The 112,964-nt window shown below is 74.8% G+C and carries 106 protein-coding genes and 1 pseudogene (2 of these 107 cut by a window edge); 63 read left to right on the forward strand and 44 right to left on the reverse strand.

The features are described 5' to 3' along the window. On the reverse strand, positions 1-163 hold the beginning of the coding sequence (locus LG324_RS00265) for an aminotransferase class V-fold PLP-dependent enzyme (RefSeq protein WP_404350765.1). The gene continues 1,556 nt to the left of window position 1, outside the view; 163 of the gene's 1,719 nt are visible here — the first part of the coding sequence; it begins with the start codon at positions 161-163; its stop codon lies off the left edge, out of view. A gap of 112 nt (positions 164-275) precedes the next feature. Between LG324_RS00265 and LG324_RS00270 the strand changes: the two genes are divergently transcribed. From LG324_RS00270 to LG324_RS00310, 9 genes are all read left to right on the forward strand, one after another. Next, positions 276-989, forward strand: coding sequence for a hypothetical protein (locus LG324_RS00270; protein ID WP_404350767.1), 714 nt, complete (start codon positions 276-278; stop codon positions 987-989). 40 nt (positions 990-1,029) lie between these two features. Then, positions 1,030-1,893, forward strand: coding sequence for a hypothetical protein (locus LG324_RS00275; protein ID WP_404350769.1), 864 nt, complete (start codon positions 1,030-1,032; stop codon positions 1,891-1,893). A gap of 185 nt (positions 1,894-2,078) precedes the next feature. After that, positions 2,079-2,720: a TetR/AcrR family transcriptional regulator gene (locus tag LG324_RS00280; RefSeq protein ID WP_207022195.1), complete on the forward strand. Its 642-nt coding sequence runs from the start codon at positions 2,079-2,081 to the stop codon at positions 2,718-2,720. Between the two features lie 39 nt (positions 2,721-2,759). Further along, a complete protein-coding gene (locus LG324_RS00285; protein WP_051749972.1) occupies positions 2,760-5,357 on the forward strand; it encodes an MMPL family transporter in 2,598 nt (865 codons plus the stop codon). Between the two features lie 104 nt (positions 5,358-5,461). Further along, positions 5,462-5,746 (forward strand): hypothetical protein, encoded by a 285-nt coding sequence (locus LG324_RS00290; protein WP_404350771.1) that lies wholly within the window; start codon positions 5,462-5,464, stop codon positions 5,744-5,746. A 10-nt stretch (positions 5,747-5,756) separates the two neighbouring features. Then, positions 5,757-6,707, forward strand: coding sequence for an FAD:protein FMN transferase (locus LG324_RS00295; protein ID WP_404350773.1), 951 nt, complete (start codon positions 5,757-5,759; stop codon positions 6,705-6,707). Then, on the forward strand, positions 6,704-7,267 hold the full coding sequence (locus LG324_RS00300; RefSeq protein ID WP_404350775.1) for a ferric reductase-like transmembrane domain-containing protein: 564 nt from the start codon (positions 6,704-6,706) through the stop codon (positions 7,265-7,267). The genes LG324_RS00295 and LG324_RS00300 overlap by 4 nt, the downstream gene beginning before the upstream one ends. Continuing rightward, a complete protein-coding gene (locus LG324_RS00305) occupies positions 7,264-8,361 on the forward strand; it encodes an NADH-ubiquinone oxidoreductase-F iron-sulfur binding region domain-containing protein (RefSeq protein WP_404350777.1) in 1,098 nt (365 codons plus the stop codon). The genes LG324_RS00300 and LG324_RS00305 overlap by 4 nt, the downstream gene beginning before the upstream one ends. Next, positions 8,345-8,557, forward strand: a complete 213-nt coding sequence (locus LG324_RS00310) for a ferredoxin (protein WP_404350779.1) — start codon at positions 8,345-8,347, stop codon at positions 8,555-8,557. Before LG324_RS00305 ends, LG324_RS00310 begins: the two co-directional genes overlap by 17 nt. Positions 8,558-8,563: 6 nt before the next feature. On the opposite strand, the gene LG324_RS00315 is transcribed toward LG324_RS00310, so the two are convergent. After that, positions 8,564-9,478, reverse strand: a complete 915-nt coding sequence (locus LG324_RS00315; RefSeq protein ID WP_404350781.1) for a LysR family transcriptional regulator — start codon at positions 9,476-9,478, stop codon at positions 8,564-8,566. Positions 9,479-9,559: 81 nt separating this feature from the next. Here LG324_RS00315 and LG324_RS00320 point away from each other — a divergent pair, with 81 nt between their 5' ends. Next, complete coding sequence (locus tag LG324_RS00320) at positions 9,560-9,727, forward strand: hypothetical protein (protein ID WP_157577255.1); 168 nt, start codon at positions 9,560-9,562, stop codon at positions 9,725-9,727. A 37-nt stretch (positions 9,728-9,764) separates the two neighbouring features. On the opposite strand, the gene LG324_RS00325 is transcribed toward LG324_RS00320, so the two are convergent. Together LG324_RS00325 and LG324_RS00330 are read right to left on the reverse strand one after the other, a co-directional pair. Beyond that, positions 9,765-10,460: an exonuclease domain-containing protein gene (locus LG324_RS00325; protein WP_404350783.1), complete on the reverse strand. Its 696-nt coding sequence runs from the start codon at positions 10,458-10,460 to the stop codon at positions 9,765-9,767. Between the two features lie 10 nt (positions 10,461-10,470). Beyond that, positions 10,471-12,342, reverse strand: a complete 1,872-nt coding sequence (locus tag LG324_RS00330; RefSeq protein ID WP_404350785.1) for a putative nucleotidyltransferase substrate binding domain-containing protein — start codon at positions 12,340-12,342, stop codon at positions 10,471-10,473. A gap of 106 nt (positions 12,343-12,448) precedes the next feature. Here LG324_RS00330 and LG324_RS00335 point away from each other — a divergent pair, with 106 nt between their 5' ends. Further along, a complete protein-coding gene (locus LG324_RS00335) occupies positions 12,449-12,709 on the forward strand; it encodes a hypothetical protein (RefSeq protein ID WP_030526281.1) in 261 nt (86 codons plus the stop codon). Then, positions 12,709-13,944 (forward strand): cupin domain-containing protein, encoded by a 1,236-nt coding sequence (locus LG324_RS00340; RefSeq protein WP_404350787.1) that lies wholly within the window; start codon positions 12,709-12,711, stop codon positions 13,942-13,944. The genes LG324_RS00335 and LG324_RS00340 overlap by 1 nt, the downstream gene beginning before the upstream one ends. On the opposite strand, the gene LG324_RS00345 is transcribed toward LG324_RS00340, so the two are convergent. After that, entirely contained in the window at positions 13,922-14,890 is a 969-nt protein-coding gene (locus LG324_RS00345; RefSeq protein WP_051750146.1) for a LacI family DNA-binding transcriptional regulator, read from the reverse strand. The two genes, LG324_RS00340 and LG324_RS00345, sit on opposite strands and share 23 nt — an antisense overlap. A 189-nt stretch (positions 14,891-15,079) precedes the next feature. Next, positions 15,080-15,376, reverse strand: coding sequence for a hypothetical protein (locus tag LG324_RS00350; RefSeq protein ID WP_404350789.1), 297 nt, complete (start codon positions 15,374-15,376; stop codon positions 15,080-15,082). Positions 15,377-15,517: 141 nt separating this feature from the next. Between LG324_RS00350 and LG324_RS00355 the strand changes: the two genes are divergently transcribed. The 4 genes from LG324_RS00355 (at position 15,518) to LG324_RS00370 (ending at position 19,590) form a co-directional block, all read left to right on the forward strand. Then, a complete protein-coding gene (locus tag LG324_RS00355) occupies positions 15,518-16,894 on the forward strand; it encodes a rhodanese-like domain-containing protein (protein WP_404350791.1) in 1,377 nt (458 codons plus the stop codon). A 229-nt stretch (positions 16,895-17,123) separates the two neighbouring features. Continuing rightward, positions 17,124-17,441, forward strand: coding sequence for a hypothetical protein (locus LG324_RS00360; protein ID WP_404350793.1), 318 nt, complete (start codon positions 17,124-17,126; stop codon positions 17,439-17,441). 320 nt (positions 17,442-17,761) lie between these two features. Further along, positions 17,762-18,817, forward strand: a complete 1,056-nt coding sequence (locus LG324_RS00365) for an alcohol dehydrogenase catalytic domain-containing protein (RefSeq protein WP_404350795.1) — start codon at positions 17,762-17,764, stop codon at positions 18,815-18,817. A gap of 140 nt (positions 18,818-18,957) precedes the next feature. Next, positions 18,958-19,590, forward strand: a complete 633-nt coding sequence (locus LG324_RS00370) for a class I SAM-dependent methyltransferase (RefSeq protein WP_404350797.1) — start codon at positions 18,958-18,960, stop codon at positions 19,588-19,590. A gap of 357 nt (positions 19,591-19,947) precedes the next feature. Here the strand turns inward: LG324_RS00370 and LG324_RS00375 are convergent, their stop codons facing one another. The 4 genes from LG324_RS00375 to trxA form a co-directional block, all read right to left on the reverse strand. After that, positions 19,948-20,109, reverse strand: a complete 162-nt coding sequence (locus LG324_RS00375) for a hypothetical protein (protein ID WP_207022174.1) — start codon at positions 20,107-20,109, stop codon at positions 19,948-19,950. A gap of 61 nt (positions 20,110-20,170) precedes the next feature. Then, on the reverse strand, positions 20,171-20,794 hold the full coding sequence (locus LG324_RS00380; protein ID WP_404350799.1) for a class I SAM-dependent methyltransferase: 624 nt from the start codon (positions 20,792-20,794) through the stop codon (positions 20,171-20,173). A gap of 13 nt (positions 20,795-20,807) precedes the next feature. Then, positions 20,808-21,068 carry a metal-sensitive transcriptional regulator gene (locus tag LG324_RS00385; RefSeq protein ID WP_173027326.1) on the reverse strand — a complete coding sequence of 87 codons (261 nt, stop codon included), beginning with the start codon at positions 21,066-21,068 and terminating at the stop codon, positions 20,808-20,810. Between the two features lie 95 nt (positions 21,069-21,163). After that, positions 21,164-21,532, reverse strand: coding sequence for a thioredoxin (gene trxA / locus LG324_RS00390; RefSeq protein WP_404350802.1), 369 nt, complete (start codon positions 21,530-21,532; stop codon positions 21,164-21,166). A 192-nt stretch (positions 21,533-21,724) separates the two neighbouring features. Between trxA and LG324_RS00395 the strand changes: the two genes are divergently transcribed. The 7 genes from LG324_RS00395 (at position 21,725) to LG324_RS00425 (ending at position 27,871) form a co-directional block, all read left to right on the forward strand. Further along, positions 21,725-22,717, forward strand: a complete 993-nt coding sequence (locus LG324_RS00395) for a small ribosomal subunit Rsm22 family protein (RefSeq protein ID WP_404350804.1) — start codon at positions 21,725-21,727, stop codon at positions 22,715-22,717. A 74-nt stretch (positions 22,718-22,791) separates the two neighbouring features. Continuing rightward, the gene (locus LG324_RS00400; RefSeq protein WP_030526270.1) at positions 22,792-23,070 is read left to right on the forward strand and encodes an HU family DNA-binding protein; all 279 of its coding nucleotides are present in this window, start codon (positions 22,792-22,794) and stop codon (positions 23,068-23,070) included. Positions 23,071-23,357: 287 nt separating this feature from the next. Then, the gene (gene rpmG / locus LG324_RS00405) at positions 23,358-23,528 is read left to right on the forward strand and encodes a 50S ribosomal protein L33 (RefSeq protein WP_030526269.1); all 171 of its coding nucleotides are present in this window, start codon (positions 23,358-23,360) and stop codon (positions 23,526-23,528) included. A gap of 147 nt (positions 23,529-23,675) precedes the next feature. Then, the gene (locus tag LG324_RS00410) at positions 23,676-24,197 is read left to right on the forward strand and encodes a YbhB/YbcL family Raf kinase inhibitor-like protein (protein WP_030526268.1); all 522 of its coding nucleotides are present in this window, start codon (positions 23,676-23,678) and stop codon (positions 24,195-24,197) included. 99 nt (positions 24,198-24,296) lie between these two features. Further along, positions 24,297-25,775 (forward strand): gamma-aminobutyraldehyde dehydrogenase, encoded by a 1,479-nt coding sequence (locus LG324_RS00415; RefSeq protein ID WP_404350807.1) that lies wholly within the window; start codon positions 24,297-24,299, stop codon positions 25,773-25,775. A 58-nt stretch (positions 25,776-25,833) separates the two neighbouring features. Beyond that, a complete protein-coding gene (locus tag LG324_RS00420; RefSeq protein WP_084696552.1) occupies positions 25,834-26,445 on the forward strand; it encodes a lipocalin family protein in 612 nt (203 codons plus the stop codon). Positions 26,446-26,494: 49 nt separating this feature from the next. Next, positions 26,495-27,871: an aspartate aminotransferase family protein gene (locus LG324_RS00425; RefSeq protein ID WP_036828613.1), complete on the forward strand. Its 1,377-nt coding sequence runs from the start codon at positions 26,495-26,497 to the stop codon at positions 27,869-27,871. An 80-nt stretch (positions 27,872-27,951) separates the two neighbouring features. Here LG324_RS00425 and LG324_RS00430 read toward each other — a convergent pair whose 3' ends face one another. Further along, entirely contained in the window at positions 27,952-28,326 is a 375-nt protein-coding gene (locus tag LG324_RS00430) for a hypothetical protein (RefSeq protein ID WP_404350809.1), read from the reverse strand. A 212-nt stretch (positions 28,327-28,538) separates the two neighbouring features. Here LG324_RS00430 and LG324_RS00435 point away from each other — a divergent pair. Then, a pseudogene (locus LG324_RS00435) lies at positions 28,539-29,359 on the forward strand (ATP-binding protein). A gap of 102 nt (positions 29,360-29,461) precedes the next feature. Beyond that, a complete protein-coding gene (locus LG324_RS00440; RefSeq protein ID WP_404350811.1) occupies positions 29,462-32,767 on the forward strand; it encodes an SNF2-related protein in 3,306 nt (1,101 codons plus the stop codon). Positions 32,768-32,854: 87 nt separating this feature from the next. Here the strand turns inward: LG324_RS00440 and fumC are convergent, their stop codons facing one another. Next, positions 32,855-34,276, reverse strand: a complete 1,422-nt coding sequence (gene fumC, locus LG324_RS00445; RefSeq protein WP_030526260.1) for a class II fumarate hydratase — start codon at positions 34,274-34,276, stop codon at positions 32,855-32,857. A 230-nt stretch (positions 34,277-34,506) separates the two neighbouring features. Between fumC and LG324_RS00450 the strand changes: the two genes are divergently transcribed. Continuing rightward, complete coding sequence (locus LG324_RS00450; protein ID WP_207022153.1) at positions 34,507-35,313, forward strand: triacylglycerol lipase; 807 nt, start codon at positions 34,507-34,509, stop codon at positions 35,311-35,313. Between the two features lie 5 nt (positions 35,314-35,318). Further along, positions 35,319-36,719 (forward strand): wax ester/triacylglycerol synthase family O-acyltransferase, encoded by a 1,401-nt coding sequence (locus LG324_RS00455; RefSeq protein WP_404350814.1) that lies wholly within the window; start codon positions 35,319-35,321, stop codon positions 36,717-36,719. An 84-nt stretch (positions 36,720-36,803) separates the two neighbouring features. On the opposite strand, the gene LG324_RS00460 is transcribed toward LG324_RS00455, so the two are convergent. From LG324_RS00460 to LG324_RS00475, 4 genes are all read right to left on the reverse strand, one after another. After that, a complete protein-coding gene (locus LG324_RS00460; protein ID WP_030526256.1) occupies positions 36,804-37,286 on the reverse strand; it encodes a pyridoxamine 5'-phosphate oxidase family protein in 483 nt (160 codons plus the stop codon). A gap of 77 nt (positions 37,287-37,363) precedes the next feature. Continuing rightward, on the reverse strand, positions 37,364-38,752 hold the full coding sequence (gene gndA, locus LG324_RS00465) for an NADP-dependent phosphogluconate dehydrogenase (protein WP_404353169.1): 1,389 nt from the start codon (positions 38,750-38,752) through the stop codon (positions 37,364-37,366). Positions 38,753-39,154: 402 nt separating this feature from the next. Beyond that, on the reverse strand, positions 39,155-40,648 hold the full coding sequence (locus tag LG324_RS00470; RefSeq protein WP_404350816.1) for a cryptochrome/photolyase family protein: 1,494 nt from the start codon (positions 40,646-40,648) through the stop codon (positions 39,155-39,157). After that, positions 40,648-41,901, reverse strand: coding sequence for an FAD-dependent oxidoreductase (locus LG324_RS00475; RefSeq protein WP_404350818.1), 1,254 nt, complete (start codon positions 41,899-41,901; stop codon positions 40,648-40,650). The genes LG324_RS00470 and LG324_RS00475 overlap by 1 nt, the downstream gene beginning before the upstream one ends. 169 nt (positions 41,902-42,070) lie before the next feature. On the opposite strand from LG324_RS00475, the gene LG324_RS00480 reads away from it, so the two are divergent. Genes LG324_RS00480 through LG324_RS00510 form a run of 7 tightly spaced genes read left to right on the forward strand, consistent with a single transcriptional unit; the run spans position 42,071 to position 49,230 of the window. Continuing rightward, positions 42,071-43,189 carry a polyprenyl synthetase family protein gene (locus tag LG324_RS00480; RefSeq protein ID WP_207022147.1) on the forward strand — a complete coding sequence of 373 codons (1,119 nt, stop codon included), beginning with the start codon at positions 42,071-42,073 and terminating at the stop codon, positions 43,187-43,189. Further along, positions 43,186-44,697, forward strand: coding sequence for a phytoene desaturase family protein (gene crtI / locus LG324_RS00485; protein ID WP_404350820.1), 1,512 nt, complete (start codon positions 43,186-43,188; stop codon positions 44,695-44,697). Before LG324_RS00480 ends, crtI begins: the two co-directional genes overlap by 4 nt. Further along, positions 44,694-46,208, forward strand: coding sequence for an isopentenyl-diphosphate Delta-isomerase (idi, locus tag LG324_RS00490; RefSeq protein WP_404350822.1), 1,515 nt, complete (start codon positions 44,694-44,696; stop codon positions 46,206-46,208). Before crtI ends, idi begins: the two co-directional genes overlap by 4 nt. Beyond that, positions 46,205-46,552 (forward strand): lycopene cyclase domain-containing protein, encoded by a 348-nt coding sequence (locus tag LG324_RS00495; RefSeq protein WP_404350824.1) that lies wholly within the window; start codon positions 46,205-46,207, stop codon positions 46,550-46,552. Before idi ends, LG324_RS00495 begins: the two co-directional genes overlap by 4 nt. Beyond that, positions 46,545-46,865, forward strand: a complete 321-nt coding sequence (locus LG324_RS00500) for a lycopene cyclase domain-containing protein (protein WP_030526249.1) — start codon at positions 46,545-46,547, stop codon at positions 46,863-46,865. The genes LG324_RS00495 and LG324_RS00500 overlap by 8 nt, the downstream gene beginning before the upstream one ends. Further along, on the forward strand, positions 46,862-47,596 hold the full coding sequence (locus LG324_RS00505) for a class I SAM-dependent methyltransferase (protein ID WP_404350826.1): 735 nt from the start codon (positions 46,862-46,864) through the stop codon (positions 47,594-47,596). The genes LG324_RS00500 and LG324_RS00505 overlap by 4 nt, the downstream gene beginning before the upstream one ends. Then, positions 47,593-49,230, forward strand: a complete 1,638-nt coding sequence (locus LG324_RS00510) for an FAD-dependent oxidoreductase (protein WP_404350828.1) — start codon at positions 47,593-47,595, stop codon at positions 49,228-49,230. Before LG324_RS00505 ends, LG324_RS00510 begins: the two co-directional genes overlap by 4 nt. On the opposite strand, the gene LG324_RS00515 is transcribed toward LG324_RS00510, so the two are convergent. Together LG324_RS00515 and LG324_RS00520 are read right to left on the reverse strand one after the other, a co-directional pair. After that, a complete protein-coding gene (locus tag LG324_RS00515) occupies positions 49,217-49,969 on the reverse strand; it encodes an SDR family oxidoreductase (RefSeq protein WP_404350830.1) in 753 nt (250 codons plus the stop codon). The two genes, LG324_RS00510 and LG324_RS00515, sit on opposite strands and share 14 nt — an antisense overlap. Next, positions 49,966-51,000, reverse strand: a complete 1,035-nt coding sequence (locus LG324_RS00520) for a DUF5914 domain-containing protein (RefSeq protein WP_404350832.1) — start codon at positions 50,998-51,000, stop codon at positions 49,966-49,968. The genes LG324_RS00515 and LG324_RS00520 overlap by 4 nt, the downstream gene beginning before the upstream one ends. An 81-nt stretch (positions 51,001-51,081) precedes the next feature. Between LG324_RS00520 and LG324_RS00525 the strand changes: the two genes are divergently transcribed. Further along, on the forward strand, positions 51,082-51,480 hold the full coding sequence (locus LG324_RS00525) for an SRPBCC family protein (RefSeq protein ID WP_404350834.1): 399 nt from the start codon (positions 51,082-51,084) through the stop codon (positions 51,478-51,480). Between the two features lie 508 nt (positions 51,481-51,988). Further along, a complete protein-coding gene (locus tag LG324_RS00530; RefSeq protein ID WP_030526243.1) occupies positions 51,989-52,195 on the forward strand; it encodes a cold-shock protein in 207 nt (68 codons plus the stop codon). 136 nt (positions 52,196-52,331) lie between these two features. Here the strand turns inward: LG324_RS00530 and LG324_RS00535 are convergent, their stop codons facing one another. Together LG324_RS00535 and LG324_RS00540 are read right to left on the reverse strand one after the other, a co-directional pair. Next, a complete protein-coding gene (locus LG324_RS00535) occupies positions 52,332-52,757 on the reverse strand; it encodes a PPOX class F420-dependent oxidoreductase (RefSeq protein WP_030526242.1) in 426 nt (141 codons plus the stop codon). An 83-nt stretch (positions 52,758-52,840) separates the two neighbouring features. Next, on the reverse strand, positions 52,841-58,075 hold the full coding sequence (locus LG324_RS00540; protein ID WP_404350837.1) for a peroxidase family protein: 5,235 nt from the start codon (positions 58,073-58,075) through the stop codon (positions 52,841-52,843). Between the two features lie 193 nt (positions 58,076-58,268). Here LG324_RS00540 and LG324_RS00545 point away from each other — a divergent pair, with 193 nt between their 5' ends. From LG324_RS00545 to LG324_RS00555, 3 genes are read left to right on the forward strand one after another with little or no spacing between them, the layout of a single operon-like run. Then, positions 58,269-59,036, forward strand: coding sequence for a LamB/YcsF family protein (locus LG324_RS00545; protein WP_404350839.1), 768 nt, complete (start codon positions 58,269-58,271; stop codon positions 59,034-59,036). Next, positions 59,033-59,686, forward strand: coding sequence for an allophanate hydrolase subunit 1 (locus LG324_RS00550; protein ID WP_404350841.1), 654 nt, complete (start codon positions 59,033-59,035; stop codon positions 59,684-59,686). The genes LG324_RS00545 and LG324_RS00550 overlap by 4 nt, the downstream gene beginning before the upstream one ends. Continuing rightward, positions 59,683-60,567, forward strand: coding sequence for a biotin-dependent carboxyltransferase family protein (locus tag LG324_RS00555; protein ID WP_404350842.1), 885 nt, complete (start codon positions 59,683-59,685; stop codon positions 60,565-60,567). The genes LG324_RS00550 and LG324_RS00555 overlap by 4 nt, the downstream gene beginning before the upstream one ends. Positions 60,568-60,686: 119 nt before the next feature. Here LG324_RS00555 and LG324_RS00560 read toward each other — a convergent pair whose 3' ends face one another. Together LG324_RS00560 and LG324_RS00565 are read right to left on the reverse strand one after the other, a co-directional pair. After that, on the reverse strand, positions 60,687-61,271 hold the full coding sequence (locus tag LG324_RS00560; protein ID WP_404350844.1) for a maleylpyruvate isomerase family mycothiol-dependent enzyme: 585 nt from the start codon (positions 61,269-61,271) through the stop codon (positions 60,687-60,689). A gap of 2 nt (positions 61,272-61,273) precedes the next feature. Next, positions 61,274-62,326 carry a sigma-70 family RNA polymerase sigma factor gene (locus LG324_RS00565; RefSeq protein ID WP_404350846.1) on the reverse strand — a complete coding sequence of 351 codons (1,053 nt, stop codon included), beginning with the start codon at positions 62,324-62,326 and terminating at the stop codon, positions 61,274-61,276. Between the two features lie 117 nt (positions 62,327-62,443). Here LG324_RS00565 and LG324_RS00570 point away from each other — a divergent pair, with 117 nt between their 5' ends. Continuing rightward, on the forward strand, positions 62,444-63,940 hold the full coding sequence (locus LG324_RS00570) for a DHA2 family efflux MFS transporter permease subunit (RefSeq protein WP_404350848.1): 1,497 nt from the start codon (positions 62,444-62,446) through the stop codon (positions 63,938-63,940). Between the two features lie 176 nt (positions 63,941-64,116). Beyond that, complete coding sequence (locus LG324_RS00575) at positions 64,117-64,611, forward strand: pyridoxamine 5'-phosphate oxidase family protein (RefSeq protein WP_207022136.1); 495 nt, start codon at positions 64,117-64,119, stop codon at positions 64,609-64,611. A gap of 18 nt (positions 64,612-64,629) precedes the next feature. Here LG324_RS00575 and LG324_RS00580 read toward each other — a convergent pair whose 3' ends face one another. Then, a complete protein-coding gene (locus LG324_RS00580; protein WP_404350850.1) occupies positions 64,630-66,117 on the reverse strand; it encodes an MFS transporter in 1,488 nt (495 codons plus the stop codon). Positions 66,118-66,229: 112 nt separating this feature from the next. On the opposite strand from LG324_RS00580, the gene LG324_RS00585 reads away from it, so the two are divergent. Next, positions 66,230-66,913, forward strand: a complete 684-nt coding sequence (locus LG324_RS00585) for a TetR/AcrR family transcriptional regulator (protein WP_404350852.1) — start codon at positions 66,230-66,232, stop codon at positions 66,911-66,913. 87 nt (positions 66,914-67,000) lie between these two features. On the opposite strand, the gene LG324_RS00590 is transcribed toward LG324_RS00585, so the two are convergent. From LG324_RS00590 to LG324_RS00600, 3 genes are all read right to left on the reverse strand, one after another. Beyond that, a complete protein-coding gene (locus LG324_RS00590) occupies positions 67,001-69,418 on the reverse strand; it encodes an FdhF/YdeP family oxidoreductase (RefSeq protein WP_404350854.1) in 2,418 nt (805 codons plus the stop codon). Between the two features lie 166 nt (positions 69,419-69,584). Beyond that, a complete protein-coding gene (locus tag LG324_RS00595; protein ID WP_404350856.1) occupies positions 69,585-70,277 on the reverse strand; it encodes a response regulator in 693 nt (230 codons plus the stop codon). Beyond that, the gene (locus LG324_RS00600; protein ID WP_404350858.1) at positions 70,274-71,842 is read right to left on the reverse strand and encodes an ATP-binding protein; all 1,569 of its coding nucleotides are present in this window, start codon (positions 71,840-71,842) and stop codon (positions 70,274-70,276) included. The genes LG324_RS00595 and LG324_RS00600 overlap by 4 nt, the downstream gene beginning before the upstream one ends. A gap of 191 nt (positions 71,843-72,033) precedes the next feature. Between LG324_RS00600 and LG324_RS00605 the strand changes: the two genes are divergently transcribed. Together LG324_RS00605 and LG324_RS00610 are read left to right on the forward strand one after the other, a co-directional pair. Continuing rightward, positions 72,034-73,410, forward strand: coding sequence for a cation:dicarboxylate symporter family transporter (locus LG324_RS00605; RefSeq protein ID WP_404350860.1), 1,377 nt, complete (start codon positions 72,034-72,036; stop codon positions 73,408-73,410). A gap of 173 nt (positions 73,411-73,583) precedes the next feature. Then, positions 73,584-75,224, forward strand: a complete 1,641-nt coding sequence (locus LG324_RS00610; RefSeq protein WP_404350862.1) for a hypothetical protein — start codon at positions 73,584-73,586, stop codon at positions 75,222-75,224. Here the strand turns inward: LG324_RS00610 and LG324_RS00615 are convergent. Further along, the gene (locus LG324_RS00615; protein WP_404350864.1) at positions 75,175-76,227 is read right to left on the reverse strand and encodes an NAD(P)-dependent alcohol dehydrogenase; all 1,053 of its coding nucleotides are present in this window, start codon (positions 76,225-76,227) and stop codon (positions 75,175-75,177) included. The genes LG324_RS00610 and LG324_RS00615 overlap by 50 nt on opposite strands. A 98-nt stretch (positions 76,228-76,325) precedes the next feature. Between LG324_RS00615 and LG324_RS00620 the strand changes: the two genes are divergently transcribed. The 10 genes from LG324_RS00620 (at position 76,326) to LG324_RS00665 (ending at position 84,879) form a co-directional block, all read left to right on the forward strand. Then, positions 76,326-77,723: a DUF429 domain-containing protein gene (locus tag LG324_RS00620; protein ID WP_404350866.1), complete on the forward strand. Its 1,398-nt coding sequence runs from the start codon at positions 76,326-76,328 to the stop codon at positions 77,721-77,723. Between the two features lie 63 nt (positions 77,724-77,786). Next, positions 77,787-78,197, forward strand: coding sequence for a VOC family protein (locus LG324_RS00625; protein ID WP_030526224.1), 411 nt, complete (start codon positions 77,787-77,789; stop codon positions 78,195-78,197). Positions 78,198-78,272: 75 nt separating this feature from the next. Further along, positions 78,273-78,683, forward strand: coding sequence for a nitroreductase/quinone reductase family protein (locus LG324_RS00630; RefSeq protein WP_404350868.1), 411 nt, complete (start codon positions 78,273-78,275; stop codon positions 78,681-78,683). Positions 78,684-78,765: 82 nt separating this feature from the next. Continuing rightward, positions 78,766-79,680 (forward strand): SDR family oxidoreductase, encoded by a 915-nt coding sequence (locus LG324_RS00635; RefSeq protein ID WP_030526222.1) that lies wholly within the window; start codon positions 78,766-78,768, stop codon positions 79,678-79,680. 130 nt (positions 79,681-79,810) lie between these two features. Continuing rightward, positions 79,811-80,710, forward strand: a complete 900-nt coding sequence (locus tag LG324_RS00640; RefSeq protein WP_404350871.1) for an NAD-dependent epimerase/dehydratase family protein — start codon at positions 79,811-79,813, stop codon at positions 80,708-80,710. 107 nt (positions 80,711-80,817) lie between these two features. Then, complete coding sequence (locus LG324_RS00645) at positions 80,818-82,479, forward strand: glycerol-3-phosphate dehydrogenase/oxidase (RefSeq protein WP_207022124.1); 1,662 nt, start codon at positions 80,818-80,820, stop codon at positions 82,477-82,479. 100 nt (positions 82,480-82,579) lie between these two features. Then, a complete protein-coding gene (locus tag LG324_RS00650) occupies positions 82,580-82,777 on the forward strand; it encodes a hypothetical protein (protein ID WP_030526219.1) in 198 nt (65 codons plus the stop codon). A gap of 83 nt (positions 82,778-82,860) precedes the next feature. Next, a complete protein-coding gene (locus LG324_RS00655) occupies positions 82,861-83,601 on the forward strand; it encodes a YqjF family protein (RefSeq protein WP_404350874.1) in 741 nt (246 codons plus the stop codon). Next, on the forward strand, positions 83,598-84,011 hold the full coding sequence (locus LG324_RS00660) for a hypothetical protein (RefSeq protein ID WP_207022122.1): 414 nt from the start codon (positions 83,598-83,600) through the stop codon (positions 84,009-84,011). Before LG324_RS00655 ends, LG324_RS00660 begins: the two co-directional genes overlap by 4 nt. Positions 84,012-84,222: 211 nt before the next feature. Continuing rightward, entirely contained in the window at positions 84,223-84,879 is a 657-nt protein-coding gene (locus LG324_RS00665) for an SDR family oxidoreductase (RefSeq protein WP_404350876.1), read from the forward strand. Here the strand turns inward: LG324_RS00665 and LG324_RS00670 are convergent. From LG324_RS00670 to LG324_RS00700, 7 genes are all read right to left on the reverse strand, one after another. Further along, positions 84,869-86,011 (reverse strand): glutamate--cysteine ligase, encoded by a 1,143-nt coding sequence (locus LG324_RS00670; protein ID WP_404350878.1) that lies wholly within the window; start codon positions 86,009-86,011, stop codon positions 84,869-84,871. The genes LG324_RS00665 and LG324_RS00670 overlap by 11 nt on opposite strands. Before the next feature lie 83 nt (positions 86,012-86,094). Next, a complete protein-coding gene (locus tag LG324_RS00675) occupies positions 86,095-87,045 on the reverse strand; it encodes a phosphotransferase (RefSeq protein ID WP_404350880.1) in 951 nt (316 codons plus the stop codon). 3 nt (positions 87,046-87,048) lie between these two features. Beyond that, complete coding sequence (locus tag LG324_RS00680) at positions 87,049-88,296, reverse strand: arginine deiminase (RefSeq protein ID WP_404350882.1); 1,248 nt, start codon at positions 88,294-88,296, stop codon at positions 87,049-87,051. Positions 88,297-88,400: 104 nt separating this feature from the next. Next, positions 88,401-89,693 (reverse strand): YibE/F family protein, encoded by a 1,293-nt coding sequence (locus tag LG324_RS00685; RefSeq protein ID WP_404350883.1) that lies wholly within the window; start codon positions 89,691-89,693, stop codon positions 88,401-88,403. 7 nt (positions 89,694-89,700) lie between these two features. Further along, a complete protein-coding gene (locus tag LG324_RS00690; RefSeq protein WP_404350884.1) occupies positions 89,701-90,417 on the reverse strand; it encodes an NUDIX hydrolase in 717 nt (238 codons plus the stop codon). Then, positions 90,414-90,992 (reverse strand): isochorismatase family protein, encoded by a 579-nt coding sequence (locus LG324_RS00695; protein ID WP_404350886.1) that lies wholly within the window; start codon positions 90,990-90,992, stop codon positions 90,414-90,416. Before LG324_RS00695 ends, LG324_RS00690 begins: the two co-directional genes overlap by 4 nt. Beyond that, positions 90,985-92,286 (reverse strand): nicotinate phosphoribosyltransferase, encoded by a 1,302-nt coding sequence (locus tag LG324_RS00700; RefSeq protein ID WP_404350888.1) that lies wholly within the window; start codon positions 92,284-92,286, stop codon positions 90,985-90,987. Before LG324_RS00700 ends, LG324_RS00695 begins: the two co-directional genes overlap by 8 nt. A gap of 356 nt (positions 92,287-92,642) precedes the next feature. On the opposite strand from LG324_RS00700, the gene LG324_RS00705 reads away from it, so the two are divergent. Next, positions 92,643-93,287, forward strand: a complete 645-nt coding sequence (locus LG324_RS00705; protein WP_404350890.1) for a hypothetical protein — start codon at positions 92,643-92,645, stop codon at positions 93,285-93,287. A 49-nt stretch (positions 93,288-93,336) separates the two neighbouring features. Beyond that, positions 93,337-94,041 (forward strand): Pr6Pr family membrane protein, encoded by a 705-nt coding sequence (locus LG324_RS00710; protein ID WP_404350892.1) that lies wholly within the window; start codon positions 93,337-93,339, stop codon positions 94,039-94,041. 7 nt (positions 94,042-94,048) lie between these two features. Here LG324_RS00710 and LG324_RS00715 read toward each other — a convergent pair whose 3' ends face one another. After that, positions 94,049-94,519 carry an SRPBCC family protein gene (locus tag LG324_RS00715; protein WP_404350893.1) on the reverse strand — a complete coding sequence of 157 codons (471 nt, stop codon included), beginning with the start codon at positions 94,517-94,519 and terminating at the stop codon, positions 94,049-94,051. 112 nt (positions 94,520-94,631) lie between these two features. Between LG324_RS00715 and LG324_RS00720 the strand changes: the two genes are divergently transcribed. Both LG324_RS00720 and LG324_RS00725 read left to right on the forward strand, forming a co-directional pair. After that, positions 94,632-95,324: a hypothetical protein gene (locus LG324_RS00720; RefSeq protein WP_404350895.1), complete on the forward strand. Its 693-nt coding sequence runs from the start codon at positions 94,632-94,634 to the stop codon at positions 95,322-95,324. Between the two features lie 91 nt (positions 95,325-95,415). Further along, positions 95,416-96,210, forward strand: a complete 795-nt coding sequence (locus tag LG324_RS00725) for a class I SAM-dependent methyltransferase (protein WP_404350897.1) — start codon at positions 95,416-95,418, stop codon at positions 96,208-96,210. Positions 96,211-96,402: 192 nt separating this feature from the next. Here LG324_RS00725 and LG324_RS00730 read toward each other — a convergent pair whose 3' ends face one another. After that, on the reverse strand, positions 96,403-97,248 hold the full coding sequence (locus LG324_RS00730) for an aldo/keto reductase (protein ID WP_404350899.1): 846 nt from the start codon (positions 97,246-97,248) through the stop codon (positions 96,403-96,405). A 106-nt stretch (positions 97,249-97,354) separates the two neighbouring features. Between LG324_RS00730 and LG324_RS00735 the strand changes: the two genes are divergently transcribed. Both LG324_RS00735 and LG324_RS00740 read left to right on the forward strand, forming a co-directional pair. Then, positions 97,355-98,473: an aminotransferase class V-fold PLP-dependent enzyme gene (locus LG324_RS00735; protein WP_404350901.1), complete on the forward strand. Its 1,119-nt coding sequence runs from the start codon at positions 97,355-97,357 to the stop codon at positions 98,471-98,473. Between the two features lie 88 nt (positions 98,474-98,561). Then, entirely contained in the window at positions 98,562-99,362 is an 801-nt protein-coding gene (locus LG324_RS00740; protein WP_404350903.1) for an alpha/beta fold hydrolase, read from the forward strand. On the opposite strand, the gene LG324_RS00745 is transcribed toward LG324_RS00740, so the two are convergent. After that, positions 99,359-100,042 (reverse strand): DUF4386 domain-containing protein, encoded by a 684-nt coding sequence (locus tag LG324_RS00745; RefSeq protein WP_404350904.1) that lies wholly within the window; start codon positions 100,040-100,042, stop codon positions 99,359-99,361. The two genes, LG324_RS00740 and LG324_RS00745, sit on opposite strands and share 4 nt — an antisense overlap. 96 nt (positions 100,043-100,138) lie before the next feature. Here LG324_RS00745 and LG324_RS00750 point away from each other — a divergent pair, with 96 nt between their 5' ends. Continuing rightward, on the forward strand, positions 100,139-100,828 hold the full coding sequence (locus LG324_RS00750; RefSeq protein ID WP_404350906.1) for a TetR/AcrR family transcriptional regulator: 690 nt from the start codon (positions 100,139-100,141) through the stop codon (positions 100,826-100,828). Here the strand turns inward: LG324_RS00750 and LG324_RS00755 are convergent. Then, positions 100,799-101,476 (reverse strand): HAD family hydrolase, encoded by a 678-nt coding sequence (locus LG324_RS00755; RefSeq protein ID WP_404350908.1) that lies wholly within the window; start codon positions 101,474-101,476, stop codon positions 100,799-100,801. The two genes, LG324_RS00750 and LG324_RS00755, sit on opposite strands and share 30 nt — an antisense overlap. A 786-nt stretch (positions 101,477-102,262) precedes the next feature. Here LG324_RS00755 and LG324_RS00760 point away from each other — a divergent pair. Next, entirely contained in the window at positions 102,263-102,640 is a 378-nt protein-coding gene (locus LG324_RS00760) for a YncE family protein (protein WP_404350910.1), read from the forward strand. Here the strand turns inward: LG324_RS00760 and LG324_RS00765 are convergent. The 3 genes from LG324_RS00765 to LG324_RS00775 all read right to left on the reverse strand — a co-directional run bounded on the left by LG324_RS00765 (position 102,630) and on the right by LG324_RS00775 (position 105,871). Further along, a complete protein-coding gene (locus LG324_RS00765; RefSeq protein WP_030526198.1) occupies positions 102,630-103,610 on the reverse strand; it encodes a GTP pyrophosphokinase family protein in 981 nt (326 codons plus the stop codon). The genes LG324_RS00760 and LG324_RS00765 overlap by 11 nt on opposite strands. 227 nt (positions 103,611-103,837) lie before the next feature. Then, the gene (gene dnaB / locus LG324_RS00770; RefSeq protein WP_215513263.1) at positions 103,838-105,208 is read right to left on the reverse strand and encodes a replicative DNA helicase; all 1,371 of its coding nucleotides are present in this window, start codon (positions 105,206-105,208) and stop codon (positions 103,838-103,840) included. A gap of 387 nt (positions 105,209-105,595) precedes the next feature. Further along, positions 105,596-105,871: a DUF2277 domain-containing protein gene (locus LG324_RS00775; RefSeq protein WP_030526196.1), complete on the reverse strand. Its 276-nt coding sequence runs from the start codon at positions 105,869-105,871 to the stop codon at positions 105,596-105,598. 87 nt (positions 105,872-105,958) lie between these two features. On the opposite strand from LG324_RS00775, the gene LG324_RS00780 reads away from it, so the two are divergent. After that, entirely contained in the window at positions 105,959-107,194 is a 1,236-nt protein-coding gene (locus LG324_RS00780; protein WP_404350914.1) for an acetyl-CoA hydrolase/transferase family protein, read from the forward strand. On the opposite strand, the gene LG324_RS00785 is transcribed toward LG324_RS00780, so the two are convergent. The 3 genes from LG324_RS00785 to LG324_RS00795 all read right to left on the reverse strand — a co-directional run. Next, positions 107,121-108,665 carry an MATE family efflux transporter gene (locus tag LG324_RS00785; RefSeq protein ID WP_404350915.1) on the reverse strand — a complete coding sequence of 515 codons (1,545 nt, stop codon included), beginning with the start codon at positions 108,663-108,665 and terminating at the stop codon, positions 107,121-107,123. The genes LG324_RS00780 and LG324_RS00785 overlap by 74 nt on opposite strands. A gap of 103 nt (positions 108,666-108,768) precedes the next feature. Further along, positions 108,769-112,095, reverse strand: coding sequence for a S8 family serine peptidase (locus tag LG324_RS00790; protein ID WP_404350917.1), 3,327 nt, complete (start codon positions 112,093-112,095; stop codon positions 108,769-108,771). A gap of 170 nt (positions 112,096-112,265) precedes the next feature. After that, positions 112,266-112,964, reverse strand: the 3' end of a protein-coding gene (locus LG324_RS00795) for a gamma-glutamyltransferase (RefSeq protein ID WP_404350919.1). 834 nt of this gene lie beyond the right edge of the window; the window shows 699 of its 1,533 coding nt (coding positions 835-1,533); its start codon lies beyond the right edge, outside the window; it ends in the stop codon at positions 112,266-112,268.

Raw genomic sequence — 112,964 nt, forward strand, 5'->3', positions numbered from 1 at the left:
CCTCGATGAACGACAGCGCGCGACCGCTCGCGGTGTAGTCGGCGTACGTCACGCGGCGCGGGCCGTACGGGGTCTGCATCACGTGGTCCTCCCCGATGACGGACTCGCGGATCCGCCGGAGGAGGGCGTCGGCGCGGCGGTCGGTGCTGGGGCTGTCGGCCATGTCCCCCAGCGTCCCACGACCGGCCCGCCCGGCTCCGGCGGTCGGTCCTCCGCGCGGGGTCGGTGCGGCTGCAGCCCGCCCGGGCACCGGCATGCGGCGATACGGTCCGGAGATGGCGCACGACGACCTGGACGCGGAGCTCGAGCACCGCCGGTCGGGCGAGGGCGAGCACCGCCTGCCGCCGGCGGTGGCGGTCCTCGTCGCCATCGTCACGTACGCGCTGCTGCCGCAGCCGCTGCTCGTCGGGCCGCGCCTGGCCATCCCCGCGGTCGAGGTGCTGCTGCTCCTGTCGCTCGTCCTCGTCAACCCGGTGCGCCTCGTCCGGCGGACGCGGTGGTCGCGGTGGGTGTCGGTCGGGCTGGCGTGCGTCGTCATCCTCAGCAACCTCGTCGCGCTCGGGATGCTCGTGGCGACGCTCTCGGACTCGTCGGCCGACCCCGGAGGCCTGCTGCTCGGTGGGATGCAGGTGTGGCTCACCGGCGTCGTCGGCTACGCGCTCCTCTACTGGGAGCTCGACCGCGGCGGCCCGGTCGCCCGGCACCGGGAGCGCCGCGACCGGCTGCCGCCCGCCGACTGGCGCTTCTCGCAGGACGAGGACCACGACACCGTCGCGGAGGTCGCGGTGTCGTCGAGCCGCACGAGCGGATGGGTGCCGCTGTTCGTCGACTACCTCTACGTGTCGGTGACGAACTCGAGCGCGTTCAGCCCGACCGACACGATGCCGCTGAGCACCCGGGCCAAGCTGCTCATGGCCAGCCAGGCGACCGCGGCGCTCCTCGTGTCGCTGCTGATCGTCGCCCGGGCCGTCGGGTCGCTCGGCGGCTGAGCCGCGTGCCGGCCGGTGCTCCGGCTGCGACGATGGGCGGGTGAGCATCGAGGACGTCGCCGACGAGCTCTACGGCCTGCTGCCGGAGGAGTTCACCGCGGCCCGCAACACGGCTGCGGCGGAGGCGAAGTCGTCCGGTGACACGGACCTCGCGGCGCGCCTGCGCACGCTGCGCAAGCCGACGGCCGGGGCGTGGGTGCTCAACCGGCTGGTCCGCGACGACCCGGAGCAGGTGGAGGGCGTGCTCGAGCTCGGCGCCCGGCTGCGGGCGGCGCAGGGCACGCTGGCGGCCGCCGAGCTGCGCGCCCTCGACGCCCAGCGGCGCGAGCTGACCCGGGCGGTGGCCCGGCAGGCGGTCGACGCGGTGCGTGGTGAGGGGAGGCCGGTGTCCGCCGCGGTCGTCGGGGCGGTCGAGGAGACGCTGCGCTCGGCGATGGTCGACGCCGGGGTCGGGGCGGCCCTCGCGACGGGGCGGATGGTCGACACCGTCAGTGCGAGCGGCCTCGAGCCCGTCGACCTCTCGCGGGTCGTCGCGCTGGGGGCCGACACCCCGCCGGCGCGGCGGGCGGCGACCGCCGACCGGGCGGCGCGCGACGAGGCCGCGCTCGCGGCAGCGCGCACGGCGGCCGCGCGGGCGGAGGGCGCGCTGGAGCAGGCCCGCGTGGCCGCGGAGGAGGCCCGGCGACGGGCGACCTCGGCCGCGCGCCGTCGGGAGGAGGTCGCGGCGCGCCTGGCGCAGGCCCGCGCCGCCGTGGCCGACCTCGAGGACCAGCTGGCGGCATCCTCCGAGGTCGAGCACGACGCCCGCCGGGCGCAGCTCGCGAGCACCCGCGACGAGCGCACCGCGCAGGACGCCGCCACCGCCGCCCGCCGGGCCGTCGACCGCTTGACCGGCACCACCTGACCCCGCCCCGCCGCTCCTCCCGTCTCTTCGCGAACGTGTGTGAACACGCCGGCCTTTCCCGGCGGTTTCACCCGCGTTCGCGGATGGGGTGACCCCGAAAAGGTGAGACGCCGGGCGGGAAGGGTTGTCGAATGCATGGGGGTGCAGATTTGCACCGGCGTGCAACGAGTGCCTACGCTGGTCCGGTGAGCCGACCGACCTGCGTGACGACCTCGCTGCGCGACCGCAAGCGCGAGCGGACCCGCCACGACCTCGCCCTCGCGGCGTACCAGATCGTCCGGGACGAGGGCGTCGACGCGGTGACCGCCGAGGCCGTCGCCGACCGCGCCGGGGTCTCGCGCCGCACCTTCTTCAACTACTTCCCCTCCGTGGAGTCGGTGCTCACCGCGAGCGTCGCGGAGTTCTTCGCCTCGCTGAGCCGCCGCCTCGAGGACCGCCCGGCCGGCGAGCCGGTCCGCGACTCGCTCCTCTCGGTCGTCGACGACCCCTCCGACCTCGAGCTCGTCCAGCGCATCGGCGCCCTCGCCGCCGCCGGCGAGGCCTCCCCGCACGCCAAGGGCCTCATCCTCGCCGAGCTGCACGCCTGGCTCGACTGGTTCGAGGCCTGGCTGCGCGAGCGCCTCGGGCCGGGCCCGACCGAGCTCGAGGTCGCCACCCTCGCGAGCACCGTCGTCGGCGCCGGTGAGGCCGCCCTGCGGGTCTGGGCCCGCCACGCCGTCACCGAGCCCACCGACACCGACGCCCCGGGCTTCCTCGCGATGTTCGCCGCCGCCCTGCACAGCCTCTCCCGTCCTGCCCTCCCGGACACCGCCGTCCGCCCCGCCTGACCCACCGCCGCCCGACCCTCTCCCGCCCCGGAGGCCCGCATGTCCACCGCCCTGTACCGCCTCGGCCGCTGGTGCGCCGCTCACGCCTGGCGCGTGCTCGCCGCCTGGGTCGCCGTCCTCGCCGTCGCCGGCACGCTCGCCGGCACCGTCGGCACGCCGCTCACGAGCCAGGTGTCCATCCCCGGCACCGAGTTCGAGCGCGTGGTCCAGCGCCTGGGCACCGAGATCCCCGCGGCCGCAGGCGGTTTCGGACGGGTCGTGCTCGAGAGCGACTCCGGCTCGTTCACCGACGCGCAGAAGCAGGCCGTGACGGAGGCGATGGACGCCTGGAAGACGGTCCCCCACGTCGAGCGCGTCGTCGACCCCTTCGCCTCGCAGCAGCAGCTCGACGAGTCGGCGCAGAAGCTCGCCGACAGCAAGAAGCAGCTCGACGAGGGCCGCGCGCAGCTCGAGAGCGGCACGCAGCAGCTCGCCGACGCCAAGGGCCGGCTCGCGGGCGGCGAGTCGTTCCTCGCGCAGCTCGAGAAGACCGACCCCGAGGGGCAGGCGACCGCCGACCTGCGCGCGCAGGTCGAGGCCGGCCGGCAGCAGGTCGCCGAGGGCGAGCAGAAGCTCGCCGACGCCCGCGAGCAGCTCCTCGCCGGCGAGGCGCAGTACGCCGACGGCAAGACCGTCGCCGACGCCTCCGCCGGGACCCGGCTGCTCAGCGAGGACGGCCGCTACGCCGTCATCCAGGTGCAGTTCGACGACAACGCGCAGTCGATCCCGCCGGAGGACCGTGCGCTCATCCCCGAGAAGGGCGACCCGATCCTCGAGGCCGCCGGCATCACCCCGAGCTACAGCGTCGAGATCACCCAGGCGCTGGAGTTCATCGGCCCCGGCGAGATCCTCGGCCTCGCCGTCGCGCTCCTCGTCCTCGTGCTCGTGCTCGGCAGCCTCGTCGCGGCCGGCCTGCCCCTGCTCGTCGCGCTCCTCGGCGTCGGCGTCGGCCTCGGCGGCGCGATGGCGATGACGGCCTTCGTCGAGCTCAACACGACGACCCCGGCGCTCGCGCTCATGCTCGGCCTCGCGGTGGGCATCGACTACGCCCTCTTCATCGTCAACCGGCACCGCGCGAACATCCTCCACGGCACGCCGCTGCGCGAGTCGGTCGCCCGCTCGGTCGCGACCGCCGGCTCGGCCGTCACCTTCGCCGGCGCCACCGTCGTCATCGCCCTCGCCGCCCTCGTGCTCTCGGGCATCCCGATCCTCGCCGAGATGGGCCTCGTCGCGGCCGCCACGGTCGCCGTCTCGGTGCTCGTCGCGGTCACCGTCGCGCCGGCCGTCATGAGCCTCATGGGCACCCGCGTCGTCTCCCGACGGGCCTGGCGCAAGGCCGGGTTCGCGACGCCGGGGGATGCCACGAGCCGCGCCGACGCCGCGAGCGACCGGCCCGAGGAGCACGGCGCCTGGTACGTCTCGGCGGTCACCCGTCACCCGTGGCTCACCGTCCTCGGGGTCGTCGCGCTCGTCGGCGTCATGGCCGTGCCCGCCCTCGACATGCGCCTGGGCCTCCCCGACGGCGGCAGCGAGCCGACCGGGTCCAGCGCGTACACGGCCTACACCGCGGTCGCCGACGAGCTCGGCCCGGGGATGAACGGCCCCGTCGTCGCCGTCGCCGAGCTGCCCGCCGTCGACGGCACGCGCACCGACGCGCAGGTCCTCGACGCGCAGGCGACCATCGCCTCGGCGCTGCGCGGGGTCGACGGTGTCGTCAGCGTCGTGCCCTTCGGCGTGAGCGAGGACAAGGAGACGCTCGCGTTCCAGGTCGTCCCGAGCACCGGCCCGGCCGACGAGGGAACGCCGGCCACCATCGACGGCATCCGCCGCACCGCCTCGCTCCTCGAGCGCCACGACGGCATCGAGATCGGCCTCACCGGGCAGACGGTGGCGAACATCGAGATCTCCGACCGGCTCCAGGGGGCACTGCCCTTCTACCTGACCGTCGTCGTCGGGCTCTCCCTGCTCATCCTCATGGTCGTCTTCCGCTCGGTCGTCGTGCCGCTCGTCGCCACCGGCGGGTTCCTGCTCTCCGTGGCGGCGGCCTTCGGAGCGACCGTCGCGGTTCACCAGTGGGGCTGGCTCGGGTCGTGGTTCGGTGTGACACAGCCCGGCCCGATCCTGTCGTTCATGCCGATCATCCTCATCGGCGTGCTCTTCGGGCTCGCGATGGACTACCAGATGTTCCTCGTCTCGGGCATGCACGAGGCGCACTCCCACGGCGAGGACGCCCGCACCGCGGTGCGGTCCGGCTTCGTCCACGGCGTCAAGGTCGTCACGGCGGCGGCGGTCATCATGACGTCGGTCTTCCTCGGCTTCGCCTACAGCCACCTCGTGATGGTCCGGCCGATCGGTTTCGGTCTCGCGGTCGGCGTCCTCGTCGACGCGTTCGTCGTCCGGATGACGCTGACGCCCGCCGTCATGCACCTGCTCGGCGAGCGCGCCTGGTGGATGCCGCGCTGGCTCGACCGGCTGCTGCCCGACCTCGACGTCGAGGGCGTCAGGCTGGCCGACCACCTCGCGCAGGAGGACGCCCGGCACGCGCCGACCGGCACCACCGACGCCGCGGAGCGCGAGCCGGTCGCGCCCCGCGCCTGACCCGCGGCAGGGCACAGAGGAGCCATCGAGGTCGCACAGGTCCGCCACAGCGCCGGGGCGGACCGTCGAGGGGTCAGCACGTCCCGACCCCGGAGGCGACCACCATGCGCACCACCCCTCGTGCCCTGCAGCAGGCCAGGGCCTGGACGGCCGGCGCCGTCGCCGCGGCGGCCCTGACGACCGGGGTCGCCGGCTACCACCTGGCGACCACGACCACCACCGCGAGCGCGGCGACGACCGGCTCCTCCGACGACGGCTCGTCGGGCTCGTCCGGCTCGAGCACCTCGTCCGGCTGGAGCAGCAGCTCCTCCGGGACGTCCGGGTTCTCCTCCCCCGGCGGGGTCTCCGGCAGCAGCGGGTCGTCGCAGTCGACGACCCACGGGTCCTGAGGCGCCCGCCGTGCCCCCCGCCCCGTCGACCCTCACCTCGCCGGCGGTGGCCGAGCTCGAGGCGATCGGGACGACCGTCCGCCTCCTCGTGACCGAGCCGGTCGTCCTCGCCGAGGCCGAGGCGATCGTGCGCGACCACCTCGCGGCGCTGGACCGCGCGGCCTCGCGCTTCCGCCCCGACTCGGAGGTGAGCCGGCTCGCCGCCGCCGCGGCCCACGGGCCGGCCGGCCTCGTCGCCTCCCCCGTCCTCGCGAGCAGCCTGCGGGGGGCCCTGCGCGCGGCCCGCCTCACCGACGGGCTCGTCGACCCGACCGTCGGTGGGGCGGTCGCCGCGTCCGGCTACGACGCCGACCTCGCCGTCGTCCGCGGCCGCACCGCGCCCCTGCGGCCGGCGGCGTCCGTCCCCGGCTGGCGCAGCATCCACCTCGACCCGGTGACCGACCGCGTCGAGGTCCCCGCCGGCTGCCTGCTCGACCTCGGGGCGACCGCGAAGGCGCACGCGGCCGACGTCCTCGCCGACCGGCTGGCGACCCGGCTGCGCGGCGGCTTCCTCGTCGACCTGGGCGGCGACCTCGCGGTCGGCGGCCCGGCCCCGGAGGGGGGCTGGCGGGTCGGCGTCGAGGACGTTGACGGCCACGTCGTCCAGGTCCTGGCCCTCCGGCGCGGCCAGGCGGTCGCGACGAGCTCGACCCGGCGGCGCACCTGGGCGGGCGCCGACGGCAGCACCCGCCACCACGTCCTCGACCCCCGCACCGGGGCCACCGCCCCCGTGACGTGGGCCCAGGTCACCGTCGTCGCCGCGAGCGCCCTCGAGGCCAACGCGGCCTCCACCGCCGCCGTCGTGCTCGGCGACGACGCCCCCGCCTGGCTGGCCGGCACCGGCCTGCCCGCCCGGCTCGACACCGGCCACGCCGTCGTCACGACCCCCGGCTGGCCCGACCCGACGGAGGTGACCTCGTGAACGAGGCGCTCTGGTACCTCTCGCGCGCGACCGGCGTGGCGAGCATCGCCCTGCTGACGGCCGTCGTCGTCCTCGGCGTCGTCACGGCCGGCCGGCGCCGGCCCCACGGCGGCTCCGCGACCGTCGTCATGACCGTCCACCGCTGGCTCTCCCTCGGGATGCTCACCTTCGTCACGGTCCACGTCGCCACGGCGGTCGCCGAGACCTACGTGAGCATCGACGCGGTGTCGGCGGTGCTGCCCTTCACGAGCGGGTACGAGCCGTTCTGGGTCGGCCTCGGCACTCTCGCGGTCGACCTCCTCGCCGTCGTCGCCGCCACGTCGTGGCTGCGGCCGCGCCTGCCCGAGCGGGTGTGGCGCTGGGTGCACCGCGCCACCTACGCCCTGTGGCCGTCGGCCCTGGTCCACGGGCTCGCCCTCGGCACCTCGGACCAGCCGGGCCTGCGGGCCGTCACCGTGGCGTGCGGCGGCATCGGCGTCGTGGCCGTCCTGTGGCGGCTGCTCGCCACGCACGCCGACCGCGCCCGCCGCGACGTCGTCCTCGGGGGTGAGTGGTCGTGAGCCTCGTCGACGACCTCCACGCCGCCGGCCTGACCGGCCGGGGCGGGGCCGCCTTCAGCACCGGCGTCAAGGTCGACGCCGCCCACGACCACGGCGCGCACCTCGTCGTCAACGCCTGCGACGGCGAGATCGGCGCCGCCAAGGACGCGTTCGTCGTCGAGCACCACCTCGAGGAGCTCGTGCGCGGCGCCCACCTCGTGGCGCCCGGCCGGCCCCGCACCATCCGCTTCGCCGCCCACCGCGGGTCGCGGACGGCCGCGCTCCTCACCGCCGCCGGGCTCGACGTCCTCGACGTCCCCGGCCGCTACGTGTCCTCGGAGGAGAGCGCCCTCGTCTCGGCCGCGCAGGGTGGCCTGGCCCGGCCGATGACCAAGCGCCGGCCGTTCGTCTCCGGCGGCCGGGACGCCGACGGCCGCCGCGTGCCGCCGACCGTCGTCCTCAACGCCGAGACGGTGTGGCGCGTCGCCCAGGTCGCCGAGCACGGCCCGGCCTGGTTCCGGTCGTTCGGCACCGAGGCCGAGCCGGGCCCCCGGCTGGTCACCCTGACCGGTGCGGTCTCCTGGCCGGGCGTCCTCGAGACGCAGGCCGGCACCCCCCTCGCCGAGCTCCTCGCGGCGGCCGAGCCCGTGCGCGGCGCCGAGCACGTCGTCGTCGGGGGGCTCGGGGGCTCCCTCGTGCCGCTGCACCGGCTGCGCGCCCTGCGCTGGTCCACCGACGAGCTGGCCGGGGTCGGCGCGAGCCTCGGACCGGGCATCCTCGACGTCCTCGACCCGCACCACTGCCCCGTCCGCACCGTCGCCGGGTACCTCCGGTACGCGGCCGGCGAGACCGCGGGGCAGTGCGGGCCGTGCATGTTCGGCGTGCCGGCGCTGGCCGGCGCCTGGGACCGGCTCCTCGCCGACCCCGCCCCGGCCGCCGCCCACGAGGTGCGCCGGCACGCCGGCCTCCTCCCCGACCGCGGCGCCTGCCGCTTCCCCGACGGCGTCTCGCGCTTCGCCGCCTCGGCGCTGCGGGTCCTCGGCCCCCACCTCGACGCGCACGCCGTCGGGACCTGCCCCACCGAAGGGAGCATCGCCCGTGCCCACCACGCCTGACCGCGCACCGGCCCTGCGGGTGGACCGGGTCGCCTGCACCGGCCACGGGGTGTGCGCCACCCTCCTCGCCGGGCGGGTCCGCCTCGACGAGTGGGGCTACCCCGTCGTCGACGACCCACAGGTCCCCCGCCCCGAGGGCGACCGCGCCCTCACCTTCTGCCCCGCCCGCGCCCTTTACTGGTCCGACCGGCCCTGACCGCGCTCAGCGGGCCGAGCGGCGCCGCGGCGACCAGGCCGGGTGCGAGATGAGCTCCTCGAGGAGCTGCACCGCGCGCTCGGCCGGGGCGCTCGAGGCCCCCAGCTGCCGGACGACGGCCGAGAGGTGGCGCACCGGCGCCGGCGGCGCGAGGTCGACGCGCACGACCGACGGCGGCAGCCCCCGCGCGGCGAGGCCGGGCATCACCGAGACGCCGACCCCGGCCGCCACGAAGCCGATGGCCGTGTGGTGGTCCTGGGCCTGCACGGTGAACCGGGGCCGCAGGCCGACCGCCGCGCACGCGGCCACGAGCAGCCGGTGGCCGACGGCGTGGGGGTAGTCGCTGCTCACCCACGTCTCGCCGCGCAGGTCGGTCAGCGCGATCTGCGCCTCGCCGGCGAGCGGGTGGTCGCGCGGGAGCACGGCGACGAACGGGTCGTCGGTGAGGTCGACCCGGCGCAGGCCGGCGGGCACCGGGGTGTCGGGCGGGTCGATCGCCAGGTCGAGGTCCGGGCGCGGCCCGCGCTGCTCGACCTCGTTGAGCCGCAGCTCGAGGACGAGGTCGGGGAACTCGGTCGTCAGCCGCCGCACGAGGCTCGGCATCCACGCCGACCCGGCGCTCGCGAAGTAGCCGATGGACAGCCGCCCCGACCGGCCGTCGCGCAGGTCCGAGACGACGTGCTCGAGGCGGCTCCACTGGCTCATCGCCTCGTCGCTCTGGGCGTCGAGGACGAGGGCGGCCTCGGTCGGCACGATGCCCCGGCCCGAGCGCTGGAAGAGGGTCAGCCCGGTCTCGCGCTGGAGCGCCGCGAGGTGCTGGCTGACCGCCGAGGAGGTGAGCCCGAGGTTGTCGGCGGCGGCCTGGACCGAGCCGCTGGCGACGACCGAGCGGAAGACCGTGAGGCGGTGCGGGTCGAGCATCCACCAATGTTAAGTGATACTGCGGGATCCTGAAGCAAAGTCGCGTTGTGCTGCACGGTCAGGAGGCGGAACATAGGACCCATGAACGCCGCATCGCTCTCCGTCCAGAAGGCCCGTCACCTCGCGCAGACCCTCCGCACCAACCGCCTCTCCGGGCGCGGCTGGGACGGGCAGGTCGACCGCGACCTCGTCCGCGAGACGCACGAGATCTACCTCCTCGCGCAGTCCGCCACCCCGCGTCACATCTGAGCGCCCACCGGGGGCCCAGCAGCACGCAGACCGACCCTCACGCCACGACGTGGCGGAGGGTCGTCGTCGTCTCCGGGGCCTCCTCGTCGAGGTGCGCCCGCTGGGCGAGGTAGAGCTCGGCGCAGGCGAGGGCGTCGGTCAGCGCCTCGTGGGCCCGGTAGACCGGCAGCCCGTAGCGGGCGCGGGCGGTCCACAGCCGCAGCGCCCCGGGCTCGGACGCGGCGTCCCACCCCCCGCCCCGCGCGCGGCGCTCCAGCTCGAAGGTGTCGACGACCTCGACGGGGAGGCCGGCCCCCCACCGCCGCTCGCAGGCCGCCCCGAGGAAGGTCGTCTCGATCCGCGCGAAGTGCGCGAGCAGCACCCGCCCGGCGAGCGCCCGCAGGAGTGCGCCGAGCACGTCCTCCAGCGGCAGCCCGGCGGCCAGCGCGTCGTCGGTGATGCCGTGGACGGTGGCACTGCGGCCGACCTCGCCCGCGTCGGCGACGACATGGCCGCCGGCCCCGCCGAGGTCGACCCGGCCGCCGTCGACCGGCACCCAGCCCACCGCCAGCACGCGGTCGCGGGCCGGGTCCAGGCCCGTCGTCTCGATGTCGACCGCGAGCAGCGGCAGGCGCTCCAGCGGGGTGTCCCGCTCGGGCGACGGGGAGGCGAGCAGGTCGGCGAGCGGCCCCGGGGCGCACCGGCGCAGGGCGCGCTCGCGGCGCGCGGCGACCGGTCGGCGCAGCAGGCTCACCGGGCCCCGCTCACGAGACGAACTGCGTGAGGTGGCGGCGGCCGAGCGACTGCTGCGCGGACCGGACGATCGCGAAGGCCTCGCGCAGGTGGCGCTTCTCGAAGCTCGACAGGGTCGCGGGGTCGACGAAGTTGTCCGGCGGGCTCCCGTTGCGGACCTGCGCGGACTGGTGGCGCAGCCGCACGTAGCCGATGAACTCGAAGGCGTCGCGCAGGTCGTCGGCGAGCTCGTCGCCGATCACCCCGGCACGCCGGGCGGCCTCGAGCCGGGCACGGGTGTTGACGGCCGGCGACCCCGTCGCGAGGGCGTGGACCCGGGCGAGCTCGACGACGGGCAGGATGCCGCCGCGCTTGATCTCGAGCCGGTCCTTGTGCTCGCCGGCCTTCTCGAGGACGAGCCCGCGGAAGAAGCCGAGCGGCGGCTCGTGCGCCCCGGCGTCCTTGGCGAGGTGCGCGAGGAACGTCGCCGCCCCCGGGGTCGACGCGAGGGTGTGCTGCTGGAGCCGGGCGTGGAGCGACTCGTCCCCGTGGACCGGGCGCATGTCGAAGAACACCGCCGAGTGCAGCACCGCCTCGGGCGTCGGGGAGGCGACCCACGAGGACACCTCGCGGCGCCAGGCGCGCAGGGTCCGGCGCCATTGCGGGCTCGAGGCCATGACGCCGCCAGTGCACCGGGGGTAGCCGCAGCGCACGAGCGCCTCGGTGACCCGCTCGGCGAAGGTCGCGAACCACGCGAGCCCGGCGTCGTCCACGGCGTCGTCGATGACGAGCGCGGTGTCCTGGTCGGTCGCGAGCGCCTGCTCCAGCCGCGCGCGCGACCCCAGGGCCATCCAGCAGTAGGGCACGGGCGCCGGGCCCATCTCCTCCTCGACGAGCGCGATGAGCCGGCGCTCGACCGCATCGCCCACGGCGGTGACGACCCGGCCGATGTCGTCGGCGCTGGCGTCCTGGCCGACGAGGCCCTCGACGACCCGGGGCAGGCGCGACGCGGCTCGGGCCACGCCCTCGACGTCGGCCTGCCGGGCGACGTCGCCCGCGAGGTAGACGGGGTTCGCCTCCTCGAGCCGCAGGAGGTCGGTCGTCGTCACGACTCCCGCGGGCCGGCCGGCGGCGTCGACGAGCGGCAGGTGGTGGATGCGCCGGCTCGTCATCGTCAGCAGCGCCTCGAAGGCCAGCGACTCGGCCGGCGCCGTCACCGGGTCGGGCGTCATCACCGTCGTGACGGCGGCCGCGGGGTCCGCTCCGGCCGCGAGCACCCGGCTGCGCAGGTCGCGGTCGGTGAGGATGCCGACGAGGCGGTCGCCGTCGAGGACGACGAGGGAGGAGACGCGTTGCTCGGTCATCGTCGTCGCGGCCTCGCGGATGCTCGCGCTCGCCGGCACCGAGACGACGCCGCGGGCGACGAGCTCGTGCACGGGGGTCGTGAGGATGGCGTGCCCCGACCCCGAGACGCGCAGCCCCGCGACGGCCCCGCTCATCCGGCTGCGGCGCTGCGCGTCGAAGAACGCGTCGACGTCGGGGTGCTCGCGGCAGAGGGCGTGGAAGTCGTCCTCGGGCAGCAGGAGGACGAGGCAGTCCTCGATCGCGGTGACCGAGAAGGTCGACGGGTTGCCCTGGGTCAGGGTGATGGACCCGAACGTGCTGCCGGCCTCGCCGCGGTCGACGAGCGTGCCCTGGGCGTCGCGGACGTCGGCGGCCCCGGCTCGCAGGACGCGCAGGTGGTGGTTGTCGTGCCCCCGGGCGATGATCTCGCGCCCACGGCGCACGTACTCGACCGACATCCGCGCCGGCAGCCGCTCGAGGACCTGCGGGGGCAGCCCGGCGAACGGCTCGTGGGCGGCGAGGAAGTCGCGCACCTCGGCCAGCTCGACGTCGAGGGTCATGCAGCCATCGTCCCAGCGTGCACGCGAGCCACACAACGGGGCGCTGACCTGCTGGGATGAGGTCACTCGGGTGCCGCACCGGCGCCCCGGCGAAAGGGTGGGCACGATGAGCGAGAACCCGACCGAAGGACCGGCCGACAGCGACGCCGGCGAGCCCGGCATCCCCGGCGAGCACGACGGCGGCGCCGACGGCGGCGCCGGCGCCGAGGGTCCCGCCGACAGCGGCGCGGGCCAGGAGACCGTCCCCGGCCAGGAGGACGGTGGCGCCGACGGCGACGCCGAGGGTCCGGCCGACAGCGGCGCCGGCGAGCCGGGCACGCCCGGCGAGCAGGACGGTGGCGCCGACGGCGGGGCCGACGGGTCCTGATGACCGACGCGCACCACCCCGGGCCCCCGGCCGCGCTCCCCACGGGGACCGGCCGGGGGCTCGGGCCGTTCGTCGCCCTGCCCCCGGAGCGCTTCGCGGCCGAGCACTGGGACCGCGCGCCGCTGCTGACCCGCGCGGCCGAGCTGCCCGCCCCGACGCACGGCTTCGGCCCCGACGCCGTCGACGAACTGCTCTCCCGCCGCGGGCTGCGCACGCCGTTCCTGCGGATGGCCAAGGAGGGCTCGACCCTCGAGGCGCGCGAGCTGACCCTCGGTGGCGGGGTCGGTGCGAGCATCACCGACCAGGTGAGCGAGGACAAGGTCCTGCGGCACTTCGCCGACGGCGCGACGATCGTCCTCCAGGGGCTGCACCGCACGTGGGCCCCGGTGTCCGACACCGCCCGCGGGCTCTCGACGGCGTTGGGCCACCCGGTGCAGGTCAACGCGTACGTCACGCCGCCGCAGAACCGCGGCTTCGACGACCACTACGACGTGCACGACGTGTTCGTCGTCCAGGTGTCCGGCGAGAAGCACTGGCGCGTGCGGCCGCCCGTCCTCGAGGCGCCGTTGCGCGGCCAGCCGTGGACCGACCGCCGCGACGAGGTGCGCGCCGCCGCCGAGCAGGAGCCGGTCGTCGACGCCGTGCTCGCTCCCGGCGACTGCCTCTACCTGCCGCGCGGCTGGCTGCACTCCGCGACCGCCCTCGGCGGCACGAGCATCCACCTGACCTTCGGCGTCCACGTGTGGACCGGCCGCACCCTCGCCGACGACCTGCTGGCCGCCGCCGGGCGCGTCCTCGACGACGACCTCGCGCTGCGCCGGGCGCTGCCGCCGGGCGTCGACGTGCTCGACCCGGCGACCGCCGCCGCCGCACGGGCCGCGGTGCGCGACAGCGTCGTCGCCGCGCTCGACGCCGTGAGCGACGAGGACCTCGCGGCTGCCCTGGCCCGGCGTGCGCGGGCCGCGGAGCGCGCCGAGCCGCTCGGCGTCCTCGCCCAGCACGCCGCCGCCGACGCCGAGGTCGGCCCGCGCTGGCGGGTCCGCGCGGGGCTGGCCGCGCGGTGGGAGGGCACGACGCTCGTCACCCGGGTGGGCCGGACGTCGTTCGGGGCCGACGAGGCCGACGACGTCGCCGCGGTGCTCGACGGTCGGGTGGCCCCGGATGCGCTGGCGCCGGAGCTGCGGCGGCGGCTGGCCCTCGCGGGGCTGCTCGTCAGCGGGCCGTCGAGCCCCTGACCACCAGGCGCGTCTGCAGCACGGTGTCGGGCGGCACCTCGCGCCCGGCGATGCGCCCGAGCAGCACCTCGACCATGACCCGCCCCATCCGCGCCACGGGCTGGCGGACGCTCGTCAGCTCGGGGTCGGTGTGGCGGCAGACCGCGGCGTCGTCGAAGCCGACGAGCCCGACGTCGGTGGGCACGTCGAGACCGGCCTCGCGCAGGACCCGCAGCGCGCCGACGGCCATGAGGTCCGAGGCGGCGAACACCCCGTCCGGTGGCGGCCCGGCCGCGAGCACCTCGGCCATCGCGCGGCGGCCGCTCTCCTCGGAGTAGTCGCCGACGGCGACCGCCACCTCGGCGCGGTCGATGCCCGCGGCCTCGGCGGCGTCGAGCGCGCCCACGAGCCGGTCGCGTCCCGAGGACATGTCCTGCGGGCCGGCGAGCACGGCGAGACGTCGCCGTCCGGTCGCGACGAGGTGGTCGACAGCGCTGCGGCCGCCGGCGAGGTTGTCGATGTCGACGAGGTACGCCGGCCGGCTCGTCGCCGGGCTGCCGCCGCAGACCGTCGGCACGCCACGGGCCTCGAGCAGCGACGGCAGGGGGTCCTCGGCGTGCAGCGACAGGAGGAGCACCCCGTCGACGTGCTGCTCGGTGAGGTAGGCCGCGGCCCGCTCGTGCCCGCCGGCGGCGCCGGCCATCGTCAGGACGAGCTGGAGACCGGCCTCGGCCAGCCGCTCGCCGATGCCGCGGACGATGCCGGCGAAGTAGGGCTCCCCGAACACCCGCTCCTCGGGCTCGGAGACGACGAGGACGACGGTGTCGGTGCGCCGGGTGACGAGCGAGCGGGCCGCGCGGTTGGGGACGTAGCCGAGCTCGGCGACCGCCGCGAGCACGGCGTCCCGGGCGGCGGGGCTGACGTGCGGGGAGTCGTTGAGCACGCGCGACGCGGTGCCGCGGCCCACCCCCGCATGGGCCGCGACCTCGGCGAGGGTGGGAGGCCGTCCGGCTCCCGTGACGCGACCGGGTTCCCGATCGGTCGCGGCACGGTCGCCGGACGGGTGCGGACGCTGACCGGGCACAGGGGGTCCCGTCAGCGTGGGAGCGCTCCCATCCGTCACCCCGCCAGTATCTCCCCGCCCGCCGGTCGCCCGTCAACGGATGCGGTCCGGCCGTGTCCGAACCGTGACCGCCCCCTGCGCCACAGCTTTTCGGGGTGACCCCGAAATGTCCGCGAGACCCCGGCTCGCCAACGACAGGCCGACGGTGACGAGCACCTGCTGGATGTGGTGCCGGTACAGCGGCCGGATGAGGACGACCTCGACGAGCACGCCGACGACAGCCCCGACGAGCACCGCCACGACCGCCGCGACGAGCAGCCGCAGTCCGACGGCCATCGAGGCGGGCAGCGCGTCCATCGTCAGCCAGGCCGCGTAGGCGCCGGCCGTCATGAACGACCCGTGGGCGAAGTTGAGGACGCCCATATGCGGCGTGACCGACTGCGGTTGCACCACCCACAGATACCCCCTAGGGTATGTATCAGCGCCCGGGGACCCGACGGCCCGACCACCACCTTCCCGACCGGAGGACCGATGATCTTCACCCAGTACTACCTCGACTGCCTCTCGCAGGCCTCCTACCTCGTCGCCGACGAGACCACCGGGCAGGCGGTCGTCGTCGACCCCCGCCGCGACGTCGCGGAGTACGTCGAGGACGCCCGCGCCCGCGGGCTGACCATCGTCGGGGTCGTCAACACCCACTTCCACGCCGACTTCGTCTCCGGCCACCTCGAGCTCGCCCGCGAGACGGGTGCCTGGATCGGCTACGGCGAGGCCGCGCAGGCCGACTTCGAGGTCCGCCACCTCGCCGACGGCGAGCGCATCCCGCTCGGAGACGTGACGCTGCAGGTCATGGCGACGCCCGGGCACACCCCCGAGTCGATCTCGGTGCTCGTCTTCGAGCACGCCGACGACGAGGTCGCGTACGGCGTCCTCACCGGCGACGCGCTCTTCATCGGCGACGTCGGCCGCCCGGACCTGCTCGCCTCCATCGGCGCCACCGCCGACGAGCTCGGCCGGATGCTCTACGACTCGATCCAGCACCGGCTGATGGGTCTCGACGACGCGGTGCGCGTCTTCCCCGCCCACGGCGCCGGCTCGGCGTGCGGCAAGAACCTCTCGACCGAGAAGCAGTCGACGATCGGCGAGCAGCGGCGCGTCAACTACGCCTGCCAGCCGATGACGGAGGAGCAGTTCCTCGCCGTCGTCACCGCCGGCCAGCCCGCCGCGCCGGAGTACTTCGTCTACAACGCGATCCTCAACCGCCGCGAGCGCGACGTGCGCGAGCTCGACGTCGCGGTGCCGGCCCTCGACGCGGACGCGGTCGACGCGGCCCTCGCCGACGGGGGCGTCGTCCACGACGCCCGCGACCCGCAGGAGTTCGCAGCCGCCCACCTCGACGGCGCGGTCAACGTGCCGGTCGACGGCCGGATGGCCGAGACCGTCGGGATGGTCTTCCGGCCGGAGCAGCGGATCGTCGTCATGGCCCCGGAGGGCCAGGAGCAGGAGGTCGCGACCCGCTTCTCGCGCATCGGGTTCGACCACGTCGTCGGGTACGTCGCCGACGTCGAGGGCTACCTCCTCGCGCACGCCGACCGCGTGCGCCGGGCGAGCCGGCTCACGGTCACCGAGGTGGCCGAGGCGGCGGCGGTCGGCGACGTGCAGCTCGTCGACGTCCGCAACGCCGGCGAGCTCGAGAACGGCTCCATCCCGGGCGCCCGCCACATCCCGCTCGCCGAGCTGGGCCGCCGCAGCGAGGAGCTCGACCCGGCCCGTCCGGTCGTCGCGTTCTGCGCGGGCGGGTGGCGCAGCTCGGTCGCGACGAGCCTGCTGCGCTCGCGCGGCATCGCCGACGTGTCGGACGTGCTCGGCGGGTACGCCGCCTGGGACGCAGCGCACGCCAGCGCCTGATCGCCCTCCCCCGACGAAGCCCCCGGGCGTCCCGCCGCCCGGGGGCTTCGTCGTGCGGGCAGAAAGGTCGCGCACGAGACCCTGCGGTCCATCCTCGGACCGATACCGTCCCGGGTGTGCACCTCGGTGCACGGGGCCCCGGACAGACGGCGGCGGAGCGGAGACACGAGTCCTGCCCGCCGCCGTCGTCCGTCCGCCGCGGGTCGAGGTGAAATCCGACCCTCTGGCGGTGCCGTTTCACCTCGATGCACGCAGCCACACCCGGGTCGAGGTGATGACCGACCCTCTGGCGGTCCCGTTTCACCTCGATGCCCGCAGCCACACCGGGGTCGAGGTGATGACCGACCCTCTGCTGGTCGCCTTTCACCTCGACGCCCGCAGCCACACCCGGGTCGAGGTGATGACCGACCCTCTGCTGGTCGCCTTTCACCTCGATGCCCGCAGCCACAACGGGGTCGAGGTATCCAGCCGGCCGCCGGTGGTGGCCGGATACCTCGACCGAGCGGCCCGCTGTCGTTCGCCCCACACTCCGGAGCAATCGGGATGAGCGGTCTTCTGCGCCACTCCCCGAGGCAACCGGGATCAGCGGACGGATGCGTCGACGAGCGGCCCGGAGCCACCGCTCATCCCGGCTGCTCCGAGATGGGACGCAGCCCACCGCTCATCCCGGTTGCTCCGAGATGGGGAGCAACCAGCAGCGGCTCGACGTCCCCTCACCCCCTGGCCGTCGCGGGTCGAGGTGATGTCCGACCTTCAGGTGGTCGGGTTTCACCTCGATGCCCGCAGCCACACCCGGGTCGAGGTGAAGACCGACCCCCTGGTGGTCGCGTCTCACCTCGACCCGCCGGCCGCTGGCAGGCTGGCCTCGTGCGAGCCCTCGTCTACGACGCCTTCCGCGAGCCCCTGCGGGTCACCGAGCTCCCCGACCCGACTGCTCCGGCGGGCGGCGCCGTCGTCCGGGTCCTCAGCGCCGGCCTCTGCCGCAGCGACTGGCACGGCTGGATGGGCCACGACGACGACATCGCCACCTTCCCCCATGTGCCGGGGCACGAGCTCGCCGGCGTCGTCGAGTCGGTCGGCGACGGCGTCGACCCCGCGTGGGTCGGCCGCCCCGTCACCGCCCCCTTCGTCCAGGCCTGCGGGGCGTGCCCCACGTGCGCGGCCGGCGACGGCCAGGTCTGCCCCCACCAGCGCCAGCCGGGCTTCACCGACCCCGGGTGCTTCGCCGAGCGCCTCGTCGTCCACGCCGCCGGCACCAACCTCGTCGCCCTCCCCGACGACGTCCCGCCGCAGGTCGCCGCCGGCCTCGGCTGCCGCGTCGCCACCGCCCACCGGGCCGTCGTCGCGCGCGGTCGGGTCGCGCCCGGCGACACGGTCCTCGTCAGCGGATGCGGCGGCGTCGGGCTCGCGTCCGTCGCGATCGCCGTCGCCGCCGGGGCGCGCGTCGCCGCCACCGACCCGGACCCCGCCTCCCGCGCCCGCGCCGAGGCCCTCGGCGCCGAGCTCACCCTCGACGCGGCGCTGGACCCGGCCGAGCTCGTCGCGGCCGTCGCCGACTGGTCCGACGGCGGCGTGCGCGTCGGCATCGAGGCCGTCGGGTCACCCACCGCCTGCCGCACCGGGATCCTCGCCCTCGGACGCCGCGCCCGACATGTCCAGGTCGGACTGCTGCCGCCCGCCGCCGGGTCCGCGACCGTCCCGATGGGACGCGTCATCGGCTGGGAGCTCGACGTGCTCGGCAGCCACGGGATGGCCGCCGCCGACTACGCGGGCCTGCTCGACGACGTCGCCGGCGGACGCCTCGACCTCGGCGCGCTCCTGGCCCCCGGTGACCCGGTCGGGCTCGCCGAGGCCGGCACACTGCTCGCGAGGATGGGCGAGGCCGGCTCGCGCGGGATGGTCCTTGTCGACCCCACCCGCTGACCGAGCGGCGCCGGGCAGACCACCCGGCCCGACGCCGTCCGTGATCGTCCGGACGTCTCGAGGTCATACCCCGCCGCGTATGCGACGCAGTGATCCCAGGCACACTCGCACCGGCCCGCCCGACGCGCCAGACTGGCCCCATGGGGCCGCGCCGGTGGTGGGACGAGCGGGTGCTGCCGCGCCTGACGCACCGCGCCTGCCAGGGAGCGGACGTCGACCGCTGGCGGGCTCCGGTGTGCGCACGGGCGCAGGGCGTCGTGCTCGACATCGGGTTCGGCTCCGGCCCGAACCTCGAGCACTACCCGGTCGCCGTCACCCGTGTGCTCGTCGCCGACCCCTCGGACCTCGCCTGGGAGCTCGCGTCGGCGCGCGTCGCCGCGTTCGGCCGGCCGGTCGAGCGGGTCTCCCTCGACGCCGCCGACCTCTCCGCGCTCGCCGACGGCTCCGTCGACACCGTCGTCACCGCGTGGGCCCTCTGCACGGTGCCCGAGGTCGAGCGCGCCCTGGCCGAGGCCCGGCGGGTGCTGCGACCCGGCGGCGCGCTGCACTTCGTCGAGCACTCGCTCGCCCCCGACCCCGGCACCGTCCGGGTGCAGCGCTTCGTCCAGCCGGTGTGGGGGCGGATGGCCGGCGGCTGCCACGTCGACCGCGACCTGCCGCGGGTCATCGAGGCGGCGGGCTTCGAGGTCACGCTCGACCGGGCCCGCTACATCGCCCCCGGCCCGATGCGCGCCTGGAGCTGGTTCGTCACCGGCTCCGCCCGCCCCACCTGAGGAGCCGCACGCCCGTCACGACGAGCCACACGAGCCAGAGGACGAGGCCGAGGAGGGTGACGGGTGCGGGCGAGGCGGTCACTTGGGGTCCTTCCACGTCGGGATCGTGCGGCGTAGGGAAGCCTGCTCGACGGCTCGGGAGAAGTCACGGGCCGCGACGACGAGTCAGGGACGAACCAGGGTCGACCCGCAGGATGCGCACCGTGGTGGTCGCCGCGGCCGGCTCCGTGGCGCGGGAGGTGGGGTGATCACCCCACGTTCGGCACCACCGTCGACACCATCGGCGGCGGGGCGGCCATCACCCCGAGCACGATGACGCCGCGCCACCCGACGGGGTGGCGCGGCGGTCGGAGCGGCTCAGCGGCCGAACAGCTTGCCGAGGAAGCCGGTGCTCGGCTCGCCCTCGTGGCCCTGGCAGCGGTCGGACGACGGCACGCCGCGCATCACCTGGTCGACGTGCTGGCCGCAGCCGGCCCACGTCGTCTTGCCGCACTTGCGGCAGCTGACGGCTCGGCACATGGGGGGTCCTCCTCGGGGACGGGCACGCGGGGTACGTTCGGCAAGATACCCCCCGGGGTAACTAGTCAGCAACCCGGCGGAGGAGGACCACCGCGTCGAGCGCCGGCCGGTCGGCGCCGTCGACGACCCGCTCACGCAGGTCGGACGAGACCACCTCGACGGGCAGGTCCGCCGCCGCGGCGACGACGTCGTCCGGGTCGTGGAGCACGCCGGGGTCCTGCGGCCCGCCGACGCCGTCGGCGAGGTTGCGGGCGGCGTGGCACACGACGAGCACGGTGCCGCCGGGCCGGACGACCTCGACCCCGCGGGCCAGCGCCCGGCGCCACTGCGCATCCGGCAGCTGCAGGTACGCGAAGAGGACGAGGTCGTAGCCGTGACCGGACGGCGCCGCGGGGAGGGGTTCGAGCGCATCGGCGACGACCGCGCGGAAGGGTCCCGCGTCGGCACCGAGGCGTCGGCCGGCGATGTCGCGGGCCCGCTCGACGGCGACCGGCGAGAAGTCGGCCGACGTGGCGTCCCATCCGCGCTCGGCGAGCCAGAGGGCGTTGCGGCCCTCGCCCGCGGCGACGTCGAGCACCGAGCCCGGCGCCATCGGCCCGACGATCTCCTCGACGAACGTGTTCGGGCCGGACGACCAGACGAGGTCGGAGCCCGAGTACCGGGCGTCCCAGGCGAGGGAGTCCATCACCACCTCCGGGTCAGGCGAGCGAGAGGAAGAGCTTCTCCATCGACTCGACGTCCATCGAGCCGGCCTCGGGGTTGGTGATGCACTGCCGCAGCCCGAGGGCGATGACGGCGAAGCCGGCCCGGTCGAGGGCCTTCGAGACGGCGGCGAGCTGCGTGACGATGTCCTGGCAGTCACGACCGTCTTCGATCATCTTGAGGATGCCGCCGATCTGGCCCTGCGCCCGCTTGAGCCGCTTGACGACGGCCTGCATCTCGGTGGGGTCGAGCTCCATGCTGGGGCCTCCGCGGGCGATCGACGACGAGGCGTCGAGCGTACCCCCCGCGGTACCCGACGTGGGGCGAGCGGGTGCGGACACAGAGGCGACGCTCAGTTCGCGTCGGACTGGGCCGTGACCTGGGCCCGGACCTCGTCCATGTCGAGGCCCTTGATGCCCTCGACGACCTGCTCGAGCGCGGCGGGCGGCAGTGCACCGGCCTGACGGAAGACGAGGATGCCGTCGCGGAAGCCCATGAGCGTCGGGATCGAGGTGATCTGCGCGGCGCCGGCGAGCGCCTGCTCGGCCTCGGTGTCGACCTTGCCGAAGGTGATGTCGTCGTGCGCCTCGCTCGACTTCTCGTAGGTCGGCGCGAACTGGCGGCACGGGCCGCACCAGGACGCCCACCAGTCGACGAGCACGATGCCCTCGTCGGTGACGGTCTTCTCGAAGGTCTCGGCCGTGAGGTCCACGGTGGCCATGTCAGCTCCTCGGAGTCGGGGGAACGGGTTCGGATCGGTCAACAGGATACCCCTGTGGGTATATTCCCGGACGCGCTGTCGAGAGTGAGAACACCCCGAAGGCGCGAGTTCATCCCCGCGAGCGGACCGCACCGTGAGGGCGACGCGCACCCGCGGCGACGCACCGCCGATGCGCAGACGGGAGGATGAGGCGTGCCCGCTCCGCTGAACCGCGCCCTCGAGGCCGTCCTCGACGGCGCCGACGCCGAGGCCCTGCGCCGGGCGACGACCCGGCTCATCGACGTGTACCGGTCCGGGAGGCCGCCGGCCGAGCAGGTGCTGGCCGACCGCGTGGCGGCCACCGCCTACGCCGCCTACCGGATGCCGGCGACGCACGCCGCCGTCGCGCGCGTCCTGCGGTACGCGCTCGAGGTCGCCCCCGACCTCGCCCCGCGCTCGCTCGTCGACGTCGGGGGCGGCACCGGCGCCGCGGCGTGGGCGGTGGCGGAGGCGTTCGAGGGGCTGGCGTCGGTGGAGGTCGTCGACGGCTCCGCCGACGCGCTGGCGGTGGGGCAGGCGGTGGGGCGCCACGGGCCGCCCGCGGTCATCGGCGCCCGCTGGACGCGGCGGGACCTCGGGGACGGCGCCGCGGTGCCGGCGGCCGACCTCGCGACCGTCGCCTACCTGCTGGGCGAGCTCGACGCCGGGCTGCAGGAGCGGGTCGTCGACGCGGCCGCGGCCGCCGCGGACGTCGTGGCGGTCGTCGAGCCCGGGACGCCGCGGGGGTTCGCGGCCGTCGTCGCGGCGCGCGACCGGCTGCTCGCGGCCGGCTGGCACGTCGTCGCCCCGTGCCCGCACGAGCTCGCCTGCCCCCTCGCGGCGGCCGGTGACTGGTGCCACCTGGCCGTCCGGCTCGACCGCACGGCGCTGCACCGCCGGCTCAAAGGGGCGGCGCTCGGCCACGAGGACGAGAAGGTGTCGTACGTCGTCGCCCGACGTGGACCGGCTCCCGCCGACCTGCCCGCGGGACGTGTGCTGCGGCATCCGCAGACACGCAAGGGACTGGTCCGGCTGGAGCTGTGCCGGGCCGACGGGAGCGCCTCCGCGGAGGTCGTCAGCAGGCGTCAGGGCCCGCGGTACCGGGCCGCGCGCCACGCCGGGTGGGGGGACCAGTGGCCCGATGGGGGAACGGACCCGGCAGACTGACCGTTGACGCCGCCGGACACACCCCGGCGGTAGCGTCGGAACTTCAGCACCACACGACAACGAGGAAAGGTCCCATGTCGACCAAGAAGGACATCGCCCAGGCCGTCTCGCAGCGCACGGACGTCTCCGCGTCCGCCGCCGAGGAGATCATCAACGCGGCCCTCGACGTGGTCGTCGAGCACCTCGCCAAGGGCGAGGACGTCAAGCTGGCCGGTTTCGGCAGCTTCGAGACCCGCGAGCGCGCCGCCCGCACCGGCCGCAACCCGCAGACCGGCGACGAGATCCAGATCGCCGCGTCGACGTCGGTCGGCTTCAAGGCCGCCGCGCAGCTCAAGCGCGCCGTCAACGGCTGACGCAGCAGCACACGCCCGAACGGGGCGCCGACCACCCGGTCGGCGCCCCGTTCGCGTCCCCGCCCCACGCGCCCCTCGCGCCTCCCCTTTTCGGGGTCACCCCGAAATGTCCACGAGACCCCGGCTCGGAGCCGGGGCCTCGTGGACGAACCCCTGGGTCGGGCGCGCTTGGCCGTCCACAGCGGAATATTCTGAGAACGGTTCTCATTGAGAGCGTCGGTGGGTGCACCACCCACGAGGCGGCCCGCCGAGGCCGCACCGCCACTCCGCACCGAATCGAGGATCAGATGGCGAAGAAGTCCGCCGACGTCCGACCGAAGGTCGTCCTGCGCTCGAGCGCCGGGACCGGCACCACGTACGTCACCGAGAAGAACCGGCGCAACGACCCCGACCGGCTGGTCCTGCGCAAGTACGACGCGACCGTGCGCCGGCACGTCGAGTTCCGCGAGACCCGCTGACCCCACCCTTCTTCTCGACATATTGCGAGTTCGGCTGCTCGACACGCCGTCCCCAGGCGTGTCGAGCGGCCGAGCTCGCAATAAGTGGGGGCGCCGCGGGGTTGGCCCCGAGGACCACACTCCCCCGACGTCGCAGGAGATGACCGCATGAGCCTCGAGCGCCCCACCGCCCCGAACCCGTACGAGATGCTGCCCGCCGTCCCGTCCTTCACGGTGACGAGCGAGGACGTGACCGACGGCGCGCCCCTCAAGGCCGATCAGGTCGCCGACCAGGGCAACACCTCACCGCAGGTCTCCTGGAGCGGCGCCCCCGAGGGCACGCAGAGCTACGTCGTCACCGTCTTCGACCCGGACGCCCCCACCCCGTCGGGCTTCTGGCACTGGGTGCTCGTCGACGTGCCCGCCGACGTCACGTCGCTGCCGGCCGGCGCCGCGGCGGGCGAGCTGCCCGGGAAGGCCTTCCACGTCCGCAACGACGGCGGCGAGCACGGCTTCACGGGCGCCGCCCCGCCCGAGGGCGACGTGCCGCACCGCTACTACCTCGTCGTGCACGCCGTCTCCGAGCCCACGCTCGGGGTCGACGCCGACGCCTCACCCGCCGTGGTCTCGTTCAACCTCGCCTTCAAGACCCTCGGCCGGGCCGTCATCCACGGGACCTACCAGCACTGATGCGACCAGCCGTCGCGCCCCGCCGCGACGGAATCCGTCGTCTCATCGCGCCCCCGCTGCCCTTTCCGGCAGCGGGGGCGCACACGTATGCTCGCCGGCATGCACCAGTACATCGCCGGTGGGCGGCGGACCGGCAGCACCGGCGAGCACTTCGACGTCCTCGACCCCGGCACGGACGAGGTGGTCGAGTCCGTCGTCCTCGCCGGCACCGACGACGTCGACGCCGCGGTCGACGCCGCGACCGCCGCCTACGCCGACTGGTCGCGTGCGACCCCGGCCGAGCGCTCCGCCGTCCTGCTCAAGGCCGCGGCCCTCCTCGACGAGCGCGCGGAGGAGCTCGCGCAGCTCGAGTCGCGCCAGGCCGGCAAGCCGATCCGCCTCGCGCGCGAGTTCGACGTGCCGGGCACCGTCGACAACACCGCGTTCTTCGGCGCCGCCGCCCGCCGCCTCGACGGCATGGCCACCGGCGAGTACTCCGCCGACCACACGAGCACGATCCGCCGGGAGCCGATCGGCGTCGTCGGCTCGATCGCCCCGTGGAACTACCCCCTCCAGATGGCCGCCTGGAAGGTGCTGCCGGCGATCGCCGCGGGCAACACGATCGTCCTCAAGCCCGCCGAGATCACGCCGCTGACCTCGCTCCCCTTCGCCGAGGCCTTCACGGAGGCCGGCGCGCCCCCCGGGGTCGTCAACGTCGTCACCGGCACCGGGCCGGTCGCCGGCGAGCACCTCGTCTCCCACCCCGGTGTCGCAATGACGTCGTTCACCGGCTCGACCGCCGTCGGCCGTCGGGTCATGGCCACGGCCGCGGCCACCGGCAAGCGCGTCCACCTCGAGCTCGGCGGCAAGGCGCCGTTCGTCGTGTTCGACGACGCCGACCTCGAGGCCGCGGTCCACGGCGCCGTCGCCGGCAACCTCATCAACGCCGGGCAGGACTGCACCGCCGCGGCGCGGGCCATCGTCCACCGCTCCGTCTACGACGAGTTCGTCCGGGGCGTCGCCGACCTCTACGGCTCCGTGCGGATGGGCCCGACGGCGGACCCGGCCACCGACCTCGGCCCGCTGTCGTCGCGCGCGCACCTCGGCAAGGTCGCCGGGATGGTCGAGCGCGCCCGCGGGTACGCCCGCGTCGTCCGCGGCGGCGCCACCCCCGGCGGCGACCTCGCCCGGGGCTGCTACTACGAGCCGACCGTCGTCGCCGACGTGCCGCTCGACTCCGAGATCTGGCGCGACGAGGTCTTCGGCCCGGTGCTCGTCGTCGTCCCGTTCGACGACGACGACGAGGCCATGCGGCTCGCCAACGACACCGAGTTCGGGCTGGCCGCCTCGGCCTGGACCCGCGACACCTACCGCGCCGGCCGCGCGACCCGCGAGATCGCCGCCGGCTGCGTGTGGGTCAACGACCACATCCCGATCATCAGCGAGATGCCGCACGGCGGGTACAAGTCCTCCGGCTTCGGCAAGGACATGTCGGCGTACTCGCTCGACGAGTACACGAACGTCAAGCACGTCATGCACGACATCACCGGCGAGGCGCACAAGCCGTGGCACCGCACGATCTTCACGCTGCCGGGCTGACGTGGCGCCGTCCGCTCCGGGCGGGCGCGCGCCGGGCCTCCTCGCCTACCGTGAGGGGATGAGCGAGCTGCTGCCCGGCGACCCCCTGCGCACCGCCGCGAACATCGTCACCGGCGCGGTCGACCGCGTCGTCGGCCTCGTCCGCGGCGACGACCGCCCGCCGCCGCCCACGGCCGGGTCCGTCGACCTCGCCCGGTACGCCGGCCGCTGGTACGAGCTCGCCCGCCTGCCGATGACCTTCCAGGACGACGCGACGGTGAGCATCGCCGAGTACACGCTGCGTGACGACGGCTCGGTCGGCGTGCACAACGAGAGCCACCGCGGCGACGAGCTCGAGCACTCGATCGACGGCTCGGCCACCCCGGCGGAGGGCGCCGAGGAGAGCAAGGACCGGCTGCGGGTGCGCTTCGGCGGCCTCGTCCGCTTCGTGCCGGTGTCGTCCGAGGGCAACTACTGGGTGATGCGCCTCGCCGAGGACTACTCCACCGCGCTCGTCGGCACGCCCGACCGCTCCGCCCTCTGGATGCTCGCCCGCGACGAGCACGCCTGGGGCTCACCGGCGGTCGGGGCGCACCTCGCCTGGGCCGAGGAGCAGGGCTTCGACCTCGACCCGCTGCTCGTCGCCGACTGGACCACCCGCACGACACGTCCGTACCGCCCCACCGCCTGACGCACCGACCCGACCAGTTCGCCTCCGCCCGACCCCGAAAGGCCGCCCGATGACCGAGTTCGCCTCCCCCGACGTCCAGCCCGACAGCGAGAAGGGCGCCCAGGTCGCGCGCGACGACCGCGCGCACGTCTTCCACTCGTGGTCCGCGCAGGCGCAGATCGCGCCGCTGCCGATCGCCGGCGCATCGGGCTCGTACTTCTGGGACTTCGAGGGCAAGCGCTACCTCGACTTCTCGAGCCAGCTCGTCAACGTCAACATCGGCTACCAGCACCCGAAGCTCGTCGCCGCCATCCAGGAGGCCGCGGCCCGGCAGTGCACCATCGCGCCGAGCTTCGCCGACGAGTCGCGCTCCGAGGCCGCGCGGATGATCGCCGAGCGCGCCCCCGAGGGCCTCGACAAGGTGTTCTTCACCAACGGCGGCGCGGAGGCCACCGAGAACGCGATGCGGATGGCGCGCATCCACACCGGCCGCCACAAGATCCTCACGACCTACCGCAGCTACCACGGCGCGACGAGCGGCTCCATCCTCGCGACCGGCGAGCCGCGCCGCTGGGGCTCCGAGCCCGGCGCACCGGGGTTCGTGCACTTCTGGGGCCCGTACCCGTTCCGGTCGGCGTTCCACTCCACCTCGCCGGAGCAGGAGTGCGAGCGCGCGCTGCAGCACCTGCGCGACACGATCATGGTCGAGGGGCCGCAGACGATCGCGGCGATCATGCTCGAGACCGTCGTCGGCACCAACGGCATCCTCGTGCCGCCGGACGGCTACCTCGCCGGCGTCCGCGAGCTGTGCGACGAGTTCGGCATCCTCTGGATCGCCGACGAGGTGATGGCCGGCTTCGGGCGCTGCGGCGAGTGGTTCGCCGTCGACCACTGGGACCTCGCGCCCGACCTCATCTGCTTCGCGAAGGGCGTCAACAGCGGCTACGTGCCGCTCGGCGGCGTCGTCATGTCCAGCAAGGTGGCGGCGACGTTCGACGACCGCCCCTACCCCGGCGGCCTCACCTACTCGGGCCACCCGCTGGCCTGCGCCTCGGCCGTCGCGTCGATGCGGATCTTCGAGGAGGAGGGCATCCTCGAGCACGTCCGGAAGATGGCCGACACCGTGATCGGGCCGCGCCTGGAGGAGATCCGCGCCGCGCACCCCTCGGTCGGCGAGGTCCGCGGCCTCGGGATGTTCTGGGCGCTCGACCTCGTCAAGGACGCGACGACGAACGAGGCGCTCGTGCCCTACAACGCCTCGGGCGAGGCGGCGAAGCCGATGGGCGAGCTGATGGCCGCGTGCAAGGCCGAGGGCCTGTGGCCGATGACCCACTTCAACCGGCTGCACGTCGTGCCGCCGTGCACGACGACCGCCGAGGAGCTCACCGAGGGCCTCGACATCCTCGACCGCGCCCTCGCCGTCGCGGACGCCCACGTCACGGCCTGACCCCGAGGGCTCGCAGCGCGGGCTACACCGCAGTACGTGTCGTTGTGGCGACAGTGACTGCGGTGTAGCCCGCGTCGGCGTCAGTGGTGGGCGTCGTCGAGCGTCAGCCCCGCCGGCACGAGGCGCCACACCGCGAGCGCCGCGAGCGCGGTAAGCACCGCCCCGACGGCCCCGACCGCCGCGAAGGCGGTGACGAACGCGTCGGAGGCGACGCCGAAGGACGGCCCACTCACGGCTCCGGCGACGGACTCGCGCGCGGCGCCGCCCACGTCGGCGGGCAGGCCCGCGCGGTACACCGCACCGACCAGGCTGCCGAGGAAGGTGATGCCGAGCACCGCTCCGAGCTCGTAGGTGATCTCCTCGACGGCCGCCGCGGAGCCGGCCTGGGTGTCCGTGGCCGCGCCCATGATGAGGGCCGAGCCGAGGCCGAGCGCGGAGGTGCCGAGCCCGACCACGGCGAAGGCGAGCGCCCCAGCGCGTGCGCGTGGTGACGGTGACGCTGCCCAACGGCCGCGCGCAGGCCGTCTTCGCCGTGCCGACCACGCCGGCCGACGTCGCGACGCGCCGCCTCGCCGTCACGCTCGGGCTGACCGGCCTCGTCGCGGCGGTGCTCGTCGGCCTGCTGCTCTGGTGGGTCGACCGGCTCGGGCTGCGGCCCATCGCCGCGATGACCGAGGCCGCCGGCGCCATCACCGCCGGGGACACCGCCCGCCGCGTCCCGCCGGGGCCGCCCGGCACCGAGGCCGCCCGGCTCGGCGAGGCGCTCAACACGATGATCGACACGACGACGGCCACCAACGAGCGGATGCGCCGCTTCGTCGCCGACGCCTCGCACGAGCTGCGCACCCCGCTGACGACCGTCGGGGGCTACGCCGCGCTGCACGCCGCCCGGCCGCCCGGCCCGCTCGACACGGCGGGCCGCGCCGAGGTCGACGACGCGATGCGGCGCATCGGCGACGAGGCCGGCCGGATGCGCCGGCTCGTCGACGGCCTCCTCGACCTCACCGGGCTGGAGTCGCCGGACGCGCTCCGCCGCGAGCCGGTCGACCTCGCGGCCGTGCTGCGCGACGTCGCCTCGGACCTGCGGGTCGTCGCGCCGGACCGGGTCGTCGCCCTCGACGCACCCGCCTCGCTCGTCATCGACGCCGACCACGACCGCGTCACCCAGGCGGTGGTCGGGCTGACGTCGAACGCCGTCCGGCACACGCCGGCGGGCAGCCCGGTCGCGCTGCGGCTGCACGCCGTGCCGGGGTGGGTGCGCATCGAGGTCTCGGACGCGGGGCCCGGCATCCCGCCGAGCACCTGCCGCACCTGCTCGAGCGGTTCTACCGGGTCGACCGCTCCCGCAGCTCCGGCAGCGGGGGGTCGGGGCTCGGGCTCGCCGTCGTCGACGCCGTGGCGCGTGCGCACGGCGGCACGGTGTCGGTGGCGTCGACGCCGGACGTGGGCACGACGTTCGTCCTGGACCTCCCCGACCGACCGGCCTGACCCTGTGGACGGAGTCGGCGGATGTCGGTCCGCCGACGTACGGTGGGGTGTTCGGGTCCGTCGCGCCAGGGGACGGACCGTTCCCGTGGGAGGAGGGTGCCCGTGGCCCGGGTCGTCACCGCCGAACGGCTCGCCGAGCTGACCAACCGCGAGCTCGGCGACGTCTGCGGCACCGTCACCGTCGCGCGCGGGCTCGCGTACGCGCGCGAGGGCCGCGTGGTCGACGTCCACGTCTCCTCCGACGGCGCCCACGCCACCGGATGGGTCGGCGGCAGCCGGGGCGAGACGTACACGACCGAGGTCGCGCTGCGGCCCAGCGAGTCGGTCGGCACCCGCTCCGTGCGGCGCTGGCACAGCGAGTGCTCGTGCCCGGTCGCCAGCGACTGCAAGCACGCGGTCGCGGTCGCCGCCCGCGTCCGCGAGCTCGACCCCACCCCTGCCGCCCCCGGCGACGAGCCCCGGCCCGCGTGGGAGCGTGCGCTCGGCGGCGTCCTCACCGACGACGTCCCCCGGCACGTCACCCCCGTCGGCCTGCTCATCGAGGACGCGGCGCCCGCCGGTGGACGGGCCCGCGTCGCCGACGACACCGGGCGCGCCCAGCTGCGGCTGCGCCCGGTCGTCCCGGGCGTGCGCGGCGCCTGGATCCGCACCGGCGTCTCCTGGGAGAGCTTCGCCGGCGGTTACTACGGCTACGGCCGGGTCACCTACTCCGACGACCACGTCGACGCGCTCACCGCCATCGCCGACGCGCACCGCCGCTCGGTCCGGGCCTTCGGCTACGGCCGGATGCCCGACGCCATCCTCCTCGACCACCTCGGCAGCGGCTGGGTGTCGCTGCTGCGCTCGGCCGACCGCGCCGGTGTCCGGCTGCTCACCGACCTCACCGGTGAGGGGCACGTCGCCTTCGCCTCCGATCCCGCCGAGCTCGTCGTCGACATCGAGCGCACCGCCGACGGCGCCACGCTGCACCCGCGTCTCGACCTGCCCGTCGAGGCCGGCACCGACACCCACCTCGTCGGCTCGCCGGCCACCGGCTTCTGGCTGCGCGACGACGGCACCCTCGTCCTCGGCGCCCTGACCGAGCCGCTCGACGGCTCCCGCCAGCGCCTGCTCGACCTCGGCGTCGTCGACGTCCCCGAGGCCGACTGGGCCCGCTTCACCGTCACGCACCTCCCGGCGCTGCGGCGCAAGGCCCGGGTCCGCAGCCTCTCCGACGAGCTCGACCTGCCGGACGCCGTGCCGCCGCGCCTGGCCCTCGACGTCACCGTCGAGCCCGGGCACCGCACCCACCTGCGCTGGGGCTACCGCTACGGCGGCCCGACCGGCGTGCACGTCCCGCTCGGCTCCGACGAGCCCGACCCGATGCGCGACCACGGCGCCGAGCGCCGGCTCGTCGACGAGCTGCGCGCCGTCCCGGAGGTCGCCGACCTCGACGTCCTCTGGCAGGTCGTCGCGCAGCACCCGCGCCTGGTCCCCGAGCTGCGCCTGCACGCGTTCACGACCATCGCCTTCAGCCGCCTGCTGCCGGTGCTCGAGGAGCTGCCGTTCCTCGACGTCGAGGTGCACGGCGAGGTCGCCGAGTACACCGAGGTCGACGAGGCGCCGCTCATCCAGGTGTCGACGAGCGACGGCCCGGGCGGCGGTGGTGGCGCCTCCACCGACTGGTTCGACCTCGACATCTCGGTCACGGTCGCCGGCGAGGACGTCCCGCTCGCGCCGCTCATCGAGGCGATCGCCCGCGGCCACGAGCACCTCATCCTCGACTCCGGCACGTGGTTCTCGCTCGCCCGCCCCGAGCTCGAGACGCTGCGCCGGCTCGTCGACGAGGCCCGCTCGTTGCAGGACAGGCCGACCGACCCGCTGCGCATCTCGGCGGTGCACGTCGGCCTGTGGGAGGAGCTCGCGGCGCTCGGGGTCGTCGACGAGCAGAGCGAACGCTGGCGGCGCACCGTCGGCCGGCTCGTCGACGGCGAGGGCGTCGAGCCGGCCGAGGTGCCGGCGGCCCTCCAGGCGACGCTGCGCCCGTACCAGGTCGACGGCTTCCGCTGGCTGTCGCTGCTGTGGGACTGCGGTCTCGGCGGCGTCCTCGCCGACGACATGGGCCTCGGCAAGACGATGCAGATGCTCGCGCTCGTCCTGCGGGCCCACGAGCGCGGCGAGCTCGAGCACCCCGTGCTCGTCGTCGCGCCGACGTCGGTGCTCTCGACGTGGGCCGGCGAGGCCGCGCGCTTCGCGCCGTCGCTGCGGACCGTCGTCGTCGACCGCACCCGCGGCAAGGACGGGCGCTCGCTCGCGGCGGCCGTCGGGGACGCGCAGGTCGTCATCACCTCGTACACCGTCGCGCGCATCGACGGCGAGTCATGGCGCTCGCGCGAGTGGTCGGCGGTCGTCCTCGACGAGGCGCAGTTCGTCAAGAACCACCAGGCGAAGACCTATCAGGCGGTGCGGCGGCTCAGCGCGCGGGCGAAGTTCGCCATCACCGGCACCCCGCTCGAGAACTCGCTGATGGACCTGTGGTCCCTGCTGTCGATCGTCGCGCCGGGGCTGCACCCGCGGCCGGGGGCGTTCAAGGAGCAGTGGGCCACCCCCATCGAGCGAGACGGCGACACCGAGCGCCTGGCCCTGCTGCGCCGCCGCGTGCGCCCGCTCATGCTGCGGCGCACCAAGGAGGCCGTGGCCCGTGAGCTGCCCCCGAAGCAGGAGCAGGTCCTCACCGTCGACCTCCACCCGCGCCACCGCGCCGTCTACGACCGGCACCTCCAGCGCGAGCGCCAGCGCCTGCTCGGCCTCATCGACGACCTCGACGGCAACCGGATGGCGGTGCTGCGCGCCCTCACCGCGCTGCGGCAGATGTCGCTCGACCCCTCGCTCGTCGACGAGGAGTACGCCGGCCTCGCCGAGTCCGCCAAGGTCGACACGCTCGTCGAGCACGTCACCGAGCTCGCCGGCGAGGGCCACCGGGCGCTGGTGTTCTCGCAGTTCACCGGCTTCCTCGCGATCGTCCGGCGCCGGTTGGAGGCCGAGGGCATCGCCTACGAGTACCTCGACGGCCGCACCCGCGAACGCGCCGACCGGATCGCCGCCTTCCGCGACGGTGACGCCCCGGTGTTCCTCATCTCGCTCAAGGCCGGCGGGTTCGGTCTGACGCTCACCGAGGCCGACTACGTCTTCGTCCTCGACCCGTGGTGGAACCCGGCTGCCGAGGCGCAGGCCATCGACCGCGCGCACCGCATCGGCCAGACCCGGCCGGTCAACGTCTACCGGCTGGTCTCCCGCGGCACCGTCGAGGAGAAGGTCGTCGCGCTCCAGGAGCGCAAGCGCGACCTGTTCACGCGGGTCGTCGACGAGGGCGGCGCGATGAGCCGGGCCCTCACCGCCGACGACCTGCGCGGCCTCCTCTCCGGCTGACCCTTCTCTCCACGGACGTGTGTTGACTCGCCGGGCTTCTCCGGCGATCTCACACGCGTTCGCGGTGCGGGGGAGGGGAGGCGGAGGTCAGTCGGGGCGGGTCATCGCGGCGGGGACGACCCAGCGGTCGTAGTCCTCGTCGGTGACGTGCCCGGAGGCGAGCGCCGCCTCGCGCAGCGTCGAGCCGTCGCGGTGCGCCTGCTTCGCGATGGCCGCCGCCGCGTCGTAGCCGATGTGCGGCGCGAGCGCGGTGACGAGCATGAGGTCGGCGTCGAGGTGCTCGGCGATGCGCTCGCGGTCGGCCTCGAGACCCTCGACGCAGTGCTCGCGGAAGGAGCGGCAGGCGTCCGCGACGAGCCGTACCGACTCGAGCACGGCGTGCGCCATGACCGGCGTGAAGACGTTGAGCTGGAAGTTGCCCTGCGTGCCGGCGAACCCGACCGTCGCGTCGTTGCCGAACACCCGCGTGACGACCATCGTCATCGCCTCGGACTGGGTGGGGTTGACCTTGCCCGGCATAATCGAGGACCCCGGCTCGTTCTCGGGGATGCGCAGCTCGCCGATGCCGGTGCGCGGCCCCGACGCCAGCCAGCGGACGTCGTTGGCCAGCTTCATGAGCCCGCCCGCGAGCGTCCGCAGCGACGACGAGACCGCGACGAGCGCGTCGTGCGCGGCGAGCTGGACGAACAGGTTGTCGGCCTGCCGGAAGGCGAGCCCCGTCTCTGCCTCGAGGTGACGGGCGACGGTGGGGCCGAACGCGGCCGGGGCGTTGAGCCCGGTGCCGACCGCAGTGCCGCCGATGGCGAGGGCCAGGACGCGCTCACCGGCGTACCGGACGTCGGCCTGCGCCTCGCGCAGCTGCCCGGCCCACGCGCCGATCTCCTGGCCGAGGGTGACCGGCGTCGCGTCCTGGAGGTGCGTGCGCCCGACCTTGACGACGTCGCCGAGCTCGGCGGCCTTGGCGTCGAGGGCCGCGCAGAGGGCGTCGACCGCAGGGTGCAGCCGCTCGGCCAGCTCGAGGGCGACGGCGACGTGGACCGCCGTCGGGAAGGTGTCGTTGCTCGACTGGCTGCGGTTGACGTGGTCGTTCGGGTGGACCGGGTCCTTGGAGCCGAGCTCGCCGCCGAGGATCTCGACCGCGCGGTTGGCGACGACCTCGTTGGCGTTCATGTTCGACTGCGTGCCCGAGCCGGTCTGGAAGACGACGAGCGGGAAGTGGTCGTCGAGCTCGCCGCGCGCGACCTCGTCCGCGGCCCGCACCACGGCGTCGGCGACCTCCTGCGGCAGCAGCCCGAGCTCGGCGTTGGCCAGGGCCGCGGCCTTCTTGAGCAGCCCGAGCCCGCGGACGACGGGGCGCCCCCAGACGAAGGTGTCGCGGCCGATGTCGAAGTGCTCGAGGCTGCGCTGGGTCTGCGCCCCCCAGTAGCGGTCGGCCGGCACCTCGACCGGCCCCATCGTGTCGCGCTCGGTGCGGGTGGACCCGCCGACGGCCTCGGGCTGCGTGCTCATCCCTCCACTCTCCCTCCCAACGCGTGTGAACTCGCCGGTCGACCCCGGCGAGTTCACACGCGTTCGCGGTGGGGGCGGGGGTGATGGTGCGGCAGGTGACGGTCCGGATACGGCTCCGCCGACAGACTCCCGTGCCGAGCCGCGCTCTGCCACACTCGTCCTCTGCCCATTCGCAGCGTCGCGAGCCCGGGTCCGGGTCCTCGTCGGTGCGCCGCACGGAAGGAGCGAGGATGCCGAGGCTCGATGCGACCAGCGGTGCCCCGTCCGCGCCGACGCTCTGGATGGCCCGCCGCGAGTGGCGCGCCGCCCTCGAGCTCGCGTCCTCCGCCGTGCGCACCCGCGACATCGCCGGCTGGCCGGTCGGGGACGGTCACCCCGTCATCGTCCTGCCGGGCTTCCTCGCCGGCCCCGAGTCCACCGTCTTCCTCCGCTCGCACCTGCGCCGCCTCGGCTACCGGGTCCACGACTGGCGCCAGGGCCGCAACCTCGGCGCGAGCCCGGAGCTCGCCGCCCGGCTCGAGGACCTCCTCCTCGAGGTCTACGACCGCTACGGCCGCAGGGTCAGCCTCGTCGGCTGGAGCGCCGGAGGCATCTACGCCCGCGAGATGGCCCGCGCCCTGCCCCACTACACCCGCTCCGTCGTCACGCTGGGCAGCCCGTTCCGCCACCACCCGGCCGCCACCCGCGCCTGGGCGATGTACCGCGTGATGAACCGCCACCACCTCGACCAGATGTTCACCGAGGAGGCCCTGGCCCTGCGCGCGGCGCCGCTCGAGGTGCCGACGACGAGCATCTGGTCGCGCACCGACGGGATCGTCGCGTGGGAGTGCTGCGTCCTCGACCCCGGCCCGCTCGCCGAGAACGTCGAGGTCGACGCGACGCACCTCGGCTACGGCCACCACCTCGACACCCTGCGCGTCCTCGCCGACCGGCTCGCCCAGGAGGAGGGCGCCTGGCGGCCGTGGGTCGCGCCCACCGCCACCGCAGCGCCCGAGCACCCCGACGACGGCGACCCGCTGCACGACGTGGCGGGCTGAGGCGGGTGCCGCGCTCGCGCTGGGCCTCACCGCTGGACGCCGTCTTCCTCATCGGGGAGACCCCCGAGACCCTCATGCACGTCGGGTCCCTCCTGCACTTCTCGATGCCCCCGGACGCCGACGACGCCTGGCTGCGCGACCTCGTCGCCGACGTGCGCGCCTCCCCCGTGCGGACGCCGTGGACCTACCGGCTCCAGACCCGGCGGCTGCTGCGCCAGCCGGTGCACCGCTGGGTCGAGGACGACGCCTTCGACATCGACTACCACGTGCGGCACTCGGCGCTGCCGAGCGGCGGCGGCGAGCGCGAGCTCGGCGTGCTCGTGTCGCGGCTGCACTCCAACCAGCTCGACTTCCGCCGCCCGCCGTGGGAGCTGACGTTCATCGAGGGCGTCGCACCCGGGCAGTTCGCCGTCTACACGAAGATCCACCACAGCCTCGTCGACGGCTACACGGGAAACCGCCTGCTGCAGCGCGGGCTCACCGAGGACCCGGACGACCGCACCCACCCGCACTTCCTCGGGCTGACCCGCCCGCCGCGCGCCGAGGGCGAGCCGCGCGAGCCCGTCGGTGACGTGACGGCCATCCTGCGCAGCATCGGGAACGCGGTGACCTCGATCCCGGAGGTCGCGCGCACCCTCGTCGGCACCCAGCTGCGGCGCGGCGGGCCGAGCACCCGGGCGGTGGCGTCGTACCAGGCGCCGGTGAGCATCCTCAACGGACGCACCGGCCGGGCCCGCCGGTTCGCGACGCAGCAGTACGAGCTCGAGCGGCTGCGCGCCGTCGCGCGCGCCCGCAACGCGACGCTCAACGACGTGCTCATGGCCGTGTGCGCCGGGGGCCTGCGGCGCTTCCTCGACGACCTCGCGAGCCTGCCGGACCGGCCGCTCGTCGCGTTCGTGCCGGTCAACGTCCGCGCCCCCGAGAGCGAGGGCGGCGGCAACTACGTCGGGGCGACGCTGGTGTCTCTGGCCACCGACATCGAGGACCCGGTCGCGCGGCTCGCCGCGATCACCTCGTCGTCGCGCGCCGCCAAGGCCCGGATGCGCGGGATGGGCGGCGACGCGGTCATCGCCTACAGCGCGATGCTCCTGGCGCCGGCCGGCCTCCAGGTGCTGCGGGCGATGAGCGGGCTGCCGCTGCCCGGCCCGCTGACGCTCAACGTGTGCATCTCGAACGTGCCGGGGCCGACGAAGCCGCTGTACTGGCGCGGGGCGCGGCTCGACGCCACCTACCCGGTGTCGATCCCCGGGCACTCGATGGCGCTGAACATCACCGCGCAGTCGTACGCGGGCACGCTCAACCTCGGGTTCATCGGCGACCGCGACGCCCTGCCGCACCTGCAGCGGCTCGCCGTGCACACCGGCGCCGCCCTCGAGGAGCTCGAGGCCGCCACCGGCACCGCCTGAGCGGGACCGGCCGGCTGCAGGCGACGGACACGGACCAGCCCCTCCGGGAGGGGGGAGTCGGAGGGGCCGGTCGGTCGGTGGGGGTCAGAGCTCGACGGTGTGGCTCTCACCCGCGTCGGGGCGGTCGCCGGTCAGGCGCGCCTTGACCATCTCGACGACGGTCGCGGCCTTGCCGGGGCTGTCCCAGTACTGGGCGGACTCGCCGTCGACGCGGATGACGGCGACCTCCGGGTCCTCGGGCTCCTTCTGGAACCAGGTCTTCGCGAACTCGTTCCACAGCTCGCGGGCCTTCTCGGGGTCGTGGCGGACGCTGGCCCGGCCGGCCACCGACACCCACGCGCCCTCCTTCGTGAAGGCGACGTTGACCTGCGGGTCGGCCTCGATCTCGGACGCCGCGGCGCTGTCACGCTGGGCGAGGAACCAGAACGTGCCGTCGTCGTCGACCTCCTGCAGCGTCATCGGGCGCGAGGTCAGCGCGCCGCTCTCGCGGTGCACGGTCGTGAGCATCGCGGTGCGCTGGTCCTCGACGAGCTCCTTGACGTGGGCGGCGCCCTCGTGGTGGGTCATCCTGCGGTCTCCTTCCGGTTCGGTCTTCTGTCGCTACCCACCCGCGGCGCCGGTGACGCGGCGCCGCGGGTCGGGTCTCAGGCGTCGACCTCGGTGCGGTCCTCCGCCCACAGCGTGTGGAAGGAGCCCTCGCGGTCGGTGCGCTCGTAGGTGTGCGCGCCGAAGTAGTCGCGCAGGCCCTGGACGAGGGCGGCCGGCAGCCGCTCGGCCCGCAGGGCGTCGACGTAGGCGAGCACCGACGAGAAGACCGGCGCGGGGAGCCCGGCCGCGACGGCGGCGGTGACGACCCGGCGCAGCGCGGGCAGGCGCTCGGCGACGGCCCCGGCGAAGGCCGGGGTCGCGAGGAGCGACGGCGCGTCGGCGTGCTCCTCGAGCGCCTCGGTGATGTCGGAGAGCAGGCGGGCCCGGATGATGCAGCCGTCGCGCCAGATGCGCGGGAGGTCGGCGAGCTCGACGTCCCAGCCCTGCTCGGCCGAGCCGTCGCGCACCATGTCGAGGCCCTGGGCGTACGAGACGACCTTGGCGGCGTAGAGGGCCTGGCGCAGGTCGTCGGTCGTCACGGTGACCCCGACGCCCGGTGCGGCCTCGCCCGCGAGCGCCTCGCGGACGGCCGCGCGGCGCGCAGTGTCGCCGGACACGGCGCGGGCCATCGTCGCCTCGGCGATGCCGGTGACGGGCACCCCGAGGTCGAGGGCGGTCTGCACGGTCCAGCGGCCGGTGCCCTTCTGCTCCGCGGCGTCGCGGACGACGTCGACGAAGGGCCGGCCGGTGTCGGCGTCGGTGTGGCTCAGCACCTCGGCGGTGATCTCGACGAGGTAGGACTCGAGCTCGGTGCCGTTCCACTCGCGGAAGGTGTCGGCGACCGCGGACGGCTCGAGACCGAGGACGTGGCGCATCAGGTCGTAGGTCTCGGCGATCAGCTGCATGTCCGAGTACTCGATGCCGTTGTGCACCATCTTGACGAAGTGGCCGGCGCCGTCGGGACCGATGAGGGTGCAGCAGGGCTCGTCGTCGACGTGGGCGGAGATGACCTCGAGGAACGGCCCGATCTCGGCGTAGGTGTCGCCGTCGCACCCGGGCATGATCGACGGGCCCTCGAGCGCGCCGACCTCGCCGCCGGAGACCCCCACCCCCGCGAAGCGGATGCCCTTCTCCGCCAGCGCGTCGTGGCGCCGCGCGGTGTCGCGCCAGTGCGCGTTGCCGGCGTCGGCGACGACGTCACCCTCGTCGAGCAGGGGCACGAGCTCGTCGATGACGGCGTCCGTGCCCTCGCCGGCCTTGACCATGACGATGATCCGGCGCGGGCGCTCGAGCGAGCCGACGAGGTCCTCGAGCGAGCGCGCGAGCGTGAAGTCGCCCTCGTCGCCTAACTCGTCGACGAGCGCCTCGGCCTTGGCCGTCGTCCGGTTGTGCACCGCGACCCGGAAGCCGTGGCGGGCCAGGTTGCGGGCGAGGTTGCGGCCCATCACCGCGAGACCGGTGACGCCGATCTGCGCGTGCCCGGCGCCCCCGCCGCCGTCCGTGCTCGTGTCCGTCGTCTCCGCGTGGTCCGTGCTCACCGGGGTCTCCCGTCGTCGAGGGGGTGGGGTGCCGACCGGCGGGCGGGCAGCACGTCCTTCGGGCCAACCCGCGCGGGCGCCCCGCTCTTCCCACCCTCGACAGACCCAGCCCCCGGCCCCGCCGCTCCTCCACCCCACCGCAGGCGCCCACCCCGTCGCCCCACGTGTCACCCGCGTATCGGGTCACCCGATACGACCGCGCTGTACCCCGGAACCGTTCTCGGGTGAGGCGCAGCGGTATCGGGTCACCCGATACGCGTGGGGTTCGCGCGGGATACGCGTGGGGTTCGTGAGGGGGGCGGGCGGGGGTCAGAGGCGGCGGACGACGCGGCGGCTGCGGGCGAGCAGCTCCTCGCGGCGGTCGGGGTCCATCCCGTCCCAGGTGCGGGTGACCATCCGGGCGCGGACGTTGGACTCGAAGACGTCGCGGTGGTGGTCGACGAAGCCCCAGTAGAGGGCGTCCCAGTCCTCGCGCCACTCGCCGGGCCCGAAGTCGGTCATCTTCCGCAGGTAGTTGCTGCCCGAGACGTAGGGCTTGGTCGTGATGCCGGTGCCGGCGGCGAACTGCGACATCGCGTAGACGTTGGGGACCATCACCCAGTCGTAGGCGTCGACGAAGAAGGCCATGAACCACTCGTAGACCTCGTCGGGGTCGGTGCGCAGCAGGCACATCGCGTTGCCGAGGACCATGAGCCGTTCGATGTGGTGGGCGTACCCGCGCTCGACGACGCCGCGGACGACGTGGTCGACGGGGTCGAGGCCGGTCGTCCCGTCCCACCAGCCGTCGGCGAGGGACCGGGTGTGCCGCAGGTGGTTCGAGGTCCGCATCCGCCGGCCGTAGAGGTGGTAGGTGGCGCGCATGTACTCGCGCCACCCGATGAGCTGGCGCACGAAACCCTCGAGCGAAGGCAGGTCGACGCCCTGCTCCTCGGCGCCCTCGAGCACCGTGCGCAGGACCTCGCGGGGGTCGAGCAGGCCGCAGTTGAGCGCCGGGGTGATGGCGGCGTGGAACACGAAGGGGTGCTCGGTGGCGACCGCGTCCTCGTACGGGCCGAACTGCGCGAGGCGCTCGGCGACGAACTCGCGCAGGCCCTCCCGCGCCTGCTCGTGGGTGACCGGCCAGTCGAAGGTGTCGGCGTTCCCGGGCGCGTCGGGAAACTCCTCGCCGACCCACGCGATGGCCTCCTCGACCTCGGGCAGCCGCGCGGGCGACGCCCGGCCGGGCACCTGGTGCTTCTTCGGCAGCTTCTTGCGGTTCTCGGTGTCGAACGACCAGCGGCCGCCGACCGGCTGGTCGTGCTCCTTGCCCTCGACGAGCACGTCGAACCGCTGCCGCTGCCACTGGTAGAAGGTCTGCATCCGGGCGCGGTGCGACCCGAACCACTCGGTCAGCTCCGGTCGCGTCGTGAGGAAGTTCGGCGTCTCCTCGACGTCCTCGGGCGCCAGCTCGACCTTGGCCTCGCGGAAGGCACGCCGCACGTCGCGCAGCAGCCAGTCGTCGACGACGTCGTGCAGCCGCACCTCGTCCGGGGCGGCGTCGGCGATCGCCTCGGCCAGCCGCGTCCGGGTCTTGCGCCGCCCCGAGGTCTCGATGACGTCGACGTCGAACCCCTTCTCGCGCAGACGGTCCGCGAAGAGCCGCATCGACGCGCGGTGCAGGACGAGCTTCTGGGCGTGGAAGGGCTGCTGGCGGAAGAGCAGGTCGTCCTCGACGAGGACGAAGCGCGTGCCCTGGGGCTCGTCGAGCAGCGACTCGAACAGCTGGTGCGGGAAGACGACGCGCAGCCGCCGGCGGGCCGCCATCAGGCGGTCGCGAGCAGGTCGAGGACGGCGCCGGCCACCCGGTGGCCCGAGACGAGCGCCCCCTGGATGGAGGCGGTGTCGCGGTGGTCGCCGGCCACGAGGACGCCGTCGGCCACGCGGGCCGGCGAGGTGAGGCGCAGCGGCGCCGGCTGCGCGGGAAGGGCGTCGTGGACGTCGTCGCGGCGCACGGTGCGCCACGAGGCGGTCGAGCAGCCGAAGACCTCTGCTGCCTGGCGGCGCACGTCATCCTCCGCGGCGTCGTGCCCGGGCCCGAGCAGCGTGGTCACCTCGACGAGGTGGGCGTCCGGGGGCGCGTACGACGGCACGGCGTTGCTCACGACGGCGGCGTTGACCATCGGGCCGCGGCGGCGGCCGTCGACGACGACCTTGTCGGAGCGGGTCGGCGCCTCGTCGGCCGCGAACCACCAGGTCCGCAGCCCACGGGTGACCGGTGCCGGCACGTCGACCAGCCCCGCGACGGCCTCGGGGCCGACGGCGACGACGACCGCCCGCGCCGAGAGCGACGTGCCGTCGGCGCACTCGACCGCGGGCTCGGCGCCGGGTCGCACCCCGATCACCGGCGTGGACAGGCGCAGGTCGACCGGGGTGCGGCGGCGCACGGCGCGGTCGGCGAGCCACTCCGGCAGGGCCCGGATGCCGCGGGCGGGCAACCCGGGCACGCCGAGGGCGAACATCCGCACGAGGAGGCGCACGAAGGCCTCGGACGTCTCGGCGCGGTCCTCGGCGACGACCCCCGCGAGGAAGGCCTCGAGCACCTCGGTCCGCAGCGGCCCGGACACACCGGCGGCGTCGAGTCCCTCGCCCAGGCGGCGGTCGGCGCCGCGCTTGACCCGGCCGGGCGCGGTGAGGGCCGGGGCGGCCCAGCGCCCGAGCGCCGCCAGCCCACGCGGGTCGAGGAGGCCGCTGCGCAGCGTGGCCGCCAGCCTCGCCGGCTCGCGCAGCGGGTGGGCGAGCTCGACGAGCCCGCGCTCGCGGCGCACCAGCAGCCCGGCGCCGAACGGACGCAGCGCGAGGTCGTCGACGTCGACCCAGCGGCGGACCGCCGGGTAGGCCGGGTTGAGGACCTGGAAGCCGCGGTCCAGGAGGAACCCGTCGACCTCGTCGGTGCGCTGACGGCCCCCGACGACCGCCTCCCGCTCGACGACGACCACCGCGCGACCCGCCTCGGCGAGCCGGTCCGCACAGCGCAGCCCGGCCAGTCCTGCCCCCACGACGACGACGTCCGCATCCACTCCCGCACCGTAGTACGAGCCCGTGCAGTGGGTAGGAGGCGTCGGTGGGGCCGTCTAGGGTTCGACAGCGAGCAGCGGCCCGTCGGGGACGGATGGTTGAATCGTCGAACCCGCCGGGGCCCGAGCACGCCACGAGCGACCGACGCGACGAGGGGCGGACCACCTCACGATGACCACCCACCCGACCACCACCGGAACGTTGGACGTGCTGCGCCGCGACCCCGAGACCGAGCTGCTGCTGGCCGACGTCGACGACACCCTGGAGCAGGTCCTCGAGGAGCTGGGCAGCATCCTCCACGAGGTCGGGGGCGAGCTCGTCGACACCAGCGTCGGCTCGCTGGCCGTCGACCTCGTCGACGAGCTGGCCCAGCGGCTGCGCCATCCCGGCAAGCGCCTGCGCCCGCTCCTCACCGGCTGGGGCTGGGCCGTCGCCGGTGGCCGGTCGGACACCCGCGAGGAGCTCGTCCGGGTCGCGGCCGCCCTCGAGCTGCTCCAGCTCTTCGCGCTCGTCCAGGACGACGTGATGGACCGCAGCGACGAGCGCCGAGGGCGCCCGGCCCTCCACGTCGTGGCCACCGAGCGGCACGTCGCGGAGGAGGGCCTCGGCGACGCCCAGCTCTTCGGTGACAGCGTTGCGGTGCTCGTCGCCGACCTCGCCCTGTCCGAGGCGACGCTCCTCGCGTCCGCCGGGACGCGCCGGGTGGCGCGCGCCTGGCGGGTCATGGCGACCGAGCTCGTCGAGGGGCAGCTGCTCGACGTCACGCACACGGCCGGCCGCGGGCGCGACCTCGCGGTGTCGCGGCGGATCGGGCGCCTCAAGAGCGGCCGCTACACGATCACCCGCCCCCTCGAGCTCGGCGCGCTCGTCGCCGGGGCCGCGCCCGAGGTCGTCGCGAGCCTCGTCGCCTGGGGAGACCTCGTCGGCGACGCGTTCGCGCTGCGCGACGACCTGCTGGGGGTCTGGGGCGACCCGGGGCTCACCGGCAAGCCCGCCGGCGACGACCTGCGCTGCGGCAAGCCGACCGTCCTCCTCGTCTGGGCCGCCGAGATGCTGCCCGAGCGCCACCACCACCTCCTCGAGGCCTGCGACGCCGGCACCCTCGACGCCGACGGCGTGCTCGCGCTGCGCAAGGCGATGCGCTCGTGCGGCGTCCGTGAGCGCGCCGAGGCCGCGATCGCCGACCTCGTCGAGCGCTCGCACGAGGCCGTCGAGCGCATCGACACCGACGACGAGACGCGGGCGGCCCTGCGCGAGCTGGCCCACGCCATCGGCTGGAGGTCGGCGTGAGGGTCCTCGTCGTCGGCGCCGGCCTCTCCGGCCTGGCCGCCGCCTGCCACCTGACCGCCGCCGGGCACGACGTCACCGTCCTCGAGCGCGACGACGTCGTCGGTGGCCGCGCCGGCCTGCTGCGGATGGGCGACTTCCGCTTCGACCCCGGGCCCGTCGTCATGACGATGCCCGAGCTGCTGCACGCTCCGATCCGCGCGGTCGGCGGCGACCCGGAGGCGCTCGTCCCGATGCGCCGGCTCGACCCCGCCTACCGGGCCGTCTACGCCGACGGCTCCGAGCTGCACGTGCGTGCCGACATGGCCGACCTGCGCGAGGAGGTGCGAGGCCTGTCGGGCGAGCGTGACGCCGCCGGGTTCGACCGCTTCCTCACGTGGCTCGAGGAGCTCTACGACGTCGAGTTCGACACCTTCATCGACCGCAACCTCGACTCCGTCCTCGACCTCGTCCGCAACCCGGTCACGGCCGCCCGGCTGCTCGGGCTCGGCGGCCTGCGGGCGCTCGGGCCCCGCGTCGGCTCCTTCTTCGAGGACGAGCGGCTGCACCGCATCTTCGGCTTCCAGTCCCTCTACGCGGGCGTGGCCCCGGCTCAGGCCCGTGCGGTCTTCGCGGTCATCACGTACATGGACAGCGTCCGCGGCGTCTTCCACCCCGAGGGCGGCATGCACGCCGTCCCGGTCGGGATGGCCCGGGCGCTCGAGGACGCCGGCGTGCCGATCCACCTGGGCGTGGAGGTGACCTCGGTGCTGCGGCGCGGCGACGGGGCCGTGGCCGGGGTCGCGACCGCCGACGGCACCCGGCTCTCGGCCGACGCGGTCGTCTGCACCGTCGACCTGCCGGTCGCCTACGCCCGCCTGCTGCCGGAGGTCACCCCGCCGCGCGTCGTCCGACGCGGCGACTACTCGCCGTCGGCCGTCGTCTGGCACCTCGGCGTGAAGGGCACCCCCGCCCCGGGCGTGCACCACCACAACATCCACTTCGGCGACGCGTGGGACACCGCGTTCGAGGCGCTCATCGACCGTGGCGAGCTGATGCCCGACCCGTCGCGCCTGGTCACCGTGCCGTCGCTCAGCGAGCCGTCGGTGGCCCCCGACGGCCACTCGACCCTGTACGTCCTCGAGCCGGTGCCGCACACCGGCTCCGGCATCGACTGGAGCCGCGAGAGCGGGCCGATGAAGGAGCGCCTGCTCGCGTTCCTCGACGCCAACGGCTACCCGACCGACGTCGTCGTCGACCGGCTCGTCACGCCCGAGGACTGGCTGGCCCAGGGGATGCACCTCGGCACCCCGTTCGCCCTGGCGCACACGTTCCTCCAGTCCGGCCCGTTCCGGCCGGCCAACGTCGACCGGCGCGTGCCGGGCCTGGTGTTCGCCGGCTCGGGCACGACGCCCGGCGTGGGCATCCCGATGGTGCTCGTCAGCGGCAAGCTCGCGGCCGAGCGGGTGCAGCAGTACGCGGGGGGCGCCGTTCCCACCCCCCGTCCCCGTGCGGCAGGCTTGCCTGCATGAGCGGACCCCCCGCTGCCCACCTCGAGGAGGGCTACGCCCGGTGCGCGGCCGTGACGCGCGAGCACGGCACGACGTACTACTGGGGCGCGCGGCTGCTCCCGCGGGCCGAGCGGCGGCACGTGTTCGCGGTCTACACCCTCGCCCGCCTCGCCGACGACATCGTCGACCTCGCCGGGCCCGAGCCGGGCCCCGCGACCGCGTCCGAGCTCGACGCCTTCGAGGCCCGCTTCCACGAGGCCGTGGCCACCGGTACCTCCGAGGACCCGGTGCTCGCCGCCGTCGCCACCACGGTCCGCGAGCGCCGCATCCCCGACGAGTGCTTCGACCGGTTCTTCGGGGCGATGCGCGCCGACCTCACCCAGCGCACCTACGAGACGTGGGAGGACCTGCTCGGCTACATGGACGGCAGCGCCGCGGTCATCGGCGAGATGATGCTGCCCGTCCTGCACCCGACGAGCGAGGCGCGCACCCCGGCCCGGGCGCTCGGCCTGGCCTTCCAGCTGACGAACTTCCTGCGCGACGTCGGCGAGGACCTCGACCGCGGCCGCGTCTACGTGCCCCAGGAGGACCTGCGGCACTTCGGCGCCGACCCGTGGACGCGCACCGTGACGCCGGAGTGGCGCGCGCTCATGGCCTTCGAGATCGAGCGCAACCGCCGCCTCTACCGCGAGGCCGACGCGGGCCTGTCCGCCCTCCCGCCGGCCTCGCGACGCTGCGTCGCGACCGCCCGGGTCCTCTACGCCCGCATCCTCGAGCGCATCGAGGATGCCGACCACGACGTGTTCTCCGGGCGCGTCCGCGTGCCCACCCCGGTCAAGGCCGGCCTCGCGGCCCGGATGGTCACCGCGCGCGACCCGCGCCGGCTCGTCGCCCGCGAGCGCTCGACCCGCCGCACCGCCGATCCGGCGTGGGTCGACGACGACGTCGTGCTCGTCGCCGACGACGGCCACCCCCTCGGGACCGCCCGTAAGGCCGAGGTCCACCACGACGCGACCCCGCTGCACCTCGGCTTCTCCTGCTACGTCGTCGACGACGAGGGACGCCTGCTCGTCACCCACCGCGCCGACGACAAGCCGAGCTTCCCCGGCGTCGAGACCAACTCGGTCTGCGGCCACCCCCGGCCGGGCGAGCCGCTCGAGGACGCCGTGCGCCGCCGGGCGCGCGACGAGCTCGGCGTCGAGCTGGCCGAGGTCCGCCTCGTGCTCCCGGCCTTCCGCTACCGCGCCCGGGCGCGCACGCTCGCCGAGAACGAGCTCTGCCCGGTGCTCGTCGCCCGCGCCGGCTCCCCCGCCACCAGCCCCGACCCGGTCGAGGTGGGCCGGGTCGACTGGGTTGCGTGGCAGCGGTTCTCGCGCGAGGTGCTGGCCGGCACCCGCGAGGTGTCCAGCTGGTGCGCCGAGCAGGTGCCCTTGCTCGCCGCGCTCGGCCCCGACCCGCTGCAGTGGCCCGCCGCGCCGCGCGAGCAGCTTCCCGCGGCCGCACGTGCCGGTGACACCGTCGGGGCCGGGTGACCGTGGACGACCGGTACCAGTACCTGCTGCTCATGGCCGGGTGCCTCCTCATCACGCTGCCGCTCGAGCTCGTGCTGCGCGCCCGCGTCTACCGGCGCCCCCTGCGGCTGCTCGCCGCGCTCCTGCCGGTCGTCGTGCTCTTCGTCGCCTGGGACGTCCTCGGCATCCGGCGCGGCCACTGGACCTACAGCGAGCTCTACACGACCGGCGTCATCCTGCCGCTCGACGTGCCGCTCGAGGAGCTCGTCTTCTTCGTCGTCATCCCGATCTGCGGGCTGCTGACCTACGAGGCGGTCGGGACCGTCCTCTCGGTCCTGCGCGAGCGGCGGCGCCGGGATGCCTGAGTACACGGCGCTCGCGGTGGTGTCGGTCGTGCTGACCGTCCTCGTCGAGCGGTTCTGGCTGCGCACCGGGGTGTTCCGCACCGCGAAGTACTGGCTGGCCATGGCCATCGTCTTCTTCTTCCAGGTGCTCGTCGACGGCTGGCTGACCAAGCTGTCGGCGCCGATCGTCATCTACGACGAGTCGCAGACCACCGGCCTGCGCATCCCCTGGGACGTCCCCGTCGAGGACTACCTCTTCGGGTTCAGCATGGTGACCCTGACGATTCTGCTGTGGGTCCGGCTCGGCCGGTCCCGCGAGGAGGTGGACCGATGAGCCCGCGTGACTGGGTGCTCGCCGACGCGTTCGACCGTGCCGCACCGACCTACGACGCGATGGTCGCCCTGTCGCCGGGGTACCACGACCAGCTGCGGACGGCCGCCGACGCGCTCGTCGAGCGGCTGCCCCGGCGCACCGGTGTCGCCCCCGTGGTCCTCGACCTCGGCTGCGGCTCGGGCGCCTCGACCCTCGCGCTCCTCGACGCGTGGCACGACGGCGGCCGCGGGCCGCTGCACGTCACCGGCGTCGACGCCTCCGAGGGGATGGTCGAGCAGGCGCGACAGAAGCAGTGGCCGGACGGGGTCGAGCTCGTCGTCTCCGACGCCGTGACCTACCTGCGCGGGCTGCCGGACGCCTCCGTCGACGGCGTCCTCGGGGCCTACCTGCTGCGCAACGTCCCCGACCGGCAGGCGCTCGTCGCCGAGGTCGCGCGGGTCCTGCGGCCGAACGGCGGGTTCGTCCTGCACGACTACTCCGTCGCGGGCAGCCGTCGCGCGCAGGCCATCTGGGCCGCGGTGTGCCACGGCATCATCATCCCGCTCGCCGCGGTCAAGCGCTCCGACGTGCCGCTGCACCGCTACCTCTACGAGAGCGTGCGCGACTTCGACTCCGTCGACCGGATGTGCGGCCGGCTCCAGGAGGCCGGGATGACCGACGTGCGCCATCGCTCCTACCCCGGCTGGCAGGACGGTCTCGTCCACACGGTCGTGGGCCGGCGCGCCGCGTGAGCCCCCGCCGTCCGACGTCGCTGCGGCCGGCTGCCTTGCGCCGCAGCCGGTCCTGGCGGCCGGGGCTCGACCGCCGGGCGGTCTTCCACGCCCCGCCGCAGCCCTCGGCCGGTGACGGCCGGGCGCCGGCGGACCGGCACGTCGTCGTCGTCGGCGGCGGCATCGGCGGGCTGACGGCGGCGCTCGGGCTGGCCGAGCGCGGCGTCCGCGTCACGCTGCTCGAGCGCGACGAGCGGCTCGGGGGTCGCGTCTCGGCGTGGCCGGTGACGCTCCCCGACGGCTCCGGGTCGGTCATGAGCCGGGGCTTCCACGCCTTCTTCCGGCAGTACTACAACCTGCGGGCGGTGCTGCGCCGCACGGACCCGACGCTGTCCGGGCTGCGGCCCCTGGCCGACTACCCGCTCGTCCGCAAGGACGGCGGCGCCGACTCGTTCGCCGGGATCCCGCGCACGCCCCCGGCCAACCTCGCGGCCTTCGTCGCACGCTCCCCCAGCTTCGACCTCGCCGGCCTGCGCGGCGTCGACGTCGAGCAGGCGCTCGGCCTCCTCGACCTCAGCTTCCCCGGGTCCTTCACCGACCTCGATGGCGTCAGCGCGTCCGAGGTGCTCGACCGCCTCCGGTTCCCCACCGCCGCACGCCATCTGGCCCTGGAGGTCTTCGCGCGCAGCTTCTTCGCCGACCCCCGGGAGTTCTCCGGCGCGGAGCTCCTCGCGATGTTCCACCTGTACTTCGTCGGCTCGTCCGAGGGCCTGCTCTTCGACGTGCCGCGCGACGACTACGACAGCACCCTCTGGGGGCCGCTCGGTGCCCACCTGCACCACCTCGGCGCGCAGGTCCGCGTCGGTCGCGCGGTGACGGGCGTGCGCGCGGGCGACGACGGCCGCCTCGCGGTGCACCACCGCGGGGCCGACACCGGCGCCTCCGACGAGGTCCTCGAGGCCGACGCCGTCGTCCTCGCCCTCGACCCGGTCGGGCTGCGCGAGGTCGTCGCGGCCTCGCCGGGGCTCGGTGACGACGGGTGGCGCGCGCGCGTCGGCGCCGTCCGCTCGGCCCCTCGCTTCGCCGTCTGGCGCCTCTGGCTCGACGGGCTCGTCGACCCCGAGCGCCCGCCGTTCCTCGGGACGAGCGGGTACGGGCCGCTCGACAACGTCTCGGTGCTCGAGCGCTTCGAGGACCACGCGGCGGCGTGGAGCCGCGAGCACGGCGGGTCGGTCGTCGAGCTGCACGCCTACGCCCTGCCCGACGAGGTCGGCGACGACGAGGTCCGGTCCGCCCTGCGCACGGCCCTCCACGAGGTGTGGCCCGAGACGGCCCGGCTCGGCGTCGTCCACGAGGAGTGGCTGGTCCGCGACGACTGCGTGCTCGTCGGCCTCGAAGCGTGGGCGTCGCGCCCGGGCGTCACGACCCCCGACCCGCGGCTCGTCCTCGCCGGCGACTCGGTGCGCTGCGACCTGCCCGTGGCCCTCATGGAGCGGGCGGCGACGACGGGCTGGCAGGCCGCCGACACCCTCCTGACCGGCTGGGGCCTGCCGGGTCACGGCGTGTGGTCGGTGCCGCTGGGCTCGCGGCTCGGGCCCGTGCCCGGGCTCGCCCGGCGCGGCCTGCGGGCCGCGGCGTCCCTCACCAGGCGGTGAAGCCGCCGTCGACGAGGAGGTCGGTGCCGGTGACGAACGAGGCCCGGCGCCCCAGGAGGAAGACGACGGGCTCGGCGACCTCCTCGACCTCGGCGAGGCGTCCCATCGGCGTCTGCGCGGCGAAGCCGGCGTTGACCTCCGGCGGGTTCGTGGCCGTCATCGCGGTCATCGTGTAGCCCGGGCTCACCGAGTTGACCCGGATGCCGAGCGGCGCCCACTCGACCGCGAGCGAGCGCCCGAGGTGGATGACCCCGGCCTTGGCCGCCGAGTACGCCGCGTGGGTGACGCCGCGGTTGACGACGTGCCCGCTCATCGAGGCGATGTTGACGATCGAGCCACCGCGGCCGGCCAGGAGGTCGTGCTCGGCCTGGCAGGCGAACATCACGCCGTCGAGGTCGACCTGGACGACCCTGCGCCACTCGTCGGCGGTCATCCCCGACGCCGGGTGCAGGCCGTCCACCCCCGCACAGTTGACCGCGTAGGCCACCGGCCCGAGGTCGGCCGCCGTGGCGACGCCGGCCCGCACGGCGTCGCGGTCTCGGACGTCGAGGGAGGCGACCGCGTGCGCGACCCCGGCGGCCTCGCACGCCGCGACGAACGCCGAGGTGTCGGCGTCCGGGTGGTCGACGCAGAGGACGCCGACCCCGCGGGCCCCGAGCGCCTCGACCACCGCCAACCCGATGCCGCGGGCGCCCCCGGTGACGACGGCGACGTGCCCGGGCTCGAGCTCGGGCCTCACCCGGACCAGCCGCGCCGGCGCAGGGCGTAGCGCCGGGCCGCGTACTCGAGGTCGTCGGCCCACAGCTGGCGCTGGGAGGCGCGCATCCCGACCTGCACCAGCCGCGAGAGCGAGCGGGCGGCGCGGAAGCCGACGCGCTCGGACGTGGCGACGACCGCCTCGGTCATCACCGTGCGGGCCGGGTGCTCCCCGGGTGCGGTGAGCGGCGTCGCGTGGGTCTCGACGACGCTGCCGGTGCCCTCGCCGTCGGTGATCGTCATGAGGACGGTGTGCGAGTCGGGGCAGGTGAACTCGGCGCGCACGGGCACGGCGAAGGTCCGCCCGAGCCGGTAGGCGACGTCGAGGACGAGGACGTCGTCGCTCGAGGCGTCGTCGTCGACCGTGAGGTCGCTGAAGGCGTAGGGGTGCAGCCACGCCCCGTGCCACGGGTCGAGCCGGTTGGCGACGATGTCGCGCGGCTCGCAGTCGGCGACGAGGGAGACGACGGACGCGACGGCCCCGGCGGGGTCGGGACGCTCACCGAGCACCGGGCGCTCGCTCGGCCCGACGCCGTCCTCGACCGCGCCGACGCGCACCCAGACGAGGACGCCGTCGTCGTGCGCGGCGTAGGTGTTCCAGGGCGGCGAGGTGTCGCGGCCGAGCGGCATCCCGTGCCAGCGGCACAGGACGTCGCCGTCGACGACGTCGCAGTCGTGCAGCCGGGCCCCGAGGTGCGGGCAGGCGCCTGGCCCGGCGAGGAGGCCGCCGTCGGCGTCGCGCCACAGGACGACCTCGCGGCCGGCGACCGTCCGCACGAGCGAGCGGCCGCGCGGGACCTCGCTCGACGCGCCGGCGACGAGCCAGCCGTGCGTCGGACGCCGCAGCGCCGCGGCGAGCGAGGCGTCGATCCGGGCCGGACGGGCCTCGCGCCAGGTGCCGCGGAGGTGGTCCGGTGTGGTCTGCGGCAGGTAGCGCACCGGGACCCGCTCGCGGACAGCCCCGGCCACCGAGCGGTCGGGGCGGGCCGGTCGGTCCGTGCGGAACAGGCTCATCCACCCACGCTAACCGGCCTGCCGCCGTGGGGGAACGATCGCGCGCGACCCGGACACGACGTCGTCTGGGACGATGGCGGCATGTCCCTGCTCGACGGCTCGCTCCGGCTCTCGGCCACCGGCCCGCTCGCGCCCGAGCACGCGTGGGCCCGCTACACCGAGCCGCGCCGCTGGTCGGTGTGGTCACCGCAGATCCGCGAGGTCGACTACCCGCTCGCCGTCATCGAACCGGGGACGCACGGCCGGGTCCGCGGCGTGGGCGGGGTCGTCGCCGTCTTCACCGTCGACGAGGTCGACCACGCGACGCGGACGTGGTCGTGGTCGGTGCGCTCCGGGCCGCTGCGGGTGCGGTTGCACCACGGCGTCGAGGAGGCCGCGGGCGGGAGCACGGCCTGGGCCGAGGTGCACGCCCTGTGGCCGGTGGTCGTCGGCTACGCCCCGGTGGCCCGCTGGGCCCTCGGCCGCCTCGTCACCCCCTGACGCCCGGCGACGACCCCGCACGTGCGGGCTTTCCGCGCTCCAGACCACAACCCGACAGCGACAACCCCGCACGTGCGGGCCTTCCGCGCTCCAGACCGCAAGCCGACAGCGACAACCCCGCACGTGCGGGCTTTCCACGCCCCGGACCGGAAGCCGACAGCGACAACCCCGCACGTGCGGGCCTTCCGCGCGCCGGACCACGACCCGACAGCGACAACCCCGCACGTGCGGGCTTCCCGCGCCCCGGACCACGACCCGACAGCGACAACCCCGCACGTGCGGGCTTTCCGCGCCCCGGACCGAAACGGCACCGACGGGCGCGGGCTGCGAGATCCAGGCCGGTTGGGGCTACGCTGGTCTCGTTGTTGAGCTTTCCGTTTGTGAAGTAGTGGCAGAACCGGTCCTCACGGGACCGAGCAGCTTTCTGAGCAGAGGTACGCACCAGGCATCACCAACGCCGGGCCCCACGGCAGTCGTGGGGTCCTCGCTCAGAGAGAAAGGCCATCCCATGGCTACTGGCACCGTGAAGTGGTTCAACGCCGAGAAGGGCTTCGGCTTCATCGCCCCCGACGACGGCTCCGCCGACGTCTTCGCCCACTACTCGGCCATCAACTCCAGCGGCTACCGCTCGCTCGACGAGAACGCCAAGGTCGAGTACGAGACCACGCAGGGCCAGAAGGGCCCGCAGGCGTCGAACATCACCGTCATCGGCTGACGTTCGTCACCTCCGCGCCGCGAGGCGCACCACGCAACGCCGTCCGGCACCGCCGGGCGGCGTTCGTGCGTCCGGGGCCGGGCAACAACCGACACATTCGACGATTCCTGCACACGCCGCGCCCCCGCGGGGGAGGTCAGGCGACCGGGGTGCGCTCGACCTCGAGGAGGATGCCGGCCCGCGGGTTGCGGCGGACGCCGACGAGCCCGGTGACCTTCTCGACGAGGTCGGACATCCGCGCCGGCAGGCCGTACTTCGCGACGACCGCGGCCCGGACCTGCGCGACCTCCTCGGGCGAGCGGACGACGACGCCCTCGCCGCGGTAGGTCGGCGCCCCGTCCTCGACGGCGCCGCGCACCGAGCACGGCCGCAGCTCGACCCGACGGGTGTGGCCGAGGCGCTTGGTCTTGCCGGTCGCGTCGACGGTGATGACGGCGAGCCGGTCGGTGCCGTCGACGGCGGGCGCGACCCACACCGGGGTCGACACCGCGCGCCCGTCGCGGCGGAAGGTCGTCAGCGAGACGTACTTCGCGGACGCGAGGGGGTGGTCGGCGGCGCTCATGCGCCCAGCGTAGGGACCGGGCGAGCGCAAGGCCCCGCCGGCGACCGAGGAGCATCCGGTCGCCGGCGGGGTGGTCGCTGCGGTCAGCGGGGTGACACCGCCGCCGACCGAGCGGACACGGGCCCGTCGCCGACGCTGTTGAAGGCGACGACCTCGAAGCGGTACGAGCCCGCCGGCAGGGTGAACGACCGGGTGCGGGCGTTCGCCCCGACGACGGCGACGGTCGGCGACCCGACCGGCGTGACGCCGTCGGCGTCCATCCGCAGCGCCGTCACCCGGTAGCCCGTGATGGCCGAGCCGCCGGTGCTCGCGGGCGGAGACCAGTTCGCGCTCGCCGTCAGGGCACCACCGGCCGCGCCCTGGGTCGGGGCGAGCATGACCGCGGCACCCGGCACCCCGGCGGGGGTGACGGCGTTCGACGCGGCCGAGAACGCGCTGGCTCCGAGGGCGTTGACCGCCGCGAGCCGGAACGTGTACGCCGTCCCGTTGGTCAGCCCGGTGACCGTCGTGCTCGTCGGCGCGCCCGTCAGGGTGCGGGTCTCGACGACGGTCGTCCCGGTGCGGACCTGCAGCTGGTAGCCCGTGATCGGCTGCCCGCCGGTGTCGCTCGGGGGCGTCCAGGTGAGCAGGGCCGACCCGTCGGCCCGCGCGGCCACGAGGGCCGTCGGAGGCAGCGGCGGCCCGACGGCCGTCACGGCGGTCGACTCCGTGGCCGGCCCGGCCCCGAAGAGGTTCACGGCCTGGACGGTGAAGGTGTAGGACTGCCCGGCGGTGAGCCCGGTGACCGAGCGCGCCCGGATGCCGGTGCCGATGCCGGTGACCCGGCTGACCTCCACGCCGCCCGACTTCACGACGAGCGTGTAGCTCGTGAACGTCGGGCTGCCGTTGGCCGGCGCCGCCGTCCACGACACCGTCGCGTTGCGGTTGGTCCCGGCGACCGCCGTGACGCTCGCCGGCGCCGCGGGGGTCCGGACGAGGATCCGCTGGTCGCTGAACTGCAGCGCCTCGATGTTCCGCAGCCGGTCCTTGCCGTCACCGCGGGTCGCGCCACCGACGGCCGGGGGCGTGCTCGTCGTGTCCTGGACGCTGATCGTGCCGTCCGCGTTCGTCGTGATGACGTAGGTCCCGCGGGTCCCGAGGAACGTCGCGACGTCGCAGTTGCGGGGCGCGGTCGTCCCGCAGTCGGGGGCCGGGGTGACCGGCGTCGTGATGCGACGGACCGCCACGACCTTGCCGGGGTCGACGAGCCCCTTGAAGATCGCCGACTGCAGCGTCATCCCGCTCGTGCCGGGCCCGAAGGTGCCGGTCTTCGCCACGCCCTCGATGAGGTCGGTCGTCCCGAGCTCGGTCGAGGGGTCGGCCGGGTCGGTCCGGACGCTGAGGGCCACCCGCAGCTCCTTGTCGCCGTCGATGACGTCGTCACCGGCGCGGCCCGTGAAGGTGTCGTTGCCACCCCCACCGAGGAGGATGTCGCCCTCGCCCCAGACGGGGCCGGTCAGGGGGCAGCTGCCGCTCGCCGACAGCGCGGCCGTCTCCTCGGCGGTGCCGACCCACGACGACACCGGCGGGAGGACGTCGGCCAGGCCGTCGATGCGCGCGAGACCGTCCCGGTCGATGGCGTCGCAGCCGGTGAAGCCGCCACCGCCGACGAGCCGCGGGAACGCGAGGACGTTGGTCGTCCCCTTGATCTTGTCGTTGAGCGGTCCGCCGGAGACCGCCTCGGTCTCCTGCCACCGGTCGCGGTTGGTGATCACCTGGATCGGCAGGCCGCCGAGGTTGTTGTTGATCATCAGGTCGTCGTCGGCGGCGACGGTGTCGTACTGGTGGATGGCCCAGTCGAAGCCACCGGAGCCGGCGTTGCGGTCGACCGCCGCGTTCTGCGACATGATGTCGTCGCCGCCCTCGGCGTCGTAGTCGTTCTCGCCGACCTGGCCGACGAAGACGTCGTTGCCGGGGGCCGTCTCGGCCGGGTCGTCGAAGAACGGCGCGCCGTGGTCGCCTTGGAGCAGGTCCTGCCCCGTGCCGCCCTGGATCCAGTCGTCGCCACCGCCACCGAAGACGGCGTCGGCGCCCTGCCCGGCGATCACGAGGTCGTTGCCGGGACCGGCGAAGATCTCGTTGTCGTTCGCCCCGCCGTTGAGCAGGTCGTCGCCGTCGTTGCCGTGGACGATGTCGTCCCCGGGGCCGGCGTCGATCGCGTCGTTCCCCGGACCGCCCTTGGGCACGTCGGCGCCGTCGGTGTCGGTGATGATGTCGTTGCCGTTGCCGCCGAGGGCCACGTCGTCACCACCACCACCCTCGATGACGTCCGGCCCGTCGCCACCCCAGAAGGTGTCGTTGTCCACGCCACCCGCGACGCCGTCGGCGCCGGAGGTCCCGTCGTAGACGGCCTGGCCGTTGATGCCGGGCGGGTCGATGGTGTTGACGGAGCGGTACTGGATGGTGCCGTCGGGCCGCCGCAGGAGCAGCTTCGTCTCGTTGCACTCGGAGGCGGGGTCGTCGGCGACGGTGGAACCGCCGGCCGCGTAGCCCGCCGGGGTGCCCGCGAGGTTCGCGAGCTCGAACTTGCAGTCGGCCCGGGCGAACGCGTCGGCCTTGAGCGTCCGCGTCCCGTCGGTGTTGCGCATGATGATCTCGGAGAAGGAGTTCCCCTCGAGCTGCGTGCGCAGGTTCATGCCGGGGGTCCGGGCCAGGTAGTAGAGCCGGTCGTGGTCCTGGAGGTCCTCCATCTGGTTCTGGAAGACGTAGTTGAACGTGCTGCCCAGCATGCCGCCGTTGAGGTTGGTCAGCTCCGCGAGGCCACCGATCCACAGGTCGACGTCGTCGAGTCCGGTGGTCGTCACGCCGGCGGACGTGCTGGCCCAGTCACCCGTGCCGAACATGAAGTCCGCGGCGTCGGCCGGGACCACGTCGGTCGGTGTCGGGTCGACGATCGCCCGGGCGGCGTCACGTCGGGCCGCCGTCGTGGTGGCGGCCAGGATCGTCGGGTGCGTGCCGTAGGCCGCGACGAAGTTGACGAGCGACTCGGGGTGCTTGAGGTGCTGGCCGAGGTCGCTCCAGCTCTCGTAGGGCGTCAGCGCGGCGTCGTGCGTCCGGTCGAAGATCTGCCGTCGGACGTCGTTGAGCGGGGGGACGCCGGCGTCGCGGGCCCGCGTGATGTTGAGCGTCGCGAGGTCGAGAGGGAAGCCCAGCAGGTTGTTGCGGAGGGTCTCGGTGACGAACTCGTCGATCTCGTTGCCGGTCTGGTCCGAGGAGCCCATGAAGACCGCGCCCGCGCCCTGCTTCGCGGTCAGCGTGCCCACCGGACCGCCGTCGTAGAGCGTCGGCGGCGAGAGGAAGGCGTCGAGCAGGGGCAGCGAGGTGTCCGTCATCGAGCCGTCGGCGGCCACGACGTGGCGCGAGACGGTCTCGTCGAGCATCGAGTGGCCGAACCGGTAGACCGCGTGCGCGAACTCGGCGCTGATGGCGGGGTTCACGTCCGGTGAGTACACGTGGAACGGACGGATGGCCGGCTGCACCTTGCGGCCGAACTCCTCGAAGACGAGGTGCTGGTACTCCATCTCGTCGACGAAGCGGGCGGCCTGGAAGAGCCGCTGGCCGTAGGTCCACGACCCCGTGCCGTTCTCACCGGCGACACCGACCGCCTGCCACTGGGCGAGCGCGGCGCGCCCGGCGGCGGTCGTGTCGCCCTCGAGGGTGGCGCGGATGGCGTCGACGAGCCGGTTGTGCTCGGAGTGGAAGACCTGGTGCACCGCAGTGAGCGCGATGTTCTCGTTGCAGCGGCCGTCGCCGCAGGCGGCGTGCGACGCGAGGAGCTCGTCGTCGTACGTGCCCGGCGCGGTCGGCCCGGCGGTGACGACGTCGTCGGGGTCGGGCGTCGGCCAGGAGTCCGGCGCGCCGTCGTGGTCGGTGTCGACCTGCGACGGGTCGGCGGCGTGCGCGATGTCGGTGAGGAACGGGGTGTCGAAGTGCGCGACGTCGGTGGGGACCGGCACCGGGTTCGTGGTGTCGCCCTCGACGAGCCCGCTCGCGGTCACGTACTGCGGCAGGCCGCGGGCCGGGCCCGGGAGGAAGTTGCCGTAGGGGTCGACGGCGAGCATCGGCACGTCGAGCGCGTCCCGGTCGGACAGCTCGAGGCCGAGCAGCTCGCGGGCCTGGCGCTTGACCGCGGCCCAGCTCGACTCGCCGCCGGTCATGTCCGGGGAGCCGGCGTAGGTCTGACCGGCGGGGAGGCCGTCGAGCAGACGGCCGGTGGCGACGGCCGCGGGGCTGGTCGGGCCGACCGGGCCGGTGGCCGCGCGGTACTCGCGCAGGAAGACCTGGTGCGAGGCGTGCGAGGTGTAGGTCTGGCTCTGGTCGATCCACGGGGTGTCGGTGTTCGCGGCCTCCTGGACGTCGTCGGCGGTGCCGAGCACGCCGTCGTCGCCCTTCTGGTTGCGGGCCCGGGTGAGGACCATGAACCGGCGCGACGGCGGGACCTCGTCACCGGTCCCCGCGCGGCCGTCCGGGCCGACCGTGACGAGTGGGTCGTCGGCCCTGAGCGGCACGAAGACGGTGGCGCCGCCCTTGACGGTCTGGTCGATGCCGTGGTCGAAGAACTGCCCGAAGAAGGTGAACAGGCTGTTGTAGGGCGGCGAGAGGCCGACGTCGGTCGTGATGTTCGGGATGAAGAGCGTCTGGTGGCTCGGCGTGCACCCGGGCGGGTCCGCGACGACCGGCGGGTCGGTCGACTCGTCGGGGTCGGTGGTGCAGGGCACGGCCGTCGGGCTGGTGCTCTGCGAGCGCACCGGCCGCCCCGCGGCGGCGACGGCGGCCGGGTTCGTCACGGTCTGGTCCGCGACGAGGTTGCTGACGACGCGCGGCTGCGCGTCGACCACGTTGCCGGTCTTCTGCGCATAGCTCGTCGGGCCGGGCGCGCCCACCGGCAGGCTCGGGGTGATGGGGTCGGCGTCCCGGAAGACCGGGGTCGTCAGGCGCGGGAAGAGCTCGTCCGCCGCGGCGACGCGGAAGGTGCCGGCGGTCTTGAGGTTGTTGCACGAGCCGTCGACCGTCCGCAGACCGTAGGCCGTGAGGATGTCCGGCACCTGCTCGCCGTCGGGGATGCCGTCGCCGGCCCGCGCGACGAGCGTGCCGCACGGGTCCGCGGCGGTGAACGTCGTGCTGTGCCGCTCGGCGATCCTGACCTGCTTGAGGATGTACGCGAGGTCGCCCTTGGTCACGGTGAACCCGGCGCCCACCGTCGTGGCCGCGGCCGCCGGGCCGGCCAGCGCCGGCACGGCACCGCCGGCCACCGTCGCCGCCACGACGACGACCACCACGTGTCGCCATCCCCGGCGGGGCCGGCCCGCCGCACGGAGTCCGGGCCCTCGGAGCCCCTGTCGCCTGCTGCTGTACCCGACCATGGTCGTCCCGCTTCCCCGGCGCCCCTGCGCGCCGATCCGGGCAGGGTCCCGCCGCCACCTTGGGGTTGCCTTGGGGTCGTCGCCCCGGCCGGCCGGTAGCGTCGGCGCCGTGGGAGCCGTCATCGACCTCAACGCCGACCTCGGCGAGTCCTTCGGGGCGTGGACGCTCGGCGACGACGCCGCGATGCTCCGGGTCGTGACCAGCGCGAACGTCGCCTGCGGCTTCCACGCGGGCGACCCCACGACCATCCGCCGGACCGTCGCGCAGGCCGCGGCCGCCGGCGTGGTCGTCGGCGCGCAGGTCGGCTACCGCGACCTCGCGGGGTTCGGGCGGCGCCGCATCGACGTCGCGCCGGAGGACCTGACCGCCGACGTGCTCTACCAGCTGGGCGCGCTCGAGGCGATGTGCCGGGTGGCCGGCACGCGCGTCCGGTACGTCAAGCCGCACGGCGCGCTCTACACGACGGCCGCGGTGGACGAGGGGCAGGCGCGGGCGGTCGTCGACGCCGTCGTCGCGTGGGACGCCTCGCTCCCGGTGATGGGGCTGCCCGGCTCGGTCCTGCTCGCCGTCGCGGCGGACGCCGGCCTGGCGACCGTCGCCGAGGCCTTCGCCGACCGCGGATACGACGCCGCGGGCCGGCTCGTGCCACGCCGTGACCCCGGCGCGCTCGTGACCGACCCCGCTCTCGTCGCCGAGCGGGTCGTGCGGATGCTGCGCGACGGCGTCGTCGAGGCCGTCGACGGCCCGCTCGTCCCCGTCGCCCCCGACTCCGTGTGCGTCCACGGCGACACCCCCGGCGCGGTCGCCGTCGCGCAGGCCGTCCGCGACGCGCTCGCGGCGGCCGGCATCGGCCTGCGGGCGGTCGTGAAGCCGTGAGCGGCGTCCCCGTGCGGATCCTGCCCGCCGGGGAGCACGCCGTCCTCGTCGAGGCGCCCGGCCTGGCCGAGGTCCTCGCGCTGGCCGTCGCGGTCCGGGCCGCGGTCGCCCGAGGCGGCGCGCCGTGGTCGGGCGTGACCGACGTCATCCCCGCCGCCCGGACCCTCCTCCTCGTCGGCGACCGCCTCGACCCGGCCCCCGTCGCGGATGCCGTGCGCCGACTGGCCGCGGTCGTCCACGCCGACGCCTCGACCCCCACCGACGGCGACCTCGTCGAGGTGCCGGTGCGCTACGACGGGCCGGACCTCGACGACGTGGCCCGGCTGACCGGCCTGACCGCCGGGGAGGTCGTCGCCGCGCACACCGGCACGCCCTGGCGCGTCGCCTTCGGCGGGTTCGCGCCGGGGTTCGCCTACCTCGTCGGCGGCGACCCGCGGCTGCGCGTGCCGCGCCGCGACACCCCGCGCCCCTCGGTGCCGGCGGGGTCGGTCGGGCTGGCCGGGGAGTTCTCCGGCGTCTACCCGCGCGCCTCGCCCGGCGGCTGGCGACTCGTCGGCACGACGGACGTCGTGCTGTGGGACGCCGAGCGCGAGCCGCCCGCGCTGCTGCGCCCTGGTGGGCTCGTCCGCTTCGTGGCGGTGGACGGATGACGTCCGCGCTCGAGGTCGTGCGCACGGGGGCGCAGGTGCTGCTCGAGGACGCCGGGCGGCCGGGGCTCGCCGCGGTCGGGGTGGGCCGGTCCGGGGCCGCCGACCGCGGCGCGTACCGGCTGGCCTGCCGGCTCGTCGGGCACCGGGACGACCCGGCGGCGCTCGAGGTGCTGCTCGGCGGACTCGTCGTCCGGGCGCGGGGCCGCGTGCTCGTCGCCGTCACCGGGGCGGTGGGACCGCTCGTGGTCGGCGGCCGGCCGGCGCCCCACGCCGCCGTGCTGGAGCTGCGCGACGGCGCCGAGCTGGCCCTCGGCGCGCCCACCGCCGGTCTGCGCTCCTACCTCGCGGTGCGCGGTGGCCTCGACGTGCCGGCGGTGCTCGGCTCGCGCTCGACCGACGTCCTGTCCGGGATCGGCCCGGCCCCGGTGCGGCCCGGGGACGTCCTGCCGGTCGGACCCGCGCCGGCGACCTTCCCGCACGTCGACCACGCCGTGGTGCCGCCTCCGGCCCCCGGCGAGGTCGTCCTCGACGTGCTGCCCGGGCCGCGCGCCTCGTGGGTCGGCGGTCTCGCTTCGGTGACCCGGGGCGGCTGGGTCGTCGGCCCGGACAGCGACCGGGTCGGGGTGCGGCTGCGGCCGGTCGACGCCCCGGTCGAGCGCCTCCCGGAGCACGCGGGCGACGAGCTGCCGAGCGAGGGCGTGGTGCGCGGCGCGGTTCAGCTGCCGCCCGGCGGCGAGGCCGTCGTGTTCCTCGCCGACCACCCGGTGACCGGCGGCTACCCGGTCGTCGCCGTGCTGACCGAGGCCTCGGCCGATCGCGCCGCCCAGCTGCGCCCCGGACAGGCCGTGCGCCTGCGCGCGGTCACGACCCCGGCCCGCTGACGCCACCGGCCCGCCGCCCCGCCGACCGTACCCCGGCATCCGTCGGCTCCTCGGCCCCTCCCACCCGTCGAGTGAACAGGACACGCCGTGTGCGCCGGCCCGCAGGCGGCGCGTCCTGCTCACTCGACGGGGTGCACCCGGCCGAGGTGCGCGAGCAGGAGGGACGCGGGGTCGGTCGCCCGCGGCGGCACCGGCGGCGCGAAGCGCGGATGGCGCACGCCGGCCGGCACGCGGCGCAGGGCCACGGGCAGCAGGGCGGCGGCGAGCAGCGGCGGGAACGGCGCCGGCGACCCGAGCGCGGAGGCGACGTCCCACCCGTGCACCGCGACCTCCACCGACGACACCTCGAGCGCCACGTCCGGCTCCAGGCGCCGGTCGCCGACGAGCACCGGCCCCGGACCGCCGTCGCGCACCCACCCCTCGAGGAGGGCGCAGCCCAGCACGCGCAGGTGGTCGGCGAGCACGGTCGGCCGGCGGGAGGTCGGCGGCGGCCCGACGCTCGCCATCCGGCCGAGCGAGAGCTCGGTGACGACCTCGAGGGAGTCGACCATGTGCACGAGGAGGTCGGTGAGCGTCCAGGCGGCGCAGGGGGTCGGCCGGTCGGCGTCGTCGTCGATGACCCCCGCGAGGACGCCGCGGGTCCAGGCCAGCGACCGGTCCAGCAGCTCGACGTCGACCCCCGGACGGCAGTCCGCGGGGTGCACGCTCACTCCCCCGGTCGGGCGGGGACGTCGTCCGGCCCGAGCTGCTCCGGCAGCCCGGCCAGCGCGAAGTACGCGGGGTCGAAGAACACGACGGCATGCTTGACGAGCGGGCCCTCGAGCTCGAGCACCTGCAGCTGGAAGGGCCGGAAGACGTCGCCGTCCGGGCCCTCCTCGCGCATGTAGAGGCCGAACGCCGGCTGCCCGTTGCACGTCGTCGGCAGCATCGGCATGTCGTAGGTGCCGCCGGGGCACTGGGTGTCGACGAGCTCGGCGATGGTGCGCGGCCCCTGGTACCACCCGGCGAAGGGCGGCATCTCCCAGACGGCGTCCTGCGTGAACAGACGCGCGATGGCGTCGGGGTCCTTGCGCCAGAACGCGTCGACGTACCGGTCGAGGAGGGCGCGCTGCTCGTCGTCGAGCTCGGCGCGCGGGGCGTCCGGTGTGGGGGCGACGTCGCCGAGGGTCGCGCGGGCCCGCTGGAGTGCGCTGTTGACCGACGCGACCGACGAGCCGGTGGCCTCCGCGACCTCGGCCGCGGACCAGCGCAGGACGTCGCGCAGGACGAGGACGGCCCGCTGGCGGGCCGGCAGGTGCTGCAGCGCCGCGACGAAGGCCAGCCGGACGGTGTCGCGCTCGGCGACGACGTCGGCCGGGTCGGCGGTGCCGAGGAGCGCGGCGTCCGGCATCGGGCCGAGCCACGGGACCTCGGTGCGCTCGTCGAGCGGGTCGGCACCCTCGGAGGAGGCCGTGCCGAGGCCGGACGGCAGCGGGCGGCGGTCCTTGCCCTCGAGCGCGGTGAGGCAGACGTTGGTCGCGATGCGGTGCAGCCACGTGCGCAGCGACGAGCGCCCCTCGAACGAGCCGTACGCCCGCCACGCGCGCAGGTAGACCTCCTGCACGAGGTCCTCGGCGTCGCTCGGCGACCCCGTCATCCGGTAGCAGTGCGCGAGCAGCTCGCGGCGGTACCGGCCGACGGCGGCGTCGAAGTCGGTGTCGGCGTCGGCGCGGGTGCCCCCGTCGGCCGCGGCCCGGGTCGGTGAGCCCGTGGACGTCATCGCGGTCCTCCTCCCGGCACCCCCGTGGTGCCTCTCAGCCGTACCGACCGGCGCCGGCCGCCGAACTCATCGCCGCGGCGACGATGACTTCCGGCCGGTGTCCCGGTCGATCCCACCATGACGACCACGGACTCCACCACCCTCGACGCCCCCGCGGCCCCCGCGGCGGCGACCCCGGACGCCCCGGCACGCACCTACCCGGTGCTGCGCTGGCTCGTCGCGGCGACCTTCACCGTCATCCTCAACGAGACCGTGATGGTCAACGCGATCCCCCGCCTCATGGCCCAGTTCGACGTGGGCGCCCGTGCGGCACAGTGGCTCTCGACGGCATTCATGCTGACGATGGCCGTCGTCATCCCGGTCACGGGCTGGTTCCTGCAGCGGGTCACGACCCGGCAGGCCTTCACCGTGGCGATGTCGGTCTTCGGCGTGGGCACGCTCGTCTGCGCGCTCGCGCCGACCTTCCCGGTCCTCGTCGGCGGCCGGGTCGTCCAGGCGGCCGGCACCGCCGTGATGATGCCGCTGCTCATGACGACGCTCATGACGGTCGTCGACGAGCGCGACCGCGGCCGGGTCATGGGCAACGTCACGCTCGCCATCTCGGTGGCGCCCGCGCTCGGGCCGGCGCTCTCGGGCGTCGTGCTCGCCGCGGCCGGGTGGCGCTGGCTGTTCGGGCTCGTCCTGCCGGTCGTCGTGCTCGTCGGCGCCGCCGGGCTGCGCCGCCTCACCGACGTCGGCGAGGTGCGCGCCTCGCGCGTCGACTGGGCGAGCGTCGTCCTGTCGGCCCTCGGCTTCGGGGCGCTTGTCTACGGCCTGAGCCGGGTCGGCGAGGAGCACCCCGGGGCGGTGCCCGCGTGGGGCTGGGCGCTCGGCGGCGTGCTCGTCGTCGCGGGCTTCGTCCTGCGCCAGCGCGCCCTGACGCGGCGGTCCGAGCCGCTCCTCGACCTGCGCGCCCTGACCCACCGCACGTACGCGGTCTCGCTCGCGATGCAGTCGCTTGCCTTCCTCACGATGCTCGGCGCGATGATCCTCCTGCCGCTCTACCTCCAGGACCTGCGCGGCCTCTCACCGCTGCAGACCGGGCTGCTCGTCGCGCCGGGCGGCGTCGCGATGGGTCTGCTCGGGCCGGTGGTCGGGCGGGTCCTCGACCGGGTGGGGGCGCGACCGCTCGTCGTGCCGGGCTCGCTCGGGGTCCTGGCCTCGCTCGCCGCGCTCTCCCGCCTCGCGGAGGGGACGCCGTACGTCCTCCTCCTCGCGGTGCAGGTGCTCCTCATGGTCTCGCTCGCGGCGCTGTTCACGCCGGCCTTCACCCTCGGCCTCGGTGCCCTGCCCGCGCACCTCTACGCCCACGGGTCCTCCCTGCTCGGCGCCGCCCAGCAGGTGTCCGCGGCGGTCGGCACGGCGCTGACGGTGACCGTGCTCTCGTGGCGGTCGGCGCAGCTGGCGGCGGGCGGCGCCGGCGAGGCCGCGGCGTACGTCGGCGGGGTGCGCGCGGCCTTCACCGTCGCGGCGATCCTCGCGGTCGGCGTCGTCGGCCTCGCCCTGCTCCTGCCGAACCGCCTGCCGTCGACGGCCGCCCTCGAGAGCGGGGCGGGAGCACCGTCCGCCCACTGACGGCTCCTCGCCCGCGCGGATGCTCCCGCGCCTCCCTCGACCTTCGCGGAGGCGCGGGAGCATCCGGGAGTCAGCACGGCGGACACCGTTCGGGTTCCGAGGTTGCCACGTCGCCGGACGGGGTAGCCCCGGGGTGCGGTGCGCCGCTGGGGCGGGCCGGGACGAACGGAGTGACCATGGCACAGGACCAGGACGACCGGGCCACGGTGGTCGAGCTCGTGGGGCGCGCCCAGTCGGCGATGCTCACGACGATGACCCCCGACGGCGACCACGTGAGCCGACCGATGGCCGTGCAGGAGACCGAGTTCGACGGGGACCTGTGGTTCTTCGTCGACGAGGGCTCGGACAAGGTGCGCCAGATCCGCGAGAACCCCCGCGTCAACGTGTCCTTCTCCAACGACCGCAAGAGCGAGTGGACCTCCATCAGCGGCCGCGCCGAGGTGGTCCACGACCGGGCCAAGGCCGAGGAGCTGTGGGCCAAGCCGCTCGAGACGTGGTTCCCCGACGGCCTCGAGACCCCCGGCCTCGCGCTCGTCAAGGTCCACGGCGAGACCGCCGAGTACTGGGACGCGGCGACGAGCCGGGTCAAGCAGATGCTGGGGATGGCCCGGGCCATCCGCCGCGACGACCCCGACGAGTTCCCCGTCGACCACCGCACCGTCGAGCTCTGACCCCGCGGGTGGCCGGCGTCAGCGGACGCCGGCCACCTCCTCGTCCGTGGCGTCCTGCGGGTGCTCCTCGACGCTCCGGGAGTCGGTGAGGGACGAGGCGCCCCAGGTCGCGACGACCCCGACGAGGAGCGCGAGCACGAGGTAGGTCACCCGCTCACCCCGGAAGAACGCGTCGACGAGGTCGCTCCCCCACCGGCCCGCCGGCAGCGACCGGGTCACGAGGAGCGCGACGAGCGTGCCCGCGACGGCGACGCCCACGCTGGACCCGACCTCCTGCGCCGTGTCGTTGAGCGCGGTGCCGATGGACGTGCGGTTGGCCGGCATGGCGTCGACGAGGGCGACGGCGCAGGTGGTCATCACCGTGCGCAGGCCGAGGGTGAGCACGACCATCGCCGCCGCCACGGCGGGGTAGCCGTGCGAGACGCCCCAGGCCATCCCGGCGAGCGAGGCCGTGAGCAGTCCCGCGCCGACGAGGCACGCGACCCGGTGGCCGAAGTGCCCGACCAGCCGCTCCGTGACCGGGGTCGCGAGGAGCATCGTCGCGACCATCGGCAGGTTGGCCAGCCCGGCGCGCACCGGGCTCCAGCCATAGGCGTACTGAAAGTGCAGGATCAGCCCGAACATCACGCCGGCCATGGCGATCGACGTGCCGACCTGCGCCAGCGCCGCGCCCCGAACCGTCCCGGTGCGCACGAGCGCGAGGTCGAGCATCGGGGACGGCGTGCGGCGCTCGTGCCGCACGAAGGCGACCACCGCCAGGGCCGCCCCGACGAGCGCGGCCACGGTCCACGCCGAGAGCCAGCCGTGCTCGACCCCGCTGGTCAGCGACCAGCAGCCGAGGCCGATGGCGGCGACGCTGAGCACCGTGCCACCGAGGTCGAGGCGGTCGTCGGTCAGGTCCTCGCGGCGGTCGGCCGGGACGCCGAGCCGGACGCCCACCCAGGCGAGGAGGGCGATCGGGGCGTTGACGAGCAGCAGCCACTCCCACCGGACGTGCGCGAGCGCGCTGCCGCCGAGCAGCGGTCCGAGGACGAAGCCGGACATGCCGACGACGATCATCACCGTCATCGCCCGCATCCGCAGGGCCTGGTCGCCGAACAGCCGGAAGACGAGCGAGTTGGTGATCGGGGCCATCGCGGCCGCGGCGACCCCGAGCGCGGCACGCACGAGGACGAGCTCGCCGGTCGTCGAGACGGCGGCCACGGTGAGGCTCACGAGGCCGAAGACCGCCAGGCCGACGAGGAGGACCCGGCGGCGGCCCAGCCGGTCGGCCATCGAGCCGGCGGTGAGCAGCAGGCCCCCGAAGGTCAACGAGTAGGCGCCGGTGACCCACTGGAGGGCGGTCGTCCCGCTGCCGAGGTCGCGGCCGATGGTCGGCAGCGCCACGGTGAGCAGCGTGTTGTCGACCATCTCGACGAAGAAGGCGAGGCAGAGGGCGGCCAGCGGCACCCAGGCGGCGCGGAGGGACGGGTACGTGCGGGGCGCGGTGGCCGGGATGGAGGTCATGGCGCCTCCTCTCTGGATCGAACGTCGTTCGGTAGTCGAACGACGTTCGAGACTATAGAACGTTGTTCGGTCCGCGGCAAGACCCCGCGTCCGGGTGTGGTCTCATGGGGGCGTGCCCCCTCGTCGACGCGCCTCGCACTCGCTGGAGTCCGTCCTCACCGAGGCCGTCGCCCTGCTCGACGAGCACGGGGAGCCCGGGCTGAACTTCCGCGCGCTGGCCGGGCGGCTCGGTGGTGGCGTCGGCAGCGTGTACTGGTACGTCTCGAGCAAGGACGAGCTGCTCGACCGGGCCTCGGACCACGTCCTCGCGGGCGTCCTCGCCGACGTCCGCGACGTCGGCGGCGCCGGCGGCGCCGACCCGGTCGACGACCTGCGCACCATCGCCGTCACCCTCTTCGACGCGATCGTCGAGCGCCCGTGGCTCGGTGCCTACTTCATGCGCAACACGCTCGTGCAGCCCAACGCCCTGCGCCTGTTCGAGAAGCTCGGCCAGCAGGCCCTGCGCCTGGACCTCACGCCACGCCAGCGCTTCCACGCGGTGTCCGCGGTCGTCGGCTTCGTCGTCGGCACCGCGGCCGACCTCGGGCAGGACCCCCCGGCCGAGGTGCTCTCGGGCGAGGTCGGGCGCCACGAGTACCTCGACGCCGCGGTCGACCAGTGGCGGGCCCTCGACCCGGTCGAGTTCCCGTACCTCCACGAGATCGCCGACGAGTTCGCCGGCCACGACGACACCGACCAGTTCCGGGCGGGGCTGGACCTGCTGCTCGCCGGGCTGCGCCTGCAGGCCGGCGCCTGACCCCGCCGATCGCGGATGCTCCCGCGGTACCCGGAGGCTTCCGGGGGCCGAGGGAGCATCCCGGCGAGGTGGCGAGCGGAGCCCGCGTCAGCTCAGGTGGTGCGGCTCGACGTCGCTGCGGTTCTTCTGGTCGCTGCCGGACCTGACCCGGCTCTCGGGGTCGCAGTCGACGCGCCCGCACGAGCCGAGCGGTTCGAACCGGACGACGAGGCCCTTGGACACCGGGCAGTTGCTGCCCTCGGCGACGTGGTCGAGCGGGACGAGGACGTTGCACTCGGGGTAGTAGGCCGCCGCGCAGCCGCGCGCGGTCGGGTACGACACGACCCGGTAGCCGTGCGCCACCCGCTCGGAGCCGTCGACCCACTCCGAGACGACGTCGTAGAGCTCGCCCTCGCGCAGGCCCAGCCCGCGGATGTCGTCGGGGTGCACCATGACGACGTTGCGCCCGCCGGCGAGGCCGCGGTAGCGGTCGTCGTGGCCGTAGATCGTCGTGTTGAACTGGTCGTGGCTGCGCAGCGTCTGCAGGACGAGCCGGCCCTCGCGCGCCTCGAGCAGCTCGATCGGCACGGACGAGATCTCGGCCTTCCCCGACGCGGTCTCGAAGACGCGCGAGTCGCGGGGCGGGTGCGGCAGGGTGAACCCGCCGGGCCGCTGGACCTTGTCGTCGTAGGCGTCGCAGCCGGGGACGACGTGGCCGATGTGCCGACGGATGGCGGAGTAGTCCTCGGCCATCGCGGCCCAGTCGATGCTCGAGCCCTCGGGGCCGTCACCGAGGACGGCCTCGGCCATCCGGCAGACGATCCACGGCTCACCGCGCAGCATCGGGCCGGCCGGCTCGTTGCGCCCGACCGACAGGTGCACCTGCGACATCGAGTCCTCGACGGTCAGCCCCTGCCAGCCCTCGGTCGTGATGTCCTTCTCGGTCCGGCCGAGGCACGGCAGGATGAGCATCCGCCGCCCGGGCAGGACGTGCGTGCGGTTGAGCTTGGTCGAGATCTGCACCCCGAGGCTCACCGAGCGGATGACCTCGTGGACGAGCTCGGAGTCGGGCGTCGCGGCGGCGAGGTTGCCACCGAGGCCGACGAGCACCCTGACCCGGTTCTCCTGCAGCGCGCGGATGCTGTTGACCACGTCGTGGCCGCGCTGCTTCGGTGGCGTGAAGCCGAACTCGAGGCGCAGCTTCTCGGCGAAGTGGGCGGGCAGCTTGTCCCAGATACCCATCGTCCGGTCGCCCTGGACGTTGGAGTGGCCGCGCACCGGGCACAGGCCGGCGCCGGGCTTGCCGATGTTGCCCTGCAGCAGAGCGACGTTGGTGATCTCCTTGATGGTCGACACCGCGTGCTTCTGCTGCGTCACGCCCATCGCCCAGCAGAAGACCGTCTTCGACGAGCCGACCAGCAGGTCGGCGACCCGCTCGATCTGGCTGCGCTCCAACCCGGTCGCGCGCAGCACCAGGTCCCAGTCGAGGTCGCGCACGTGCTGCTTGTAGGACTCGAAACCGGTCGTGTACCGGTCGACGAAGTCGTGGTCGACGGCACCGCGCTCGACGAGGAGGGCGCCGAGGGCCTGGAAGAGCGCGAGGTCGCCGCCGAGGCGGATCGGCAGGTACTCGTCCGCGAGGTCGGTGCCGACACCGGTCAGGCCACGGACCGTCTGCGGGTTGTCGAACTTCATGAGCCCGGTCTCGGGCAGCGGGTTGACGGCGACGATCTTCCCGCCGCCCTTGACGCACTTCTCGAGCGCCGAGAGCATCCGCGGGTGGTTGGTACCGGGGTTCTGCCCGGCGATGATGACGAGCTCGGCCTCGTGGACGTCCTCGAGGGTCACCGACCCCTTGCCGATGCCGATGGTCTCGGCGAGCGCGACCGACGTCGACTCGTGGCACATGTTCGAGCAGTCCGGCAGGTTGTTGGTGCCGAAGGCCCGGGCGAACAGCTGGAAGACGAACGCGGCCTCGTTGGAGGCCCGTCCGCTCGTGTAGAGCACGGCCTCGTCGGGCGAGTCGAGCGCCTGCATCTCCTCGGCGACGATGCCGAACGCCTCGCCCCAGGTCACCGGCTCGTAGTGCGTGCCACCCTCGCGCAGGAGCATCGGCTCGGTGATGCGCCCCTGCTGCCCGAGCTGGTAGTCGCTCCACGTGGCGAGCTCGGAGACCGGGTGGCGCGCGAAGAACGCGGGGTCGGCGCGCCGCTTGGTGGCCTCCTCGGCGACCGCCTTGGCGCCGTTCTCGCAGAACTCGGCGAAGCTGCGGTGCTCCGGGTCGGGGTCGGGCCAGGCGCAGCCCATGCAGTCGAAGCCGTCGGCCTGGTTGAGGCGCCGGAGGGTGTTGAGGGTGCGCACCGGCCCCATCTGGCCGATGCCGCGGTTCATCGAGACCGCGACGGCCTCGAGCCCGGCCGCGGCCCTGCGGCGGTGGTGGACGTCGACGTCGGTGGGGGCGACGTCGGCCTCCGGCGCACCGCGCCAGGGCTCGAGCATCCGGGTCACGCGGGAGTTCTCGGCCATGTCCTCACCCTCGCACCCGCGGGCGCGCCGCAGTGGCTCAGGGTCCGTGACGAATGTCAGGACGTCGCAGGTCAGCCGCGCTCCCCGTCGCGCGTTACACCGCAGTACGGGTCGCCACAGCAGCACCTACTGCGGTGTAGCCGGCACCTGGACGGGGGCGGTGGGGTCAGCCGGTCCACTCGTAGGTGACCTCGGGGCGCCCGGTGCCGGCGTAGCGGTTGCCGCGGGCCGCCCGCCCGGCAGTCACGAGGTGCTCGCCGTACCGGCGCGCCGTCACCCGGCTGACGCCGAGCCGCTCGCCGAGCTCGGCCGCCGAGCACGGCCCCCCGGCCTCGCGCAGGGCGACGGACGTGCGCGCGAGGAGGTCCTCGGTCATGCCCTTGGGCACCGCCGACCCACCGGCGGGCCGCAGCCGCGAGAAGAGGGTGTCGACCTCGGCCTGCGTGTCGGCCTCGACGCCGCCCGACGCCTCCGCCCGGTAGGCGCGGTAGGCCTCGAGCCGGTCGCGGAGGGTGCCGAAGACGAAGGGCTTGAGGACGTACTGGACGACCCCGAGCGACACGGCGGCGCGCACCATCTCGAGGTCACGCGCCGAGGTGACCGCCACGACGTCGGCCCGGTGCCCGCCGGCCCGCATCGCCCGGACGACGTCGAGCCCCGGCAGGTCCGGCAGCCCCATGTCGAGGAGCACGAGGTCGACCGCGCGGCTCCCGAGGTGCTGCAGGGCGTCGCGGGCCGTGTGCACCGTCCCCGACACGACGAACCCCTCGAGGCGGCCGACGTACGTCGCGTGGGCCTGCGCCGCCACCGGCTCGTCCTCGACGACGAGCACGCGGATGGGCTGCTCGGCCGCGCTCACCCGTCCACCCCCGCGCGCACGGGCAGGCGCACCGTGACGGTCGCCCCAGGCGGCTCGTCGATGCGCAGCGTGCCCCCGAGCCGCTGCACGGTGTCGGCGACGAGCGCCAGCCCGATGCCGCGCGACCCGGCCGGCCCGTCGACCGACTTCGTCGAGAAGCCGCGCTCGAGCACCCGCTCGCGCAGCGCCGACGGGATGCCCGGGCCGGTGTCCGCGACGACGAGCTCGACCCCGTCGCCGAGGTCGTGGGCCCCGAGGGTCACCCGCCGGACGCCCTCGACCCCGGTGACGGCGTCGATCGCGTTGTCGACGAGGTTGCCGACGACGGTGACGACGTCGCGGGCCGGCGCGACGTCCGCGGGCCAGCGCAGCCCGGGGTCGACGACGAGCTCGACCCCGCGCTCGTGGGCCTCGGCGGCCTTGCCGAGCAGCAGCGCCGACAGCGTCGGGTCCTCGACGCCGGTGACGACCACGTCGGTGAGCCGCTGCGCCCGCTCGAGCTCGTCGGTCGCGAACTCGACGGCGCGGTCGGGGTGCCCGAGCTCGATGAGCGAGACCATGGTGTGCAGCCGGTTGCCCGACTCGTGCGCCTGCGAGCGCAGCGCCTCGGCCAGCCCCCGCGCCGCACCGAGCTCGCCGGTCAGCTCCTCGAGGTCCGTGCGGTCGCGGACGGTGACGACCGCGCCGAGGTCCTCGCCGTCGCGGCGCGCCCGCGCCTTGTTGAGGACGAGCACCCGCCCGCCGGTCACGTGCAGGTCGTCCTCGCGGACGTCGGGGTCCGCCATCGCCGCGACGAGCGGTGGCGCGAGCCCGAGCTCGCCGACGTCGCGCCCGGTGGGGTCCTCGCGCAGCCCGAGCAGGCGGCGCGCCTCGTCGTTGGCCAGCCGCACCCGGCCCCCGGGGTCGACGAGGACGAGCCCTTCGGTCACCGAGTGCAGGACGGCGTCGTGGTGGTCGTGCATCGCCTGGAGCTCGGCCGCCCGCAGCCCGCGGGTCTGGTGGCGCACCCGCCGGGTGATGAGCGTGGTGCCGACCGCGGCGAGCAGGCCCGCCACGACGCCGGCGACGAGCAGCGGCGGCAGCTCGCGGGCGAGCCGCTCGTCCGCGGCCTGCTTGCCGATGCCGACCGCGACGAGCCCGACGACCCGTGCCCCGTCACGCACCGGCACGACCGCTCGCCGGCTCGGCCCGAGCGTGCCCGTGTAGTCCTCGACGACCTCCCCGCCGGCGCGCGCGGCGGCGATGTGCCCGACGAACTGCTTCCCGACCTGGTCGGGGTTCGGGTGGGAGTACCGGATGCCGCTCGGGCTCATGACGACGACGAAGTCGGTGCCGGTGCTGCGCCGCACCCCTTCCGCGAGCGGCTGGAGCACGCCGTCGGGGTCGCCGTCGCGGACGGCGTCGACGACCTCGGGCTCGGCGGTGACGGACTGGGCGACGGCGAGGACCTGTGCGGTCGACTGGTCGGTGACCGCCTGGCGCGCCTGGAGGTAGGCGGCCCCCAGCCCGGCCGCGATGACCCCGAAGACGAGGGCGACGACGAGCAGCGCCGTCTGCCCCGCCACGCTCAGCCCGTGCGACCCGGGCTCGTCCGGCGGCGCGGGTCGGCCCGGGGCACCCTCGCCCGCCCGGCTCACGACCGGGGCCCGCGCTCCCGCGTGAACTTTGCGTACACAACGGTGACGATAGCCGCGTCGTCGAGCACCCTCGACGACGACAGCGCAGGCCCACTGCGTCGGACAAAGGAGTTCACGCCATGACTGCATCCGCGCCCGCAGCGCCGGGTGGCGACACCGCCGCCCCGAAGCGCCGCGACAGAACGCACTTCCTCTACATCGCGGTCATCGTCGCGATGCTCCTCGGCATCGCCGTGGGCTTCCTCTTCCCGGAGTTCGGCAAGGAGCTCAAGCCGCTCGGGACGTTCTTCGTCAACCTCATCAAGATGATGATCAGCCCGATCATCTTCGTGACGATCGTCCTCGGCATCGGGTCGGTGCGCCGCGCCGCGCAGGTCGGCAAGGTCGGCGGCCTCGCGCTCGGCTACTTCCTCACGATGTCGACCGTCGCCCTGGCCATCGGCCTCGTCGTCGGCAACATCGTCCAGCCCGGCGCCGGGCTCAACCTCACCGACGAGCTCGCGAAGTCCGGTCAGTCGCAGGTCTCGGCGGAGGCGGAGTCGACGACCGAGTTCCTCCTCGGCCTCGTCCCCGACACCCTCGTCTCGGCGCTCACCTCCGGGTCGGTGCTGCAGACCCTCCTCGTCGCGATCCTCGTCGGCTTCGCGCTGCAGAAGCTCGGCACCGCCGGCGAGCCGGTCCTGCGCGGCATCAGGCACCTCGAGAAGCTCGTCTTCCGCCTCATGGCGATGATCATGTGGGTCGCCCCCGTCGGCGCGTTCGGCGCGATGGCCGCGGTCGTCGGCGCCACCGGCCTCGACGCGCTCAAGAGCCTGGGCCTGATCATGGTCGCCTTCTACGCGACGTGCTTCCTCTTCGTCTTCGGTGTGCTCGGGGCGATGCTCCGCGTCGTCGCGGGCGTCGGCATCTGGTCGCTCCTCAAGTACCTCGGCCGCGAGTTCCTCCTCATCCTCTCGACCTCGTCCTCGGAGTCGGCCCTGCCGCGGCTCATCGCCAAGATGGAGCACCTCGGGGTCTCCCGCCCGGTCGTCGGCATCACCGTCCCGACCGGCTACTCCTTCAACCTCGACGGCACCGCGATCTACCTGACGATGGCCTCGCTCTTCATCGCCGAGGCGCTCGACAAGCCGTTCAGCATCGGCCAGCAGATCGGCCTGCTCGTCTTCATGATCATCGCGAGCAAGGGCGCCGCGGGTGTCACCGGCGCCGGCCTGGCGACCCTCGCCGGCGGCCTCCAGTCGCACCGCCCCGACCTCGTCGACGGCGTCGGCTTCATCGTCGGCATCGACCGCCTCATGAGCGAGGCGCGCGCGCTGACCAACTTCGCGGGCAACTCGGTCGCGACCGTCCTCATCGGCACGTGGACCAACGCCATCGACCGCGAGCAGATGAGTGCCGTGCTCGCCGGGCAGCGACCCTTCGACGAGGCCCGCATGATCGACGACCACGAGACGGCCCCGCCGGCCGCCGAGGAGCTCGAGCCCGCGGCGCGCTGAGCACCGCCGCACCAGCAGCACCGCCGGAGGGCGGGTGGTCCCCACGGGGCCGCCCGCCCTCCGCCGTGCCGGCATCGGCCGGACGGCCCTTCCCGCCCGGGACGGGCAGCGGCCGGTCCCCGGGTGTCCCTACCCTGCGAGTGAACCCGTCGCGCCGACCTCCAGGACCCCTCATGCCCCCGCGCCCCCGCCTGCTCGCCCTCGGCGTGGCCCTGGCCGCGTCCGCCGCGGCCCTCGTCGGCGGTGGCGCCGCCCCGGTGCACGCCGCCCCGCCCGGCGCGCGGACCGGGCCGACCACCGTGAGCGGCACCCTGACCGCCCTCGTCGCCGACGGCTTCAGCAGCGGCACGACGAGCACGACGCTCGCCGTCACCCCCGGCGGCACGGCCGGCAGCCCCGTCCCGCTGACCGGTGTGACGGCGACGGACGAGCACCCCCTCGTCGGGGCCCGTGTCAGCGTCCGCGGCACCCGGACCGCCTCCGGGGCGCTGCGCACCTCCGACGCCGCCCTCGCCGCCTCGGGCACGGCCTCCCGCACCGCCGAGCTCGCCCTGCCCACCGGCTCGGGGAAGCGCACCTACACGGTGCTCGCGATCTCCCTGCGCTTCGCCGACCGTCCGTCCGAGGCGCCGGCCTCGCCGAGCACCGTCGCGGCGCGGCTCTTCGGCGCGTCCTCGAGCGTCCGGGCGTTCTACGCCGAGTCCTCGGACCGGCTGTGGACCGTCGGCGGCCGCGCGGTCGGCCCCTACACGGTGACCCGGAGCAACCCGTCGAGCTGCGACTTCCGGGAGTGGGGCGAGAAGGCACAGGCCGCCGCCAGAGCCGCGAAGGTCGACACCTCCGCCTACACGAACATCATGGTCGTCGTGCCGCGGCAGGCCTCCTGCGGCTGGGACGGCCTCGCCGAGGTGCCGGGCACCTGGTCCTGGATCAACCAGGACTCCCCCTCGCTGCTCGTGACCGCCCACGAGCTCGGCCACAACTTCGGTGAGCACCACGCCTCCGGCTACCGCTGCACGACGGGGACGACGAACGTCACCCTCGGGGCCCCCTCCGGCTGCAGCGACCCCTCGGGGACGGTGCTGGAGTACGCGGACCCGTTCTCCGTCATGGGCAACACCCATGCCCGCCTGCACCCCGCGGCCGGCCGCGTCCACTTCGGCCAGGTCAAGCCGGTGTCCGTGCCCGCCGGCGAGGCGAGGACCGTGCGCATCGTCCCGTCCGAGACGCCGTCGGGGAACCGCGAGCTGCGGATCCCGCGGCGGGACGGGTCGTGGCTGACCGCCGAGCTGCGCACGACCACCGGGGCGTTCGACACGTTCGCGGCGACGGACCCGGCCGTCCGGGGCGTCACCTTCCGCATCGACCGCGGTGCGGGGCACCAGAGCTGGCTCCTCGACGGCAAGCCCTCGACCTCCTCGTTCGCCGACGCCCCGGTGCTCCCGGGCGGCTCCGTGACGGACGCGACGACGGGTGTCCGGGTCGACGTGGTGTCGGTGACCGCGGCCGGTGCCGTGCTGCGCGTCGGCTCGCGCGTCGCCCCGCGCGACCTCGCCCTCACCGTCAGCGGCTCGACGCTGCAGGCCACGTGGACGGCGCCCTCCGGCGTCGTCGCCTCGGGTGGCTACACCGTGACGGTCGACGGGCGGACCGAGCAGGTCTCGGGGACCTCGTGGTCGGGTCCGACGTGGTCCGGGCGGCACACCGTCGCGGTCCGGGCGGTCGACGGCGGTGGGACCGCGTGGCCGGCGGCCTCCGCCACGATCAAGGTCTCGGCGAGGCTGACGGCCACCCCGGTCCGCCCCCTTCGCTGACGGCGGCCGCGGCCGACCCTGCCCGGTCCGACCGCCCGTCGACGCGGACGACGACCTTGCCCCGGGCGCGCCCGGCGGCGACGTGGTCGAGGGCCCGCGCCACCCCGTCGAGGGGCACGACGTGGTCGAGGACCGGCCGGACCGCGCCGGCGTCGACGAGGCCGACGAGCTCGGCGAGGTCGGCGGCCCGCTCGCGGGACACGTGCATCACGAGGCGCTGGCGCACGAACGGCGAGAGCAGCGCCGCCCCCACCGACCGCTCGAGGCCCCCGAGCCAGCGTCCGGGTGCCTCGCTGCCGACGACGACGAGCGTGCCCCGGGGCGCGAGCACCGCCCGCAGCGTGCGCAGCGACCGGTGGCCGCCGATGTCGAGGACCGCGTCGTAGCGGACGCCCTCGGCGTCGACGTCGGCCTCCTCGTGGGCGACGACGTGCGCCGCCCCGAGCCCCCGGACGAGCTCGGCCTTGGCCCGGCTGCACACCCCGGTCACGCGGGCGCCGGCGGCGACGGCGAGCTGGACGGCGTACGTGCCGACCCCACCGGACGCCCCGACGACGAGGACGCGCTGCCCCGGCCCGACACCGGCGGCTCGCAGCGCCTGGAGGGCGGTGAGGCCCGAGACCGGGAGCGCGGCTGCCTCCTCGTCGGTCAGCGTGCGGGGGGCCGCGGCGAGACGCGGGACCGGGACGACCGCGAGCTCGGCGCACGACCCGTCGGCGGTGCCGACGACGCGGTCGCCGACCTCCACGCCCGTGACGCCGGGACCGAGGGCGACGACGGTGCCGCAGAGGTCGCGGCCGGGCACGGGGAACCTCGGGCGGCGCAGGCCGAGGCCGAGGCGGGCCAGGAGCGGGCGCCCGGTCATCACGTGCACGGTGCCGCGGTCGAGGCCGGCGGCGGCGACGCGCACGAGCACCTCCCCCCGGCCGGGCTCCGGGTCGGGGCGGTCGGTGAGGTGGAGGCGGTCGGTGCCCCCGAAGCGGTCCTGGGCGACGGCACGCACGGCTACTCCCTTACAACGTAAGAACGGCGGATGCGTCGCACCGTAGCCTTACGACGTAAGATCGCGCAAGACCCACCCGTGGACCCCTCGGAAACGCCGTGCCGCCCCGCCCCCGCACCGACCGCCCCACGCTCAGCCGCGAGCGCATCGTGGCCGAGGCCGTCGCCCTCGCCGACGCCGACGGCCTCGGCGCGCTCTCGATGCGGGCCCTCGCCGGTCGGCTCGGGGTCGAGGCGATGTCGCTCTACCACCACGTGCCGAACAAGGACGCGCTCCTCGACGCGATGGTCGACGCGGTCTTCGCGGAGCTGCACACGCCGGTCGTGGGCGGCGCCTGGCGCCAGGAGCTGCGCGCCCGGTCGGTGTCCGGCCGGGCGGCCCTGCTGCGCCACCGCTGGGCGATCGGGCTGATGGACGCGCGCCGCTCCCCCGGGCCCGCTGCCGTCGCGCACCACGACGCCGTCATCGGATGCCTTCGCGCGCAGGGCTTCTCGCTCGCCGCGGTCGGCCACGTCTTCGCGCTCGTCGACGCGCACCTCTACGGCTTCATGGTCCAGGAGCTCTCGCTCCCCTTCGCCGGGCAGGAGGAGCTGGCGCAGCTCGAGGCCGAGATCATCGACGAAGCGGTGGCGGCGACCTACCCGCACTTCACCGAGTTCGCCCGCGACCACACGATGCGGCCCGGGTGGTCGTTCGGGGCGGAGTTCGAGGTGACCCTCGACCTCGTCCTCGGGGCGGTCGAGGGCCTCGCGCCGGCCGAGCCCGTCGCACCGGCCGGGCCGACGGTCCCGCCACCCGTCACGGTCGACGTGCCGGTCCTCGGCGTCGACGGCTGCCCGGCCGGCTGGGTCGGCGCGCTGCTCGAGCCGGGCGCGCCCCGGCCGCGCGTCGTCGTCGCCTCGACGATCGCCGAGCTCGTCGAGACCGTCCGCGAGGTCGCCGACGTCCAGGTCGTCGGCATCGACATCCCGATCGGCCTGCCCGACAGCACGACCCGGGCCGCGGACGCCCTGGCCCGCCACGCGCTGCCGGGCAAGGCGTCGTCGGTGTTCACCACGCTGACCCGCGAGGCCTACGGCGCTCCCGACCGCGCCGCCGCGGACACCGTCAACCGCGCGCTCAGCGGGCAGGGCGTCGGGGCGCAGGCCTTCGCCCTGCGCGCGAAGATCCTCGAGGTCGACGCGTGGGTCCGCTCGCGACCCACCGTCGAGGTGCTCGAGGTCCATCCGGAGGTCTGCTTCGCCCGGATGCGCGGCGCCCCCCTGCGGCCCAACAAGAAGACCGACGAGGGACGCCGGGCCCGCCTCGACGCGCTCGCGGCCGCCGGCATCGCCCGGCCGTCGGTGCTCGAGGGGCGCGGCTACGCCGCCGACGACGTCCTCGACGCGTGCGCCGTCGCGTGGACCGCCGCCCGTCACGCGGCCGGCGAGTCCGAGCGCCTCCCGGACCCGCCGGAGGTCTTCTCGGACGGCATCCCGGCGGCCATCCACGTCTGACCTCCGTCACCCCGGCCGGCAACCCGGTTGGCCCGCCCCCGCCGCCGGTGGGAGGGTGACGGCATGACCGCGCGCGTCTCCCACACCTCCGTCGACTGCCGCAACGCCTACGAGCTCTCCGAGTGGTGGAAGGGCGTCCTCGACTACACCGACCTGCCCGACGACCCCAACGAGCCGGGCCACGAGGAGTGCATGCTCGTCAGCCGCGACCGCACCCACCGCATCCTCTTCATCGAGGTCCCCGAGGAGAAGACGGTCAAGAACCGCATCCACCTCGACCTCGAGCCGGTCGAGGGCAGCCGCGACGACGAGCTCGCGCGCCTGCTCGCGCACGGTGCCACGGAGGTCGCCGACCTGCGCGGCAAGTACGGTCCGGGCACCGGCTGGGTCGTCCTCGCCGACCCGGAGGGCAACGAGTTCTGCATCCTGCGCAACAGCGCGGAGCGCGAGGCCGCCAAGAGCCCCGCGGAATAGCCTCGCGCGCAGCGTCGCTGATCGCCTCGGACACGTGGGCGTACGCCGCCCCGGACGCAGCAGGAGGTGGCCATCGTGGCCGACTGGAACCAGAGCATCATCGACGAGTTCCGCAGCAACGGCGGCACGGTGCGAACCATGGGCTTCGGCCGCGGCCTCGTCCTGCTGCACCACGTGGGGGCGCGCACCGGCTTCGCGCGCGTCTCGCCCCTCGCCACCGTCCGTGACGGGGAGGACGTCTGGCTCGTCGCCGCCTCCAAGGCCGGCGCCCCGGACAACCCCGACTGGTTCCACAACCTGCGCGCCCACCCGGAGACCGAGATCGAGACGCCGGACGACGGCACGGTGCCGGTGACCGCGCGGGTGCTGCCGCCGGAGGAGCGCGACGCCGCGTGGGCCCGCTTCACCGCGATGTCCGAGGGCTTCCGGTCCTACGAGCAGAAGACGACGCGCGTCATCCCCGTCGTCGAGCTGCGCCGCCGCTGACCCCGCCGCGGGGCGCCGGCGGCGGAACCCCGCCGGCGCCCCGCGCGCTGACCCCCCGAGAGCCGACCACCGAGGAGCACGCATGAGCCGCTGGACCTTCGAGCAGATCCCCGACCTCACCGGACGCCGCGCTGTCGTCACCGGGGCGAACTCCGGCATCGGGCTGGTCGAGGCGCGCGAGCTCGCCCGGCACGGCGCCGACGTCGTCCTCGCCGTGCGCAACACGCAGGCCGGCGAGCAGGCGGCCGAGCGCATCCGGCGCACCGGCGCCCCCGGCGCGGTCTCGGTGCGCCGGCTCGACCTCGCCTCGCAGGCGTCTGTCCGCGAGTTCGCCGAGGGATGGGACGGACCGCTCGACCTGCTGCTCAACAACGCCGGCGTCATGACCCCGCCCCGGTACCGCGAGACCGAGGACGGCTTCGAGCTGCAGTTCGGCACCAACCACCTCGGCCACTTCGCGCTGACGGGCCTCCTCCTGCCGCACCTGCTCGAGGCGCCCGCCGCGCGGGTGACGACCGTGGCCTCGATCGCCCACCACCGGGGCGACGGCGCGGTCTGCGAGGGCAACCCGCGCGAGGGCTACGACCCGCAGACGACCTACGGCCGCTCCAAGCTGGCCAACCTCCTCTTCGCCGACGAGCTCGAGCGACGCGCCCGCGCCGCCGGCGTCGCGCTCACCTCGAACGCCGCCCACCCCGGCGTCTCCGCGACCAACCTCGTCGCGAGCAAGGACGGCATGGGGGCCATCCCCGTCGTCGGCACGATCGGCCAGCTCGGCGTCAGGCTGCTCTTCCCCGGCCCCGAGAAGGGCGCCGAGGGCCCGCTGTACGCCGCGACGGTCGCCGGCGGGGGCACCTACTCCGGCCCCACCGGCATCGGCGAGACCCGCGGGCCGGTCGGCGAGGCCCGCCGCTCGCGCTGGGCGCAGGACGCGACCCTCGGCCGCACCCTCTTCGACCGCTCCGAGGACCTGACGGGCGTCTCCTTCACCCTCTGACCCTCCCGCCTTTCGCGATCGCGTGTGAAACCGCCGGTCTTCCCCGGCGGTTTGACACACGTTCGCGGCGGGAGCGGGTCGGGCTGCGCACGCGGGCCGAACCCGTCGGTCGGGGTGTGAGGATGACGGGATGCGCATCCTCCTCACCGGTGGCAGCGGCAAGGCCGGCCGCCACGTCGTCCCGTACCTCGTCGAGCACGGCCACACCGTCACCAACCTCGACCGCGCCCCGCTCGGCCTCGACGGCGTCACCGACCTCGACGTCGAGCTGACCGACCTCGGGCAGCTGCTCTCCACGCTGCGGATGCCCGCCTCCTTCGACGAGCTCGACGAGCCGCAGGAGCGGGCGTACGACGCGATCGTCCACCTGGCCGCGGTCCCCGCCATCCTGCTCAAGGCCGACAACGAGACCTACGCGAACAACGTCCTCTCGACGTGGAACGCCCTCGAGGCCGCCGCGATCCTCGGCATCCGCAAGGTCGTCTTCGCCTCGTCCGAGACCACCTACGGCATCTGCTTCGCGCGCGGCGAGCGCAAGCCCGAGTACCTGCCGGTCGACGAGGAGCACCCGACCGTGCCCGAGGACGCCTACGCGACCTCGAAGGTCGTCAACGAGACGACGGCGCGCTCGCTGCAGCGCCGCACCGGGGCCGACGTCTACGGGCTGCGGATCAACAACGTCATCGAGCCGCACGAGTACGCGGAGCGGTTCCCCGGCTTCCTCGAGGACCCGGCCCAGCGGCGGCGCAACATCTTCGCCTACATCGACGTCCGCGACCTCGCGCAGGCGATCGACCGCTGCCTGGCCACCGACGGCCTCGGCTTCGAGGTCTTCAACATCGCCAACGCCGACCACTCCGTCGCCGCGACGACGGCCGAGCTCGTCGAGCAGTTCTACGACGGGGTCGAGGTCCGCCGCGAGATGGGCGAGCACGAGACCTTCTTCTGCATCGACAAGGCCAAGCGCCTCCTCGGCTACGAGCCGCAGCACTCCTGGCGCGACGTCCTCGACGACCCCCGCGCCGGCTGACCCCCGCACCTCCCCACTGATTGCGAGTTGGGCCGGGGCGGGGCGGGCGCTGTCCAGCCCCGCCACCTCCGCGCCGGTGCGCGCCGCGGGACGCCTACGCTGGGGTCATGAGCCTGCGATCGGCGAACATCGAGCGGATCGACGGCGGCCTGTTCGACGTCCTCGTCGTCGGCGCCGGCATCAACGGCGCCGTCTCCGCGGCGGCGCTGGCCGGCCGTGGGGCCTCCGTCGCGCTCATCGACCGGGGCGACTTCGGCGGCTTCGTCAGCCAGGAGTCCTCCAACCTCGTGTGGGGCGGCTTCAAGTACCTCGAGAACTACGAGCTGCCGCTCGTCTTCGGCCTGTGCCGCAGCCGCAACCGGCTGATGAAGGCCTACCCCGACAACATCCGCGAGATCGGCTTCCTCGCGGCGCTCGACCACGGTTCGCCGTACGCACCGTGGTTCGCCGGCCTCGGGGCCACGGCCTACTGGGGCATCGGCCTCTTCGGCACCAAGCGCCCGCACCTCTACGACGCCGACGACGTCAAGGAGCAGGAGCCGGCCATCGACACGACCGACGTCCGCGGCGCCATCGAGTACCGCGACGCCTTCCTCGTCGACAACGACAGCCGGTTCGTCTTCTCCTTCGTCCGCTCCGCCCTCGAGGCCGGCGCCTCCGTCGCCAACTACGTCGAGCTCGTCTCGGCCGAGCGCATCGGCGACCGCTGGGTCTGCCGCCTGCGCGACACCGACACCGGCCGTGAGGTGACGACCGCCGCGCGGGTCGTCGTCAACGCCGCCGGCCCGTTCGTCGACGAGATCAACGAGTCCTGGGACCTGCGCACCGAGCACCGGATCGTCTACTCCAAGGGCATCCACCTCGTCGTCCCCCGCCTGACGACGACCAAGCACGACCGCGTGCTGGCGTTCTTCGACGACACCCAGCGCCTCTTCTACGTCATCCCGATGGGCCGCCGCTCGGTCATCGGCACGACCGACACCCGGGTCGACAGCCCGTACACCGAGGTGACCGACGAGGACCGCGAGTTCCTCCTCGAGCAGATCAACAAGCGCCTCGACCTCGCGCAGCCGCTGACCGCCGACGACGTCATCGCCGAGCGCTGCGGCGTGCGCCCCCTCGTCGTCAGCCGCGGCGCGGGCGACCAGGACCAGGCCGACTGGACCTCGCTGTCGCGCAAGCACGAGATCGAGCGCGACGACCACCAGCGCGTCGTCACGGTCCTCGGCGGCAAGCTGACGGACTGCCTCAACGTCGGCGAGGAGGTCGCGGAGGAGGTCGTGCGTCTCGGCATCCCGCTCGAGAAGGACCTCGGCAACTGGTACGGCGAGCCCGCCGCGCAGACCCGCGCCGAGTTCTACCGGCAGGCCCGGCTGATGCGCCTCGACGCGCTGCGGACCAAGCCCGACACCGAGCCGCTGACCGACCGGCTGTGGCGCCGCTACGGCCGGCGCGCCTTCGACCTGCTCGAGGCCATCCGCGCCGACCCGTCGATGGGCGAGGACGTCATGGGCTCGGCCGACTACCTGCGCGCCGAGCTCTACACCGCCGCGCAGCACGAGATGGTCGTCACGCTCGACGACTTCATGCGCCGCCGCTCCAAGATCGACCTCGTCGTGCGCGACGAGGACATCGAGGGCTCCGAGGGGCTGCGCGAGGTCGCCCGGATCCTCTTCGGCGACGACGCCGACCGGCGCCTGGCCGAGTACCTCGACGCCCGCCACCGCGAGCGGCACACCGTGGCCGACGAGGACCGCACCTCGGCCTGAGGCCTGCCCGTCGCCTCCCGGTGATGCCCGACGCGGCCCTGACAGCGACCCCACAGTCGGGGCCGAGGCCGTCCCGAGGCACCCACCCGAGGGTGGAGGCATGACGACGACGGCGCCGCTCCCGACCACCGCCCCCACGACCGCGTCGGTCCGCGACCTCATCGCGGAGCTCGCCTCGACCGAGGACGCGCTGCGCGGCCGGGCCGGCCACGGCCTCTCGGAGCGCGACCTGCGCGTCGTCCGGCGGCAGGCGGCGGTCGTCCGCGAGCTGCGTCGCCGGCGCTCCCGCCTGCACTGACGCCGGCCGGCTCCTTCGACGGCGGCCGGCGGCCGGTGCCACCGAGCCGCCCGACGGGCCTGCGCGCGACCGACACTCGGAGCATGCAGGCACGGGTCGAGGCTCCCCCGCTGACGGGCCCGCGGACGATGCGCCAGCAGTGGCGCGACATCACGTTCGTCCACTGGGCGGTGGAGCCCGAGCGCGTCGCCCCGCTCCTGCCGGCCGGTGCCCGCCCCGACGTCCTCGACGGCGTGACGTACGTCGGGCTCATCCCCTTCCGGATGCACCGGGCCGGCTTCGGCCGCGGGCCGGCGGTGCCGTGGCTCGGCGACTTCCTCGAGACCAACGTCCGCTTCTACTCCGTCGACGACGAGGGTCGGCACGGCGTGGTCTTCGGGTCGCTGGAGTGCGAGCGCACCCTCGTCGCCGTCGGCGCCCGCGTCGTCTTCGGTACGCCGTACACGTGGGCCCGGATGCGGATGGAGCGCTCCGGCGACGAGGTCCACTACACCTCGACGCGGCGGCTGCCCGGCCCACGCGGCGCCCGCTCGACGATGCGGGTCCGCGTCGGCGAGGAGCTGCCCGAGCCGGACCCGGTGTCCGAGTTCGTCACCGCACGCTTCGGCCTGCACACGCGCGTCGCCGGGCGGACGGCGTGGGTCCCCAACGAGCACCCGCCGTGGCCGCTGCGCCGGGCCGAGCTGCTCGACCTCGACGACGAGCTGCTCGGGGCCGCCGGGTTCGCCGACCTCGCCGCGCGCCCGCCCGACAGCGTCCTGCACTCGGCCGGCACACGGACCGCGTTCGGGATGCCCCGCCGGCTGCGGACCACCGGGTGGTGACCCCGCTCGTCGCCCTCGCCGCGGTGGCCGCGTGGCACGCGGCGTTCCAGCTGGCCGTCAGCACGCTCGCCTACCCGACCCTCCTCGAGCAGCCGGCCGACCGCTTCGCCGCCGCCCACGACCGGCACTCGCGCCGGGTCCTCGTCCTCGTCGTCCCGACGTACGCCGCGGTGCTCGGCGCCGTCGCGTGGGTCGTCGCCGCCGGGCCGCGCACCCCCGCGGTCCTGCTGGCGGTCGCCCTCCAGGGGGTCGTGCTCCTCCTCACCGCGCTCCTCGCCGCCCCCACCCACGGGGCGCTCGGGCGCGAGGGGCGCACCCCGGCGCTCGCCCGGCGGCTGCGCGCCGTCGACGCCGCGCGCTCCGTGACGGCGCTCGCCGGGCTCGTGGCCGCCGTCGCCGCCCTCGCCTGACCCGCGACCCTCCTCCCCTCTCCTTCCGGAGTCGAGGGCGCAAGTGGCTGCCCCAGCGACCGCTTCCGCACTCGACCCCAGGTCTGCGCGGACCCGTCCGGGGTCGAGGGCGCACGTGGCTGCCCCGGCGACCGCTTCCGCACTCGACCCCGGATGGGCCGGGCTGTCGAAGGTCCGGAACAGCGGCCCCGACGCGGGTGTTGGCCCGGACATGCGCATCCTCACGATCGGCGGCCACGGCAAGGTCGCCCGCCACCTGACCCCCCTCCTCGCCGAGCGCTCCCACGAGGTCACCGCGGTGATCCGCAACCCCGAGCACACGGCCGACGTCGAGGCCGACGGCGCCACCGCGAAGGTCGCCGACGTGCAGTCGATGTCGACCCCCGAGCTCGCCGACCTCGTCCGCGGCTTCGACGCCGTCGTCTGGTCCGCCGGCGCCGGTGGCGGTGACCCCGAGCGCACCTACGCCGTCGACCGCGACGCCGCCATCCGCACGATGGACGCCGCCCTCGAGGCCGGCGTCGAGCGCTACGTCATGGTGTCGTACTACGGCGCCGGGCCGGACCACGGTGTGCCGGAGGACGACGCCTTCTTCGCCTACGCGGACGCCAAGACCGCGGCCGACGAGCACCTGCAGGCCTCGGGTCTCGCGTGGACCCTCGTCCGCCCCAGCGCCCTGACCGACGACCCGTCGACCGGCCGCATCGAGACCTCGCGCACCGGTGCGGGCAAGGGGTCGGTGCCGCGCGCCGACGTCGCCCTCGTCATCGCCGAGGTCCTCGCGCGCCCGGGCACGGCGCACGCGGTCGTCGAGTTCAACACCGGCGACACCCCGGTCGCCGACGAGCTCGACGCCGTCAGCCGCTGACGAGCGCGGCGCGGACGGCGGCCCGCAGGTCGCCGTCCGCCGCGGTCACGGCCTCGCGCATCCGCGTGTAGCCCCCGCCACCGCGTGCGAGCCGTTCGACGCCCGCGAGCTCGCCGACGCAGCCGAGCCGACGCGCCACCGGCTGCAGCCGCTCGAGGAGCTCGAGCACGTCGTCGACGACCGGCACCTCGCGGCTGTCCGCATCGACGATGACGATGGCCTCGAGCCCGTACCGCGCTGCGCGCCACTTGTTCTCCTGCACGTGCCAGGGTGGCAGCGGCGCCGGCAGCCGACCGACGTCGAGCTGGTCCTCGAGGTGCACGACGAGGCAGTGCACGAGCGCCGCGATCGCCGTGACGTCGGCGGGGCTCGACAGCCCGTCGCACGCCCGCACCTCGATGGTGCCGAGGCCGAGCGAGGGCCGGATGTCCCAGCGCAGCTCGCTGACGTCGTCGACGACCCCCGTCGTGAACACGTCGTGGAGGTAGGTCCGGTACTGCGCCCAGGACTCGAACTGGAAGGGCAGGCCGGCGGTCGGCAGCTGCTGGAAGAGCATCGTGCGGTTGCTCGCGTACCCGGTGTCGACGCCGCCGGTGAACGGTGACGACGCCGAGAGCGCCGTGAGGTGCGGGTGGTAGGTGAGCAGCGCGTTGACGAGCGGCCACACCTTGGCCGCCGACGTGATGCCGACGTGGACGTGCACGCCGTAGATGACCATCTGCCGGCCCCACCACTGGGTGCGGTCGATGAGCGTCGCGTAGCGCTCGCCGGAGGAGACCTCCTGGTCCTCCCACCTGCTGAAGGGGTGCGCGCCGCCGCCGAACAGCGCGAGGCCGCGCTCGTCGGCCGCCCGACGGACCTGGTCGAGCCCGTGCTGCAGGTCCTCCGCCGCCGCGGCCGCGTTGTCGCAGATGCCGGTGACGATCTCGAGGGTGTTGGTCAGCAGCTCGTTCGTGACGGACGAGCGTCCGGCGGAGGCCGACCCGCTGCGCGACCCGCCGTCGTCGAGGGCCGCGATGAGCTCGGGGGCGCGCGAGACGAGGTCGAGGGTGTCGGGGTCGACGAGGCCGAGCTCCCACTCGACACCGAGGGTGCGGCCCGCGGACGGGTGGAACGTGCGGTCGGGGCTCATCGGGGGGTCCCTCCGGTGGTCGAGCACTGGTGCCCGAGCCTACGGGGCGGGGCGCCGGGGTCGCCCGGTGACCTGCGCCGACGTCAGCGTCCGAGCTCCTCGAGGGTCCCCCGCAGCGAGCGCAGCTGCCACGCGGTGTCGGCGTCCTCGGCAGGCGCGGCCGCGAGGTCGACGACGTACGCGGCGACGTCGGCGAGGGCCCAGCGGCGCTCGCGCCTGCACATCCGGGCGGGGGACGGTGTGCGGCCGGTGAGGTCGGCGTAGAGGGCGGCGACGTCGAGGTCGGTGCGGGCCGCGACGAGCCAGAGGTCGCGCTCGGGCTCGGCGCGGCGCGCGGTGTCCCAGTCGACGAGCACGGGGCCGTCGGCGGTGAGGACGACGTTGCCCGGGTGCGGTTCGCCGTGGGTCAGGACGGTGGCGCCGGGGAGGTCCGCGGCGTCCTCGCGCAGCGCCTCGCGCACGGCGGCGGTGTGCGGGCGCAACAACCCGGTGACGACCCCGGCCAACGGCCCTCCGGCGAGCGGCTCGTCGCGCTCGCAGCGGTCGAGAGCCGCCACGAGCCCGTCGACCCCGGGCAGGGCGGGGTCCTCGGGCCGGGCCGGGGTGCTCGGGGCGTCGAGCGCGTGGAGGTCGGCGAGCAGGCGCACGACCGCCTCGGCGCCCGCGTCGGGCCACCGGTCGGAGAAGCCCCCGGCGGCGCCGTCGAGCCAGGGCTGCACCGACACCGACCACGGCCCGTGACGGTGCAGCAGCGCCCCGTCGGCCGCCGCGACCGGGCCGTGCGCGCCCGCGACGCCGTGGGCGCGGGCCGCCGCGGGCACCGCGTATGCGGCCGCCAGCGCCTCGACGGTCCCGTCGTCGGGGGTCGCGTCTGCGGTGACGAACCAGCGCCGTCCCCCGGCCGCCGTCGCCGCCCAGTGGTGGCTGCCGTAGCCGACCGGGAGGTGGGTCAGCGACAGGGTCGTCGCGTCCCAGCCCCGCCGCACGACGTCGAGGACGTCGGCGTCCGGCAGGTCACGCGGCGGGGACTGCACGGGTCAGTACTCGACGGGGTCGCGCACGAGCGGGCAGGTCATGCAGTGGCCGCCGCCGCGGCCCCGGCCGAGCTCGGACCCGACGATCTCGACGACCTCGATGCCGGCGTCGCGCAGCAGGGCGTTGGTCGTCGTGTTCCGGTCGTAGGTGAAGACGACGCCCGGCTCGACGGCGACGGCGTTGTTGCCGCTGTCCCACTGCTGGCGCTCGGAGGCGTACACGTCGCCGCCGGTCTCGATGACGCGCAGGCCGTCGAGGTCGAGCGCCTCGGCGACGACCTTGGTGAACGTGCCCTCGCCGCGGTCCTCGACCTCCACGCCGGGGTCGGTGTCGGAGGGATGGAGGATGAAGGTGTGCGCCCCGTCCATGACGTTCGGGTAGAGGGTGACGACGTCGCGGTCGGCGAAGGTGAAGACGGTGTCGAGGTGCATGGCGGCGCGCAGCTGCGGCAGGCCGGCGACGACGACCTTCTCGGCCGCGCCCTGGGCGAAGAGGGAGGCCGCCACCTGGGTGATCGCCTGGCGCGAGGTGCGCTCGCTCATCCCGACGAGGACGACGCCGTTGCCGACCGGCATGACGTCGCCGCCCTCGAGGGTCGCCTCGCCCCAGTCGGTCTCGGGGTCGCCCCACCACACGGTCGCGCCGGCGAAGTCGGGGTGGAAGCGGTAGATCGCCTTGTAGATGATCGTCTCGTTCTGGCGCGCCGGCCAGTAGAGCGGGTTGAGCGTCAGCCCGCCGTACACCCAGCACGTCGTGTCGCGCGTGTAGAGGGTGTTGGGCAGCGGCGGCAGCAGGTACTCGCGCGCGCCGGTCTGCTCGCGCGCGAGCATGACGAACGGGGTGCGGAAGTCGTCGGGGAGGTCGGGGATCGCGAGCCCGCCGATGAGGAACTCCGCCAGCCGCGCCGGCTCGAGCGTCTCGAGGAAGGCCCGCGTGGACTCGACGAGCCCGAGACCGACGTGGTTCGGGACGATCTTGCGGTCGAGCAGCCAGTCGCGCGCCCCGGGGATGGCCATCGTCTCGGCGAGGACGTCGTGGAGCTCGACCACCTCGACCCCGAGGCCGCGCAGCTTCTGGACGAAGTCGGCGTGGTCGCGCTCGGCCTGCCCGACCCACATGACGTCGTCGAAGAGCAGGTCGGCGCTGTTGGTCGGGGTGAGCCGCCGGTGCGCGAGGCCCGGCCGGCAGACGAGGACCTTGCGCAGGCGCCCGACCTCGGAGTGCACCCCCAGCGTGCTGGCGTCGGTCATCGTGCTCCTCGCGGGTGGTGGACGGGCGGCCCGGCCGCGTCGTCGAGCCCGCGGACCGGACCTCGATCCCACCACACCGCCCGGTCCGCCGACCAGTGCGGGACTCAGACGGGCGCGGCGACCTCGGCGTCCGCGGGGGCCGGCGCGACCCGGGGCGGCGGGGCGACGACGACGGCGACGACGGTCGTCGCGGGGATGGCGAGCACCAGGCCGACGGCGCTGGCCAGCGTGCGGACGACCTCGGCCGTGATGTCCTCGGAGAGGAACAGCTTGTCGGCGCCCTGGCCGGAGAGCGCGATGAGCAGCAGGATCGGCAGCGCGGCTCCGGCGTAGGCGAACACGATGGTGTAGACGGTCGAGGCGAGGTGGTCGCGACCGATGCGCATCGCGGAGGCGAACAGCGCCCGGCGGCTGCGCCGGGGGTCGGCGGCGCGCAGCTCCCAGACGGCCGAGGTCTGGCTGATCGTCACGTCGTTGAGCACGCCGAACGCCGCGATGAGGACGCCGCACGCGACGAGGTCGTGCAGCCTCACGTCGGTCGCGAGCGCCTGCAGCAGACCGCTGTTCTCGTCGCCGACGCCGGTCAGCCGGGCGGCGTCGGAGCCGAGGACGCCCGCGACCGCGGTCAGCCCGAGACCGAGCACGGTCCCGAGCAGCGCGGTCGACGTGCGCAGGCTCAGGCCGTGCGTCAGGTAGAGGACGACGAGCATCGTCGCCCCGGAGGCGGTGAGCCCCACCGCGACCGGGTTCGCCTCGTCGAGCAGCGCCGGGGCCACGAAGAACAGGAGGATCGCCCCGCCGACCCCGAGGCTGACCAGCGCGGCGAGCCCCCGCCAGCGCGCGACGAGCAGCACGAGGACGACGAAGACGGCGGCGAGGACGAGCAGCGGCGGCTGGCGCTCGACCCCGGCGTACGAGTACGCGCTGTCGAGGATCGCCCCCTGCTCCTGCGCCGAGTCGAGCGCGGCGTCCGGCAGCTTCAGCAGCGTCACCGTGTCGCCGGCGCGCAGCCCGGAGCGGCTGACCTCCGGCTGGATGCGCACCGTCTGCTCCGAGCCGTCGTCGAGTCGCACCGTCAGCTGCCCGCAGTCGGGGTCGCCGACCGGTACGTCGTCCGTCGAGTCGGGGGCGACGGCGGGGCAGGGGGCGGTCAGCGAGACGACGCTGCCCTGCGGGAAGGTCGCCCCCTGTACCGCGTAGTCGAGCTGCGGGTTCGTGGGCAGCTCGCCGCGCGGCCAGAGGGCGACGAGGCCGTACGCGGTCGCGGCGGCCGTGAGCAGGACGAGGGCGACGACGACGACCCGCGTCACGAGGGGCGTCGGCGGCAGGCGGTGGGTCGCGTCGTCGGGCAGCGCGCCGTGGGCCGCGGCGTCCGGCAGCGCGTGGTGGTGGCCCACCGACGGGTCAGCGCTCGCCGCGGGTGGCGGTGCGCAGCATCGGGGGCTGGATGTCGGTCGCGGCGCCCCGGCGGTAGAGCAGGGCCGGCCGGCCGCCCGCGGCCGAGACGCCGTGGGCCTCGGTGGGGACGACGAAGCCGTCGGTGCCGAGGACCTTGCGACGGAAGTTGCCGAGGTCCGGGGGCGCGCCCCACACCGCGGTGTAGACGCGGCGCAGCTCGGGCAGCGTGAACGGCTCGGCCACGAACTCCCGTGCGAGGGTGGTGTACTCGAGCTTGGAGCGGACGCGCTCGCGGGCGTCGTGGAGGATCTCGGCGTGGTCGAACGCGAGGGTCGGGGCGTCCGGCCCGCCGTCGAGCACGTCGTCGACCGACCACCAGCGGGCGTTCGCGGCGTCCGAGCCGGGGCTCGGCGCGGGCAGGTCGGGGGCGAAGGCCACGTGGGCGACGGACACCACGCGCATCCGCGGGTCGCGGTCGGGCGCGGAGTAGGTGCGCAGCTGCTCGAGGTGCCCCTCGAAGCGCTCGACGCCGGTCTCCTCCCGCAGCTCGCGCCATGCGGCGGTCTCGGCGTCCTCGTCGGCCTCGACGAACCCGCCGGGCAGCGCCCATGACCCCGCGAACGGCTCGGAGCCACGCTCGACGAGCAGCACCGAGAACACGCCGTCGCGGATGGTGAAGACGCCGAGGTCGACGGTGACGGCGAACGGCGGGTGCTCGCTCACGGGGCCACCTCCGCGCCGGCCGCGGCCATCTCGGCCAGGGCCCGCTCGCTCGTCGCGGGGGCGACGCCGGCGTGCATCCCCGGCAGCAGCCGCACCGAGAACCCCTCCCGACGCGCGTCGAGGACGGTCGCCCGCACGCAGTGGTCGGTGGCGATGCCGGTGACGTCGAGGTGCGTGACGCCGAGGTCGCGCAGCAGCGCGGCGAGGGGACGGCCGTCCTCGGTGGTGCCCTCGAACGCGCTGTAGGCGGCGCTCCCCCGGCCCTTGCGGACGTGGTGGGTCACGGCGGAGGTGTCGAACCCGTCGGCGTAGGCGGCCCCCGGGCCGCCCGAGACGCAGTGGGCCGGCCACGTCGTCACGAAGTCCGGCTCGGTGCCCGGCTGCGCGAAGTGCCCGCCGTTGGTGCCGTGCGGCTCGTGCCAGTCGCGGGAGGCGACGACGGCGGCGTAGTCGTCTCCGTGCGCGGCGAGGTGCGCGGTGATGCGGCGGGCGACCTCGTGGCCCCCCTCGACGCCGAGGGACCCGCCCTCCACGAAGTCGGTCTGGACGTCGACGACGACGAGCGCGTCAGCCATCGGTCTCCCCTTCCTGCTCGACGGTGAGGTACGGGCGGCCGGCGGCCACCGACCGGGCCTGCGGGGGCAGCGTGGCCAGCGCCGCGGCGCAGTGCTCGCGGACGGTGTCGAGGTCGGGGACCCCCACCGGGCGCCCGCCGCGCAGGACGGGCACCTGGACGCGGGTGGCGCCGGGCTCCTCGTGGTCGTCGGTGCGGTACCACTCGCGCCGCAGCACCCCGTGCTCGTCGTGGCGGCGCCAGGCGGTCTTGCCGCCGCCGACGGAGATCTTGTCGTGGCTCTTCTTCGCGACCGGTCGCAGCGCCCCACCGGGTTCGGACGCCACGGCGACGAGCTTGTAGACCAGGCTCGCGGTCGGGTGGCCGGAGCCGGTGACCACGCGCGTGCCCACGCCGTAGCCGTCGATCGGCGCGTCGGCGAGAGCGGTGAGGACGAACTCGTCGAGGTCGCTCGTCGCGATGATGCGGGTGTCGCGGGCCCCGAGGTCGTCGAGGAGCGCGCGCGCCGCCGCCGAGGTCTCGGCGAGGTCGCCGGAGTCGATGCGCACCGCCCCGAGCCCCGTCCCCGCGACCTCGATCGCGGTGCGGATGCCCTGCTCGACGTCGTAGGTGTCGACGAGCAGCGTCGTGCCGACGCCCTGGACGGCGACCTGGCTCGCGAAGGCCCCGGCCTCGGTGGCGTGCGCCAGGGTGAACGCGTGGGCCGCCGTCCCGACGGTCGGCACACCGTGCCGGTGGCCGGCGGCGAGGTTGCTCGTCGCGGCGAACCCCGCGAGGTACGCGGCCCGGGCCGCGGCCGCGGCGGCCTCCTCGTGGGTCCGGCGGCTGCCCATCTCGACGAGGGGCCGGCCCTGCGCCGCGAGGACCATCCGGGCGGCCGCGCTCGCGACGGCGGTGTCGTGGTTGAGGACGCTGAGCACGAGGGTCTCGAGCATCACGCACTCGCCGAGCGTGCCGCGGACGCTGAGCACCGGGCTGCCCGGGAAGTAGAGGTCGCCCTCGGGGTAGGCGTCGACGTCGCCGGTGAAGCGGAAGTCGCGCAGCCAGGCGGCGGTCGCGTCGTCGACGACCCCGGCGGCCTCGAGCCAGGCGACCTCCGCGGCGTCGAAGCGGAAGTCCTCGACCAGCGCGGCCAGCCGGCCGAGGCCCGCGACGACGCCGTAGCGGCGCCCCTCGGGCAGGCGTCGGGCGAACGCCTCGAACACCGCGGGATGGTCGACGCTGCCGTCGCGGACGAACGCCGTGAGCATCGTCAGCTCGTAGCGGTCGGTCAGCAGGCCGGGGCCGTGGGTCACCGGAGCCTCCTCGGGAAGTCACCGTGACCATAACCGGCGGCGAGCGACCGCGACCAGCGCAGCGCCGACCCGGCACGTGCGGGCTTTCCGCGACCCCCTCGCCTCCCGCACCCCGACAACCCCGCACGTGCCGGGTTTCCGCGGTCCCGTCCTCTTCCGCACCCGACAATCCCGCACGTGCGGGCTTTCCGCGACCGCGTCCCCTCCCGCACCCCGACAACCCCGCACGTGCCGGGTTTCCGCGGCCCCGTCCCCTCCCGGACCACCACGACCCCGCACGTGCCGGGTTTCCGCTCCGGGTCGGGTCAGGGTCGCCCCCGACAGACGCCCGACGGCGCGGGGGCCACGCTCGAGCCATGACCACGACCGCAGCGCGCGACACCCTCCCCGTCGAGGGGCCCGCCGCCGCATCCCGCTCGTCCGTGGCGCGGGGCGGCGTCCTCGCCGGGACCGACCGGGCGACGCCGACGGGCCTCGCGGTGCTCGGCCCCGTCGTGGCCGCGACCGCCCTCACCGTGCCGGCCCTGGTGGCCGCCGGACGGGTCGGGACCGCGACGGTCGACGTCGCCGCGTCCTTCGTCCTCGTGGCCGGCCTGCAGGCCCTGGCCGCGCGCGCTGCGTGGCGGCGCACCCGGGCCGCCGCACGACCCGCCGCGCGCGCCGCACTGCTCGGCCGGCTCGGCTACGCCCTGGTGCTGGCCGCCACGGCCGTGGGGCTGCTCGGCCCCCAGGACCTCGCGGCAGCCCGACCGGCCTGGGCGGCGGGCGCCGGGGTGCTCGGGATCGGCCTGTTGGCGCAGGCGGTCGCGCTGTCGCGCAGCCGGATCGGCCATCCGGCCACGAGATGGGTCGCGGGATGCGCCGGCGTGGCGGCCGTCGCCCTGGCGCTCGTGCCCGGAGTCGTCCCGACCGTGCCGCTCCTGTGGTGCGTCGTCGTCGGGGACCTGGCCGCCGCGGCCGCGCACACGCTCCCTGGTCGCGGCCGGCGCCACCGGCTCTGACGAGGCGCGCCGCGCGGGCATCGCCCTGTCCCGCGGGCATACTCGCCCCGTGGTCGACGTCGCAGCCCCCGCCCCGTCCCGAGCGGCCCGCGCCGCCTTCGGCCTCAACGCCGGTGTCGCGTGGCTGGGGCTCGTGCTCACGCTCGTGATCTCCGGCGCCGGCGGGTACGCCGAGTCGGTACCGCCGCGCGGCCTCTACGGCCTGCACCCCGACGGGGCGGCGGGCATGGTCTCGCGGCTGGCCGACACCCTCAGCTACTTCACCATCTGGTCCAACGTCGTCGTCGCGGTGTCGGCGACCCTGCTCGTCCTGCGCCCCACCCGGACGGGCCTCCTGGAGAGGGTGATCCGGCTCGATGCGCTGTTGATGATCACCGTCACGGCCATCGTCTACCAGGTGCTCCTCGCCCCCACCGCCGACTTCGTCGGCTGGTCGCGGCTGACCGACCCGATCCTCCACGTCGTGACGCCGGCGCTGACCGTCCTCGTCTGGATCGTCGCCGGCCCGCGGGGCTGGGTGACCGGCCGGCTCGTCCCCTTCGCCCTCGTCGTGCCCCTCGCGTGGGTCGCGTGGATGCTCGGGCGCGGGGCGGTCGTCGGCGCCTACCCGTACGACTTCACCAACGTCGTCGCCCTCGGCTACGGCTCGGTGGCGACGACACTCGTCCTCATCCTCGTCTTCGGGCTCGTCGTGGCGAGCGTGCTCTGGGGTGTCGACGCCCTGCTGACCCGACGCTCCCGCCGGCGCGGCTGACGGGGGCTCAGCCGGCGGGCGTCTCCGCGGCGGCGCGCAGCCGGGCGAGGCCGCGCTCCATGTCGGGGCCGACGAGCGAGTCCATCGACTTCACGAGCGAGAACACGCGCATGACCGGGGAGAGCTCGCCGCGCATCCGCCACTCGACCCCTGTCCCGCCGGTGGCCTGCGGGGTGAGCACGAACTCGACGCGCGAGCGCGACGGGAAGGGCTTCTCGAACGCGAGGTCGACGTCGACCTGCTCGGGGGTGGAGCCGACGATCTCCATCGTGCCGCGGCCCGCCTTGCGGTTGCCGTCCCAGGCGTAGCGGGCGCCGGGACCGCGCTCGGCGCCGGAGTACGTGCGGCGCATCGCCGGGTCGAGCTCCTCCCACGGCGACCACCGCGGCCAGGCGTGGAAGTCCTCGAGCAGCGCGTGGACGGCCGCCGGCGGCGCGCTCGTCGTGGTCGAGCGGGTGACGACGTACGGGGTGCCCATGCGGGCCAGTGTGTCGGTCGACGGGCGACACGTCGAGACCCGGCCGCGGGTCGGCGTGAGCGGACGGGAGTCGACGCTTTCGTCGACTCCTGCACGCCTGCCGGCCGCACCCGTGTGCACGAGTCGACACATCCGTCAGCTCGTCCACGTCCACGTCCACGTCCACGAGGCCGACGGTGTACAGAAACTGACACATTCGTCAGTTGGTGGACGGGCCTGCCGGCCGAGGAAATCGACGAACGGTCGGACGGCCCGCGTCGTCGCAGCCGCCCTCGCCGCCCGCGCCGAGGCCCTCGACGCGCAGGTCACCGCGCTGCGCGCCCGGGCCGACCGGCTCGCGACCCAGCGCGCGACCGGCCTGCAGGCGCTCGCCCGGGCCCGCGCGCGGGCGGAGGCGCAGGCCCGTCGCCGGGCCGCGCGCGAGGCCCGCGCCGCCCGCGACCGCGCCGCGCAGGGCGGCGCCTCGACGCCGGTGGTCGGAGCGGGAGGTGGCTCCCCGGTGAGCGCCCAGCGCACGGCCCGCTCGCTGCTCGGCGCCCACGGCTGGGGCGGCGACCAGTACGGCTGCCTCGTCGACCTGTGGAACGGTGAGTCGGGCTGGAGCTGGAGCGCGACCAACCCCTCGTCGGGCGCCTCCGGCATTCCCCAGGCCCTGCCGAGCTGGAAGATGGCGAGCGCCGGGTCGGACTGGCTGACCGACCCGACGACGCAGGTCCGCTGGGGGATGGACTACATCCAGCGGGCCTACGGCTCGCCGTGCGCGGCGTGGAACGCCTGGCAGGCCCGCTCCCCGCACTGGTACTGACTCGTGGGCGACCGACCACCCCGTGGACACCGCCCGACCGGGACGCGAGCACCCCCTTGCCCGTGCCTCCCGCGGGAGTGACCGTGGGGTGATGGTCCCCTACACGCACGGACACGCCGAGCCCGTCCTGCGCTCGCACCGGTGGCGCACGGCCGAGAACTCGGCCGCGCACCTCCTGCCGCGGCTGCGTCCGGGCCTGCGCCTGCTCGACGTCGGCTCGGGACCGGGCACCATCACCGCCGACCTCGCCGGGCTCGTGGCCCCCGGCCGGGTCACGGCGCTCGAGGCGGACGACGCCTCTCTCGCCCTCACCGCCGCGGAGCTGCGCCGGCGCGGTGTCGGGGCCGACCTCGTCGTGGGCGACGTGCACGACCTGCCCTTCCCGGACGGCTCGTTCGACGTCGTGCACGCCCACCAGGTGCTCCAGCACGTCGCCGACCCCGTGCGGGCCCTGCGCGAGATGCGACGCGTCTGCCGTCCTGACGGGGTCGTCGCCGCCCGGGACGCCGACTACGCCGCCTACGCCTGGTGGCCGCGGCTGGCGGGCATCGACCGCTGGCTCGACCTCTACCGCGACGCCGCCCGGGCCAACGGCGGTGAGCCCGACGCGGGTCGGCGCCTGCTCGGCTGGGCGCTGGAGGCGGGCTTCCCCGCGCCACGCGTGACCGCCTCGACGTGGTGCTTCGCGACCCCCGAGGACCGGGCCTGGTGGGGCGGCTCCTGGGCGGACCGGATGACGGGGTCGCGGCTGGCCGACCAGCTGCTGCGCGAGGAGCGCTGCGCCGCGGCCGAGCTCGAGGCGGTCGCGGCGGACTGGCGGGCCTGGGCCGACGCGCCGGACGGCTGGTTCACCGTCCTCCACGGCGACCTGCTGGCCTCCCCCTGACGCGCCTCGCCGCGCCAGACCTCACGCGTATCGGGTCACCCGATACGGGTGCGCTTCACCCCGGAACGGTTCTCGGGTGAAGCGCGGTCGTATCGGGTCACCCGATACGCAGGTGACTCGTGCGAGGGCCCGGGGGACGCGCGAGGGCCCGGCTCCGTGGTGGAGCCGGGCCCTCGGGCGGTCAGCGAGACGTCACTCGGGGACGTAGTCGAACTCGTCGGGGTTGGGGCCGGTGCGGCCGTCCTCGCCCTGGTCGAGCGCCGAGATGCGCGAGACCTCGTCCGGGGACAGCGAGAAGCCGAAGATCTCGAAGTTCTCGCGGATGCGCTCGGGGGTCACCGACTTCGGGAAGACGATGTCACCGCGCTCGATGTGCCAGCGCAGCGTGACCTGCGCGGGGGAGACGCCCTTGGCCTGCGCGATCTCGGTGATGACCGGGTCGCCGAGGACCTTGCCCTGCGCGATCGGCGACCACGCCTCGGTCGCGACGCCGTGCTCGGCGCCGGCCGCACGGACGGCCTCGTTCGTGAAGTACGGGTGGACCTCGACCTGGTTGACGGCCGGCACCACACCGGTCTCGGCGACGATGCGCTCGAGGTGCGCCGGCTGGAAGTTCGAGACACCGACGGAGGCGGCGCGCCCGTCCTCGACGAAGGAGGCCATCGTGCGCCACGTCGAGACGTAGTCGCCGTCGTAGAGCGTCGGGAGCGGCCAGTGGATGAGGAAGAGGTCGATCTTGTCGAGCCCGAGCTTCTCCATCGTCTCGCCGAAGGCGCGCTTCGCGTCGTCCGGGCGGTGGAAGCCGTTGTTGAGCTTGGAGGTCACGTAGATCTCGTCGCGCGGGATGCCGGAGGTGCGGATGGCCTCGCCGACCTCCGCCTCGTTGCCGTACATCTCCGCGGTGTCGATGTGGCGGTAGCCGATCTCGAGGGCGCGCGTGACGGCCTCTGCGGTGTCCGACGGCTCGATCTGGAACACCCCGAAGCCGAGCTGGGGGATGGTCGTGCCGTCGTTGAGCGTGATGCGGGGAACGGTCATGCAGGGTCCAGCGGTCAGCGGGCCGTGGGTATTCCGCTCACCGCCGGTGTGCAATCCGTGGCGCTCGGAGGCCCGGGAGGGGGTCGGACGGGTGAGGATGTCCGTCATGGACCGACGGGACGACTACGCGCTGGCCCGCGGCCGTACCTTCCTCAACCACGGCTCGTTCGGGGCCACGCCCGCGACGGTGCTCGACGCCGCCCGCGAGGTCCGGGCCGACGCCGAGGCCGACTACCCGGGCTTCTACCACCACCGGCTCTTCCCGCAGCTCGACGCCAGCCGCCGCGCCGTCTGCGCGCACCTCGGCGTGCCCGAGGACCGCGGCGTGTTCGTCCGCAACGCCACGACGGCGATGCAGACGGTGGTCGACCACCTCGACCTGCAGCCCGGCGAGCAGGTCGTCGTGACGAGCCGCGAGTACGAGGCGACGGTCGCGCTCATGGGCGTGCTGGCCGCACGCGGGGTCGACGTCGCGGTGGTGGACGGTCGGCACGAGGGGCTCGTCGAGCGGCTGCTCGAGGCCTGCGGCCCGCGGACCCGCGCGGTGGTCGTCAGCCACGTGACCTCGCCGTGGTCGCAGGTCAACGAGGTCGACCGGCTCTCCGCCGAGCTCTCGCCGCGCGGCGTCGCGACCGTCGTCGACGGTGCGCACACCGCCGGCCAGCTGACGATTCCGGTGCGGCGTCCGGGGGTCTTCGTCTGCCTGACCCTCCACAAGTGGCTGCACCTGCCCAAGGGCGCGGGCTTCCTCGTCGTGCCCGACGACGCCGCGGACGACCTGCGCCCGGTCGTCACCAGCTGGACCTCGCAGTCGGGGTCGCTGCCGGAGCGGTTCGCCTGGGGCGGCACGGACGACGTCGTGGCGCACCTCGTCGCCCCCACGGCCCTCGCCTACCACCGCGACCTGCTCGACGACGGGCTGGTCGACCACTGGGAGAAGCTGACCGGGCACGCCGAGACCCTCCTGCTCGGGCTGCCCGGCACGAGCGTCCTCGCCCCGGCGCCGCGCGCGCCCGCGATGGTCGCGGTCGGCCTCCCGCCGGTCGACCCCGAGGAGGCACTGCGCCGGATGCACGCGCGCGGCGTCGACCTCTGGTGCGCCTCCACCGACGAGGGCCCGGTGCTCCGGCTGTCGGTCGCGCCCTACACGACCCCGGAGGACGTCGACCACGGCGTCGGGGTGCTCGAGGAGGTCCTCGCCGGGATGCCGTGGCGGGCCGCCTGAGCCGCTGGTCGTCGGTAAAGCAGTTGCCGCGCCGGCTGCCTGCGGCGTTGACTGCCTGCATGACGTCCGTCCCCGGTCCCGCGTGCCGTTGAGCGACCGGTCCGTCGCGTACGAGCGCGCCGGCCGGCCCGAGGCATCGACCGTCGTGCTCCTGCACGCCGGGGTCGCCGACCGGCGGATGTGGGACCCGGTGTGGGACACCCTGACCGACGCGCTCGACGTCGTGCGGCTGGACCTGCGCGGCTTCGGCGCCTCGGACACTGCACCCGACGGCAGCGTGTGCCACCGTGACGACGTCGCGGCCCTCCTCGACGAGCTGACCGTCGGCCCGTGCCACCTCGTCGGCGCGTCGTTCGGCGCCGGAGTCGCGGCCGAGGTCGCCCTCGAGCGACCCGACCTCGTGCGCTCGCTCGTCCTCGCCCCGCCGGGCGGCAGCCTCCTCGTGACGATGACCGAGGACCTGCGGGCCTTCGTCGAGGCCGAGCGCGAGTTGCTCGCGGCCGGCGATCTGGACGGCGCCGTCGAGCTCAACGTACGAACATGGCTCGTCGGCCCCGGACGCACCGACGTCGACGTCGACCCGGCCGCGCGCCGGGCCGTCGCGGCGATGCAGCGGCGCGCCTTCGAGGTCGACGCGCTGCTCGGCGACCTCGACGTCGACGAGCCGCAGCCGCCCGCGGTCGAGCGCCTCCCGCGGCTCGAGGTGCCGGTGCTCGTCCTCGTCGGTGGGCACGACCTCGCGACGGTGCACGACGCCGCGGACCGCGTCGTCGCGGGCGCCCCCGACGTCGGTCGCGTCGACTGGCCGGACGCCGCGCACCTGCCCTCGATGGACCACCCCGCGCGCTTCGCCTGGCTGCTGCGCGAGTGGGTCACGCGCCTGGGCTAGCCGGTCACCGCCACCTCACGCGGGGGCAGCGCCGCCGAAGGCACCCCCGTCCGGACGCCGCGGACCAGCAGGTGGACGGCGAGCGAGACCTCCCACGCGAAGATCGGGAGCGCGGCCAGGGCCACGGGCCCGGTGACCCCGGCCAGCACCGCGAGGTTGACGACACCGATGAGCGGGCCACCGACGAGCCCCACCAGCGGGATCCAGCGGGCGACCATCCGCTCGCGGTGCAGGACCAGCGCGAGGACGACCGTGTTGACCGGGCAGACGAGCCCCGGCCCGACGACGAACGCCCACGCGTGCAGCCCGGTGAGGGCGGCCCGCGCATCCTCCCCGCCGCCCGGGGCGGCATCCGACCCCGGAACGGCCACGGCCGCGAGGACGGCGAGCACCCCGGCGAGGATGACGGCCGCCTCCAGCGCGCGCAGGGCGACGTAGGCCGCGGACGCCATCGGGGCCCGGTCGCGCAGGAGCCCGTGGAGGGCAAGCGCGGTTCCGACGACGGCGACGGCGAGCACGGTCTCGAGGACGGCGCCCGCGAGCACCGCGCCCCGGCCGGCGAGCTCGCGCCCGGGGTCGACGCCGCCCGGCCCGTAGAGCAGGAGGGCCCCGACGGACGTCACGTGGGTCAGGAGGAAGAGGGCGCCGGCGGTGCGGGCGCCGGGCTGAGGCGTGGTCATCGATCTCCTCGGCGTCGACGGTGTACGACGTACACCTCCGGTGCACCACGGTAGGTTTACGCCGTACACCTCGTCAAGCCCCCGGAGGAGTCCCTCGTGCCCGGCACCGAGCGCACACCCCTGTCGCGTCCGCGCGTGCTCGCCGACGCCGTCGCGCTCGCGGACGCCGAGGGCATCGAGGCGGTGAGCATGCGCCGCCTCGCGGAGCGGCTCGGGGTCGTGCCGATGGCGCTCTACAAGCACGTCGCCGACAAGGAGGACCTCCTCGACGGGGTCGTCGAGGAGGTGCTCGGGGAGGTGACGGTCTCGCCGCCGCCGCGCACGTCGGACGACTGGCCCGACGCGGTGCGCGCCACCGTCCTCTCGGCCCGCGCCGCCGTGCAGCGCCACCCGTGGCTGCGCCGCGTGCTCGAGACCCGCAGCCGCCGCACGCCCGCCGTCCTGCGCCACATGGACGCCGTGACGCGCCACCTGCTCGACGGCGGCTTCACCCCGGACCTCGCCCACCACGGGATGCACGCGCTCGGCAGCCGCATCTGGGGGTTCAGCCCCGAGCTCTTCGACGAGTCCGTCGCCGCACCGACCCGCCGGGCCGCGCAGGCCCCGGACCCGGCCGACTACCCGGGCATCGTCGCCGTGGCCCTCGACGCGAGGGCCCGCCGGCCGCGGGCGACCTCGTGCGACGACGAGTTCGAGTTCCGCTTCGCGCTCGACCTGCTGCTCGACGGCCTCGAGCGGCTGCGGACGGCCGGGTGGTCATCCCCCGGTGACCCCGGCGAGGGCTGACTCCTCCCAGTGTCGGAGCAGGTCGGCCGGGTCCGCGTACGTGTCGACGCAGCCGGCCTCCCGCAGCTCGGCCGCGCTCGTGCCCCCGCACTCGACGCCGACGCACGGCATCCCGGCGCGGCGTGCGGCCTCGGCGTCCCAGACGGAGTCGCCGACGAACACCGCCTCCCCGGCGCCCAGCCCGATGCGCTCGAGGGCGACGTCGAGGATGTCGGTGTCGGGCTTGCTGCGCTCGGCGTCGGAGCTGGTGGTGCTCTCGTCGACCCAGTCGTCGGCGTCGAGCGCGCTCCGCAGGGCGTCGAGGTCGGTCCGGCCCGCGGACGTCGAGAGGACGACGACCATCCGCGCCTCGTGACAGCGCCGCACGAGGTCGCGGGCGCCGGGCAGCGGGACGAGCCGCTCGTGCCACGCCGCGAACAGCGCCGCGTGCGAGGCGACGACCTCGTCGGCGACCGCCTCGTCGTCCCCGTCGAGGAGGTGGCCGACGATGCGGTCCGACCCGAGGCCGATGGCCCGGTGGATGCGGTGCATCGGCACGACGTGCCCGTGCTCGCGCAGGGCCTGCCACCAGCACGTCGTGTGCGCGTAGGAGGTGTCGACGAGGGTGCCGTCGACGTCGAGGAGCACGGCGCGGGGGGCGGTGGGCACGGAGGGCCTCCGGTGGGGTCGGGGACGGGACACCGGAGGGCTACCCGGCCCGGCTGGCCGGCACGCACGACGGGCGCGGCGGATGTGCACAGCCGTCCGGGGACCGGCCTCGGGCAGACTCGGGCCGGTGACCCCTCCTCGCCCCGTCGGCCGCCGTCTCGTCCTCGGCGCGGGTGTGGTGGGTGCCGTCTCCGCCATCGTCGCGTGCTCCGGCCATGACCCGGCGGCACCCCCCCGCCGACCACCACGCGGGCGGCGGCCCCGGGGCCGAGCCGGCCGTGGCCCCGACGCCGAGCGTGGAGCCCGCCGGCCGGGTCGTGCCGGTCGGCTACTCGCCCGAGGGGATCGTCCTCGACCCCGCGAGCGGCCTGCTCGCCGTGGGCGTCCGTCGCCCCGACCGCCTCGTCCTCCTCGACCCCACGACGCTCGCCGTGCGTCGCACGGTGGACGTCCCCGGCACGGTGCGCCACCTCGGCCTCACCGCGGGCGGCGGGACGGTGCTCGTGGCCAACGAGGCCGCCGACGAGCTCGTCGAGGTCGACACCGCGACCGGACTCACCCGCACGACCCCGGTCGGCCACGTGCCCCACGACGCGACGGGCGCGGAGGGCGGCGACATCCTCGTCGGCGACGAGTTCAGCGGCTCGATGAGCGTCGTCCGGGACGGCCAGGTCGTCCACACCTTCGACGACCTGCGCCAGCCGGGCGGCGTCGTCGCCGACGGGGCGCACGGCCCTGGCCGTCGACGTCGCCGACTGGTCGCTCACGAGCTACGACCTCGACCGGATGACCCGGGTCGCCCGGGTGCCGGCCGGCGCGGGGCCAACCCACGGCATCCTCGCCCGGCCGGGGCTGGTCGCCGTCGCCGACACCCGGGGCGACGCGCTGCTGCTGTTCTCGGTCGACCCGCTGCGACAGGTCGGGTCGCTGGCCCTCGCCGGCAGCCCCTACGGCCTCGCCGCCGACGCGGAGGGCGGCCTCGTGTGGGTGACCCTGACCGCGCTCAACGAGGTCGTGGGCGTGGACGTCTCGGGGTCGGCACCGCGCGAGGTCGTCCGGTACCCGACCGTCCAGCAGTCGAACACCGTGGCCGTCGCGCCGGGGTCGCGCACGCTCTGGGTCGCCAGCCGCACCGACGGCACGGTCCAGCGCGTCACCCGCTGAGGCGAGCGGCCCGCGCCGCGAGGGCGTCGTGCCGGTGGGCGTTGCCGTGGAGGGCGAGGTAGCGCTCCCCGAAGCGCGCGAGGAGGTCGTCGTCGAGCCGGCGGACGGCCCCGGGCGGGTAGCGGTAGTCCATGGCGGCGGTGACGGCGGCGCTGTCGATGTCGCGCAGGACCTCGCTCAGCTCGTCGAGGGACGCGATGCCGAGCTCGAGGAGCAGCCCGGCGATCCACTCGTAGTGGTCGGTGCGCGACCACCCCGCGCTCGAGTACCGGCCGGCGAGGAAGGTCGCGAGCTCCTGGGCGCTGATCCGCGGGTCGAGCTCGTCGCCGGCGTCGACCCCGCTCGTGCCGAAGCCCGCCTGGAGCCGGTCGCGGATGGTCTGGAACTCACGGTCGGCGAGCTCGAGGAGGCCGGCCGCGAGCGTGAAGCGGCGGTCGAGGTCGGGCACCTGCTCGGGCGGGACCGTCCCCTTGTAGCGGATGTCGTGCTCGAACTCGGCCCACGCGTGCTGCAGCACGGTCCGCAGCTGGACCGACGCGCACCGCAGCGGCTCGTAGCCGGCGCCGGGCTCGGTCGAGCGCGTCACGAGGAGGTGGCGGCTCGCGTAGCCGAAGCGGCCGGCGGCGGCGGTCTCGACGCCGAGGTCGCGGTCGTCGAGGACGGTGAAGTGCTCGGCGAGCAGGTCGGCGACGGCATCGATGTCGCGCTGCACGTAGGTGATGACGCGGACGCCGACCTGGTCGGTCACGGCGACGAGCGGGTCGGCCGCACCGTCGGCCGCGAGCACCCCGCGGGCCTTGGCGGCGAAGGAGGCCACCGACTTCGTGCGGCCGGTGACGCTCAGGTAGTTGATGCCGGCCTCGTCGATCGTCGCGGCGACGTCGGCGACGAACTGCTCGGTCGCGGGGACGAGCCGCGGGCGGGAGGCCGTGTACCCGGCCACGGCCCGGTCGACGTGGCGCAGGGACATGCGGCCCACTGTCCCACGCCGGCCCGCTCCCCCGACCTCACGACGCCCCCGACCGTCATCCAGCCCACTGATTGCGAGTTCCGCCGCCGACACGCCGCAGCACCGGCGCGTCGACCGGCCGAACTCGCAAGAAGTCACGACCCGGGGACTGATTGCCCATCCGCAACCTCACCACCTCCGGAAACCGGCCCCACAGGTGGCGGATGGGCAAGAAGTCGCGGAGGGGGTCAGAAGCCGCCGTCGCGCGCCATGTTGTTGAAGCGCGAGTAGTGCCCCTGGAAGGCCAGGACGATGTCGGCGGTCGGCCCGTTGCGGTGCTTGGCGACGATGACGTCGGCCTCGCCCTCGCGCTCGGGGTCCGAGCGGTCGCGGTGCAGGAGGATGACGACGTCGGCGTCCTGCTCGATCGAGCCCGACTCACGCAGGTCCGACATCTGCGGGCGCTTGTCGGTGCGCTGCTCGGGGCCACGGTTGAGCTGCGAGACCGCGATGACCGGCACCTCGAGCTCCTTGGCGAGCAGCTTGAGCGCACGCGAGAACTCGGCGACCTCCTGCTGGCGCGACTCGACCTTCTTGCCGCTCGTCATCAGCTGGAGGTAGTCGATGACGATGAGCTTGAGGTTGTGCTGCTGCTTGAGCCGGCGCGCCTTGGCCCGGATCTCCATGAGCGACATGTTCGGGCTGTCGTCGATGAACAGCGGCGCGTCCGAGATCTTGCCCATGATCCGGGCGAGCTTGGTCCACTGCTCCTGGTTCTTCAGGCCGCGGCGCAGGTCCTGGAGCTGGATGGTCGCCTCGGCCGAGAGGATGCGCATCGTGATCTCGGTGCGGCTCATCTCGAGGGAGAAGACGGCCGCGGCCATCCCGTGCTTGATGGCGGCCGCCCGGACGATGTCGATGCCGAGCGTCGACTTTCCGACGGCCGGTCGCGCGGCGACGACGATCATCTGGCCGGGGTGCAGGCCGTGGGTCAGCTCGTCGAGCTCGATGAACCCGGTGGGGACACCGATGAGGTCGTCGGTGCGACCGGAGGCGGCCTCGATCTCCTCCATCGTCTCGTTGAGCAGCTCGCCGAGCGCGTGGTAGTCCTCGCCGCCGCGCTTCTCGGCGACCGAGTAGACCTCGGCCTGGGCGCGGTTGACGATGTCGTCGATGTCACCCTCGCCCTGCGCGTACCCCATCTGGACGATGCGCGTCCCGGCCTCGACGAGGCGGCGCAGCACGGCCCGCTCGTGGACGATCTCGGCGTAGTAGCCGGCGTTGGCGGCGGTCGGCACCGATTGGATCAGCTGGTGGAGGTACGCCTGCCCGCCGACGCGGGTGAGGTCGCCGCGCTTGGAGAGCTCGTCGGCGACGGTGATGGCGTCGGCCGGCTCGCCGCGGCCGAAGAGGTCGAGGACGGCGTCGAAGATCGCCTCGTGGGCCGGCCGGTAGAAGTCGTGGGCCTTGACCTCCTCGAGGCAGTCGGCGATGGCGTCCTTGTCGAGGAGCATCGAGCCGAGGACCGACTGCTCGGCATGGAGGTCCTGCGGGGGGACTCGCTCGTCCGGGCGGTCGCTGGGAGGGGAGAAGGCCTCGCTCAGCTCCGCGATGCTCACCCGTGCGCCCCTTCCTGGACCGGTCCGTGCGACCCCGAGCGGACCGCCTGCGCGACGTCCGTCGGCCTGGTGCTCACCCCACCAGAAGGCACCGACACCGGGACGTCCGAGTCACCGTAGGACCTGCGGGCGGCGACCTCCAACCCCGGCGCCGAACGGCTGTGGACAGGGTGTGGACGAGGTGGGGAAAACGCCGGGCGGAGTTGTGCACCGTCGGTGGAGAACCCTGTGGACGACGCCCCGACGGACCGCACCGCACGGCTCTGACCTGCGACGTCTCCGTCCACCCCCTGTGCGCGACAGAAAGTTTCGGGCGTGTCACGGTCCACAGGCGACGGGAGGCATCTGCATCACGTCATGGCCCGCCCGACCTGCCGGACACCGGTGTCAGCCGGTGCGGCCGTAGCGCTCCGCCGCGCGGGCGCGGGCCTTGGCCGCCTCCACCTCGCGGTCCTTGGGCGGGGCCTGCGTGACGAGCGCGTCGAGCAGGTGCGCGGTGGCGTGCGCGACCTCGTCGACGGCCCGGGCGAAGGCCTCCTCGTTGGCCTGGGACGGCCGCGTCGACCCGCTCACCTTGCGCACGTACTGGAGCGCGGCGGCCCGCACCTCCTCGCTCGTCGCGGGCGGCTCGAAGTTGTGGAGCTGGCGGATGTTGCGGCACATGGCGTCCACGCTAGGCCCGCCACGGCGTGGCCGGAAGGGGTCAGGACAGCCTCACCTGCCGTGTGCGCGTGCCCGCGACGGGCCATGATGGGTGTCGTGCGGACAGTCACGCTCGACCAGCTCGGCCGCCACCTCGCCGCCCTCCCCGGGGTCCCCCGCGTCGTCGTCTCCGGCAACGTGGCCGTGCCCTGGGAGGCCGTCCGGGTCCTCGACGAGGGACGCCAGGAGTACGTCCTCCACGCCCTCAACGCGCCACCGGGGATCCCGGACCGGCCCGGGGTCACCGCCGAGACCTGCTTCGTCGGCGGCGGGATGCGCCGCCACTCGAACCTCTCGTACGTCCCGAGCCGGCTCTCGCTGGTCCCCGTGCTCTACGGCGGGCCGCTCGCCCCCGACGTCGTCGTCGTCCACTGCGCACCGCCGCGCGACGGGATGCTCTCGCTCGGCATCGAGGTCAACGTCCTCCCGGCGGCCATCGACGCCTGCCGCGCCCGCTCCGGTCTCGTCGTCGCGGTCGTCAACGACCGGATGCCCTACACCGGCGGCGACGCCCTGCTCCCGGTCGAGGCGGTCGACCTCGCCGTCGAGGTCTCGGCGCCCCTGCCGACGCACCAGCCGCTCGTCCCCGACGACGACAGCCGGCTCATCGGCGAGCGCATCGCGGCGCGGGTGCCCGACGGCGCGACCATCCAGGCGGGCATCGGCGGCATCCCGGACGCCACGATCGCGGCCCTGACCGGCCGGCGCGACCTGCGCGTGTGGACCGAGATGTTCTCCGACGGCGTCGTCGCCCTCGACCGGGCCGGCGCGCTCGACCGCGACCACCCGCTGACGACGTCGTTCCTGTTCGGCTCCCAGGACCTCTACGACTGGGTCGACGGTAACCCGCGGGTGCGGATGACCCGGACCGAGACGACGAACGACCCCGGGCTCATCGCCCACCAGCGCCGGATGACCTCGGTCAACTCCGCGCTCGAGGTCGACCTCTTCGGCCAGGCCAACGCCTCGCGCATCGACGCGCGCATCCACTCGGGCTTCGGCGGGCAGACCGACTTCGTCGTCGGGGCGCTGCACTCGCCGGGCGGGCAGTCGTTCATCGCGCTGCGCTCGTGGCACCCGAAGGCGAACTGCTCCACCGTCGTCCCCCTCCTCGACGAGCCCGTGACGAGCGTGCAGCAGACCGCGATCGTCACCGAGCAGGGCGCCGCGGAGCTCTTCGGGTACGACCAGCGCGGCCAGTGCCGGCACATCATCCGCGACGCCGCCCACCCGGACGTCCGCGACGAGCTGTGGGAGGAGGCACGCGCGCTCGGCCTCGCCTGAGCGCCCCCGCACCCCCTCCTCCGCCACGTCCCGTCCGCGAACGCGTGTGGAACCGCCGGTCCTCCCCGGCGGGTTCACACGCGTTCGCGGAAGAGGGGGCCCGGTCAGCGGGGGCGCCGGTCACCATCCACCGGTCGGTGCGCACCCGCAGCCAGAGCAGGGTGCCGCGCACCGCCATGAACGCCGTGAAGGCCAGCCAGAGCCAGATGAGGGCGTGCTCCTGCCCGAGGACGCTGCCCCCCTCGAGGAGCCAGTCCGCGGCCGCCCGCACGCCGAGGGCGACCGGGACGTAGGCCACGAGCGTCCCGACCATCGCCATCGCGAGCCAGCGCCCGTCGCCCGCGCCGATGAGGACGCCGTCGACGACGAACACGAACCCCGACAGCGGCTGCTGGAGCGCGACGACGGTCAGGCCCGCCGCGACGGCCGCCTGCACGGCCGGGTCCGGCGTGAACCACGCCCCCACCCACGGGCGGACCGCGAGGACCAGCACCCCGAGCACGACACCGCCGAGCACGCCCCAACGCACCATGAGCCGCGTCGCCGCCCGCGTCCGCGCCACGTCGCCCGCACCGAGCGTGCGCCCGGTGATGGCCTGCGCCGCGATGGCGAGGGCGTCGAGGGCGAAGACGAGGAACGACCAGAGCGTCGCGGTGACCTGGTAGGCCGCGAGCGGCACGTCCCCGAAGCCGGCGCCGACCCACGTCGTGAGGAGCAGCACCGCGCGCAGCGCCAGCGTGCGGACGAGCAGGGGCACGCCGCCGCGCGCTGCCGCGAGCACGCGGCCGGGATGGGCCCGCAGCGGCAGGCGGGCGCGCCGGGCCTCGCGCACGAGCACCGACCCGAGCGCGAGGGCCATCCCCCACTGCGCGAGCACGGTCCCCCACGCGGACCCGGCGATGCCCCAGCCGAGCCCGTGGACGAACCAGAGGTTGAGCAGCGCGTTGGCCCCGAACCCACCGACCGCGACGACGAGCGGGGTGCGGGTGTCCTGCAGGCCCCGCAGCACCCCGGTCGTCGCGAGGACGACGAGCATCGCGGGGAGCCCGACCGCCGAGACCGCGAGGTAGGTGGTGGCCTCGTCGACGACGGCCGCGGAGGCCCCGAAGGCGCCCGAGAGGTCCCGGGCGAGGAGGGCGACGAGCAGGGCGGTCGGGACGCCGAGCCCGACCGCGAGCCAGGTGCCGTCGAGCCCCGCCGACACCGCACCCTCGCGCGAGCCCGCCCCGAGCCGGCGCGCGACGACGCTCGTCGTGCCGTAGGCGAGGAAGACGAAGACGTTGGCGGCGGTCAGCAGCACGGCGCTCGCGACCCCGAGGCCGGCGAGCGGCTCGACACCCAGCCGCCCGACGATGGCCGAGTCGACGAGGAGGAAGAGCGGCTCGGCGACGAGGGCGAGGAAGGCCGGCAGGGCCAGGCGCAGGACCTCGCGGTGCTGCGACGGGGAGGTGTCCTCGGGCGGCGCGCTCACCCCGGCACTCTCGCACGGGACCGGCCGTGGCCGGTGGCACGCCCACGGCACGCGGAAGGGCCCCGCGGGACGTACCCGCGGGGCCCTCCGTGCGACGCGTGCGTCAGCTCTGCGCCGGAGCCGAGACGAGCACCGAGCCCGTCCCGAGGACCGCACCCTCCGTGGAGAGCAGGTTCATCTCCCCGAACAGCTGACGACCGTTCTCGGCCGCGGCGTCGGGCGAGATGGCCCCGTTGACCGTGACCGAGGCCCCACCCGCGAGGGTGACCGAGCCCGACGGCACGTCGAGCGTGCCGAGGGCCGGGCTGAAGAACACGTCACGGTAGTCGTACTCCGTCGTGCCCGCCGGGACCGAGTAGCCGTCGATGACGACGGTGTAGGTGCCGGGCGCCGGGTTGGCGATCGAGACCGCCTCCTCCGAGTCACCGTCGGCCGACTGCGCCACCTGGTTGCCGTCGGCGTCGAAGACCGTGAGGTCCAGGTCGGCGCTGAGGTCCGAGGTGTTGCCGATCGCCGCGTCGAGGCGGGTCGCGCCCTCCGGCACGACGACCTCGTACGTGGCCTGGTCGCCGTCGGCGATGGTCGCGCGCTCGGCGTGGGCCGAGCCGAGCGAGCCGCCGCGCGGGTTGACCGTCACGGTGCCGAAGTCGTTCTTCACCGTCCAGGAGACCGGGGTCGACTCACCGACGGGGGCGTCGACGGTCTGGGTCTCCGGGTCGACCGTGAGGCCCTGGACGGCCGCGGTCAGCACGAACGGGTTGTCGAGGAACGGCGAGGTGCGCCGCGACTCGACGAGCAGCTCCCACACGCCCGGGATCGGGTTGGCGTAGGCCCGGGACTGCGGCTTGCAGGTGGCCGGGTCGCTGTAGTTCGTGTAGCAGAACGGCGTCGACGTGGTGTCGACCGGGACGCCGTACGGGTTGAACGCGATCCAGCGGACCTGGCTCTTCGTGGCGATGCCCGACAGGTTCACCTGGAGCGCCTTGGCGCCCTCGGGGACCGTGACGAAGACCCGCTTGAAGAGGTTGCGCTCGACCGTGCCGCGGGTGACCGTCGAGTACGACGGCTTCGTGACGTCGGTCGAGGCGACGACCGCGAGCATCACGCGGTGGTCGACCAGCCGGGTCGTCGGGTCGTCGATCTCGAGGATCGCCGAGTGCAGCCCACGGGTCTTGACCTTCGTGGTCACCTGGATGGAGACCTCGCCGCCGCGACCGATGCGCACCGAGGACGGCGCCGAGAAGGTCCCGTCGTTGCCGATGATGCGGACCGTGTGCTTGACCCGCTGCGAGGTGCCCGTCGTCCGCGCGACCTTGACGGTGTACCGCTTGGTCTGGCCCACCTTGAGGCCACCCTGGCCGGCGGGGCAGCCGACGTAGAGGCCGGTGCCCTGGTTCGGGGTCGTGAGGAAGCCCGAGAGGGCGGTGCAGACCGGGGCCGTGGTGGTGTACTCGCCGCGGACGTTCGACCGCTTCTTGAGCAGGTTCCACGCACCGGGGACGTCGGTCTGGCCGGTGCCCTGGCCGACCGCCTCGAGCTTCTTCTGGTAGTCGGCGCTGGTGTACATCGACTCACGCAGCTGCTTCGGGGTGATCGGCGTCTGGGTCTGGAAGCCGGCCGAGAGCAGGAGCGCGGCGGAGCCGGCGGCCTGCGGGGAGGCCATCGACGTGCCGTTGAACATCGCGTAGCCGATCGGCAGCGTGTAGCCGGCCTCGGCGAGGTCGGGCTGCTTGAGCCACTGGGGCACGGTCGAGATGGCCGAGCCCGGCGCCATGATGTTCGGCTTGAAGCCGCCGTCCTCGCGCGGGCCGCGCGAGGAGTAGTTGTGCAGCGCGAGCTTGCTCGACACCTGCGAGCCGTAGTTGGCCAGCCAGGTCTCCTTCGAGACCGAGGAGGCGACGCTCACGACGTCGGTCGCGACCGACGGGTCACCGACGGTGTTGATGCCGGCGCCGGAGTTGCCGGCCGAGATGAACAGCTGGACGCCGAAGACGTCGATGAGCCGGTTGTACAGCTCCGCCCGGGCGTTCGCGCCGTCGTTGAGGGCCGGGAGGCCACCGATCGACATGTTGACGACGTCGACGCCGCGGTTGGCGACGAGGTCGACCATGCCGTCGGTCAGCGCCGCGTTGGTGCAGCCGCCGCCCCAGGTGCAGGCGCGCGAGGAGACGATCTTGGCGCCGGGCGCCTGGCCGTCCATCCTGCCGCCGAACAGGCTGTGCCCGGCCGCGATCCCCGCGACGTGCGAGCCGTGCGCGTCCTCGACGATGCCGATGTTGACGAAGTCCGCGGTCGTCCCGACGTAGGGCCCGCCGTAGGGGCTCATGTCGACGTCCTCGCGGTACTCGACGACGAACGGCATGCGCTCGACGATGTCGGTCGACGGGTCGTCGACGCCGAAGTGGCCGATGTCGTACTTCTCGTTGTACGGCCGCATGAGCTCGTCGGCGGAGAAGACGTTGTCGAGGTTGCTGTCGACCCAGATGTCGTGGGTCGTCGCGTCGTAGAGGATGCCGAACCGGTCGGTGGTGTCACCGTCGCGGTTGACGTCGCCGCCGGGCTCGCTCGCCGCGGTGATCGACTCGGAGAAACGGCTGAAGTAGAAGGAGCCGCTCTTGGGCGCCCGATAGGCGCCGACACCCGTGAGGGTGAACGACGGGGTGGCCTCGACCTGCGTCAGCATCGGTCGCCAGGTGGCGTCACCGTCGAAGATCGGGTCGGTGGCCGTCACCCAGTCGACGATCTTGCGCTCGCCGGTGGAGGTCGTGGCCAGGGCCGGGTGGTCGAGGTCGACACCCGAGTCGAGGACACCGATGGTCACGCCGCGGCCGTCCCACGTCGGGTTGGCCTTCTTGAAGTCCACGGACCCGGTCTCGCGGGTCGGCATGTACGGGTTGGCGTTCGGCGTGGACTTCCCCGGCCCCGCGAGGGTGCGCACGGCGCCGGCCTTGCCCTCGGTCCCCGGCGTGGGGAGCTTGACCGACTCGTCGAGGTCGACGGCGCGGACCTTCGCGAGCGCCGCGACACCGGGGACGGCCTTCGTGGGGACGCTGGCCCGCACGTAGCCGACCTTGTCGTTGGTCATGCCGACGAAGCCGCCCTGGGCGCGGATGGACGCGGCGACCTGCTTGGTCGTGCCCTTGTCGACGGCCATGATGAGGGTGACCCGCTTGGTGCCGGCCGCCTCCGCCTTCTCGAGCAGCTGCACGTCGTGCTGGCCGAGCTTCTTCTCGGTCGTGGTGGCCGAGGGGGTCTCCTTGACCTCGGTCTTCTGGAGAGTGGCCTGGGGGGCCTTCTCGCGCAGGAGACCCGGGTCAGCGGGCCCCTTCGCGACGGCGCCCGAGGCGCCGAACGACCCCGTGGTGAGGGCTGCGGCGGCCAGGCCGGCGAGCGCGACGCGCCCCGACCTGTGGGAGAGGGGATGTCTCATCGGTGTCCTGTCTTCCCCGCGACGCACCTGCCTGCGTCTGAACAACGGTGGCGACAGGCAACCACGGATCCGGCGCTGTGGGAATAGGGCAGAGGGCAACCCACGCGATTCTTTGCCAACTGCTGACCCGCAGGTCACGAGCGGGTCGGCCGACTGCCCCGTTCGCCGGCTCAGCCGTGACCGAGGACGGCCACCGCGGCCTCGCGCCGCGGGTCGCCCGCCGCGCTGAGGGCGCCGTCGGCGTGCCGGTACGCGGCCCCGACCCCGCCGAAGTACATCGAGAGGGCGCCGTGGTCGGTGGCCGCCAGGCCGGCCCGGTGCACCGCGGCGGTGATGGCCGGGTCGGACTCGTGCTCGACGACGGGCCGGCCGCCGGCGTCGAACCGGACGTGCAGCCTCGGCGCCTCGATGGCGGTCGTCAGGTCCGCACCGTGGAGGCACCCCTGGCCGAGCACCTGCATGAGGGCGGTCGTGATGCGGTCGGCCCCGGGGGACCCGACGGCGATGACGCGGCCGTCGGCGGTGCGACCGGTCGTCGGTGCCATGTTCGACGCGAGCCGCGTGCCGGGCGCCAGCGCGTGGAGGCCGAGCCGGTTGAGCTCCGGCTCCCCGAGCGCGTTGTTGAGGAGGATCCCCGTGCCCGGCACCGTGATGCCGGCGCCGTAGCCCGCCGACACCGTGACGGCGCAGGCGAGCCCGTCGGCGTCGACGGCCGAGACGTGCGCGGTGGAGGCCGAGGTCGGCAGGCCGGCGAGGCCGTGGCGGTCGACCGAGGACAGGAGCGCGTGCCCCGCGGCGTCGAGGTCGGGCGAGACGTCGTGGACCTCGAGCCGGTAGCGCAGCACGGCGAGCTGGACGGCCAGCACGTC

The sequence above is a fragment of the Phycicoccus jejuensis genome, from assembly GCF_044797865.1.
Taxonomy (GTDB): domain Bacteria; phylum Actinomycetota; class Actinomycetes; order Actinomycetales; family Dermatophilaceae; genus Phycicoccus; species Phycicoccus jejuensis.

What these genes read in the sequence shown, in the direction of transcription:
- LG324_RS00285 (WP_051749972.1), top strand. Translation starts at nt 2,760, where the DNA reads ATGTCCACCGCCCTGTACCGCCTCGGCCGCTGGTGCGCCGCTCACGCC.
- LG324_RS00315 (WP_404350781.1), bottom strand. Translation starts at nt 9,478, where the DNA reads ATGCTCGACCCGCACCGCCTCACGGTCTTCCGCTCGGTCGTCGCCAGC.
- LG324_RS00695 (WP_404350886.1), bottom strand. Translation starts at nt 90,992, where the DNA reads ATGGCTGACGCGCTCGTCGTCGTCGACGTCCAGACCGACTTCGTGGAG.
- LG324_RS00625 (WP_030526224.1), top strand. Translation starts at nt 77,787, where the DNA reads ATGACCGCGCGCGTCTCCCACACCTCCGTCGACTGCCGCAACGCCTAC.
- LG324_RS00680 (WP_404350882.1), bottom strand. Translation starts at nt 88,296, where the DNA reads ATGACCGACGCCAGCACGCTGGGGGTGCACTCCGAGGTCGGGCGCCTG.
- LG324_RS00380 (WP_404350799.1), bottom strand. Translation starts at nt 20,794, where the DNA reads ATGGACTCCCTCGCCTGGGACGCCCGGTACTCGGGCTCCGACCTCGTC.
- LG324_RS00500 (WP_030526249.1), top strand. Translation starts at nt 46,545, where the DNA reads ATGCCTGAGTACACGGCGCTCGCGGTGGTGTCGGTCGTGCTGACCGTC.
- LG324_RS00530 (WP_030526243.1), top strand. Translation starts at nt 51,989, where the DNA reads ATGGCTACTGGCACCGTGAAGTGGTTCAACGCCGAGAAGGGCTTCGGC.
- LG324_RS00350 (WP_404350789.1), bottom strand. Translation starts at nt 15,376, where the DNA reads ATGACGGCCGGCGCCTACGCGGCCTGGCTGACGATGGACGCGCTGCCC.
- LG324_RS00775 (WP_030526196.1), bottom strand. Translation starts at nt 105,871, where the DNA reads ATGTGCCGCAACATCCGCCAGCTCCACAACTTCGAGCCGCCCGCGACG.
- LG324_RS00340 (WP_404350787.1), top strand. Translation starts at nt 12,709, where the DNA reads ATGACCGACGCGCACCACCCCGGGCCCCCGGCCGCGCTCCCCACGGGG.
- LG324_RS00715 (WP_404350893.1), bottom strand. Translation starts at nt 94,519, where the DNA reads ATGGGCACCCCGTACGTCGTCACCCGCTCGACCACGACGAGCGCGCCG.
- trxA (WP_404350802.1), bottom strand. Translation starts at nt 21,532, where the DNA reads ATGGCCACCGTGGACCTCACGGCCGAGACCTTCGAGAAGACCGTCACC.
- LG324_RS00525 (WP_404350834.1), top strand. Translation starts at nt 51,082, where the DNA reads ATGTCCCTGCTCGACGGCTCGCTCCGGCTCTCGGCCACCGGCCCGCTC.
- LG324_RS00410 (WP_030526268.1), top strand. Translation starts at nt 23,676, where the DNA reads ATGAGCCTCGAGCGCCCCACCGCCCCGAACCCGTACGAGATGCTGCCC.
- LG324_RS00505 (WP_404350826.1), top strand. Translation starts at nt 46,862, where the DNA reads ATGAGCCCGCGTGACTGGGTGCTCGCCGACGCGTTCGACCGTGCCGCA.
- LG324_RS00470 (WP_404350816.1), bottom strand. Translation starts at nt 40,648, where the DNA reads ATGGCGGCCCGCCGGCGGCTGCGCGTCGTCTTCCCGCACCAGCTGTTC.
- LG324_RS00555 (WP_404350842.1), top strand. Translation starts at nt 59,683, where the DNA reads ATGACGTCCGCGCTCGAGGTCGTGCGCACGGGGGCGCAGGTGCTGCTC.
- LG324_RS00580 (WP_404350850.1), bottom strand. Translation starts at nt 66,117, where the DNA reads ATGACCTCCATCCCGGCCACCGCGCCCCGCACGTACCCGTCCCTCCGC.
- LG324_RS00415 (WP_404350807.1), top strand. Translation starts at nt 24,297, where the DNA reads ATGCACCAGTACATCGCCGGTGGGCGGCGGACCGGCAGCACCGGCGAG.
- rpmG (WP_030526269.1), top strand. Translation starts at nt 23,358, where the DNA reads ATGGCGAAGAAGTCCGCCGACGTCCGACCGAAGGTCGTCCTGCGCTCG.
- LG324_RS00705 (WP_404350890.1), top strand. Translation starts at nt 92,643, where the DNA reads ATGACCACGACCGCAGCGCGCGACACCCTCCCCGTCGAGGGGCCCGCC.
- LG324_RS00535 (WP_030526242.1), bottom strand. Translation starts at nt 52,757, where the DNA reads ATGAGCGCCGCCGACCACCCCCTCGCGTCCGCGAAGTACGTCTCGCTG.
- LG324_RS00330 (WP_404350785.1), bottom strand. Translation starts at nt 12,342, where the DNA reads ATGACCCTCGACGTCGAGCTGGCCGAGGTGCGCGACTTCCTCGCCGCC.
- LG324_RS00460 (WP_030526256.1), bottom strand. Translation starts at nt 37,286, where the DNA reads ATGACCCACCACGAGGGCGCCGCCCACGTCAAGGAGCTCGTCGAGGAC.
- LG324_RS00735 (WP_404350901.1), top strand. Translation starts at nt 97,355, where the DNA reads ATGGACCGACGGGACGACTACGCGCTGGCCCGCGGCCGTACCTTCCTC.
- LG324_RS00290 (WP_404350771.1), top strand. Translation starts at nt 5,462, where the DNA reads ATGCGCACCACCCCTCGTGCCCTGCAGCAGGCCAGGGCCTGGACGGCC.
- LG324_RS00765 (WP_030526198.1), bottom strand. Translation starts at nt 103,610, where the DNA reads ATGTCCCTGCGCCACGTCGACCGGGCCGTGGCCGGGTACACGGCCTCC.
- idi (WP_404350822.1), top strand. Translation starts at nt 44,694, where the DNA reads ATGAGCGGACCCCCCGCTGCCCACCTCGAGGAGGGCTACGCCCGGTGC.
- LG324_RS00370 (WP_404350797.1), top strand. Translation starts at nt 18,958, where the DNA reads ATGGGGCCGCGCCGGTGGTGGGACGAGCGGGTGCTGCCGCGCCTGACG.
- LG324_RS00665 (WP_404350876.1), top strand. Translation starts at nt 84,223, where the DNA reads ATGCGCATCCTCACGATCGGCGGCCACGGCAAGGTCGCCCGCCACCTG.
- fumC (WP_030526260.1), bottom strand. Translation starts at nt 34,276, where the DNA reads ATGAGCACGCAGCCCGAGGCCGTCGGCGGGTCCACCCGCACCGAGCGC.
- LG324_RS00375 (WP_207022174.1), bottom strand. Translation starts at nt 20,109, where the DNA reads ATGTGCCGAGCCGTCAGCTGCCGCAAGTGCGGCAAGACGACGTGGGCC.
- LG324_RS00780 (WP_404350914.1), top strand. Translation starts at nt 105,959, where the DNA reads ATGGGTGTCGTGCGGACAGTCACGCTCGACCAGCTCGGCCGCCACCTC.
- LG324_RS00565 (WP_404350846.1), bottom strand. Translation starts at nt 62,326, where the DNA reads ATGACGTCCACGGGCTCACCGACCCGGGCCGCGGCCGACGGGGGCACC.
- LG324_RS00355 (WP_404350791.1), top strand. Translation starts at nt 15,518, where the DNA reads ATGATCTTCACCCAGTACTACCTCGACTGCCTCTCGCAGGCCTCCTAC.
- LG324_RS00645 (WP_207022124.1), top strand. Translation starts at nt 80,818, where the DNA reads ATGAGCCTGCGATCGGCGAACATCGAGCGGATCGACGGCGGCCTGTTC.
- LG324_RS00640 (WP_404350871.1), top strand. Translation starts at nt 79,811, where the DNA reads ATGCGCATCCTCCTCACCGGTGGCAGCGGCAAGGCCGGCCGCCACGTC.
- LG324_RS00730 (WP_404350899.1), bottom strand. Translation starts at nt 97,248, where the DNA reads ATGACCGTTCCCCGCATCACGCTCAACGACGGCACGACCATCCCCCAG.
- LG324_RS00270 (WP_404350767.1), top strand. Translation starts at nt 276, where the DNA reads ATGGCGCACGACGACCTGGACGCGGAGCTCGAGCACCGCCGGTCGGGC.
- LG324_RS00635 (WP_030526222.1), top strand. Translation starts at nt 78,766, where the DNA reads ATGAGCCGCTGGACCTTCGAGCAGATCCCCGACCTCACCGGACGCCGC.
- LG324_RS00610 (WP_404350862.1), top strand. Translation starts at nt 73,584, where the DNA reads ATGCCCCCGCGCCCCCGCCTGCTCGCCCTCGGCGTGGCCCTGGCCGCG.
- LG324_RS00745 (WP_404350904.1), bottom strand. Translation starts at nt 100,042, where the DNA reads ATGACCACGCCTCAGCCCGGCGCCCGCACCGCCGGCGCCCTCTTCCTC.
- gndA (WP_404353169.1), bottom strand. Translation starts at nt 38,752, where the DNA reads ATGGGCCGCAACCTCGCCCGCAACCTGGCCCGCCACGGCTTCCGGGTC.
- LG324_RS00650 (WP_030526219.1), top strand. Translation starts at nt 82,580, where the DNA reads ATGACGACGACGGCGCCGCTCCCGACCACCGCCCCCACGACCGCGTCG.
- LG324_RS00335 (WP_030526281.1), top strand. Translation starts at nt 12,449, where the DNA reads ATGAGCGAGAACCCGACCGAAGGACCGGCCGACAGCGACGCCGGCGAG.
- LG324_RS00570 (WP_404350848.1), top strand. Translation starts at nt 62,444, where the DNA reads ATGACGACCACGGACTCCACCACCCTCGACGCCCCCGCGGCCCCCGCG.
- LG324_RS00400 (WP_030526270.1), top strand. Translation starts at nt 22,792, where the DNA reads ATGTCGACCAAGAAGGACATCGCCCAGGCCGTCTCGCAGCGCACGGAC.
- LG324_RS00655 (WP_404350874.1), top strand. Translation starts at nt 82,861, where the DNA reads ATGCAGGCACGGGTCGAGGCTCCCCCGCTGACGGGCCCGCGGACGATG.
- LG324_RS00575 (WP_207022136.1), top strand. Translation starts at nt 64,117, where the DNA reads ATGGCACAGGACCAGGACGACCGGGCCACGGTGGTCGAGCTCGTGGGG.
- LG324_RS00420 (WP_084696552.1), top strand. Translation starts at nt 25,834, where the DNA reads ATGAGCGAGCTGCTGCCCGGCGACCCCCTGCGCACCGCCGCGAACATC.
- LG324_RS00520 (WP_404350832.1), bottom strand. Translation starts at nt 51,000, where the DNA reads ATGAGCCTGTTCCGCACGGACCGACCGGCCCGCCCCGACCGCTCGGTG.
- LG324_RS00790 (WP_404350917.1), bottom strand. Translation starts at nt 112,095, where the DNA reads ATGAGACATCCCCTCTCCCACAGGTCGGGGCGCGTCGCGCTCGCCGGC.
- LG324_RS00670 (WP_404350878.1), bottom strand. Translation starts at nt 86,011, where the DNA reads ATGAGCCCCGACCGCACGTTCCACCCGTCCGCGGGCCGCACCCTCGGT.
- LG324_RS00480 (WP_207022147.1), top strand. Translation starts at nt 42,071, where the DNA reads ATGACCACCCACCCGACCACCACCGGAACGTTGGACGTGCTGCGCCGC.
- LG324_RS00590 (WP_404350854.1), bottom strand. Translation starts at nt 69,418, where the DNA reads ATGGCCGAGAACTCCCGCGTGACCCGGATGCTCGAGCCCTGGCGCGGT.
- LG324_RS00760 (WP_404350910.1), top strand. Translation starts at nt 102,263, where the DNA reads ATGACCCGGGTCGCCCGGGTGCCGGCCGGCGCGGGGCCAACCCACGGC.
- LG324_RS00385 (WP_173027326.1), bottom strand. Translation starts at nt 21,068, where the DNA reads ATGGAGCTCGACCCCACCGAGATGCAGGCCGTCGTCAAGCGGCTCAAG.
- LG324_RS00320 (WP_157577255.1), top strand. Translation starts at nt 9,560, where the DNA reads ATGAACGCCGCATCGCTCTCCGTCCAGAAGGCCCGTCACCTCGCGCAG.
- LG324_RS00725 (WP_404350897.1), top strand. Translation starts at nt 95,416, where the DNA reads ATGGTCCCCTACACGCACGGACACGCCGAGCCCGTCCTGCGCTCGCAC.
- LG324_RS00450 (WP_207022153.1), top strand. Translation starts at nt 34,507, where the DNA reads ATGCCGAGGCTCGATGCGACCAGCGGTGCCCCGTCCGCGCCGACGCTC.
- LG324_RS00425 (WP_036828613.1), top strand. Translation starts at nt 26,495, where the DNA reads ATGACCGAGTTCGCCTCCCCCGACGTCCAGCCCGACAGCGAGAAGGGC.
- LG324_RS00605 (WP_404350860.1), top strand. Translation starts at nt 72,034, where the DNA reads ATGACTGCATCCGCGCCCGCAGCGCCGGGTGGCGACACCGCCGCCCCG.